The organism is Hydrogenispora ethanolica (genome assembly GCF_004340685.1).
GTDB classification, from domain to species: Bacteria; Bacillota; UBA4882; order UBA8346; family UBA8346; genus Hydrogenispora; species Hydrogenispora ethanolica.
In genome coordinates this window covers 57,672-141,125 of the sequence record NZ_SLUN01000012.1, presented here as the reverse complement: position 1 = coordinate 141,125, position 83,454 = coordinate 57,672, and the positions used below count along the sequence as shown (strand labels likewise).

Annotated in this window: 68 protein-coding genes and 1 pseudogene; 65 read left to right on the top strand and 4 right to left on the bottom strand. The window is 50.8% G+C overall.

From position 1 onward, the window contains the following. Nucleotides 1–261: 261 nt before the first annotated feature. Nucleotides 262–1,110 carry a multinuclear nonheme iron-dependent oxidase gene (locus EDC14_RS11535; protein ID WP_132014441.1) on the top strand — a complete coding sequence of 283 codons (849 nt, stop codon included), beginning with the start codon at nucleotides 262–264 and terminating at the stop codon, nucleotides 1,108–1,110. A 54-nt stretch (nucleotides 1,111–1,164) separates the two neighbouring features. Here the strand turns inward: EDC14_RS11535 and EDC14_RS11530 are convergent, their stop codons facing one another. Then, nucleotides 1,165–2,427: an MFS transporter gene (locus tag EDC14_RS11530; protein WP_132014440.1), complete on the bottom strand. Its 1,263-nt coding sequence runs from the start codon at nucleotides 2,425–2,427 to the stop codon at nucleotides 1,165–1,167. 621 nt (nucleotides 2,428–3,048) lie between these two features. Here EDC14_RS11530 and EDC14_RS11525 point away from each other — a divergent pair. The 17 genes from EDC14_RS11525 (at nucleotide 3,049) to EDC14_RS26780 (ending at nucleotide 27,007) form a co-directional block, all read left to right on the top strand. Continuing rightward, nucleotides 3,049–6,039, top strand: a complete 2,991-nt coding sequence (locus EDC14_RS11525) for a phospholipid carrier-dependent glycosyltransferase (RefSeq protein ID WP_165907964.1) — start codon at nucleotides 3,049–3,051, stop codon at nucleotides 6,037–6,039. Between the two features lie 41 nt (nucleotides 6,040–6,080). Next, nucleotides 6,081–6,827 carry a glycosyltransferase family 2 protein gene (locus tag EDC14_RS11520; RefSeq protein WP_165907963.1) on the top strand — a complete coding sequence of 249 codons (747 nt, stop codon included), beginning with the start codon at nucleotides 6,081–6,083 and terminating at the stop codon, nucleotides 6,825–6,827. A 174-nt stretch (nucleotides 6,828–7,001) separates the two neighbouring features. Further along, nucleotides 7,002–8,750 (top strand): ASKHA domain-containing protein, encoded by a 1,749-nt coding sequence (locus EDC14_RS11515; protein WP_132014437.1) that lies wholly within the window; start codon nucleotides 7,002–7,004, stop codon nucleotides 8,748–8,750. A gap of 486 nt (nucleotides 8,751–9,236) precedes the next feature. Continuing rightward, on the top strand, nucleotides 9,237–9,563 hold the full coding sequence (trxA, locus tag EDC14_RS11510; protein ID WP_341540158.1) for a thioredoxin: 327 nt from the start codon (nucleotides 9,237–9,239) through the stop codon (nucleotides 9,561–9,563). Nucleotides 9,564–9,823: 260 nt separating this feature from the next. Further along, nucleotides 9,824–10,582 (top strand): 30S ribosomal protein S2, encoded by a 759-nt coding sequence (rpsB, locus tag EDC14_RS11505; protein ID WP_132014435.1) that lies wholly within the window; start codon nucleotides 9,824–9,826, stop codon nucleotides 10,580–10,582. An 85-nt stretch (nucleotides 10,583–10,667) separates the two neighbouring features. Continuing rightward, complete coding sequence (gene tsf, locus EDC14_RS11500) at nucleotides 10,668–11,600, top strand: translation elongation factor Ts (protein ID WP_132014434.1); 933 nt, start codon at nucleotides 10,668–10,670, stop codon at nucleotides 11,598–11,600. Between the two features lie 101 nt (nucleotides 11,601–11,701). Beyond that, the gene (pyrH, locus tag EDC14_RS11495; protein WP_132014433.1) at nucleotides 11,702–12,421 is read left to right on the top strand and encodes a UMP kinase; all 720 of its coding nucleotides are present in this window, start codon (nucleotides 11,702–11,704) and stop codon (nucleotides 12,419–12,421) included. A gap of 2 nt (nucleotides 12,422–12,423) precedes the next feature. Continuing rightward, nucleotides 12,424–12,981 (top strand): ribosome recycling factor, encoded by a 558-nt coding sequence (gene frr, locus EDC14_RS11490; RefSeq protein WP_132014432.1) that lies wholly within the window; start codon nucleotides 12,424–12,426, stop codon nucleotides 12,979–12,981. A 41-nt stretch (nucleotides 12,982–13,022) separates the two neighbouring features. After that, entirely contained in the window at nucleotides 13,023–13,793 is a 771-nt protein-coding gene (locus EDC14_RS11485) for an isoprenyl transferase (RefSeq protein WP_132014431.1), read from the top strand. Then, nucleotides 13,790–14,629: a phosphatidate cytidylyltransferase gene (locus tag EDC14_RS11480; RefSeq protein WP_132014430.1), complete on the top strand. Its 840-nt coding sequence runs from the start codon at nucleotides 13,790–13,792 to the stop codon at nucleotides 14,627–14,629. The genes EDC14_RS11485 and EDC14_RS11480 overlap by 4 nt, the downstream gene beginning before the upstream one ends. A gap of 14 nt (nucleotides 14,630–14,643) precedes the next feature. After that, nucleotides 14,644–15,717 (top strand): AI-2E family transporter, encoded by a 1,074-nt coding sequence (locus EDC14_RS11475; protein ID WP_165907962.1) that lies wholly within the window; start codon nucleotides 14,644–14,646, stop codon nucleotides 15,715–15,717. Nucleotides 15,718–15,770: 53 nt separating this feature from the next. Continuing rightward, a complete protein-coding gene (locus EDC14_RS11470) occupies nucleotides 15,771–16,937 on the top strand; it encodes a 1-deoxy-D-xylulose-5-phosphate reductoisomerase (protein WP_132014428.1) in 1,167 nt (388 codons plus the stop codon). A gap of 4 nt (nucleotides 16,938–16,941) precedes the next feature. Next, complete coding sequence (locus EDC14_RS11465) at nucleotides 16,942–18,033, top strand: M50 family metallopeptidase (RefSeq protein WP_132014427.1); 1,092 nt, start codon at nucleotides 16,942–16,944, stop codon at nucleotides 18,031–18,033. A gap of 544 nt (nucleotides 18,034–18,577) precedes the next feature. Further along, nucleotides 18,578–19,672, top strand: a complete 1,095-nt coding sequence (ispG, locus tag EDC14_RS11460; protein ID WP_279388750.1) for a flavodoxin-dependent (E)-4-hydroxy-3-methylbut-2-enyl-diphosphate synthase — start codon at nucleotides 18,578–18,580, stop codon at nucleotides 19,670–19,672. 242 nt (nucleotides 19,673–19,914) lie between these two features. Continuing rightward, nucleotides 19,915–21,627 carry a proline--tRNA ligase gene (locus EDC14_RS11455; protein WP_132014425.1) on the top strand — a complete coding sequence of 571 codons (1,713 nt, stop codon included), beginning with the start codon at nucleotides 19,915–19,917 and terminating at the stop codon, nucleotides 21,625–21,627. A gap of 63 nt (nucleotides 21,628–21,690) precedes the next feature. After that, nucleotides 21,691–26,004: a PolC-type DNA polymerase III gene (locus EDC14_RS11450; protein WP_132014424.1), complete on the top strand. Its 4,314-nt coding sequence runs from the start codon at nucleotides 21,691–21,693 to the stop codon at nucleotides 26,002–26,004. Nucleotides 26,005–26,791: 787 nt separating this feature from the next. Next, a complete protein-coding gene (locus tag EDC14_RS26780; RefSeq protein WP_165907960.1) occupies nucleotides 26,792–27,007 on the top strand; it encodes a sulfurtransferase TusA family protein in 216 nt (71 codons plus the stop codon). A gap of 4 nt (nucleotides 27,008–27,011) precedes the next feature. Here EDC14_RS26780 and EDC14_RS11440 read toward each other — a convergent pair whose 3' ends face one another. Further along, entirely contained in the window at nucleotides 27,012–27,908 is an 897-nt protein-coding gene (locus EDC14_RS11440; RefSeq protein ID WP_132014422.1) for a LysR family transcriptional regulator, read from the bottom strand. A gap of 200 nt (nucleotides 27,909–28,108) precedes the next feature. Between EDC14_RS11440 and EDC14_RS11435 the strand changes: the two genes are divergently transcribed. From EDC14_RS11435 to EDC14_RS11385, 11 genes are all read left to right on the top strand, one after another. Next, nucleotides 28,109–28,777, top strand: a complete 669-nt coding sequence (locus tag EDC14_RS11435; RefSeq protein ID WP_132014421.1) for a YeeE/YedE thiosulfate transporter family protein — start codon at nucleotides 28,109–28,111, stop codon at nucleotides 28,775–28,777. 113 nt (nucleotides 28,778–28,890) lie between these two features. Next, nucleotides 28,891–29,118, top strand: coding sequence for a sulfurtransferase TusA family protein (locus EDC14_RS11430; protein ID WP_132014420.1), 228 nt, complete (start codon nucleotides 28,891–28,893; stop codon nucleotides 29,116–29,118). 9 nt (nucleotides 29,119–29,127) lie between these two features. Further along, a complete protein-coding gene (locus tag EDC14_RS11425; RefSeq protein ID WP_132014419.1) occupies nucleotides 29,128–29,658 on the top strand; it encodes a YeeE/YedE thiosulfate transporter family protein in 531 nt (176 codons plus the stop codon). 12 nt (nucleotides 29,659–29,670) lie between these two features. Continuing rightward, entirely contained in the window at nucleotides 29,671–30,927 is a 1,257-nt protein-coding gene (locus EDC14_RS11420; RefSeq protein WP_132014418.1) for an FAD-dependent oxidoreductase, read from the top strand. A 96-nt stretch (nucleotides 30,928–31,023) separates the two neighbouring features. Beyond that, nucleotides 31,024–31,872: a rhodanese-like domain-containing protein gene (locus EDC14_RS11415; RefSeq protein WP_424337410.1), complete on the top strand. Its 849-nt coding sequence runs from the start codon at nucleotides 31,024–31,026 to the stop codon at nucleotides 31,870–31,872. Between the two features lie 77 nt (nucleotides 31,873–31,949). Beyond that, a complete protein-coding gene (gene rffA / locus EDC14_RS11410; RefSeq protein WP_341540157.1) occupies nucleotides 31,950–33,101 on the top strand; it encodes a dTDP-4-amino-4,6-dideoxygalactose transaminase in 1,152 nt (383 codons plus the stop codon). A gap of 139 nt (nucleotides 33,102–33,240) precedes the next feature. Beyond that, nucleotides 33,241–33,978 carry a glycosyltransferase family 2 protein gene (locus EDC14_RS11405; RefSeq protein WP_165907959.1) on the top strand — a complete coding sequence of 246 codons (738 nt, stop codon included), beginning with the start codon at nucleotides 33,241–33,243 and terminating at the stop codon, nucleotides 33,976–33,978. A 13-nt stretch (nucleotides 33,979–33,991) separates the two neighbouring features. Further along, the gene (locus tag EDC14_RS11400; RefSeq protein ID WP_132014415.1) at nucleotides 33,992–35,218 is read left to right on the top strand and encodes an ATP-grasp domain-containing protein; all 1,227 of its coding nucleotides are present in this window, start codon (nucleotides 33,992–33,994) and stop codon (nucleotides 35,216–35,218) included. Nucleotides 35,219–35,356: 138 nt separating this feature from the next. Next, a complete protein-coding gene (locus EDC14_RS11395; protein ID WP_132014414.1) occupies nucleotides 35,357–36,334 on the top strand; it encodes an ABC transporter substrate-binding protein in 978 nt (325 codons plus the stop codon). Further along, a complete protein-coding gene (locus EDC14_RS11390) occupies nucleotides 36,324–37,109 on the top strand; it encodes an ABC transporter permease (protein ID WP_132014413.1) in 786 nt (261 codons plus the stop codon). The genes EDC14_RS11395 and EDC14_RS11390 overlap by 11 nt, the downstream gene beginning before the upstream one ends. After that, a complete protein-coding gene (locus tag EDC14_RS11385) occupies nucleotides 37,106–37,882 on the top strand; it encodes an ABC transporter ATP-binding protein (RefSeq protein WP_243662907.1) in 777 nt (258 codons plus the stop codon). Before EDC14_RS11390 ends, EDC14_RS11385 begins: the two co-directional genes overlap by 4 nt. 3 nt (nucleotides 37,883–37,885) lie before the next feature. Here EDC14_RS11385 and EDC14_RS11380 read toward each other — a convergent pair whose 3' ends face one another. Then, a complete protein-coding gene (locus EDC14_RS11380; RefSeq protein WP_243662906.1) occupies nucleotides 37,886–39,013 on the bottom strand; it encodes a 4-amino-4-deoxy-L-arabinose transferase in 1,128 nt (375 codons plus the stop codon). A 695-nt stretch (nucleotides 39,014–39,708) separates the two neighbouring features. Between EDC14_RS11380 and eutB the strand changes: the two are divergent. The 21 genes and pseudogenes from eutB to EDC14_RS11275 form a co-directional block, all read left to right on the top strand. Next, a pseudogene (eutB, locus tag EDC14_RS27765) lies at nucleotides 39,709–39,879 on the top strand (ethanolamine ammonia-lyase subunit EutB); the annotation flags it as partial. A gap of 348 nt (nucleotides 39,880–40,227) precedes the next feature. After that, nucleotides 40,228–40,959, top strand: a complete 732-nt coding sequence (locus tag EDC14_RS11370) for a glycerophosphodiester phosphodiesterase (protein WP_132014411.1) — start codon at nucleotides 40,228–40,230, stop codon at nucleotides 40,957–40,959. A gap of 858 nt (nucleotides 40,960–41,817) precedes the next feature. Further along, a complete protein-coding gene (locus EDC14_RS11365) occupies nucleotides 41,818–42,834 on the top strand; it encodes a LacI family DNA-binding transcriptional regulator (protein WP_132014410.1) in 1,017 nt (338 codons plus the stop codon). 262 nt (nucleotides 42,835–43,096) lie between these two features. After that, nucleotides 43,097–44,464, top strand: coding sequence for an oxidoreductase (locus EDC14_RS11360; protein WP_207930740.1), 1,368 nt, complete (start codon nucleotides 43,097–43,099; stop codon nucleotides 44,462–44,464). Between the two features lie 259 nt (nucleotides 44,465–44,723). Beyond that, complete coding sequence (locus EDC14_RS11355) at nucleotides 44,724–45,818, top strand: LacI family DNA-binding transcriptional regulator (protein ID WP_132014408.1); 1,095 nt, start codon at nucleotides 44,724–44,726, stop codon at nucleotides 45,816–45,818. A gap of 13 nt (nucleotides 45,819–45,831) precedes the next feature. Next, a complete protein-coding gene (locus tag EDC14_RS11350) occupies nucleotides 45,832–47,013 on the top strand; it encodes a Gfo/Idh/MocA family protein (RefSeq protein ID WP_165907957.1) in 1,182 nt (393 codons plus the stop codon). A 229-nt stretch (nucleotides 47,014–47,242) separates the two neighbouring features. After that, nucleotides 47,243–48,289, top strand: coding sequence for a substrate-binding domain-containing protein (locus tag EDC14_RS11345; RefSeq protein ID WP_132014406.1), 1,047 nt, complete (start codon nucleotides 47,243–47,245; stop codon nucleotides 48,287–48,289). A gap of 76 nt (nucleotides 48,290–48,365) precedes the next feature. Further along, nucleotides 48,366–49,859 (top strand): sugar ABC transporter ATP-binding protein, encoded by a 1,494-nt coding sequence (locus EDC14_RS11340; protein ID WP_132014405.1) that lies wholly within the window; start codon nucleotides 48,366–48,368, stop codon nucleotides 49,857–49,859. 30 nt (nucleotides 49,860–49,889) lie between these two features. Beyond that, complete coding sequence (locus EDC14_RS11335; protein ID WP_132014404.1) at nucleotides 49,890–50,888, top strand: ABC transporter permease; 999 nt, start codon at nucleotides 49,890–49,892, stop codon at nucleotides 50,886–50,888. Next, nucleotides 50,867–51,859, top strand: a complete 993-nt coding sequence (locus EDC14_RS11330; RefSeq protein WP_132014403.1) for an ABC transporter permease — start codon at nucleotides 50,867–50,869, stop codon at nucleotides 51,857–51,859. Before EDC14_RS11335 ends, EDC14_RS11330 begins: the two co-directional genes overlap by 22 nt. A gap of 30 nt (nucleotides 51,860–51,889) precedes the next feature. Continuing rightward, on the top strand, nucleotides 51,890–52,990 hold the full coding sequence (locus EDC14_RS11325; protein ID WP_132014402.1) for a zinc-binding dehydrogenase: 1,101 nt from the start codon (nucleotides 51,890–51,892) through the stop codon (nucleotides 52,988–52,990). 79 nt (nucleotides 52,991–53,069) lie between these two features. Then, nucleotides 53,070–55,091 (top strand): FAD-dependent oxidoreductase, encoded by a 2,022-nt coding sequence (locus tag EDC14_RS11320; RefSeq protein WP_132014401.1) that lies wholly within the window; start codon nucleotides 53,070–53,072, stop codon nucleotides 55,089–55,091. Nucleotides 55,092–55,096: 5 nt separating this feature from the next. Beyond that, nucleotides 55,097–55,978 (top strand): sugar phosphate isomerase/epimerase family protein, encoded by an 882-nt coding sequence (locus tag EDC14_RS11315; protein ID WP_165907956.1) that lies wholly within the window; start codon nucleotides 55,097–55,099, stop codon nucleotides 55,976–55,978. Continuing rightward, entirely contained in the window at nucleotides 55,975–56,808 is an 834-nt protein-coding gene (locus EDC14_RS11310; protein ID WP_132014399.1) for a sugar phosphate isomerase/epimerase family protein, read from the top strand. Before EDC14_RS11315 ends, EDC14_RS11310 begins: the two co-directional genes overlap by 4 nt. A 54-nt stretch (nucleotides 56,809–56,862) precedes the next feature. Beyond that, on the top strand, nucleotides 56,863–57,888 hold the full coding sequence (locus tag EDC14_RS11305; RefSeq protein ID WP_165907955.1) for a Gfo/Idh/MocA family protein: 1,026 nt from the start codon (nucleotides 56,863–56,865) through the stop codon (nucleotides 57,886–57,888). Between the two features lie 541 nt (nucleotides 57,889–58,429). Continuing rightward, nucleotides 58,430–60,640 (top strand): patatin-like phospholipase family protein, encoded by a 2,211-nt coding sequence (locus tag EDC14_RS11300; protein WP_132014397.1) that lies wholly within the window; start codon nucleotides 58,430–58,432, stop codon nucleotides 60,638–60,640. Nucleotides 60,641–60,832: 192 nt separating this feature from the next. Further along, on the top strand, nucleotides 60,833–62,548 hold the full coding sequence (locus EDC14_RS11295) for a glutamine--tRNA ligase/YqeY domain fusion protein (protein WP_132014396.1): 1,716 nt from the start codon (nucleotides 60,833–60,835) through the stop codon (nucleotides 62,546–62,548). A gap of 660 nt (nucleotides 62,549–63,208) precedes the next feature. After that, the gene (locus tag EDC14_RS11290; RefSeq protein WP_165907954.1) at nucleotides 63,209–65,911 is read left to right on the top strand and encodes a PAS domain S-box protein; all 2,703 of its coding nucleotides are present in this window, start codon (nucleotides 63,209–63,211) and stop codon (nucleotides 65,909–65,911) included. Nucleotides 65,912–66,001: 90 nt separating this feature from the next. Continuing rightward, nucleotides 66,002–66,343 carry a carbohydrate-binding protein gene (locus EDC14_RS11285; RefSeq protein WP_243662904.1) on the top strand — a complete coding sequence of 114 codons (342 nt, stop codon included), beginning with the start codon at nucleotides 66,002–66,004 and terminating at the stop codon, nucleotides 66,341–66,343. A gap of 354 nt (nucleotides 66,344–66,697) precedes the next feature. After that, the gene (locus tag EDC14_RS11280) at nucleotides 66,698–67,054 is read left to right on the top strand and encodes a response regulator (RefSeq protein WP_132014394.1); all 357 of its coding nucleotides are present in this window, start codon (nucleotides 66,698–66,700) and stop codon (nucleotides 67,052–67,054) included. Nucleotides 67,055–67,130: 76 nt separating this feature from the next. Further along, complete coding sequence (locus EDC14_RS11275) at nucleotides 67,131–67,820, top strand: hypothetical protein (RefSeq protein WP_132014393.1); 690 nt, start codon at nucleotides 67,131–67,133, stop codon at nucleotides 67,818–67,820. Between the two features lie 94 nt (nucleotides 67,821–67,914). Here EDC14_RS11275 and EDC14_RS27280 read toward each other — a convergent pair whose 3' ends face one another. Continuing rightward, complete coding sequence (locus EDC14_RS27280; protein WP_243662903.1) at nucleotides 67,915–68,544, bottom strand: cell wall hydrolase; 630 nt, start codon at nucleotides 68,542–68,544, stop codon at nucleotides 67,915–67,917. 235 nt (nucleotides 68,545–68,779) lie between these two features. On the opposite strand from EDC14_RS27280, the gene EDC14_RS11265 reads away from it, so the two are divergent. The 15 genes from EDC14_RS11265 (at nucleotide 68,780) to mltG (ending at nucleotide 83,320) form a co-directional block, all read left to right on the top strand. Further along, complete coding sequence (locus tag EDC14_RS11265) at nucleotides 68,780–70,117, top strand: replication-associated recombination protein A (RefSeq protein WP_132014392.1); 1,338 nt, start codon at nucleotides 68,780–68,782, stop codon at nucleotides 70,115–70,117. Next, the gene (locus EDC14_RS11260; protein ID WP_207930739.1) at nucleotides 70,117–71,169 is read left to right on the top strand and encodes an alanine racemase; all 1,053 of its coding nucleotides are present in this window, start codon (nucleotides 70,117–70,119) and stop codon (nucleotides 71,167–71,169) included. Before EDC14_RS11265 ends, EDC14_RS11260 begins: the two co-directional genes overlap by 1 nt. 131 nt (nucleotides 71,170–71,300) lie before the next feature. Next, entirely contained in the window at nucleotides 71,301–71,750 is a 450-nt protein-coding gene (locus EDC14_RS11255; protein ID WP_132014390.1) for an RrF2 family transcriptional regulator, read from the top strand. A gap of 6 nt (nucleotides 71,751–71,756) precedes the next feature. Continuing rightward, nucleotides 71,757–72,968, top strand: coding sequence for a cysteine desulfurase NifS (gene nifS, locus EDC14_RS11250; protein ID WP_132014389.1), 1,212 nt, complete (start codon nucleotides 71,757–71,759; stop codon nucleotides 72,966–72,968). Next, the gene (nifU, locus tag EDC14_RS11245; protein WP_132014388.1) at nucleotides 72,950–73,321 is read left to right on the top strand and encodes a Fe-S cluster assembly scaffold protein NifU; all 372 of its coding nucleotides are present in this window, start codon (nucleotides 72,950–72,952) and stop codon (nucleotides 73,319–73,321) included. The genes nifS and nifU overlap by 19 nt, the downstream gene beginning before the upstream one ends. Next, entirely contained in the window at nucleotides 73,321–74,409 is a 1,089-nt protein-coding gene (mnmA, locus tag EDC14_RS11240; protein ID WP_132014387.1) for a tRNA 2-thiouridine(34) synthase MnmA, read from the top strand. Before nifU ends, mnmA begins: the two co-directional genes overlap by 1 nt. 202 nt (nucleotides 74,410–74,611) lie before the next feature. Continuing rightward, nucleotides 74,612–74,857, top strand: coding sequence for a hypothetical protein (locus tag EDC14_RS11235; protein ID WP_132014386.1), 246 nt, complete (start codon nucleotides 74,612–74,614; stop codon nucleotides 74,855–74,857). A gap of 160 nt (nucleotides 74,858–75,017) precedes the next feature. Further along, a complete protein-coding gene (gene fucO / locus EDC14_RS11230) occupies nucleotides 75,018–76,175 on the top strand; it encodes a lactaldehyde reductase (RefSeq protein ID WP_132014385.1) in 1,158 nt (385 codons plus the stop codon). Between the two features lie 168 nt (nucleotides 76,176–76,343). Then, nucleotides 76,344–77,123 carry a polysaccharide deacetylase family protein gene (locus tag EDC14_RS11225; protein ID WP_165907953.1) on the top strand — a complete coding sequence of 260 codons (780 nt, stop codon included), beginning with the start codon at nucleotides 76,344–76,346 and terminating at the stop codon, nucleotides 77,121–77,123. A 45-nt stretch (nucleotides 77,124–77,168) separates the two neighbouring features. After that, entirely contained in the window at nucleotides 77,169–78,341 is a 1,173-nt protein-coding gene (locus tag EDC14_RS11220; RefSeq protein WP_279388747.1) for an AI-2E family transporter, read from the top strand. A gap of 102 nt (nucleotides 78,342–78,443) precedes the next feature. Beyond that, nucleotides 78,444–79,559, top strand: coding sequence for a hypothetical protein (locus tag EDC14_RS11215; protein ID WP_132014382.1), 1,116 nt, complete (start codon nucleotides 78,444–78,446; stop codon nucleotides 79,557–79,559). Between the two features lie 82 nt (nucleotides 79,560–79,641). Further along, nucleotides 79,642–81,147, top strand: a complete 1,506-nt coding sequence (locus tag EDC14_RS11210; protein ID WP_132014381.1) for a baseplate J/gp47 family protein — start codon at nucleotides 79,642–79,644, stop codon at nucleotides 81,145–81,147. A gap of 119 nt (nucleotides 81,148–81,266) precedes the next feature. Then, entirely contained in the window at nucleotides 81,267–81,716 is a 450-nt protein-coding gene (gene ruvX / locus EDC14_RS11205; RefSeq protein WP_132014380.1) for a Holliday junction resolvase RuvX, read from the top strand. A 62-nt stretch (nucleotides 81,717–81,778) separates the two neighbouring features. After that, on the top strand, nucleotides 81,779–82,063 hold the full coding sequence (locus tag EDC14_RS11200; protein WP_341540156.1) for a DUF1292 domain-containing protein: 285 nt from the start codon (nucleotides 81,779–81,781) through the stop codon (nucleotides 82,061–82,063). Nucleotides 82,064–82,222: 159 nt separating this feature from the next. Continuing rightward, a complete protein-coding gene (mltG, locus tag EDC14_RS11195; RefSeq protein WP_132014378.1) occupies nucleotides 82,223–83,320 on the top strand; it encodes an endolytic transglycosylase MltG in 1,098 nt (365 codons plus the stop codon). The last annotated feature ends 134 nt before the right edge of the window (nucleotides 83,321–83,454 follow it).

Sequence of the window (83,454 nt, the reverse complement as noted above, 5' to 3'; positions counted from 1 at the left end):
TGCTATTTCATCAATATGCTTATCGGACATAGTATGCAGTTTTCAAAGATCAAACATCTTGTCTTTGGTTAACTTCATCTAGCACAACAGGTTAATTTATGCAATTGTCAAACAGATAAGATCCGCTCTATTGATCCCATTGAAGATATGCCGGGTTACCCTTTAATTTTTAGAAGTTTTGAGGTAAGATCAAAAAGTATGTAAGATCAAAAAGTATGTAAGATCAAAAAGTATGTAAAATGAATAGTACGAGGTAAAGAAATGAAACTCGCGGTAAATTACTCTGATGCCTTGATATCGCTTATTCAGTCAGATCCAGAGCTTCCAGTGGATATGATTAAAGTTCCCACCGAACCGTTCCCAGGATCCTGGCGGCAATTTGAGCACGGCAAGCAATTTCGACCTCTTCTGCCGCATTTAGCGCAGGTAGGCATTATCGCCTTGGGCCACCCTGACCCAAAACTCCGGTTTAATGAGCCCGCAGTGCTGCGGGCACTCAAAGAAGGTTGCTCCACGTATCTCTCAACGCATTTGGAAGCTAAAGTCGATTATTTTCCGGAACTCTCAGATTACCAGCATCAACTTGATTTTTCCATCGCAGAGCACCTGCGGGAGCACTATCGCAAGGTAATCCGGGAAGTGAAGGCATGCCTCCGAATTCCGCTAGTTATTGAAAATTTTCCATATTATCACTGGGGCCAACATTACCGAATCGCCTCCGAACCTTGGTTTATCTCGGAAATCTGTGCAAGTGAACATTGTGATTTTCTATTGGATATCGCCCATGCGAGGTGTACTGCTTGGAGTACGAAGACTGATTTGTATGAGCTTTTGGAGAAGATGCCGCTTGAACGGGTACGGGAAATTCATTTGTCCGGCGTGTGGCAGCGTACGGAAGGAATCATCGATACCCATACCGCGCTTGATGAGGTCGATTATCAACTCTTCGCCGCAATGTTACGCCAAACCAATCCGGAAATTGTCAGTATTGAATACGGCGGATTGCCCGATCGACTTTTAACTACACAGGGTAAAACCATTCCGGTCTCCCGGAACAACCCTATCGAGCTGCGGGAAATGATCGAACGGATTTCCTTTTTAATCCATTAGGCATTGACCACAACAACGACTATTGAGTGGAAGTAAGGTAACGATACTTCAGCTTTAAAAATTTCCATCTTTCGCGACGCGGAATGCATACAGAGAACCGCTCAACATAAAGACTGCCGCAATGATTAGCGCGCCTTGAATGTTGATGGCTGGAGCCTTAATTAAAAACATGCCAAGTAAAGGTCCGATCGTGCCGGCTAGATTGCCAATCGCTGTATTCACCGCGACAAAGCGCGAGCGGTTTTCATAAGGCGAGTGGGCCAAAACCATATAAAGAAAACAAATCATATAGGCGTTTCCAGCCAAGCCATTGATCAACGACGCCAGAATCAGCCAGGGAAGCTGATTTGTAACTGCCCAGATGAGCGGGGGAATAATTGAAAGTAAGGTACTGTAAAGGAAGACATAACGATATCCCCAGCGATCAGAACTGCGCCCGCCAATATAGGAGCCGACCAAGGCGGTGAGGCTTTGTACGGTGGTAATTAGAGCGACCAGGGTGTTATCAAACCCTAATTGTTTCACTTGTCGAAGCATATAAAGAGGGATAGCCATGGAGTAGCCGATGTGAAAGACAAAGAGTGCCACGCAGCTTAAGGCAAATATCCGGCCATAAAGCGGATGTTGGAAGGTTAGGAGATTATCACGTAGATTTAGGCTGGTTTTTCCGGGTTTGATAGTTCTTTTGGGCTCATTGGGTCCTGCCACTACCGGTTCCATATGAAGGGTGAGAAAATATTGGGAAATCATTGTGCTGATGAAAGAAAGAACGAAAATCATCGTAAAGGCGGGGAGAAATGGCATTCGGGCTAAAACCAATCCAGTCAGAAAAGTCCCCACTAAAGTGGAGAAACCCGTAATCGCATTGCGGGTACCAAAAAAACTGCCGCGTTGCGAATCCGGAACGATGTTACTAATCATTAATGACCAGGAGAGACCCGAAAAAGCCCAAGGAACGTACATGAGTCCCCAGAAGACGAAAAGCGCCCAAGGGTACCACGAACCCGGCAATAAGGGAATGGCTGCGATTAGCAGTAGAACGAGACGGACTGCCAGGCTATAGGGGATGACTACGTCTTTTTTTCTTTCAAAACGGTTGACGTATGAGGCGGCTAGTAAAGAACCAATGAATAACACGACCGGCTGAATGGCCGCAATTAAACTGACTAGATCTGCGGAGCCTCCGAAACGTAGGATATACAATCCAAGATACGGAACGGTCGCTCCTTGCATTAAAGCAAAGGTAATACCGTCTATAAAAGAATAACGAGTATTTCGAGCTAATAGACGATATTGCAGCTTGGTATTGACTAGCATCGATTACCCCCGAATAAACTGAGGATGTGATTGTCGGTGAGCTTTGCACTGAAATAAGTAGTTTGACGAGAAATTGTTAAATCCTTTTGAAGATTGAAGCAGCAAGATATTTTTTTCCGGAACTTAATTCACGTTTATATGCCAGAGTCTATTCCTCCGGCTTGAAGGATTTGGAAAAATTTCACCGAAGTTATATTTAATTTTGTTATCGTCAAATTCAATAGGCGGGATGAGTGGGAAAAATTTAACGGTATTTGCTGAGAAATTTAAGGATAACTCTTCGATTACCGAGTTTTAAATGGGAGACCTTCGGCCAAATTCTCCGTTACCTACATAGGCTCAACTTCGTAAATGGGCGTTGTTATTTGTGTTCACAAAATCCATGTTTAAAGTTTCATCTGATGGTATCTCTATGCCAACTCATCAGCTTTTATTATTTTTTGATTTAATTTTCTATTGAACCGGTTTTGGCCGTTTGACTCCAAGGCCATCGATAAGCGTGTTGCAGTGGAAGTAATGTCATTGAAGCGCTCTTATCTGTTAAAGGTTCAAGAATCAGTAACATCATCACGGCTCCTATTGCGGAGTTTATCTTTCCGAATTAACTTTGGAGGATTATTTATGGCCTTCTTGGCGATGGGCCTTTTTCTGGTCCTGCTCATGGGAATTCTCCCCACGAGATCTGAAATTGGCTTGCTTCGAAGTAACCGATGGAGTTTATTCTTTCAAAACCATTGCGGGATAGCCATTGGTATGATAACGCTGGTGGCAGTGATTTTTCGCATCCCTTACTCGTACTCGGATATCGGACCGGTTTCGGCTTCCCATATTCTCTCTGTTTCTACTATTCTCGAAAATGCTCATGGGGTATGGTTGCCTAGATTGCTCAATTTCGGTCTTACATTCGGAATTGCTATGACATTCTTCCTCCTGATTCGAAAAAAAGATTTTCTATTGGGTTTGTTTTTTTTCGGTGTAATAATTTTCTTTTTCTCATCCATAAGTGATCAATCCCGAATTGCGTATCTGGGGGAACTAGCCGCTATATTCCTTACAGCTTTGATCATGCTTACTTTACGAATCAAGAAGTTTTGGGTCGCGGCCGTACTCTGGGGAATCGGGTCATATTTTCGAATTGAAGTAGGCTTTTTGCTGCCATTATTATTGATTTATCAGCATCGCCGGTTCGGATTGCGCTCGGCGATCCGATTCGTTTTGGTCGGATTGTTGTTTTTGATAGCGTCTTTATTAATCTTCTGGCCCGCCGGAGTGAGTCCGGGGTATATGCAATACGCTAATTATCATGGAGCACCAGAGCGTAGCTCGAAAATGATAGCGGCAAACTTTGTAATGCTGATCGGAAATGAAACGATTCAGTCGAAGAATTTTTGGACGAATATGAGTTTAGGGGGAATGGTCTTTCTATTTCTTTTGGGGAGCAGTTATGCCTGTTATTATTTGTGGCATAGAAAAACCGTGGGGGGTCTCATCGTAGCCGCGTTTATTAGCTTGTTTTCCTGGTTTTTATTTACACCTGGGCTCCAAGCGCGTGAACTATTAGCACCGGTCGTTCTATTGTGGTTAATCGCCGGGTACTATCGGGATAAACCAAGCTACTATTGGGCTGTATTTTTGAGTTTATCACTGCTTATCAATCTGCAGGTCGGTATGGGCAATGCACTGGAGCCATTTCAGAATTCGAGCTATAGCCGAGCAATTTATATTTTGGCGATTGTAAACTTAGGAATCTTCCTCTGCGCTTTCGTGCGGTTCCAGATGCAATTGGGTGAACAAAATCGCTCCGTCAAATTCTTTTTAAAACAATATATGACTGAACTTCGCACCGCGCTTATTCGTAAAATTCAGATTACCCCATTTCAGTTGCGAAAGAAAGACCTTTTGCTGGTTGGGCTAATCGCGTTAGCTTACGGAGGAGTCGTCTTTTATCGGCTGGGTTCATGGGCAACCCCCCAAACGGGAGTCTCTCTGAATTCACCCAGCCAAACGGTGGAAGTACGGTTCAATAAACCGGTCGACATCCAGACGCTAGTCATTTATGATGCCGAAGAAACGGGTCAATTCGCGGTCGCCCAGTGGGTCAACGGCAAATGGACTCCATCGACCGTCGTGGCGACCGACGGTTATTATGTCTTAAAACGGCAACGGTTCTTTGCCTCCGGCGTTGAAAGAATTCAACTGATTCCGCGGCCGCGGACCGGTAGAATCAATGAAATCGGCTTTTTGGATGGAAATGACCGCTTAATTCAACCACAATTGGTAATGGAAACGGATGGGAAACTTGTTCCTGCCGCGCCGCATCCACTTTTCGATGAACAAGCGATCATGGCGGAAAGGCCGACTTTTTTGAATAGCACTTATTTTGACGAGATTTACCACGGTCGAACCGCTTATGAGTTTATCAAAGGATACCCCGTTTACGAGACAACGCATCCACCGCTGGGAAAAGATTGGCTTGCTTCAGGAATATTCATGTTCGGCATGACTCCTTTTGGGATGCGTTTTAGCCATGCTCTGACCGGGATCTTTCTGATGGTAGCCTTATTTTTCTTGGGGCGCCAGGTGTTGGCCTCGCGATTCGCGGCCTATACGACGATGTTGATTGGTTGTCTTGATTTTATGCCATTTGTGGAAAGCCGATACGCAAGCATCGATACGACTTCGGTTTTCTTCATGACGCTGCTGTGGATATTCACATTCCAGTATCTTCGGAGACAAGAAGCAACGGACGCTTCTCAAATTCCTTATGCCACGCTGGTTTTGGTCTTTTGTTCCGTTGCTTTAGCCGTTGCCACCAAATGGACCGGTGTTTATGCTTTCGCCGGTGCATCGAGCTGCTTCATACTTCTGAAAATCCGACAGTGGTTCGGCAGTAAACATTCAAACGGAGAATTCCAGCATTTTTGGTATTTCCAAAAGAATCTGGTTCCTACGATAGTCAGCGGTTTACTGCTGTTTCTGCTCATTGTCCCAGCCATTTACTTTGTATCGTACATCCCGTTCCTTAAATGCTCCCAAGTGGCGGGGATATTTAGCTGGGATAGTGTGAGAGAGGTATTGGCCAGCCAGAAATGGATGTATCAGTATCATTCCGGGCTGACTGCGACGCATCCCTTCGCTTCTTCCTGGTGGGGCTGGCCATTTAATTTTAAGCCATTATGGCTCTATTCCGGCGGATATTCCGGTCCGGGAATGAAGGAGATCATTGTAAGCCTCGGCAATCCGTTGGTCTGGTTGCCCGGCCTTTGTTCTTTAGTGCTAATCATTTACCACCTGTTGGAGCAGCGCCGTTTTTCGGTGATGCACTATTGTTTCATTTGTCTCTTGGCGGTATATCTGCCATGGGTTCTCGTGAAGCGGGTGACCTTCATTTATCACTATTATCCGGTTTTGCCGCTTCTTTATGTCAGTACGGCCTTCGCAGTTGAACCCTTGTGGAAGATGAATCGCAGCGGACGGAGAGCTGTTTTGATTATGGCCGGCATGGCTGCCGGTGCTTGGTTGTTATTTTATCCGGCAATTTCGGGGCTGGAAATATCTGTAGATTACATTGAAAAATTTTTACGTTGGTTCCCGAAAGACTGGGTTTTTTAAGAATGCCAGTATCCAGAGTCCAATTGACGAAGGTGAGACCAATGCCGCAAGGAGACCAACCGCTACTTCATCAAAGAGGGATCAGCTTGTTTTTCCCAGCCTACAACGAAGAGGCGAATGTGGCTGTGACAATCGACAAATCCCTTGCTGTGGTTGAACCGCTCGGTTGCGAATATGAGATCATCGTTGTGGATGACGGCAGCAAGGATAGGACTTCCGAGGTTGTAAGCAGTTATGTGCGGCGGAATCAGCATGTTGTATTACAAAAGCATCTCAAGAATCAAGGCTATGGAGGAGCGTTACAAACCGGTTTTCTTAGCTGCCGTTACGGATTGATCTTCTTTTCCGATTGTGACTTGCAATTTAATCTAAGCGAATTGATTGGCTTTATCGATGTCATGGAAAAAGACCCGACGCTTGACGCAGTGATTGGTTACCGTATTCGGCGGGTCGATTCGGTCATCCGAAAGATAAATGCATGGGGGTGGAATCTCTGGGCACGTTTGCTTTTTGATCTGAAATTCAAAGATATCGATTGCGCCTTTAAACTATTAAAAAAGGAAGTTCTCGAACAGATCGCCATTGAATCAACCGGCGCCCTTGTTAGCCTGGAATTGTTAGCCAAGATTCGGAACGGCGGGTATCGGATACTGGAGATAGGGGTTCACCATTATCCTCGAAAAGAGGGAAGGCCGACGGGAGCAAAGCTCAGTGTCATTTTCCGGGCTTTTTATGAGTCCTTCAAATTGTACGGGAAGATTAAATCATCGAAACCGAAAACCACCTAAATAATCGTAAAACGATAGGGGTGGCGCTAAAATATGTCGATCAGCCATATTTATTTCGCAATCAGATTTTTTTCGGCGCTACCACGAAATTTTCTTGCGAAGACATGATGCCATATGGGATGATAGAAGAAATCTGAGGCTGCTCAATCATTCTACCGATCAACGAGGATTACCATGGAAACGTTCAACGTAAATTTGACAAACCAAAATCGGGTTGTTCCGGGCAAAAAAGGAATAACCGTTGGCGAATTGCTCCGTTCCTATGCTTCTCAATTCGGCTTTCCCTGCAATGGCAATGGCACCTGCGGGAAATGCCGCGTGAGAGTTGAAGGCGAAGTGAGCCCGCCCACTGAGAATGAGACCCGGCTTTTAAGTGCGGCAGAACTAGCCGGAGGAGTCAGGTTGGCATGTCAAACCGTGCTCCGCGGACCGGCGGCTATCGAATTCGCCGAACCGTCCGGAGGGCAGATTCTTACCGAGGGAGCCGGTGAAGCGGTTGCCCTCAATCCGCTCTGGGAAAGCAAAGCGCTGGCCGCCCCGGCCGATTGGGAAGAGTGCGCGCGCCAACTTAACCTCAGCTGTCCGCCGGAGCGGGTCGCCCTTGAAGCCATCGCCAATGCCGCGCCGGCTTCCACGGTGATGTTGGAATTTTTTAACGGCCGGATCATTGGAGCTATCAATGCTGTTGAACCGGAGGTAAAGTATGGCGCGGCCATCGATATCGGGACCACCACCGTCGCCGCTTACCTGGTCAATCTCGGCACGGGTGCGGTGGAGAATAAAGCATCATGCTACAATCCACAAGCCCGCTATGGCGCGGATGTGATTTCCCGCATCCAGCATGCGGCCGAACCGGCAGGATTGGAAGAATTGCACCGCTCCATTATTGGCGCTGTCAATGAGCTGATCGGTCAGTTGATTCGCTCCAATCATTTGGGCACCGAACAGATTATCCAACTCAATTGTGTGGGAAACAGTTGCATGCTCCATCTGCTGGTTGGAATCAACCCTGCCGCCTTGGGAAAGGCGCCGTTTCGTCCGGTCTTTACGAGCCTTTTGATTCTAACTCCGTCCGAATTGGAAATCGCCATGAACCCCAAGGGCGCCGTTTTTATCCTGCCGGGGATCGGCGGGCATGTCGGATCCGATATTTCCGCAGGAGCATTGGTTTGCCAATTGGACCCCCATCGCAAAGAACTCTTGCTGGATATCGGCACCAATGGTGAAATCGTCCTGGCGGGGAACGGGGATTTATTTGCATGCTCTACAGCGGCCGGGCCGGCTTTTGAAGGCGGCCGGCTCTCCTGCGGAATGATGGCGCTGCCCGGCGCGGTTACTGACATCGGTTATCACGGTTCGGAGCTTCAGGTCCGAACCGTCGCCAATCAGCCGCCCTTGGGAATTTGCGGTTCCGGTCTGGTGCGCATCGTGGCTGAGCTCTTCAAACGGGGAGTGATCACCGGAAGCGGCGGTTTTGCCAACGATTGCGTCGATCCGAACCTCGATCTCCAAGCGAAACGGTATTATCTTACGCGAGACGAGAACCGGCCGGTTTATCTTTCGCAGGAAGATATCCGCAGTTTTCAATTGGGAAAGGCCGCCATCCGTTGCGGCATCGAACTGATGCTCCGCCGCGCGGGGATTCTTGCTTCCGAACTCGAAACCATCTATATTGCCGGGGCTTTCGGGAATTTCCTGGATGTGGCCGATCTGATTTTGCTCGGTTTGATCCCGGAGGTGCCGCCACAGCGCGTGAGAACGGTCGGAAATACGGCAGGGGTAGGAGCCGTACAATGTTTGATTTCGAAAATCCGCCTTCAGGAACTGCTCGCCAAAACTCGCTCGATTCAAGATGTCAACCTGGCGGAGGAGCCGGATTTCATGGATATTTTCACGGACTCCATGCTGTTTGGAGAGGAATAATCCCGGGCTCTTTGGTTCGGCAAGAGAAGATCCTCCGATGAGGGGGGATCTTTATTTTTTTGTAAATGGTCATGCAACTCGATCCTTTTTCCGAAAACTCGGGAAAAATTGTTTAAAGATTCGGCATGTCTGCCAAAGTTTCCGTCCGACCTTGCGAAAGGTCCGGAAGATCGTCCGGCGGCTCCGGCATCTCTGCCGAATGCTTCGAACGACTTTCCGAAGCGTCCGGATGATCGTCCAAACGCTTCGGAGGATCCGCCTATCTATCGAGAATGCTTTCTCAAGGGTTGGGAAGAACGGCAAAACCGCGTAGCCGGATCGTTCCGGCTCCAACTCGTTCTCAGAGCGTGCGAAAGGGCTAATGCTTGGAGCCTTCGCCTGATCCCCGATTTTATCCAATCGCTCAAAAAAGCCATTGACCTATTGAACCAAGCGTCTTTTTTTGATATTCTATACCTATAGGGGTATATCAAATCGTTGAATGAGGTGACTGAAATGTTAAATTTGACGGAGCAGACTTTTACAGCGGAAGTGATTCGTTCCGATAAGACCGTCTTGGTTGATTTTTGGGCTCCCTGGTGCGGTCCATGCCGGATGGTCGCGCCGGTATTGGAGGATTTGGCGCAAGAATTCGATGGCCGGCTGAAGATCGTCAAAGTCAATGTCGATGAAAATCCGAATTTAGCCGCAGAGTATGGTATCATGTCCATTCCGACACTACTCATCTTCAAAGACGGGCGGAAGGTCGACAGCATGGTGGGCGCGTATCCGAAACCGACGATCACCAGTAAGTTACAACCGTGGCTGGCCTGATTCGCGACATTTACCGGGAGAATTTAAAACTTGTCAGTGAAAGCCAATGATTCGGCTAATTTTCGAGCATAAGTCGCAGTATCAAAGGAAAGTGATCCAATGAAAATTTTGGCTTTTCTTTTGAATAACATTGTGTTATACTATTTAGCGGTGTATTGACTACACACGCTGGCCGATGAGACCGGAGGTCCTGTTTTTTAGGCAGGCCTGGCTCAGATGAGGCGAGCGGCGGAAAAAACCAAAGAAAGGAGGTGGCTAATGTGGCTGTGATTTCCATGAAGCAATTATTGGAAGCCGGCGTGCATTTTGGTCACCAGACGAGACGTTGGAACCCGAAGATGGCTCAGTACATCTTCACCGAAAGAAATGGCATTTACATCATTGATTTGCAGAAAACTGTCAAGAAGGTTGAGGAAGCCTATTCTTTCGCCCGTTCGGTTATTGAGAACGGAGAAACAATTCTGTTCGTAGGCACGAAAAAACAGGCGCAGGACGCCATCAAAGAGGAAGCCGAGCGTTGCGGGATGCCGTATGTGTCCCAACGCTGGCTGGGCGGAACGCTCACCAACTTCAAAACGATTCGGTCCCGGATCGATCGGTTGCGCAAAATCGAGCAGATGGAGCAAGACGGTTCTTTTGAGGCCCTTCCCAAGAAAGAAGTCCTTGAGATCCAAAAAGAGCGGGTTCGTTTGGAAAGATTCCTCTCCGGCATCCGCAACATGCACAAACTGCCGGGCGCCATTTTTGTGGTGGATCCCCGAAAAGAGCGCATCGCGGTAGCCGAAGGCAGGAAATTAGGAATTCCCTTGATCGGAATTGTGGATACCAACTGCGATCCCGATGAGATCGATGCGGTGATTCCCGGCAATGATGACGCCATCCGAGCCGTGAAATTGCTGGCCGGCAAAATCGCCGACGCGGTGATTGAAGCCAGGCAAGGAGAGCAATTAGCTGAGGCCACCACCAATGCTGAAACCCAAGAACCAGTTTCCGACATCGAGTTGGTTGAAGAGGTATAAAAACTTTTGGGGTGGATACATTAGAAGTTCCACCCCTTTTTATCAATGATTCCAAAGACTCAATCTTGAACGAGGGGGAAAGATTATGGCTGAAATTTCTGCCGCCGTAGTGAAGGAGTTGCGTGAACGGACCGGCGCCGGAATGATGGATTGCAAAAGAGCGTTGTCCGAAATGAATGGGGATTTAGATAAAGCCATTGAGTTCCTGCGCGAAAAAGGCTTGGCAGCGGCCGCGAAGAAAGCCGGCCGGGTTGCCGCGGAGGGCTTGGTCAGTTCATTAATTCGCGTCGACAAAAAGGCCGGTGTTCTCGTTGAGGTCAACTGTGAAACGGATTTTGTCGCGAAGAATCCCGATTTTCAACAATTTGTGAACGATGTTTCTCAGGCTGTGCTCGATCACGCTCCGGCTGATCTTGAGGGTCTGGCCGGCTTGACAATCAGCAGCGGAAAAACAGTTTCCGAGACTTTGACCGGATTGATCGCGACCATTGGCGAAAACATGGCCGTACGGCGGTTTGCCCGTTTCGAATTGACCGAAAACGGCGCGGTCGATTCTTATATCCACATGGGTGGAAAGATCGGCGTACTGGTGGAGATCGGGGTTTCCAAAGCCGCCACTGCGGGCGACCCTGACTTTGCGGCTTTTGTGAAGGACATGGCGATGCAAGTGGCAGCCGCCCGGCCGGAATATGTGAAACGGGATGAAGTTCCGGCGTCAGTTCTAGAACAGGAAAAAGCAATTTACAAAGCCCAAGCCATGAATGAAGGCAAGCCCGAGGCGATTGCCGAGAAGATCATGGTAGGCCGTTTGGATAAGTTCTATAAGGAAGTCTGTTTGGTCGAGCAATTGTTCATCAAGGACAATGACAAGACCATTACCAAGCTCATTCAAGAGCTTAATGCCAAACTCGGTGAAGATATCGTCATTAAGCGCTTCGCCCGATTTGAAAAGGGCGAGGGCATCGAGAAGAAGAAGGACGATTTCGCCACTGAGGTTATGTCCCAGATCAAAGGCTAGTGAATGGGGGAACACGAAAGTGTTCCTTTTTTCTGTCGCTTAGCAGGATTTGTTATGCAATTCGCGAAAATATATATTTCAATGGCGGAGGTATATTGCAAATGACGCCAAAATATAAAAGGATTGTGTTAAAACTCAGCGGTGAGGCACTCGCCGGTGAGAAGGGATTTGGAATTGACCAAGAAGTAATTGAAACGATAGCCCGCCAAACCAAAGAAGTGAATGAACTGGGCGTCCAGGTAGCGGTAGTGGTGGGAGGCGGCAATTTCTGGCGAGGCGCGGTAGGCAGCCATGCCGGGATCGACCGTTCAACCGCTGATTATATGGGAATGTTGGCCACGGTCATTAATTCCTTAGCCCTGCAGGATGGATTTGAAAGGCTCGGGATTGCGACAAGAGTTCAAACCGCCATTGAGATGCGGCAAATTGCCGAACCTTATATCCGGAGGCGCGCTATCCGCCATCTTGAGAAAGGCCGGGTGGTTATCTTCGCCGCGGGTACGGGAAACCCTTATTTTTCGACGGATACCGCCGCTGCCTTACGCGCGGCAGAAATCGAAGCCGAGATCATCTTGATGGCCAAAAAGGTGGACGGCGTGTATAGCGCCGATCCCAAGATCGATCCCATGGCAGTCCGGTTTGAAGACTTAAAGTTCATGGAAGTGTTGCAGCAGCGCTTAAGGGTTATGGATTCCACAGCCACTTCACTGTGCATGGATAATCAAATTCCGATCGTGGTTTTTAACCTCAATGAGGTTGGCAATATCCGGCGAATCGTAATGGGCGAAAAAATCGGAACGTTTGTGAGAGGGGAGGATTAGTTTTGATCAAAGATTTACTGAAAGAAACTGAGAATCACATGAAGGGTGCGATTGAGGCTACCAAGCGGGAGTTTCAATCCATTCGCACTTCCCGTGCCAATCCTAATATTCTTGAGAAGGTCCATGTCGAGTACTATGGAACCCCGACGCCCTTGAATCAGTTGGCCAATATTTCAGTGCCGGATGCTCGTTCGTTGGTGATTCAGCCATGGGACAAATCGGTCTTAAGCGTAATCGAAAAAGCCATCCAGAAAGCGGATCTCGGCTTAAATCCCGTGAATGACGGGACTGTCATCCGTTTGCCCATCCCCCAGTTAACGGAGGAGCGCCGCAAGGAACTGGTGAAGGTGATCAAGAAGGAAGCCGAGGAAAAAAGGGTCGCCATTCGCAACTTGCGTCGTGACACCAATGATAAGCTGAAGGCACTGGAGAAAGATGGTAAGATTACGGAAGACGAGAATAAAAAAGCCCTTGATGACGTCCAAAAACTGACGGACCGGTTCATTACCGAGGTTGATAAGCTGTTGGATATGAAAGAAAAGGAGATCATGGAAGTTTAAACTTCCCCCCCTCCTTTCTCGGAGGGGGGTTATTTAATCATATGAGGTTATTGGAGCGTTTTTCGAAGAAAACTACGGTTGGACAAGAAGTGCGGAACGTTCCGCAACATGTCGCAATTATTATGGATGGCAACGGTCGGTGGGCTCGAAAACGCGGTTTGCCGCGTACCGCCGGGCATCGTGCCGGGATGGAGCGGGTTCGCGATGCCATCGATGTCTGTTTGGAAACAAAGGTACCCTATTTGACGTTATATGCGTTTTCAACCGAAAATTGGCGAAGGCCGGTTGAAGAAGTCAGTGCGCTCATGGACCTTTTTTCCCAGGCTTTTCAGCACGAGGTTCAAGGGATACATCAAAAAGGAGTTCAAATCCGCTTTATTGGTTTGCGCGATGGATTAAGTCCCTCCATGGTTTCAGCTATGGATAAAGCGGAGCGGCTCACTGCTGGCAACCAGTTGCTGCATTTGAATGTGGCCTTGAATTACGGCGGGCGTGCCGAAATAGTATCCGCCATTACAACCATGGTTTCCGAGATCCAACAATCGAAATTGTCCATTGAGAAGATTACCGAGTCCGAATTCGCTAAATTTTTATTCACGTCCGGTCAGCCGGATCCCGATCTACTCATCAAGCCCGGGGGAGAATACCGCATCAGCAACTTCCTCATTTGGCAATTAGCGTATACGGAACTTTATTTTTCCGATACCTACTGGCCGGATTTCGGAAGAGATGAGCTTTTGAAGGCTTTCGCATTTTTCAGTGGCCGGGAACGACGATTTGGCGGAATAAGGGGAGGTGGATCGGAACGATGATCCAGAGGATAATCTGGGGTTTTGGAGGAGCTTTCCTGCTTTTTGGGCTGATCTGGGCCGGCCAGATCTATTACACACTCGCCATCGGTATTCTAGTCGTATTAGCAATCCTGGAATATGCCGATCTGCTCAAACGCCAAAATTTCCGGCCTCAAACCGAAGTCATGCTCTTCATCTCATTATCCCTCCTCGCCCTGATCCATGTTGCAGCTAGCCGTTACGGCCCCGATCCCTATGAAACGCTGCGCATCTGCGAAAGGATCCTGACCTTTGGCTTGATTGTCGCTTTCATTATTAATTTTCTGATGGAGCTGTTGCGCGGGGATCCTGAAAATGGTCTGGTCAATGCGGCGGTGAATCTTTTCGGTACGGTCTATATTGGGTTTATGTTTGCATATATCTTATTGCTGAGATTTATCCCGGGGAATGATGGCTTGCTATTTACGCTCTTTACAGTGCTGGTGACCTGGGCTAATGACACGGCTGCTTATTTCGTCGGCATCAATTTCGGCAAACATAAGCTTTCGCCGCGAATTAGTCCGAAAAAAAGCGTTGAAGGTTCTATCGGGGGAGTTCTTGGGGGAATCATTGCCTCACTGATTATTGCGGGATTCAGCCATCGACCGTTTGCCCAACTCGTCGTGATGGGGATATTGGTGGTTATCGCCGGGCAATTCGGCGATCTGATCGAATCCATTATCAAACGAAATGCGGGAGTTAAAGACTCAGGTTCCTTTATGCCGGGTCATGGCGGTGTTCTGGACCGTTTTGACAGTCTGCTGATTGCCGGGCCGGTGGTATATTACCTGGTTACATACATTACGCCATATTTTTAAGTGGTGAACGATCGGTGACCCAAGAATTACGAACAATCATCTGGCTAGCGGTGGTAGGTTCCCTTTTAATCTTGGGTTTTCGTTTTTTATTCCCGGTCTTTGCGCCGTTTCTCATTGGATTACTGCTGGCCTGTTGGATTGATCCCTTGGTAACACGTTTTGAAGCCCGTTTTAGAATTCAGAGGGGCTTTATTATTGGTGTGCTGTTGATGAGTTTGACCCTGCTTATTCTCGCAGCAGTGGTTTTAACTGTTTTAGCGTTATACCAAGGGGCTATAGAGCTCTTGCCGAAAATGCCGCTCCTCATCAATCAACTCAACCATTTTTTTGCGCATTGGGTGCAAGTTTTGCCCCAGTTTGTTGTGTTTTTTCAGCCTGATATAAAAAATTTTCAGGTAATTCCGGAATCATTCAACCATATTCTACGTTCTTTTATGCTATGGATTATGCAATTATTACCGGCTTTGCCGCAGATATTTTTTGCCGTTGCTTTGGGTGGGATTACGGCATTTTTTTTAAGCCGGGATAAAACTCGAATTACCCGTTGGTTTTATCGGGTTTTACCGCCGCAATGGCTGCCGGTCGTAGCTGAACTGAAACATGACATGTTGGATACAATGGCCCGCTATCTGCGAACCGAGCTTACTCTGGCCACGATAACCGGTTTCCTGACGGCGTTGGCTTTGAAGTTCATTGGGATCCCCGGTGTTTTTACATATGCAGTGTTAGCTGGCATACTAGACTTAATTCCGGTGATCGGTCCAGGTTTCGTCTTTTTTCCGTTGTTCTTCATTGATCTGATTTTCGGCCTCTATCCCCGTGCCGTCGCTTTTTTGGTGGCTTACAGTTTGATTGTTTTAATCCGGCAGTTGCTTGAGGTAAGATTTGTAGGGGGTAATTTAAACATCCACCCGCTTTTGGCATTGCTAATCATGTATTTGGGCATGAAATTGTACGGCTTTGCCGGAATTTTTTATGCTCCAGCCATCTTAATCGTGCTACGTTCGGTATATCGCACTGTATCAGTCAATCCCAAAATCATCGTCACTGAAAACTCTACCAAATTTTTTTTCAATCCAACAAAGTAGATTGGTTTTTGGCCAGAAAACGATAAACGATTATTTTTTATGGAGCATCTAGGATGAAACGTCTAGCAATTTTAGGATCGACCGGTTCAATTGGGCGTCAAGCTCTTGAAGTGGTCGACGAATTTCCAGATCGCTTAGAAGTTACGGCTTTGGCGGCGGGTTCCAACATCGAGCTGCTGATTGAGCAAGCAAAGCGTTACCATCCCCGTTATGTTGTAATCGGACAACCTGAATTACAGGCCGAGCTGAAAAAATCGCTATCCGGAACCGGAATTCGAGTGCTTTCAGGAATGGAGGGTTTGCTTGAGATAGCCGTAGCCTCCGATGTCGATATGGTCTTGACCGCAGTGGTTGGTTCGATCGGGATCCGGCCGACGTTGGCCGCGATTCATGCTGGAAAAGCGGTCGCTTTGGCGAATAAAGAAACTTTGGTGGCTGCCGGGTCGATAATCATGCCCGCCGCCGCAGCAAACGGTGTCGCCATCTATCCGGTCGACAGCGAACATAGCGCTATTTTTCAATGTCTGGAAGGACATTCGCCCAATCAGGTTCGGCGCTTATTACTAACCGCATCGGGCGGACCGTTTCGGACTTTCCAGCCGGAAGAGTTGGCCCATGTGACCTTGGAACAGGCATTAAACCATCCCAATTGGTCAATGGGCGGCAAAATTACCATCGATTCCGCCACGATGTTCAACAAAGGACTGGAGGTCATTGAAGCGCATTGGTTGTTCGGGATGCCATTTGACCGGATCGATGTGGTCATTCATCCGGAGAGCGTCATTCATTCGATGGTCGAATTGAACGATGGTTCGACCATCGCTCAATTGGGCCGCTGTGACATGCGGCTTCCCATTCAGTTGGCATTGACCTATCCGGAGCGGCTTTCCAATTCTTTCCCCAAACTCGATCTATCGGCCGGGGTTCAGCTTAATTTTTACCCGGTTGATCCCCAATTGTTTCCCGCGGTAGGATTGGCGTATGAAGCAGGGCGTAAGGGTGGCAGCTTGCCAGCTGCATTCAATGCTGCCAATGAAGCCGCGGTCGAGGCTTTTCAAAGAGGATTGCTCAATTTCACTGGGATTGTTCGTATTGTTTCCGAAGTGATGGGGTACCATCAGAAGGAAAGTTTTTCTCCGTCCCCGGATTTAAATGAGATTTTAGCGGTCGACGCTTGGGCGCGCCGGACAGCCGGCGATTTAATTGGGAAAGGAAGGTAGGATTATGCCTTATAATATTTTTAACGCCGCCTGGATAGTGATTTTGCTCTTGAGTATTCTGGTCGTGGTTCATGAATTGGGCCATTTTATGACTGCCCGTTTCTTCGGAGTCAAAGTCCATGAGTTTGCAGTGGGCTTCGGACCGTTGATTGGTAAGTTTACACACCGTGGCATCCAATACTCCTTTCGTTGGATCTTGTTGGGTGGGTTTTGTAAAATTGCCGGAATGGATATGGAGATAGAGGGTGGAGCCGGGGAAGAACCGGTCCGGAAAGAAGAGTCTTTTCAGTACCAGGCATTATGGAAAAAAATATGTATCATCGCAGCCGGGCCAATCTTCAATCTGATCCTGGCGATAATCCTGCTTTTTGTCACTTCCGCTTTTATTGGTTTGCCGAGCAAATTCAATAGCTTTAGCTCCGTAGTCGAGCAGGCGATACCCGGAACCCCTGCTTTTGATGCTGGAATCAAACCGGGCGATAAAATAGTAGCCATTAATGACAATCCGATTAAAGATTGGCGGGATATTTCCAAATTTGTGCAGCAGTACGGTTCCCAGCCGTTGACAATCAAAATCCTGCGGAATCAAGAGTTACTCGTCAAGCAGATTACCCCGATGCGCAATCCGGCAGGGAAGGGTTACTTTATCGGCATCAATGCGGTGCCTGTGTATGAACGGGCCTCGCTTGGGGCAGCCGCCAAAATCGCAATTACGTATCCCGGCGCTTTCATCCAAAGTTATATTCAAACTTTTTCCCTGATGTTCAAAGGGAAGGTTGAAGGACGGTTTATGGGGCCCATCGGAATGGTGGCCGTGGTCGAGCAGATGATGCGGATTCATCCTTACAATATTATGTCATTTGCGATTCAAATCAGCCTGTTTCTCTTTCTTTTTAACCTTTTGCCGCTACCCTTGCCGTTGTTGGATGGAGGCTGGATTGTGATTTTACTTTTGGAACGGCTTTTCCGGAAGGAGTTTTCAGCGGAACAAAAAGCGTATGCCCAGATGATTGGGTTGGTAGCAGTGATCGTGCTCGGCCTGTGGATCGCCTATGGCGATGTCATTAACAGTTTTCGACGATTTTTTGGAGGTTGAGTGATGCCCAAGACCAAGAAATTATGGGCCGATCCCAATCGTGAGGGGCGAAGCAAGGGCCCGAAGGGAGAACGTTTTTGTTCTCGTTGCGGAAATACGATCCAGACCGCCCGGATTTTAAAAGCCCATAATTTATGCGAGTTTTGCGTCAAAGAGTTGGCCGGTAAGCGCGATGGAGTTTGGAGTTGCCGGTCCTGTGGCAGGATCGCCCCTGAGGAACTGCGTGAGCACAAAGGATATTGTAAACACTGTATCTGTTCGGCCTGTGGGAGGCATGACTCGTTTGTGAAGAAGACGGGTCTTTGCATGGAGTGCTCCAAGAAGATCGGTGACTTCTGCCGGATCTGCGGCAAAGAGGCTTCGGCTCAGGTCCGTCATAACCGGGGCCTATGTGACGCTTGTGTGAAAAAACGTTAAGTGTAGCTGTCGTTCGGCAGCTTTTTTCTTTGTTTCCGTCATGGGGCCGAATCGATTGCGGCATTTGATTTTTTCGAAAAGTTTGCTTAACATCAATCTTTTTCAATGATATAATCGTAAAGAGAAAATTGAAAGGAAAACCATGTTTATTCGACGAGCTACCAGAGAAGTCCGGATCGGCAAGTTGGTGATTGGCGGACAGAACCCCATTTTGGTTCAATCGATGACGAATACCGATACCCGGGACTTGCATTCCACGATCGAGCAGATGAACAGGCTGACGGATGCGGGCTGTGAAATCATTCGCTTGGCGGTGCCGGACAGGGAAGCAGCCGCTAATCTTCAGGCTTTCGTTCGCGCCAGCGCTGTTCCATTAGTAGCCGATATTCACTTTGACTATCAGTTGGCGTTGACTGCCATTGAAGCGGGAATCAGTAAATTGCGGATCAATCCCGGAAATATCGGCGGCAGCGACCGGGTCCGCCTTTTGGCATCCAAAGCCAAGGAACGGGGAGTTCCCATTCGAATTGGCGTGAATGCCGGTTCCTTGGAGCGGGAGTTGCTGGAAAAATACCAAAACCCGACTCCCCAAGCGATGGTTGAGAGTGCCTTGCGTCATATTGAGCTGTTGGAAGCCGAGAATTTTACCGACATCGTGGTCTCGCTGAAAGCTTCTTCCGTCCCGCATACTATCGAAGCCTACCGGTTGCTGTCCCAAAAATGCGATTACCCGTTGCATATCGGAATTACCGAGGCGGGAACGTGGTTTAAAGGTTCAATTCGTTCCGCGGTTGGACTTGGGATTATGCTGGCGGAGGGTCTGGGCGATACGTTACGAGTCTCGCTAACCGGTGATCCGGTACGTGAAGTCGAGGTGGGGAAAGAGATTCTGCAATCTTTGGGATTGCGGAGTTTCGGAGCGACCGTGGTTTCCTGTCCCACCTGCGGCCGTTGTCAGGTCAATCTGGAGCCGTTGGCGGAAAAAGTTGAAGCGCTGGTCTCCGGGATCAAAACGCCGTTGCGGATCGCCGTGATGGGCTGCGCGGTCAACGGTCCGGGAGAGGCCAGGGAAGCGGACCTGGGCGTCGCCTGCGGTAAAGGGGAAGGCTTGATCTTCCGGCGCGGCGAAATTATTAAAAAGGTTCCGGAAGCAGCCATCATCGACACTCTGGAAGAAGAGTTGCGGCAAATAGCGGACTCAGTCCGGCTTGGGAATGAGTAAAGGAATCGCAACATTTTCCGGTGTAACGGTATGTTGCGACATATAGGATGAAATAAATTTTTTCTGTATTTTGCATTCCTAAAGCCGAATGCAAAAGAATTAAATCGGAGTTTATTTCATCCTATTACAGCGGTAATAAGTTGAATTAAATTCCTTAATTTATCCATCATGGAAGGCTTACGGGACATGATGCATCTTAGAAATTTAATTCAACTTATATAGCAATTAACGGGGGTATCTGGATGCGACAATCAAAACTATTTGCGCCGACTTTACGGGAGACGCCGGCCGAAGCCGAGATCATCAGCCACCAATTGATGCTGCGGGCCGGCATGATTCGGAAGTCGGCCGCCGGCATGTATACTTTCTTGCCTCTGGCGCAGCGGGTCATCGGCAAGATTGCCAAGATCGTCCGCGAAGAAATGGATCGGGAAGAAGGACAGGAATTGGCTCTTCCGATCGTCCAACCCGCTGAGATCTGGAAAGAGAGCGGCCGGTGGGAAGTATACGGCGACGAGATGTTTCGTCTGGTGGACCGGCATAAACGGGAATTTTGTCTGGGACCTACTCACGAAGAGATCATTACGACGGTAGTGAAGAATGACATCCGCTCCTATCGCGATCTTCCTTTGCGGCTCTATCAGATTCAAAATAAATACCGTGACGAGATCCGGCCACGCTTCGGGCTGATGCGCGGCAGGGAGTTCATCATGAAGGATTTATATTCGTTTGATCTGGACGAGGCCGGTCTGGAGGAAAGCTATCAGGCGATGTATCGCGCTTACACCAAGGTATTTACGCGGTGCGGCTTGAAGTTCCGGCCGGTGGAAGCCGATTCCGGCGCCATCGGTGGCAATGTCAGCCAAGAATTCATGGTGTTGGCCGAAGCCGGGGAAGCCCTGATCCTCTACTGCGACGCCTGCAATTATGCGGCCAACATCGAAAAGGCGGTATCCAAAGTACCCGTAGCCAGTGGTGGTACGATGGTGCCCTTGGAGCTGATAGAGACACCGGGTCAAAAAACCATCGATGAAGTTTCCGCCTTTCTGAAAGTCGCTCCCGAACAGACGGTAAAGACTCTCTTTTACGGAACCGGCGATGGTTACATCGCGGTACTGGTGCGAGGTTGCGACCAGGTTAATGAGATTAAGCTATATAACAGCCTGGGCGGAAAGAACCTTTATCTGGCATCTCCCGAAGAATTGCACGAGGTTTACGGTTTGCCGGTGGGCTATGTCGGGCCGGTGGGGCTTGATGAAAAAATTACCATTTATGCCGATAATCTGGTTAAAGAAATGCATCAAGTGGTCGTGGGAGCCAACCGGGAGGGCTATCATTACCGGAATGTCGAGCCGGAGCGGGACTTTGTCAATGTTAACTACACCGATCTCCGAACCGCCAACCCGGGTGAAGCGTGTCCGCGTTGCCATGGGCATCTGCAACAGGTCCGGGGGATCGAGGCCGGCCAGATCTTCAAATTGGGCACCAAATACAGCAAAGCGCTGGGTGCGACTTACCTGGATGAGAAAGGCCAAAGTCAACTGATGGTGATGGGTTGTTACGGAATCGGCGTCAGCCGGACGATGGCCGCAGCGATTGAGCAAAATTATGATGCCAATGGCATCAAGTGGCCGATGGCCATCGCCCCGTTCCAAGTGCATATCGTGGCGGTGAGCGCTGATCAGCTCCAAGTCGCGGCGGATTTATACAAACAGTTGAATGAAGCGGGGATCGAGGTATTGGTGGACGACCGCAACGAGCGGCCTGGTGTTAAGTTTAAGGATGCCGACTTGATAGGAATTCCGATTCGAATCACAGTTGGGCCCAAAGGGCTGGCTCAAGGTGAGGTCGAAGTCAAATATCGCCAGACCGGAGCCGAGGAACGTTGGCCCTTGACTGAAGTGACGACCCGGGCCGCATCCTTCATCCGGCAGTGTTTGAGCGAAAATCGTTAAGTATTCCAAGTAAAAACACGGTTGTGTCGAATAAATTCATAGACCGATATCTGGGAGCAAGGAATGTCCGAACAATACCTGATTAAACCGGATAACCGATCATTAAAAGTATTTAAGGGGATTGAAGAAGTCTCCTTTTCTTTTCCAATCACTCCAGTTTTGGAGGGAGGCCTTATCCAGGAGATTTTGGTGAATACCAAAGACTCTTCTTGGACGATCACGCTTTTGTTGGCCAATGACCTCTTGCCGGAGCAGCTTGCCGAACTTGAGGATGCATTGCAATCCATGCCACTCGGCATCTCCAAAGTGAAGATTAAGGTAGTCTGTCCCAGCAATCTTCCCACGCTGCAAGAACGGCTGGATAGCAACTGGAACCGTTTCAGTATGGCTGCGGCCGCCAAGTTTCCGGGAGTGAACGGATGGCTCATCGAGGCCAAGTTTCGTTTGCTACAGGATCGCCTGCTGGAGGTACAAGTCCGGAACGACGCCGGGGTTTCCTATTTGAGCCGCCGCCATGAAGAGCTGGCGGAGTTGCTCCAGGATTTTGTGCTGGAAAGGCTGCGGCTGGAGTTTGTGGTCGGAGATTTTGAAGAACAGATTCTGGATACGCAAAGCCGGATGGAACAAGAGGAAGCCGAGGCGATTCAGGCTTTGCTCAAATCAGCTCCGCCTCCCCAGGAAAGGACGGCCCCGAGTGGGAAATCCGGGAACAGTTCCGAAATCTACGGCAAAAGAATTAACGCTGAGCCGATCCCCATCAATCAACTGCATGAGGAGCAGGAAGGCGTGGTGATCCGGGGCGAAGTTTGTCGCTGGGAGGCCAAGGTTTCGAAGACGGGCAAGAAATTCTACCTGGGAGATTTGACGGATTATAGCGACTCGATCAGTTTTAAAATTTTCCCCCGGGGCGAACATCAGATCGAAGAGCACCTGAGAGAGGGCGTCTGGATAACCATCCGGGGCAGTTTGCAATACGACCCGTATTCCAAAGAATTGAACCTGATGGTTTCGGATATCAATCGGGCGGAGCCGGTCAAACGGATGGATCTGGCGCCGGAAAAGCGAATCGAGCTTCATCTTCATACCAAGATGAGCGCCATGGACGCCACCGCAGAGGCAGCTGCCGCGGTCAAGCTGGCCGCTCAATGGGGGCATCCGGCCATCGCCATCACCGATCACGGCGTGGTTCAAGCGTTTCCCGAGGCTTACCAAGCCGGTAAAAAGGCCGGAATCAAAGTGCTTTACGGGGTTGAAGGTTACCTGGTCAATGATGGCGTACCGATCGTGATCGATGCACCAGAAGAGCAGACCATTGCCGAGAGCACTTTTGTCGTTTTCGATCTGGAAACCACCGGTTTTAATCCCTGGAAAGAAGATCTGCTGGAGATTGGCGCCGTCAAACTACAGAACGGGCGGGTCGTCGGCGAATTCCACCGGATGATCAAACCGGGAAAAGCGATCTCGGCCGAGATTCAAAAATTAACCGGAATTACTCCGGATATGGTGGAGAATGCTCCCGATCCCGCCACAGTACTGACGGAATTTATGCAATTTGCCGCCGGAGCGGTACTAGTGGCCCATAATGCCCAATTTGACGTCGGCTTTATCAAGGCAAAGCAGCAGCTCTTTTTTGATCAAAAGATCCGTCCGTCCTTTCTGGATACGCTGACTTTGGCCCGTTCGGTCTGGCCTAGCTTAAAAAGCTACCGGCTGAACAATCTGGCGAAAGAACTCGGCCTGGAATTGGTGAATCATCACCGGGCGGTTGACGACGCCGCCTGCGCCGCCGGAATTCTCCTCAAAGCTTTGGAGAAAGTGGCGGACCGCAACTTTCAGAACTTAAACGATCTGAATATTCTGATCAAGGAGGGCGGCGTCGACCATCTCAAGACTTATCACATTATCATCCTGGCCAAAAATCAGGTGGGCTTGAAAAATCTTTACCGGTTGGTCTCCGATTCTCATGTCCAGTATTTCCACCGTCATCCGCGGATTCCCCGTTCCCGGCTGGTCGAGCTCAAGGAAGGCCTGCTGCTGGGGGCGGCTTGCGAAGCCGGCGAATTTTATCAGGCGTTATTGGATGGCGCCACCGACGAACAATTGCTGGAGATAGCCCATTTCTATGATTACCTGGAGATCCAGCCGCTGGCCAACAATCAGTTTTTGATCGATTCCGGCCGGGTGGCCTCCGTTGCGGAGTTGCAAGAGAATAACCGGCGGATCTGCCACATCGCCCAGCAATTGGAGAAGCCGGTGGTGGCGACCTGCGACGCGCATTTTCTCCATCCGCATGAGGAGATCTATCGCCGGATCTTGCTCATGGGCCAGGGATTTGAAGATGCCGACAAGAAGACGCCGTTGTATTTCCGGACCACCGACGAAATGCTCGCCGAATTCGCATACTTGGGTAAAGAGCTGGCGGAGACGGTGGTCATCAAGAACCCGCGCTGGATCCTGGAACAGATCGGCGATGTCAAGCCGATTCCCGAGGAGTTTCACCCGCCGATCATTGATGGCGCGGATCAGGAGATCCGGGAGATGTCCTACCGCCGGGCCAAGGAACTATACGGCGATCCGTTGCCGCAATTGGTCGAGGACCGCTTGGAGTGGGAGCTGAAGAGCATCATTGGCCACGGGTACGCGGTTTTGTACCTGATCGCCCACAAACTGGTCAAAAAATCGTTGGACGACAATTACCTGGTTGGATCGCGGGGATCGGTCGGGTCTTCGTTCGTGGCCACCATGTGCAATATCACGGAAGTTAATCCGTTACCGGCCCATTACCGCTGCCCGGACTGTCTGTACAGCGAGTTTAAGGAGACCGGCTCCATCGGTTCCGGCTACGATCTGCCGCCGCAGAACTGCCCGCGCTGCGGCAAGGAGATGAACCGCAACGGACAGGATATTCCGTTCGCTACCTTCATGGGTTTCGAAGGCGATAAAGAGCCCGATATCGACTTGAACTTCTCCGGCGACTACCAGTCGACCGTGCATCATTATACCGAGGAACTATTCGGCAAGGGCTTTGTCTTCCGGGCCGGAACCATCACCGGTCTTGCCGAGAAGATGGCTTTCGGCTTTGTCAAAGGTTACATGGAGGATAAAGGGCTCCGGCTCCGCCAGGCGGAGATTAACCGGCTGGTAAAAGGTTGCACCGGCGTCCGGCGTTCCACCGGACAGCACCCCGGCGGCATGGTGGTGGTGCCGCGGAATGAGGAAATCTACAGTTTCACGCCGATTCAGTATCCGGCCAATGACAAGAACGCTGAATGGATTACCACCCATTTCGACTTTCACGGCGCCTTGGAAGGCCGGCTGGTCAAACTGGATATCCTGGGCCATGACGATCCGACGGTCATCCGGATGCTTCAAGATCTTACCGGCATCGATCCCAAGTCCGTGACGATGGGCGATCCGGAGATTATGCGCATCTTCACCTCGGTGGAGCCCCTGGGGCTTACCCCGGAGCAACTCGGTTTTGACCTGGGGACCTTGGGGATTCCCGAGTTTGGCACCGGCTTTGTCCGGCAGATGCTGACCGAGACCAAACCGACCACTTTTTCGGAGCTGATTTATATTTCCGGCCTGTCGCACGGCACTAACGTTTGGCTGGGCAACGCGCAGGAGCTGATCAAATCGGGCAAGGTCAAGCTGGCGGAGGTCATCTCGACCCGGGATGACATCATGAATTACTTGCTCTTTAAAAAATTGCCGCCCAAATCCGCCTTTAAAATAATGGAGAAAGTCCGTAAAGGAAAAGGATTGGAACCCGACGACATCAAACTGATGAAAGAACACCAGGTGCCGGACTGGTACATCGATTCCTGCCTGAAGATCAAATACATGTTCCCGAAGGCCCACGCCGTCGCCTATGTGATGATGGCCTTCCGGATTGCATACTTTAAGGTGAAATACCCGGAGGCCTATTATGCCACTTATTTTAGCGTCCGGGCCGACGAATTCGACGCCGATATCGTGGTGCACGGCGAGACGGCGGTTCGCAGCGCGCTGGAGGATATCCGGGCCAAGGGAAACGACGCTACCCAGAAGGAGAAGAACCTGGAGACAATTCTGGAGATGGTGCTGGAGGCGATCCTGCGCGGCATCAAATTTTTACGGGTCGACATCTACCGGTCCCATCCCCATAAATTCCAGATCACTCCCGAGGGGTTGCTGCCGCCGCTCGCCGCTTTGCAGGGGCTGGGCGACAATGCTGCCACCTATATCGCCAACGCCCGGGAGGAAGGGGAGTTTCGCTCCATCGAAGATCTGAAGAGCCGGGCCCGGCTGACCTCGGCAGTCATTGAAGTTTTACAGAAGCATGGTTGCTTGAAGGGAATGTCGGAAACCGATCAGCTGGAACTATTCAGTTTTTAGTCCGAAGGAATCATAAGCTTTCGTCAAAACTACCTCATTTTTACTGGGGTAGTTTTTAATTTTGAACAAGGATATGATTTAGTAACTGAAGAACTTCATTCAGTAACCGAAGATGTTCGTTCAGTAACTGAAGAACTTCATTCAGTAACTGAAGAACTTCATTCAGTAACTGAAGATGTCCGTTCAGTAACTGAAGATGTTCGTTCAGTAACTGAAGATGTTCGTTCAGTAACTGAAGATGTTCATTTAGTAACTGAAGAACTTCATTCAGTAACTGAAGATGTTCGTTCAGTAACTGAAGAACTTCATTCAGTAACTGAAGATGTTCGTTCAGTAACTGAAGATGTTCATTTAGTAACTGAAGAACTTCATTCAGTAACTGAAGATGTTCGTTCAGTAACTGAAGAACTTCATTCAGTAACTGAAGAACTTCATTCAGTAACTGAAGATGTTCATTTAGTAACTGAAGAACTTCATTCAGTAACTGAAGATGTTCGTTCAGTAACTGAAGAACTTCATTCAGTAACTGAAGATGTTCATTTACTAACTGAAGATGGTATATACTCATCATCAGTTACCCAACAAATGTATTGGATCACCCAGGATAACAATTCGAAGTGATTCGGAATGGAAGATTTTCCATGCTTTGGGTTCAAAAAGACGGGCGGGGAGCGGAATGATCAATAATAGCAGGGAAAAATCGCTTCGCAGCGAAGAAACCGTTAGGATGAGTGTAGCGTTGAACGGTGCGGAAGAAACCAATTTCATGATTGCGGAGGAGTTTGTCATGAAAAAATTGGATTGCATGGGCGATTTCTGTCCGATACCCACCCTTAAAACTATCGATCAGATCCAGCGGCTGAACCCGGGCGAGATGTTGGAAATCTTGGTCGACCATAGCTGTGCGGTTGAGAATATTAAAGCGGCCGCCCACAAACTGGTTCATCAATTCCGGGTCGAAGAGGTAGCCAATGGGATATGGCGGATTACGATCGAAAAATAACCCGCTAGCAGAAGCTTTTACCGCTATCGTTGCGGATGAAATTGATCAACTGCTGGTTATCCTCGGAAAGGCTTTCATTTTTCCGCCAAACCATCGAAAAAGTAATTTCAAAAGTGGCGCCGTTGATGAAGACCCGTTGCAAATCGCCGGAAAACAATTCTTTTTTGATGGCGATATACGGGAGAAACGAGAGACCGTGGCCGGAGATGACCGCCGATTTTACGCTTTCCAAGCCGTCCAATTCTAAAAATGGTTTGAGGCTGGCGCTATCCATCTGGTAACGGGCCAGACTCCTTTCGAGTGAGCGACGGATGTCACAGTCCGGTGGAGTGAGAACCAGGGGCAGGCCGGGTAGATCCGCTAGATCGACGGCTGTTTTGGGATGGCTGGATGAGGCAACCAGGATTAACTCCGAACGAAGCACCAAATGGCTTTCCAGATCCGGAGCATGGGGAATTCCTTCTAGAAATCCGGTATGTAAGGTACGGTTCCGCAACTCGCTGATCACTTCCTGCGAGGATAAGCTCTGGACCGATACCCGAATTTGCGGGTAGATCTGTTTGAAGAGAAAGAGGGCGCAGGGCAGTGCGTATTGTCCGATAGCCGGGCAGGTTCCGACTTGCAAGGAAGGATATTCGGAGGCCGCCACGGCTTTTAAGTCTTGTTGCAGATTATCCCATAGGGTCAAGAAACTCTGCGCATAGGAGAAAAAAACCTTGCCATACTCCGTGAGTTGAACGCCTCGATTGCTCCGATTGAGCAGCTGATGCCCGAGCGAGGTCTCCAGGTTTTGGAGCTGCATGCTCACCGCAGGCTGGGTCAGATGGAGATTGTCGGCGGCTTTGGAGATGCTCGACGCTTGGACCGTTTCGATAAATGCCTTAAGATTTGAGATGTTCATCCGTATCCCACCTTCTTTCCTGTGAATACAATTCTGTCAGGAATTTTCGATTCCTCTATCTGATTGAAATAAGTTTTCATTTTCAAAAGAAAGACTTATACACCATAACAAAGTCTTATTGTCTATATACGTGGTAGAAGCTGTATAATGAAGTTAGTTGAGTTTGTGAAAAAGAGAACAAAAGGAGGGAGGAATTGACAGTGGAGATTCAACAAGCAAGGGAAACGGCAGTGCGCCGAACCCCGAAAAAACGGAAGAATCAGCTTCCGATCGCCATCATCGTTTTAATCCTGGTCATCGTTTTGGCGGTCGTTTTCGGACAGATTTCATCGGGGTTGGCGGTGGCTTGGATTTTCGGAGTCGCTTTTGGCGTGGTGTTGCAAAAAAGCCGTTTTTGTTTCACCGCAGCCTTTCGCGATCCCATTCTGACGGGCGGGACTTCATTATCCAAGGCGGTTCTGACAGCGATCTCGATTGCCTTGGCCGGCTTTGCGGTGATCCAGTTGTTTGCTTTACAGAGTGGCAAAGGGGTTCCGGGAGCCGTCAATCCGGTCGGCATTCATGTGGCGATTGGCGCGACGATGTTTGGGATCGGAGCGGTCATTTCCGGCGGTTGCGCGTCGGGTACGTTGATGCGCTTTGGAGAAGGATTTATGATGCAGTGGCTTTCGCTCGCTTTTTTCGTCGTCGGCAGCTTATGGGGAGCCCATGATTTTGGCTGGTGGCAGCAGGCGGTTATCAGCGCGTCACCCAAGATCCATTTGCCCTCGTTATTGGGATGGCCGGCCGCGCTGATTCTGCAGTTCGCTGTGTTGGGAGGACTTTTCTTTTTGGCGGATTGGTGGGGCAAAAAACGAAATCAAGCCTAAGCCGTCAGTTTTGGCAATGACAGTAGTTCAACGAAAGAATTCCTGCCAAATGATTTATTGGGACATAGGACATCCATAGACGAAAAGTGAAAATCGATAAGGAGTGTTACGCAATGGCTGAATATCGTTTGGATTGTTTAGGAGAAGCTTGCCCGGTTCCTCTGTTAAAGACACAAAAGAAATTGGCCGAGCTGAAGGTGGGAGATGTGCTGGTGGTGGAGATCGATCATAGCTGCGCCATGAAGAATGTTCCGGAATGGGCCAGAAAAGAAGGGCACCCTGTCGAAATTGAAGAGGTAGGAGACGGTGAATGGGAAGTTTATATTGAAAAAGCGAAATGAGGGCTGAAAATGAGTCTACAAGAGAATCGGATCTTTAAAGCGGTCATTAAAGAACCTTGGCCGTATACGACCGGTGCAATTTTACTCGCTGTCTTGAATATCGCTCTTTTCGCCATATCCAACGCGCCCTGGGGAGTCACCACCGCTTTTTCTTACTGGGGAGGATGGCTGGCCAAGACTTTCGGCATTCCTGTCGAGCAATGGTTTTACTTTGCCGAACCGCACCGTCAGGCATTGAAGCTATCTTTTTTTACCCACTCGGGAACGTTGATGAACCTGGGGATCATCGTCGGAGCTTTGCTTGCGGCGCTGGCGGCCTCCCAATTTAAGCTCAAAAAGATCAAGTCGGTCGCTCAGGTGATCGCGGCGATCTGCGGGGGGTTGCTCATGGGATATGGGGCTCGCCTGGCATTCGGCTGCAACATCGGCGCTCTGTTCAGCGGCGTTGCTTCTTCCTCGTTGCACGGGTGGCTCTTTATGGTCTTTATGTTTGTCGGCGCTTGGATTGGAAGCAAACTGCTGGTGAAGTATTTCATGTGATGGAGGCCTTCCATGGAGAAAAAAGTCTTTGAGTACGATGTGGTCATTATCGGGGGCGGGGCTGCCGGACTGACCGCCGGAATATATTGCGGCCGCGCCCGACTGAAGACCCTGTTGATTGAGAAATCTTTGGTGGGCGGCCTGGCGACGTATACCAGTGAGATCGAGAATTACCCCGGTTTCCCCGAACCGATGGGCGGGACTGCATTGATGCAGCGATTTGAGAAACAAGCCAAACGATTGGGTGTCGAATTCAAACTCACGGACGTGAAGGGACTTCAGGTCATGGAGGATGGGACCAAGCTGGTCGAGACTTTCCGGGCCATCTATAAGGCCAAGGCAGTCATCCTCGCCACCGGCGGCAAACCACGCTTGACGGGAGCCCGTAACGAAGAGAATTTCCTTTACGACAAAGGCATTTCTTTCTGCGCCACTTGTGATGCGGCCTATTATACCGATAAGGTGGTTCTGATGGTAGGCAGCGGGGATGCCGCCATCGAAGAAGGAATGTTTTTGACCAAATTCGCCAAAAAGGTATTGATCTCGGTCATTCACGATCAAGGAATCCTCGATGCGAATAAAATTGCCCAGGAACAAGCGTTCTCCAACCCTAAAATGGAGTTCATCTGGAACACCATGGTCGACGAATTCGTCGGCGGTGAACGCCTAACCCAGGTCAACTTGAAGAACACCAAAACCGGCGCGATCATTCCGGTCGAGGTTGACGGTTGTTTCTTATTTATCGGCTATCTTCCCAATACTGAAATTTTCAAGGGGTTAATCGCTTTAAATGACCGGGGTTATATCAAAACCAATGAGATGATGGAAACGAATATCGCAGGAGTCTATGCGGTGGGCGATGTCCGGGAGAAGGGTTTGCGCCAAGTTTCCACAGCCGTGGGCGACGGGGCGGTGGCCGCGGTGGCGGCCGAGAGATACCTGGCAGAGAACGAGTATTTTCAGCAACTGTTGCAGGCGGATCGCCCCTCCCTGTTTTACGTCTGGGAACCTACCAATGAGCAATGCCGTTGTTTGCTACCGGTTGTCGAGGAATTAAAATGCAAATACGGCTCGACGATTACCGTTTCCAAAATCGACGTTTATAAGTCCGCCTCCTTAATCCAGAAGGTATGCAAAGAAATGCCGGAAAACCTTCCGGCAGTCGTCTTGGTAAAACAAGGAGCACCTCCGGAAGTCATTGCCAAGGACCTGACCCCGGAAACATTGGAATGCTGTGCCCAAAAGCTGGCCACACCGAGTGAAAAATAATAGTCGTTTGGCAGGATTAAAAAAATAAAGGGAGGTATCGGAATGAAAAGTTTTGGTTTCAAATGGGTTGCGATTTTTGTGGTATTATTATTGGTGATGGGCGTCTCCATCAGCTTTGCCGTCGCCGAACCGGTGAAAGACGCGGTTAATCGTTATTTCTCCAATATGCCTGCTGATACCTATAAGATCGGTGAGAAAGAGTTCGTTGCCAAAGTAGAAGCCAATGAACCGATGTTCATTTTGGACATTCGCCAAGCGGATGTTTATGCCAAGGGGCATATCAAGGGCGCGGTTAATCTGGCGTGGGGCACCGATATCAGCGATAACTTAAGCAAGCTCCCCAAAAACAAAACGATCATGGTCTATTGTTATACCGGTCAAACTGCGGGTCAAACCGTCGCCCTGTTAAACATGGCCGGATTCAACGCCAAATCGGTGAATTTAGGTTGGGATTTGGGAATATCAAAAGTCGATGGCGTGGCGGATGTCACCGAGACCAAAGCCAATCCGCTTCCCAAAGCCATCTCCCTCAAGATCCAGCCGCAGGTCAAAAAGGCAATTGTTCAATATTATCAAGGGTTGGACCGCGTCAAAGGGAGCACCTATGCGAATTACAAGATCAGCGAAGCGGATGCCAAAGCCTTGCTGGACAAGAAGGACCCAGGGGTTATCTTTTTGTCGGTCCGGAAAGCGGAAGACTTTGCCAAAGGTCATATTGAAGGGGCCATCAATATTCCTTTCGGCAAAGGGATGGAGCAGAAGTTTCACAGTTTGCCGCAGGACAAAAAAATTATCGTTTATTGTTATACCGGTCAGACAGCCGGCCAGACCGTTGCCGGTTTGAGAATGCTGGGCTATGATGCCGTATCCATGAATGGCGGAACCGGCATGCCGACCAACGCGCCGCAAGGATGGGTCAACAAAGGGTATCCCTTGGTGAAGTAGGAGTCATTGTGCAATCACTATCGCGTTATCCCGGGGCTGACGCATAGTCGGCCCCGTTTCATCTTGGATTGAAAGTGGTGGCAGCTTTGATTATCCCATTTTATAAGCCGTATTATACCGGCGCCGAAGAGAGCTATATCCGGGATGCAATGGCCAGGAACCGGATTAGCGGCGACGGTTTTTATACTGCCAAAGTCAAAGAGTTTATCGAGGAAATGTTCAGCGTTTATAAAGTTTTTTTAACCACTTCGGCCACGCACGCCCTGGAAATGGCGGCGCTCTTGTTGAACCTGGAACCTGGCGATGAAGTGCTCATGCCCTCCTTTACTTTTCCCTCCACCGCCAATGCCGTGGTCCTGCGGGGCGCCAGACCCGTCTTCGTCGAGATTCAAGCCTCCACACTTAACATCGACCCTGCCGATTTGGAAGAGAAAATTACTCCCCGCTCCAAAGCGATCATTCCCGTTCACTACGCCGGCATTGGCTGCGAAATGGATCAGATTATGAGTCTGGCCCGCGAGCATCAGCTTCAGGTGATCGAAGATGCGGCTCAAGCCGTGAACGCCTCCTACCGCGGACGCTATCTTGGAACCTGGGGTCAGATGGGCTGTTATAGTTTTCATGAGACCAAGAACATCACTTGCGGCGAAGGGGGCGCGTTGCTGATCAATGTCGGGGATACGGAAATGATCCAACGAGCCGAACAGATCATTCAGAAAGGCACGAACCGGCGGCAGTTTATCGATGGTGAAGTGGATCGTTATACTTGGGTCAATTGGGGCTCAAGTTATACTCCTTCCGAGGTTTTAACGGCATTTCTTTACGCGCAATTCATGGAGCTGGAGCGAATCACCGCCAAACGGCGCATGATTCATGGGGCCTATACTCACTATCTATTGCCTTATGCCCGGAGCGGCAAGATTGGGATTCCCGTCATTCCATCCGCCTGCCAATCCAATTATCATTTGTATTACATTCTTTTTCCCACTGAAACTGCGCGAAAGAATGCCCAAAAGGCACTGGCTTCGTCCGGAATCGAGACGGCCTTCCATTATGTACCCCTGCACAGCTCGCCAATGGGGCAGCGGCTCGGATACCGTTCCGGTGATCTGCCGCTAACGGAAGACCTGAGCCGGAGATTATTGCGGCTGCCCTTTTTTACAGGAATGACCGATAGTGAAATCGAATATGTAATGGAACATGTGACCGGGATATTGGAGAAGATCTAGAAGCCATGTGAAAGTCTCTTTCCAATCGATTCGACTGGCAAGAGGATTCCAAAACGACTTTATCACTTGCTTCTCTGAGCTTTTGTGTTCAACCTGACCTATGGCCAGGGTTATCACAACGCTTCTAGAGGTCAAAGAGATGGCGGTAGATGTATCAGTAATCATTCCAGTCTATAATAGTGAATGTTCGCTGGAAGAACTTTATCGGCGGTTGACCGGAGTACTCGACGGAACGGTTCAAAACTACGAGATCATTCTGGTTGACGACGCCAGCTCCGACCGGAGTTTCGCTCGGGCAAAGTTGCTTCATGGACGGGACCCCCGCGTCAAAGTAATCGGTTTGGCCCGCAACTCCGGACAACAAAACGCCATTTTATGCGGACTCCGTTTTGCAACGGGAGAAATCGTCATTACGCTCGACGACGACCTGCAACATCCCCCGGAGGAGATTCCGGTTCTTCTCGCGAAGATCGCCCTGGGCTATGACGGAGTATTTGGGGTCCCGGACCATAAACGCCATGCGTTTTACCGGAATCTGGGCACTTTGGGGATTGATATTCTGCTCCGGCTGATCGCCGGAAAACCGCGGGAATTAAAACTCAGCAGTTTCCGCGCACTCCGAAAAACGCTGGTGTGTCAGATTCAGAGCGAAACTATGGATTTTATTTATTTGGCTCCGCTTATTTTGAAATACACCCGGAATCTGACCCATGTCACGGTGAAACATGCACCGCGCCAGTACGGGCGCTCGAATTATACGCTCCAGAAGCTGGTGCGGCTCTGTACCCAATTGGTCAGGTATTACTCGAAAATCGCTGAGATTTTTCCCCCGAAGATCAATCGTCCTCAATACGAGGTTAGAGAAATCCACTTATAAAAAGGAACGGATCATGAAACTTTTGATTTTGGGCGCCGGAAACCTTCAGCTCAATGCAATCAGGAGAGCCAAAGCCATGGGGCATACGGTGATTGTCTCCGATTACCATGCCGATCCGCCCGGAAAAATGCTTGCCGATGTCCATGAACAGGTCAGCACCTTTGATGTTGAAGGCAATCTGCGAGTTGCCGCCCGATATCAGGTTGACGGCATCATGACCGTGGGAACCGATCAACCGGTCTATACTGTGGCACAGGTTGCTCAGACCTTAAATTTGCCGGCTTTGATCGATGTGCCGACGGCGCTAGCGGTTACCAACAAGAAAGTCATGAAACAGCGTTTTTTGGAATCCGCGATCCCAACGGCCCGCTATGTGCTGTTACGAGAAGATTTTCAAGAATCCGAGCTGGCCGCGATGGGGTTTCCGGTCGTTGTCAAACCGCTCGACAGCCAGGGACAGCGGGGAGTCTATAAATTATCCTCCATTCGGGAAATTCGTGAGGTTTTTCGGGATGTACTGAGTTATTCCCGCCAATTGGAGCTGATGGTGGAGGAGTATTATCCGAGCCGCGAGATTACCGTAAGCGGCTGGGTAAGCGCAGGGGAAACTTTTGTGGTGGGAGTGGTGGACAGAATCACCTTTGAAGTGGCGCGGCATATCGGCATCTGTACCGCCCACCATTTGCCGTCGCAATTTTTGGCAACGCGCCATCGCGAGATAGCGGACCTCACCGAGCGGCTCGTCGCCTGTTTCGGGATTCGCAACGGCCCGATTTATTTTCAGTTTTTAGTCGGAGCGGAGGGGATCAAAGTCAACGAGATCGCTTGCCGGATTGGCGGGGCCTATGAAGACATCTATTTGCCCCGGGCCACCGGCATCGATATGCTGGATATGGTCATCCAAGCAAGTTTGGGGAAGAAAGTGGATTGCTCTCCCTTGGAACATCATGACTGGTTAGCGAATCAAAAACATCTGGCGGTAGAATTGTTTTTTGCTACGCCATGCACCATCGCTTCATTGTCAAGCATTCAAAGGCTACTGGAGTTGCCGGGAGTCATTCACGCGCAGTATAATTTCGGAATTGGCGACCGGATCGGAGAGATAACCGATGCTACGCAGCGGGCCGGCGTGCTGATGGTTGAAGGGAAGAACGAAACGGAGTTGGCTGCCAACAGGGAACGGGCCCGCGCCGCGTTGGGCATTTTCGATGAGTGCGGAAATAACCATATTTTGGGGTGAGCCATCGCGGAATCGGCCGTATATTACGCATTGCAGCGGAGCATTCCGGCAGTAACGCTGGTTTGCCGCAAACGGCTCCTGCTTTCCGGATGAAATGGTTCCAGTGAGTTATCCCGTTCAACGGGGGAGGGATAGGAAATGAAGAAGGTTCAGTTGGCGGTGTTCGCCATATTTTTCTTGACACTGCTTGGGCCGGGATGGGGCCTGGCGCTGCAAAAGCCATCCGTCAAGCAACCCCAGATATCCATCGCGGAACAATATGGCCTGGCTTACGCTCCGTTGCAGATCATGAAGGAAATGAAGTTCCTTGAGAAGAAGCTGCCCGGTCTGAAAGTGGTGTGGAGTCAGTTGGGGAATACGGCGGCTATCCGTGAGGCGATGCTTGCCGGAAAGGTCGATGTCGGATTTATGGCGATACCGCCTTTCCTGATCGGTTGGAATCACGGAATGCCATGGAAGATCGCCTGCGGTTTGTCAGAGAGCCCGGTCGGATTGGTAACCAATCAGCAGGAAATCCGTTCGCTGGGGGATTTTACGAAGACAGCTCGGATCGCCTTGCCTCAACCCGGCAGCGTGCAGCATATCTTACTGGCGATGGCCTGCGAACGGCAGTTGGGGGACGCCAAAAAACTGGACAATCAATTGGTGACGCTGTCTCACCCGGACGGGATGAATGCGTTGCTTGCCAAAAAGGATATTACCGCCCATTTCACGGCGCCTCCCTATTTATTCAAGGAATTGCTCCACCCCGACATGCATCAGATCATGGACGGAACAGAAGCTTTCGGCAAGGAGTTCACCTTCATCGTCGGAGTCTGCACTGAACAGTTTCATCAGCAAAGCCCCCGGGTGTTTAAGGCTTTCTTGCAGGCTCTCCAGGAAACACTGCGGTTTATGCGGGAAAACCCCGAGCAGACCGTATCCCGGTTGAGTGCCGAATATAAAATTCCTGCCGCCGAGCTGAACCAATATTTTCAGGAAAAAGGGCTGAAATATAATCTGGAAGTAAAAGGGGTCAAGGAATTCGCCGCTTTCATGAAGCGTCAGGGCTATATCAATAAGCTGCCTCGGAAAATGTCAGAGCTCTATTGGGAAACCGCTACCTATGAAAAATAAATTTTGGGAAAACCGGCTTTTCACCCGCATTGCCTGCCTGCTGGGATTGGCGCTCATCTGGCAAGGGATAGCGAATTCGGGCTTGGTCAACCGCCAGTTATTCCCGTCCTTGCATATCATCCTGGTTTCACTCTCCCAAGCGGTCGCCAGTGGCGAGATCAACCAAGCGGCCGGTTTATCCATGGTCTTGATCGCCAAGGGTTTGGGGATTGGATTCGCATTGGCCGTGTTGCTGGCGACGTTGGGTATGACCAGCAAAATCATTGATGCCCTGGTGGACACGGTCACGGCCGTGGCCCACCCGCTGCCGGGGATCGCTTTGCTGCCGATCATTATTTTATGGATGGGAACCGGGACGGAAGCGATTCTTTTCATCATTGTCCATTCGGTGCTCTGGCCGATGCTGCTGAATTTAATGGCCGGCTTTAAATCGATTCCGAAGATTTACCGGGAAGTCGGCGCCAATCTGGAGTTGAATCCGGTTCAAACCACGGCACGGCTGATGATTCCCGCCTCCTTGCCGTATCTGCTGGCAGGTCTGAAGATTGGATGGGCGCGGGCCTGGCGGGCCTTGATCAGCGCGGAAATGATCTTTGGCGCGGTCGGCGGAGAAGGCGGATTGGGCTGGTTTATCTTTAAGAAGCGCGTCTTCATGGATACCGTTGGGATCTATGAGGGGATCATCGTCATCGTTCTCATCGGGATCATTGTCGAAGATATTGTTTTCCATGGGATTGAGCAGCTTACGGTGAAACGGTGGGGCATGAGCGTTTGAAAGGAAGCACGATGAGCTCGAAGCTGGAGATCAAAGCATTGCAAAAATCCTATTCCCAGGGCAATACATGCCTCCGGGTTTTAGAAGCGATCGATTTCACCGTCGGGCAAGGGGAGTTTGTATGCCTTCTGGGATCTTCCGGCTCTGGGAAATCGACGTTATTGCGAATGATAGCGGGATTCGAAACCCCGGACTCGGGCGAGATCGTTCTCGACGGGCAGCCGGTCACGGGGCCCACTGCCAAACGAATAATGGTTTTTCAAGATTTCAACCAGCTTTTTCCCTGGAAGACGGTGCTTGAGAACGTGGTTTTTCCTCTGAAAATGAAACGCATTGGTGCTTCGGATCGGGAACGCAGAGCAATGGCTGCCGTTTATTTGGCAATGGTCAAGCTGGAAGGGTGTGAACAATGTTACCCGCATCAGCTCTCGGGCGGGATGAAGCAAAAAGCGGCCATCGCCCGGGCTTTAGCCTTGCAACCGGAGCTCTTGCTCATGGATGAACCATTCGGAAGTTTGGATGCTCAGACCCGGGAAGTTTTGCAGCAAACACTGGTTAAGGTGTGGCAAGATACCGGAGTCACAATCGTTTTTGTGACTCATGATATTCAGGAGGCTGTCATTTTGGCGGACCGTATTGTAATTCTGAGTAAAAACAACCACCGGATTCGAGAAATTGTCCAGAACACTCTGAATCGACCCAGAGATCCTGGTGACCCTCTTTTCCCGAAAATGTGGCAAGAGGTGTATGGCATGTTGGATGCGACGGAATGAGAACTAGGGATGGGAACCCGGAAGAACCTGATAAATGGTGACCGGCCAATCTCTTTCGCCCGCATATTGAGCGATCTCCGTTCCAAAAGCCGGATTGGAAAACCGGTGCAGCGGCTGGCAATGGGAGCGGAGGAAGGTCTTCAACTCGTGATAGTATGGCATGTGTCCGTAGACTCCGTTCCACTGCGGTCTTGAGTGATGGATGAAATCGAGTGCTTCAGGATAAATAATGTATTCGATCCTGCGGCTGCGAATATAAGCGGCGAAGGATAAATGATGTTTCCTCAAGTAGGATAAATTGCGGAGATCCAACAGTTTGTCATCATCAAAAAAGTATTCCGTATTCAAGCTGGCCAGGACTTTCCGGTCCGGGCCGATGCTTCCGGCGATTTGCCGCAGGTAGGCAGAATAGTCATATTTCAGGACGGAGCTGAAATTCCAAATCGTCTGGGACAGCACCAATAGAACAAGCAATCCCGATATCCAGTAACGGCGGGATTGGCCCAAAGAGCTGATGATCATCGTCGTGAGCAGATAAAAGAGGGGAAACAAAAAAATGATGCTTGTATAGTTGAAACGGCCGATCAGAATGAATCCGAGGTTCACGGATAGGATCGCCAATACGATCCAAACGGAGGCGGGATTCGGGATGACTCTTTTGATTAACGGTTTTCCTACCGAATAGAAAAAGACGATGCCAAAAATGACTAGATCGGCCTCGATATGCGGAGCATAATATGTTCCGCATTTTCGTTGATAAAGATGCTGATAGAACTCAAAGAACCGTTGTATTTTGGCGGCAAGCGGATTCAAGACTCCGAATTGCTGCTGACCATATGCAAAATACTGGGTAATAAATCCCGGTTCAAATTTCGAGCTCAAGGCAATAAAGAAGCCAGTCCAAGTGATAACGGCCGCCGAGTAGACGAACAGATTAGCGGCTCTGAGCGAGCGGGTACATAGGATCCGGAATGCGTATACCGTGCCTACCATTATGGCGACTAACAAACTATTGGGGTGGATGCCGATTCCCAGGCCTACGACGGTCCCCAACAGCAGATCCACCCCATAACCTGGACTTTTTCTCGGCTTTTGCAGCCAATACAGACTGAATACGCCGAGAAACAACACGATGATTTCCTGGCGGCCAAAATGGGAAGCATATAAAAATTGGGTATTCATCCCCAGCAGAGCGGAAGCGAGGAAGGCCCAATTTTTTGAGGGCAGAACCGATTTTCCAAGTTGATAGAAGTAAAACAAGGTCAAAAGGCCAAAGCTCAGTGAGAGTAAACGGATGCTATAAAGCTGATATCCGTTAAGTTTGATGCAGATGATTTGTAAGCCGTGAAAGAGAATCTTTAAAGCGTGGGGGATTCGCGGTTTCAAATCAAAGAAAGGCTCGGTTGCTGCAAGATTCCCCGTCAGCATGATGTGCCGCGATAAACCGCTCAGCCAACTCTCGTCCGAATGCATCAATGGAAAAGCAGTCAAGGTAAATAAATTCGCCATGGCATAGGCAACGAATAATGACAAAAGCCAAAAACGGCGGTTGGTTGCTTTTGAAAGTCGCAGCATTCGATCACTTTTTAAAATGGTTTAATGTTATTAAAGAGCGGTGATAAACCCGGCTAGAAACCCGGCCAATAAGCCGGAAGAATCACGGCGATTGCTGGAGCAAGAGATAAAATCGTTTTTAAACCTTTCTGCAAGCTGATTTCCGGTTCGAAAGATTTTACCCCATAGCTTTTAATCGGCTTAATATTATTATAGCACATTTCAAAACATTGCGGCGGAGGGTCACCATGACGTCGACCAGTTGACTATGGATGGAAGCCCGCTGCTATGGTTTGGTCCGCCGTTATCAGCCATTTCTGGTGAATATACGTTGATCGGGTTCATCGGCCCGAGTATTTATACGATGGAAACTGGTCATCCGCGTCGGACTGGAAGACCATTTCATGAGGAAGCCGAGCGGTCTGCCGATGGGGGTCGACGTCAGCCGTCATCGTTGCCCGGATATAGCGGGCAGTGATGAAGAGAGTCCTCTAAAACCTGATAACGGCGGAAAAACTGTCGAGTTTTAAAGAATTCTTTTCTCATATATTACATGGGAACCATCATCCATTAAAACTATGGGAGTAAAATCAATGAAATAATATTTGAATGCGTATGACCGCGCTTTGCTCCGGATAATGATAAATTTCGACATGAGGGAATCGGTAAGCAAGCGGCTGGAAGAAGTGAAGCGATCCTGCGGCAGGACGGTCATGGGATGAATATCGCCCGAGGAGTCTTGGGGATTGATAGTTTGATAGATATGGATGCAAATGGGAGGGGAACAAAAAATGAAGATCATCGCGCATCGCGGTTTTTCTAGCCGGGCTCCGGAGAATACCTTGGCCGCCTTCGGCATGGCGGTCGAGTTCGGCGTCGACGGCCTGGAGTTCGATGTCCACTTGAGTAAGGATGGCGAAGTGGTTATCTGCCACGACGAGGCGGTTGACCGCACGACCGATGGCGAGGGTTTGATCAAGGATTTCACCTGGGAGGAGTTGCGGCGACTGGATGCCGGAAGTTGGTTTGAGCCGCGCTTTGTCGGAGAAAGGATCCCGCGTCTGTCGGATTTGCTCGAATTGGTAGCCGGGACCCGTCTGCTGCTCAACATCGAATTGAAGACCAATATTTTTCCATATCCCGGTATTGAAGAGAAAGTAATCCAAATGGTCAAAAATTTTGGGATTGTCAATCGTTGCATCATCTCTTCCTTCAATCACCATTCTTTGTTGAGAGCCATTACCATTTTGCCGGAGCTGAAGACCGGAGCCTTGTATGAAGCGGATCTGTTCAAGCCATGGGAATATGCAGAAACTTTTGGGGCTGCGGCTTTACATCCCGAACATCATAGCGTCACCCCGGAACTGGTTCGCGAAGCAAGGCACAGGGGGATAATGGTCAATCCATGGACTGTGAATGAACCGGTCCATATGGAGAGAATGATCGCCGCCGCAGTGGATGGGATTATTACCAACTATCCGGATGTTGCAAAACAGGTATTGCAGAATACCTCTCGGCGCTAAAGATATGACTGCTTACCGTGTTACGTGGTCGCAGTGCTGGAGTTCGGCGGCTAACAAATCCAATATCAAAATCAAACTGGCGGATTATTTGAAATTGGCCAAGTTACACCGCTCGATGGTCTCCGACTGGAGGGCCGCATCGAGGATATCATCGTCCTGGGGAATGTGCTTCGTTTTTATATGAAAGTGGGCGGGCGAGTACATCTTTTTGGGCGATATTTTAAACTGCGGTTCCGTTTCCTTATCAACGCGGCGAAAAAGTGGCACTTCATATTCCGGTGGCCGATTATCGGAAGCTGGAGGCCGTCAGTTAACCCGCCGGCGTGCGCTTGAATTGATATCTTTCTCAAAACAGCCGTCCGGCTGTTTTTTTATTATTGGGGAACGAAAAAAGATAAGGAAAGCATAAAAACATTAAAATGATCATTGGGTGTCGCAAATTAGAATTTTGTCCTGACAAAATGAGATTGTGAAATCGCAAAGTGAAATTGGGAGTTTGCAAAACGGAGTTACGGGGATGCAATATCCGCTGGGCGCTTAAAAAAGGATAAAAGTTATTTTCCATTTGACGTGAGCAGCGGCAGTAGCGATAAACAGCTTCCGGCGGGTGGGAGGAGCATAATTTCATTCGGAACGAAGGCATACCGGAGAACCCAGTCCGTCTTATTGCCGGACTGGGTTTGCAGTGCCAATAGAAGTCGGGGAATTCGCCCAAAAACAAACACTTCCAGCCAGTTGAAGAAAATTTTCGAAAAAAAGTCCATTTTTAAGCAGGAATTCCAAAATGAATGTTTAATTATATTTACATGAAATCGATTGCACAATGGTTTGCACAAAGGATTGCAGAGGAAGTATTTGATGGCAAATATTAAAGAAGTAGCCCTAAAAGCCGGGGTGTCCACCAGTACTGTTTCCCGGGCGTTGAGCGGCAAAATATTTGTCGATCCGGAAACCAAAAAAAAAGTCCTGCAGGCGGTACGAGAGTTAAACTATCAACCGAATGCCTTGGCAAAAGGTTTGAAAGAAGGCCGGACCAAAACTTTAGGCCTGATTATTCCGAACCTTCACAATCTACTCTTTCCTGCGGCAATCCGGGGTATCACCGATATCGCCAAGAAGCACGGCTATACCGTGGTTCTATGCAATACCGACGAAGATCTGGAGACCGAACAACTTTACGTGGAAAACTTGAGAATGCGCTCGGTGGATGGCTTGATTTTTTCCACTGCCACTGCGGCCAGCTCCCATATTGTCAAGCTCAAAGAAGAAGGATACCCGGTTGTTTTGATGCTGCGTCACCTGAACGAGAAGTTGGATTCGATCATTATTGATAATTTTCAGGGCGCTTATCGCGCTACCCGTTTCTTGATCGACCGGGGTTACCGGCGAATCGCAATTATCAACGGTACGTTGGGATTGGATCTGTATCGGCAACGTTTTCTGGGATATCAAGCGGCTCTGGCTGATGCCGGCTTGGCTTTGGATGAGACGCTGGTCGTTTATGACACAGCGGGTTGGGAAGATGGTTACCAGGCAATGCTCGATCTTTGGGAACGCGGGGGTCAACCGGACGCTGTCGTTGCCACCAGCGATCCGAAAGCCCTCGGAGTGATCAAAGCGGTTAAGGAACGGAAATTGCGGGTCCCCGAAGATATCGCCGTAATCGGTTACGACAATCTCGATATGTCGGAATTGATGGATCCGCCGCTGACAACCATGGCGCAACCCTTTTACGAAGTGGGAACGAAAGCCGCCGAACGAGTCATTAAGCTCATCAACGGTAAAGGTAAACTAAAACCGGTCATTGAAAAACTGGAGGTCAAACTCCTGGTGCGGGGCTCGGTGGGATACGGAAAGGCCTTTCATGGCGACTGAATAACGAATCATTTTCAACATTTGATGATTTGAATAGGTACGGGTAATCCTTAATGCAACTACACAGAATGTCACGCCGCTTAGTTTGTGAAATTAATCATTAAGTCCCTTCGGGTTGGGTTTGTTTTCGTTTCAAATTCAACTCTGCCATGTTGATTGAGGCGGGTTGGAAATGATGCTTCATTCAAACAAGTCCTGGCCGGATCGGCGTTTCGTTCAAGCTGGTTGCATTCACTAAGTTACGATAGGGAGGAACATGATTTTGCATCAACGTTTTCATTATCAAAACCTGGCGGAACTCGAAGCTGAAATCGCGAAACAGAATTTACCGATTGTACTGGAACGCGATTTATCTTCTTTGAAACGGCAAACGGAGATTTACCATTTGAAAACCCCGAATTCCATTGGCATTCATCCCATGGAAGGCTGTGACGGTACGCTTGATGGAAAACCGGACGATCTAACCATCCGGCGTTATGAACGGTTTGCTGCGGGTGGAGCGGGTTTAATATGGTTTGAGGCGACTGCCGTCGATTTTGCGGGACGGGCCAACCCCAGACAATTGTTCGCCGCTCCGGAAAATACCGCTGCATTAGCGGCTCTACTGGAAAAGTCTCAGCAAAAAGCGAGCTCCGTTTTGGGACCGAATCATCAATTCGTGCCGGTACTGCAATTGACCCATTCCGGTCGTTACAGCAAACCGGAAGGAAAACCTCGGCCAATTATCGCTCAGCATAATCCGTTCCTCGACCCGAAAGTCGGTATTGATTCGAGCTACCCAACCATTACCGACGATGAGTTGGAAAGATTGGAAGACAAGTATGTCGCAGCGGCGAAAATCGCAGCCGAGGCCGGATTCCCAATCATCGACATTAAGAGCTGTCATCGCTATTTAATTTCAGAACTGTTGGGAAGCCATATCCGCCCCGGCCGTTACGGTGGGAGTTTCGAAAACCGCACCCGGTTTTTGATGAATATTATCGGAAAGATCCAAGCGGAACTTGGGAATAAAATCGCCATTACCTTGCGTTTGAATGCCTGGGATGGACTGCCTTATCCGTATGGCTGGGGTGTCAACCCGGCGACTGAGGGCAGTGAACCGGGGTCGCTGCCGCTTGACCTGAATGAGCCGAAACAGTTAATCGCTCAATTGTACCAGAAGGGAATTCGTTTTGTTAGTATTTCCATTGCGAACCCTTATTACAATCCGCATTTCAACCGCCCTTACGATAGTCCGGCTAATGGCCTTGTTCCCCCGGACGAACACCCGCTCTTTGGAGTGTCCCGCATTTTTTCATTGACCCGGGAACTGAAGAATTCCTGTCCGGAGATGAAGATTATGGGTACCGGTTATTCGTGGTTGCGCCAGTTCGCCGTCTATGCCGCGGCGGCAAATTTGCAAATGGGCCATCAAGATATTGCCGGATTCGGCCGGGAAGCCTTTGCTTATCCTGATTTTGTGAAGGATGTTTTGGAAAAGGGCACCATGGATCCGAACAAAGCCTGTATTGCCTGTAGTAAGTGTACGGACATCATGCGTGACGGCGGTCGTACCGGTTGTGTCATCCGGGATGGGGGAGTTTACATGCCCATTTATCAGGAAGGGGTTCGCAACCGTCAAGTCAAGTAATGAATAGGGAGTCACCATCTCAAGCATTATACCGGCTCTGATCATAAACAATTGCATAGGTTGCATCCAGTTCTCTGATGTAACCTATGCAATGAAAAAGTATCCCGAAATTTATGATTCATAATATTTAGATAAATGCCGATAAAATTATCGAAAAGTTTTTCAGACAAACGATTAACTGTGTAAACTTCAATGAATTCAATGTTTTATCCGAAGCCGAGTTTTTGAGATAAACGATTAATTGAAAAGCCGTGGAGGTATGACGGATAACATGCCATCCCGAACTGGAAAAAGAATTCCCACAATGTACGATGTGGCTATGGTAGCTGGTGTTTCGGTAGCTACGGTTTCCCATGTTCTGAACCCGGAGTCTGATAAGTATGTAAGCGATGAGTTGCGTCAACGGATTCTGGCGGCCGTACAAGATCTTGGCTACCGACCCAATATTTTGGCCCGGTGTATGAGGGGAAAACGGCGCAAAACCATTGCCATTTTGGTTCCGCAATTTGAAAATATTTTATTTACACGCACGGTGATGGCTGCCGAACAGGTGGCATACGATGCCGGCTATGTGTTGCTCATTTGCAGCACCTATGATAATCCCGGGCGGGAACGGGTTTATATTGAAACGTTGATCTCTCAACAAGTGGATGGTTTTATTATCGCGCCGACTGTCGATGGAACTGCAAATACCAAGCCCCTGCGCGATTTGAAGATTCCATATGTCATTCTTGACCGGCAATTGAGCGGTATTCCGCTTGATTCTTACGATTATATCGGGTTTGATAACCAAAAAGGGGCGGAATTAGCCACTCAATATTTGATTGATCGTGGCCATCGCGCGATCGCTTTTATAGGATGGAAATCCAAGATCAAACGGATCAATGAGCGATATGCCGGTTTTCGTTCCACAGTCATCAAGAACGGTTTGCGCACGGGGGATTGCCCGGCGTTATTGGGCCAGATTTCTCGCGAAGAGGGCTACCGAATGGCCGAGCAGCTTTTCGCGGAAGGCGAGATCACTGCCGTTTTTGCAGGCCATCAATATCTGGGGGAAGGAATACTCCAAGCCATTCACGACCGGGGAAAACTCATTCCCCGCGATATATCATTGGTTGTTTACGGGGGACCCGACTGGACTGAGCTCGTAAATCCGAAATTAACCCATATTGAGATGCCTGATATTCAATTGGGTGAACCCGCTGCCCGAAATCTAATTCATCGTATTGAAGGAGACAGGGCGCGGCCGGAACAGTTGATCCTCGATCCGACATTGAAATTGGGCGCTTCGGTCGCGGATGGGCCGGGACTCATAAGACTCAATGACGAAAATAAAAGTTTAATGTTTCGATAAGGGAGGCCTGGCGTTGCAAAAAGTAAGAGTCGGCTTGATTGGGAGTGGTTTCGTAGCGGCAATCCATCTGGAAGCCTTGCGGAAGGTCAGTGGATTGGATGTACAAGTCGTAGCCTGCGCTTCTCCACGGAAAGCGGAGTTGTTCGCCTCCCAACACGGGATTCCCCAAGCTTTCTCGGATTACCGCATCATGCTGGATCAAGTCGAGCTGGATGTAATCGATATTTGCACTCCAAATCATCTTCATAAACAGATGATTTTGGATGTTGCCGCTGCCGGTAAAGATGTAATCTGTGAAAAGCCCTTAACCGGTTATTTCAGTCAGCCCGGAGACGGGGAACCCATCGGTGAAACGGTCGATCGGCAACAGATGTTTCTGAAAGTCTGGGCAGACATGGCCGAAATCCGTGAAGCGGTGGGGCGGGCCGGAGTGCTCTTTATGTATGCGGAAAACTGGATCTATGCTCCGCCGATAGTGAAAGCCCGACGAATTCTCAGTTCCATTGAGAATACCACGATATTATCGCAACGCGCCGAAGAATCCCATTCCGGTTCTCATGCTAGTTATGCCCGGCAGTGGTCCCTGGCGGGAGGCGGCTCTCTGCTACGGCTGGGTTCCCATCCCATGGCCGCGGTGATTCACCTGAAGCACTTTGACGGGCAACAAAAAAACGGTCAACCCATTCGCGTCAAATCGATCGTCGCTGAAACCGGGAAGTTTACCGATATCCCCGGAGTGGCCCAAGCGGGAACCGGATGGGTAACTCACGGGTTTACGGATGTGGAGGACTGGGCTACGGCGACATTAACCTTTACCGACGGCACCAAGGCAATTGTCGTTTCTTCCGATACCATCTTGGGCGGGGTCAGAAATTTGCATGAGATTTTTCATGTAAAAGGGGTCATTCAATGCAATATGAACCCCAATTCGGATCTAATGCTTTATACCCCGGGCCATGAGGTGATTGGCTCCGAGTATATCGCCGAGAAATTGGAGACCAGTGGAGGCTGGCAATTTGCAGCCCCGGATGAGGACTGGATCCGCGGCTACCACCATGAGATGCAAGACTTCATGGAATGCGTTGCCAGCCGGCGCGAACCTCTTTCAGGCCTTGAATTGGCCTGCGAAACCACTGAGGCGATTTATGCCGCTTATCTTGCGGCGGCTTCCGGGACCCGGGTGGAATTGCGCTGAATTTTGGGACCGAATCATTGACAGAAATCTCCGGTTTTTTTACGGCAGGATTTCTATAAACAATTGGAATTCCACTTTCATCAAAGCATGATGAGTCAGTGATTCTGGGAAGTGGAAATTCAATCCCAGTCTTGTTGGTTCGATTTCAATTCTGTCGGGGAGGTGAGCTAAGCAAAGGATGCGTATTGAAGTTCCGGTGGTCAAAAAACATTAAGGAGGCAGTTTGAGAATGAAATTTAAAAGATGGTCTTGGTTTTTAGCGGCTTTATTATTGGTCACCTTTGCAGTTTCTGTCTTCGCTGAGGATAATTATGTAGTTGATGCAAAAAAATGGAAGAAAAAGGGTCCTTACACGGTTGCGCTTTGTAACATTTCCGTGGTCAACTCCTGGCGGGTAGCAATGGTTGAAGAGTTCAAATATGAGGCCAGCAAGCATAAGGATATCAAGCAAGTCGTGGTTACGGATGCTGCCAATAACGTTGCCAAACAGATCGCTGATATGGAAGACCTCATCACCAAGAAAGTCGATTTAATCGTCATTACTGCCCCGCCGACCGCTTTGGTGCCCGCAGTTGAAAAAGCGGTTGACGCCGGTATTCCCGTTGTCAGTTTCGATAGCGTCGTAGACAGCCCGAAAGTCACCGTCAAGAATATCGCCGATCAGAGTGAAATCGGAGAGCAACTTGCACAATATATCGCCACCCAACTGAAAGGTAAGGGCAAAGTGGCGATGCTAACCGGTATCGCCGGCACCACCCCGGGTCAAATGCGTTATGAAGGGGCCCTCAAAGTATTCAAGAAATATCCGGGAATCAAAGTCGTCGGTCAAGTATGGACCAATTCCGCTTACGACCAAGCCAAACGGGCGGCTGAGAACTTCATCTCGGCGAATCCCGATTTGAAAGCCATTTATGCTGACGGCGGTCCGTCCGGTTACGGCGCAATGCAAGCAACCTATGAAGCCAAACGGCCGGACATCATCGTAGTCGGAACCGGTTCCAACGGCCACTTCAATTTGTGGAAGAAATGGCGCGATTCCGGAGCAAAGGTACGTTCTTTCGCGATTCAGGATCCTCCGGGAGACTCCGCCGTGGCGCTTGCTCTGGGTATGAAATTACTCCGGGGTCAAAAGGTTCAACACATCGAAAAAATGAAGTTGTGGACTTGTACCGACAAAACTCTTGATAAAGTTGCCCGCCCTGATTTGGGAGACGATTATATTAACTCCACCTTCTTGCCGGAAGAGATGAAAGTCAAACTTTGGGGTAAGAAATAAGATTCAAGTAGTATTGCCCTCTGTCGTGAGGCAGAGGGCAATACTGTGCAGAACAATATAAGGAGGAAACGGCGCGATGCAGGAACCTTTTTTGAAAGTGACCGGGGTCTGTAAAGAGTTTCCCGGAGTGCGGGCGCTGGATAATGTCAGCTTTGAATGCTTATTGGGTTCGGTTCATGCTTTAATCGGCGAAAACGGAGCCGGTAAATCGACTCTCATTAAAATCTTATGTGGTGTTTATCAGCCGACCCGCGGGGAAACATGCTTAAATGGCAGTCCGGTCCGGATCGAACACCCCGACCAAGCAGCAAAGCTGGGAATATCCGTTATTCACCAAGAGTTGAATTTGTTACCCGCTTTTACCGTAGCGGAAAATCTTTTTTTAGGTCATGAGCCTTCCAAAAATTTGGGAGCGATTGACCGTGGCCAAGTCCGGGCAAAAGCGCAAGAGCTCTTAGCGCGGGTTGGCGTAAATGTGGATCCCGATACCTTGGTTAAGGATCTCTCCTTAGCTCAGAAACAGATGGTTGAGATTGCCAAAGCGCTTTCCCAGGAATCCAAAATTATCGTTATGGATGAACCGACGGCTGCGTTAAACCATAATGAAGTTGAAAAACTCATGGAGATTATCCGCAATTTGGCTGCGACCAATCATGGTGTGATTTTTATTTCTCACCGTTTGGAAGAAGTATTCCAAGTCTGTGATACAGTCACCGTTTTAAGGGATGGACAGTTGGTCGGAACCAAGTCGATTTCAGAGCTTGACATGGAAAAAATTGTCGAAATGATGACTGGCAAGGCAATTTTGGGCACTCGGGTCGATGGCAAGAATCCCGTTCAACAACGAAAACTTCTTGAAACTAGAAATCTCTCCGCCAAGAGCTGGTTTCATGATATTAATATAACCGTTCGCGCTGGCGAAATAGTGGGACTGATTGGTTTAGAGGGTCAGGGACAACGCGAATTTATCCGTAGCCTTTATGGGGTCGTTAAAACAACTTCCGGACAGATATTTGTAGACGAGCAACCTGTAACTTTCCGCAATGCTAAAGATGCGATCCGGGCTGGATTGGCATTTGTGCCGGAGGAACGGAAAGTCGAAGGTTTGTGTTTGGTTTTGGATCTGTTACAAAATATGGCTCTGCCGACATTGAAAGATCGCCAGCGTTTTGGATTTATCGACGTTGAAAAAGAGCGGTCCATGGGAAAAGACTTAATCGCGGCTTTGCAGGTTCATCCATCGAACCCTATGCATAAGGCGAACAATCTATCCGGCGGTAATCAGCAAAAGATCGTCATCGCGAAATGGTTGCCGGCCAAACCAAAAGTGTTCCTTTTTTCCGAGCCGACTCGTGGGGTTGACATTGGCGCTAAGGAAGAGATCTATCAGCTCATGCGCAGCGTGACCGATCAAGGGGCCGGAGTCCTAATGTTCTCCACTGATATGGGCGAATTGTTACGGGTCTGCGATCGAATTCTGGTAATGTACGAGGGCCATATTGTCAAAGAGTTCCGAGGGACTGAAGCGACCCGAGAGATGTTAATGACAGCGCAATGGGGACTCGCCTGATTGTTCATTTATTGAAAGGAGTTAGAGTCGATGGAAAAGGTACCAATCACGAAAGAAACAACTGTCCAAACTAACTTTTTCCGGCGCGCCCTCAATAATCCCGGCATGCCCATCTACATCATTCTCATGATTACTTGGGCGATCGGTTATAGCGTATCGGAAAGTTTTCGGAGCCCGGGGAATCTACCCAATTTAATGGTCCAAACCGTGGCCTTCGCCCTGGCTGGTCTGGCGCAGACGTACGTTATCCTGGCGGGTGACGTCAATCTCGGAGTAGGCGGCATCATCAGCATCATTGTTTGTGGTGCGCCGTTTCTAATGACCAACACACCGGCTTCGATGATTGGGATGTCGCTGGTTTTACTACTCATCGGCGCAGCCATTGGGGCGCTGACCGGGTATTTATTGATCAAAATTAAAGTCGAAGCCATGGTTTTGACATTGGCCATTAACTTCACCTTACTCGGGTTCGCGCTGTATTTAATGCCATTTCCCGACTACACCAAAATCATTCCGATCGATTTTATCCGGGTGATTACGGGAAGTTGGGGACCGATTTCGTATCCGGTCGTGGGAACGGTTGTAGTGGCCATTATTTCCTGGTATGTTCTTTACCGCACTCGTTTTGGACTTCATTTAAGGGCGATCGGGGCGGATAAGGAAACTGCATTCCGTGCTGGGATCAACGTAACGAAGGTTAAAATCTGGGCTCATACCATCACGGGATTTTTAGCCGCACTCAGTGGCCTTTTTTTGGCAGGACGGATGGGAACCGGAGATCCGACCGCCGGTGCTACTTTTAGTTTGGATTCAATGACCGCCGCAGTAGCCGGAGGTACGCTCTTTAACACCGGAGTGGGGAGTGTCGCAGGGACATTGGGTGGCGCGTTTTTGATTGTTATCCTGGGAAATATCTTCAATCACTTGGGAGTTTCCACCTTCTATCAATATGTGTTCCGCGGAGCCTTATTGGTAGTTGCAGTGGCGGGAGGAGCGATTAAGAAAAAATGGCAAGACAAAGCGAAATAACTGCGACTGCGAAAAGCAGCACTGGCGTTGCCGGATTTTTCAAAAACGCCAACAATATGAAACTTTGGCTTTGGGTGGCCACTTTGGTCCTGATTGTGATTAGTGGTATCATCAGCCCTGGTTATGTGCAACCGGAGAACCTGCTACGCTTGTTGCGCCAAGCAGTTCCTTTTGGATTCATTGCGATCGGCCAAACCCTGGCAATGCTGACCGGTCATGTCGATCTGTCGGTACAGTCCGTCACCGTCTTTGCGGGTATGTTGGGCTCAACCTATATGATGGGGTCCGACGCCAATCTACTGTCGGCTTTTATCCTAGTGGCCGGGATGGCTGCCACTTTCGGATTGCTTAACGGGTTAGGCATTACCAAATTAGGCATTAATCCTTTTGTTATGACGCTAGGCACCGGTATCATGCTGGATGGGTTGACCATGGTTTTTACGGGTGGCGCCACCAAAGGGACCGCCTCGCCAATTCTAAAATATATTGGAACCGGACGCCTTTTTGACTTTTTCCCAGTTTCGATTCTCGTCTGGATTATCGCCTCGGTGCTCGTGGTGCTTATTTTAAAGCGAACCACCTTCGGCAGGAAAGTCTATGCAGTCGGCGCCAATAAGAAAGTGGCGGAACTTTCGGGGATTCACGCCGACCGTCTGATCATCGGCGTCTATGTCATTTCCGCGATTATGTCGACTATCGCAGGTTTTATCGTTTGCGGCTATATCGGGACAGGAACCCTCGATCTCGGAGACGATTATAAGATGACCTCCATGGCGGCGGTCATCATGGGTGGAACTTTATTCCGGGGCGGCGTCGGCGGTTATGCCGGAACAGCTGCGGCCGTCATTACCATTACGGCTTTAACCGGATTGCTCACCATTCTCAATATTAGTGAACCGATGCGCCGGATGATTTATGGAGCGATCATTCTGGCGGTATTAGCCATTACCTCACGAAGCAAAAAGGAATAAAACTTGCATAATTACGGAGCGTGGAAACTCATGAATGCACGGGTTTACGTACTACAAGAATTTAATAAGCCTTTGGTAGAACAATCGATACCCATTCCCGAGCTTTTACCGGGTCAAGTACTCGTGAAACTGAAAGCTTCCGGTGTTTGTGGGAGCGATCTTCATATGTGGAAGGGCGAGGATTCGCGAACTCGCTTGCCGATGATTTTGGGCCATGAAGGCATCGGAACAGTGGCGGGAATCGGCGGCAAAAAATGCGCGGCGGACGGGAGTGAACTGCGCGAGGGCGACCTCGTCTTCTGGAACCGCGGTATCTCCTGCGGTTATTGTTACTACTGCGCAGTACTGAAAGAACCTTCTTTCTGCCAAAATCGGAAAGTGCCGGGTATCAATGTGCCGATGGGCGTTCCTCCCTATTTGAATGGTTGCTATGCCGATCATGTGATTTTGGATGCCGGGACGAATATTCTGAAGGTCCCTCAAACAGCGATCGATCCGTCGGTTTTGGTGGCGGCCTCCTGTTCGGGAGCAACCGCAGCGCACGGTTTTGATATCGTTCGGCCGAATCTGGGCGAGACGGTGGTCATCTTCGGCCCGGGGCCGATCGGTCTCTTCTCGGCGGCCTACGCCAAAAAATACGGCGCCGGTGAGATTGTCTTAATCGGCGGTTCCGAAGTCCGCTTGGAGATGGGCAGCCAATTCGGCGCAACGACCTTATTGAATCGCAAAAAATTGACCGCTGCCGAACGTCAGGAGCGAATCATGGAATTAACCTCCGGACGGGGCGCCGATCTGATTATTGAAGCGTCCGGCAGTGGAGACGCCTTGCGCGAAGCGATTGGTTTGGCTCGCATGGGTGGAACGGTTTTAAGCGTTGGTTTGAGCCAACCGGGGGGCACTTTTGAATTCGATGGTTTCCTAGATTTGACCCGCCGGAATCTTCGTTTGCAAGGCGTCTGGGTCAGCGACACCCGGCATGCTTATCAAGCCATGAACCTGGTTCTCAGTAATCCGGAACTGTTTTCCCGTTTGGTAACCCATCGGTTCCCCTTGAGCGAAGTGAACCAGGCATTACAAGTCATGGATAGCCGCGAAGCTATCAAAGCAGTACTCCTGCCGGAATTGGGATAAACCGCCTCAAATGTCCGGCAAAAGAATATACAAGGTCAATTACCCTGGTTTCCGGGGTAATTGTTTTAAAGGTGAGAAAATGGAAGAAAAACAGATCATCATCCGCGGCCGGTCGTATCCTCTGTTTCGTTGTCACACATTGATCGTGGGGTCGGGAGCGGCCGCGCTAAACTGCGCCTACCACCTGGTCAGTTTCGGCGTCCGGGATATCCTGGTCGTCACGGAGCGTCTCGGTGGCGGCGTTTCCAACAATTCCGGGTCCGACAAACAAACCTACTATAAACTGTCATTATTTGGCGAGGGGCAGGACTCGGTTTACGACATGGCCCGCACGTTGTTCAATGGCGGTGCGATGCATGGGGATATCGCCCTGATTGAAGCAACCCTTTCTGCTCAGGAATTTTATCACTTGGCCCAGATTGGAGTGCCGTTTCCCCACAATGCTTTCGGCGGTTATGTCGGATACAAGACCGACCATGATCCCAAACAAAGAGCGACTTCGGCCGGCCCTTGGACCTCCAACCAAATGTATCAAAAGCTCTTAATCCAAGTGCGCCAACAAGGAACCGAGATCTTGGACGGCTTTGAGGTCATTTCCTTACTGACGGTAGGCGAAGGAGAGCAGAAGCGGGCCGTGGGAGCCATAGCCATTGATAAAAACAAAGCCTCTTCCGGTCTGGATTCACTGGTGGTATTTCAAGCCGAAAATGTGGTGCTGGGTACCGGTGGCCCGGGAGGACTTTACCAGACCTCGGTATATCCGAAAGACCATTTAGGGAGTACGGGCGTCGCGCTGGAGGCCGGAGCGGCCGCGCTTAACTTGACCGAATGGCAGTATGGTTTAGCTTCGATCAAGTTTCGCTGGAATGTCTCCGGAACCTATCAACAAGTAATTCCCCGTTATATCAGCACGGCAGCCGACGGGAGCGATGAACGGGAGTTCCTGAATGAAAGTTTCCCGAGCTTTGGCAAGATGGGAACCGCCATCTTCCTAAAGGGTTATCAATGGCCTTTTGACCCCAGAAAGATTGAGAATTACGGCTCTTCCTACATTGATTTGCTGGTGTATCAGGAAACTGTCGTGAAAGGCCGCCGGGTCTTCCTCGACTTTCGCCGGAATCCTGCTTGGAAAGGCGGCGCGGAGTTGCGCTTTGAAGAGTTGGAATCCGAAGCCTATGATTATCTCCATAAATCGGCGGTGCTCTTTGGGACGCCGTACGAGCGACTCCAAAAGATGAACCCGATGGCGATCCAGCTCTATGCGCAGCATGGCATCGATTTGGCGCAGGAACCGTTGGAAATTGCAGTATGCGCCCAGCACTGCAACGGAGGCCTGCTGGGAAACATCTGGTGGGAATCCAATGTCAAACATTTATTCCCCATCGGCGAAGTCAACGGTACGCACGGCGTGTATCGGCCCGGTGGGACCGCATTGAATTCCGGACAAGTGGGAGGGTACCGTGCTGCGCAGTATATTGCCGAGTGCTACCGGGAGAGTACGGTTACGGCGGAATCCTTTCTTGAGCTGGCAGGACCGGCGCTGGAACGAAGTGTCGGTCTGGCGGAGGGAGCTTTGGGGCGAGTTGCCTCGCCAAACGGTCGAATCTGGCTTGAGTTCCGGGAGGAATTACAGGCGCGGATGAGCCGGATGGCGGCTCATATTCGCGATGCTGCTCAGATCGAGCGAGCGCTCGCGGAAGCTCAAGCCCAATGGGAGGCGATCCATCGCTTCGAATTCCGGCTGGAAGATCCGGCGCGCCTCATCGAGTACTTCCGCGATCGCCAGCTTTGCCTCACGCAGCTTGCGGTGCTGCATAGCATTCATGCCTACCTTCAACGGCAAGGCGGCAGCCGCGGCTCGTATCTGGTGGTCGATCCCCAGGGCTCCGCCAGTTTGGAACAACTGGGTCCGGAATGGAGATTCCGTCCGGAAAATGCGGAGCTGCGCCAGTGGGTGCTGCAATATCAATTTGACAGCAGGACTCATCACACTGCCTGGGAAGCGGTGCGGCCGGTCCCGGAGGATCATTTCTGGTTTGAAAATGTTTGGCGATCCTATGTGAATAAAGAGGTTTTCCGAGATTCTGCCGATTCGAGGTGACTGAATTGCGCTTTCCCCGTGCCGTTATTACCGATGAGATTTCGCAAGATTTGGCCCATGCCGTGGCGGTTGCCAAAAGCTTCGGCCTGGACGGGATCGAGCTTCGTTCGGCCTGGGACAGGAACCCCCACGAATTAACCCGGGACCAAGTGCAGCAGGTCAAAAAGATCGCTGGGGATTTTGACATGGCCATACCCTGCCTGGCCGCGCCTATCTTCAAATGCGACTTGCACCATGAGGAGGCCTATGCGGAGCACCGCCGGCTCCTGGAACAGACGATCCGGGTCGCGGAAGCATTGGGCACCCGGCTGATTCGCGGCTTCACTTTTTGGGAGGACGGCCGTTTTGATTCCAGCTTATCCGAGATTACCGACAAAATTGGCGCAATGGAACCCCTTTTGAAGGAGAGCGGCCGGATCTTGGTGATCGAATCCGATCCGGCCACCAGCGCCAATTCCAGTCAACGACTGGCGCAGGTACTGGAGCGGATCGGTTCCGAAAATATTCGGGCGCTTTGGGATCCCGGCAACAATCTCTATGTGCCGGAAGCGGAAAGACCGTTCCCCGAAGGATATGAGCGACTGAAACCTTACATTGCCCACATTCACATCAAAGATGTCCGTCCCGATCCGGCGACCGGCAATCCGGACGCTTGCTGTTTGGGGGAAGGAGCAGTCGGCTTCGCCGCAGTATTCAAGCGGCTGCAAGAAGACGCGTACCCGGGTTGGTTGTCTCTGGAGACTCACTACCGGATCAATGCTTCATTAAGCGAGGAATTGCTGGCGCTTCCCAAGGGAACCGCGTTCTCGCTGGGAGGGGAAGCGGCCACCCGCGAATGTCTGGAGAGCTGGAATACATTTCTTAAAACAGGGAGGTTTGACGGATGAAATTTGCGATCTGTAATGAACTCTTCGAAAACTGGGATTTCCAAAAAGTCGTTCAATTGGTGGCGAAGACCGGCTATCAAGGATTAGAGCTGGCTCCGTTCACGATTGCCGAAACCGTCACCGAAGTGAGCGCCGCCCGCCGCGGCGAATTACGCCGAATCGCCGAGGATGCCGGGATCACTATCGCCGGACTCCATTGGCTGCTCGTCAAACCCGCCGGATTGTACATCAATCATCCCGACGCGACCGTGCGCCTCCGGACCGTGGATTACCTGAGGCAATTGATTGATTTCTGCGCCGACCTCGGGGGCGAAATCATGGTATTCGGTTCGCCCAACCAACGCCGGATCCAACCGGAAACCGGCTATGAAACGGGCCGCCGGTTGGCGATCGAAAGCTTTTTGAGTTGCGCCCAGACTGCGTCCGAGCGGGGAGTGACCATCTGCCTGGAGGCATTGCCGACCAGCCAGACCAATTTCCTGAACACCAACGCGGAGGTGCGGGCGGTCGTTCAGGCCATCAACCACCCCAACATTCAGATGATGTTGGATGTGAAGAGCATGTGCTCGGAGGAACTGCCGCTGCCCCGGAACATCATGGCATGCCAGGATCATTTCCGCCATTTTCACGCCAATGATGCGAATATGCGGGGCCCCGGGTTCGGAGAGGTGGATTTCCGGCCGATCATGAAAACACTGCGGCAACTCGGCTACCAAGGCTATGTGTCGGTTGAAGTATTTGACTTTCGTCCCGACCCGGAAACGATTGCCGTTCAAAGTTTGAATTACTTAAAAAGCTGTTTGAATGACGCCGCTCAGAAAAACGATTAACTGCCGAAGCCCTCTCGGGCTCGGGCGAACGATTTATAGGTAGGAGTGATGGCATTGGGTAAGGAACAACTCGGAATCGCGGTGGTCGGGTGCGGAATGATTGGCCGGTCATTCCATATGAAAGCTTTGCAAACGATTCCGCAATATCAAATCGTCGGAGTTTGGGATGCGGCCGCCACGGCCGCCGCTGCAGTCGCTCGGGATTTTCAGGTCAAAACCTATGCCGATTACCAGGAACTTTTGAACGATCCGGCAGTCGATGTGGTGGACATTTGTCTGCCCAGCGGCTTGCATGGCGAATACGGCTGTCCGGCGGCGCGGGCCGGCAAACACGTCATCGTGGAGAAGCCGATCGACGTTTCGGTGGAGAATGCGCAACGGCTCATTGACGCTTGCGAGCAGAACGGGACTTCCTTGGCGGTCGTTCTGCAGAGCCATTTCAACCCTTCGATCGTCAAAGTAAAAAAGGCGCTCCAGGACGGCGCCCTCGGGAAGTTGATCGCGGGGGAAGCGGCGGTGAAGTGGTTCCGCGATCCGCAGTATTATCAGTCCAGCCAGTGGAAAGGAACCAAAAAACTGGATGGCGGCGGCGCCTTGATGAATCAGGGCATCCACACCATCGATCTATTCCTGTGGTTCTTCGGGGAGGTCCGTTCCTTAACCAGCCTGGTACGGACGGTGCTTCACCCCATCGAAGTGGAGGACCTGGCCATCGCTTTGCTGGAATTTGAAAATGGCGCCCTCGGAACGATCACCGGTTCCACCGCCTGTAAACCGGGATTTCCGGAACGCATCGAGCTGTATGGGGAGAAAGGTTCGATCGCGCTGGAGGCGGGACGGATCGTCCGCTGGAAAGTGGACGGCGCCTCCGAAAGCGATTATTTGGATCCGGTCCTGACGGGCTCGGGCAGTTCCGATCCCGGGGCCATCGCCATCGAATATCACCAGCTGCAACTGGCGGCGGTGGCCGAGGCGATCCTGGCCGGAAAGCAACCGCCGGTATCCGGGGCCGAGGCGCTCCGATCCCTGCGGCTGATCCTCGATATTTATAGAGCGGACGGCCGTTGGATCCACTACTAGGCTTCGTCCGCTTTGGCTCAAGTCAATCAAAATCCAGCCTTTGGCTGGATTTTTTTGTCGCATCGGACACGAGCGTGCTCAAGAATTTGGATGATCGATAATCGCTCGTGTTTCATAAAGACGGCGCTCCTCCAAAATTTCCTTGATTGTGGCTCCGAAGTGTTTCCTAAAAGCCCGGTAACCTTTCCGAAGTGTTTTGACGATCATCCAAAGTGTCCGGACGATCCTCCGATAGGTAGGGCGGACCCTCCGGATGCTCCGGATAACCGTCCAAAGGATTTGGCGAACCATCCGCAGCCTCCGGACCCTTTTCCACTCTTCCGGGAAGGGTTTCCGAAGACTTCGGATGGATGGCCGGAACGGATCTCCCTGCCAAGCTTCCCTGTACCCTTCCAGAGTGGGGCAATGTCATTCAGTTATGGCCACAAAGTAGCCGGGTGATTTATCGTCCGGCCGACGCATCGGGCGGTTTCTGGAATCCAGTGTTATTCTAAAGGAAATCCGCCAAGATTGGAGAATACCTGTAAACAGAATCGACTGGATGTTTTATGAATGGAAGGGATGTTCACTGAAACCGCTGCGCCAAAAACTACTCATCTTGCTCTGCGCCGTTCTGCTCTGGCAATGGAGCGGGGGCAAGGCCATGGCGGCTGCTCCAACCGAACTCTCCCGGCCGCGGATCGGGCTGGCGCTCGGCGGCGGCAGCGCGTTGGGATTTAGCCATATCGGAGTCCTGCAATGGCTGGAGGAACACCATATCCCGGTGGATGCCGTCGCCGGCACCAGCATGGGAGGGCTGATGGGCGGCCTTTATGCCTTGGGAATGTCGCCCGCGGAGATCGAGGTCTTCGTGAAAGCGCTCGACTGGAACCATATTTTCGACTCGTCCCCGCCTTACAATGCGCTGGATTTCCGGAGGAAAGAGGACCGGCTCGAGTATCCCATCCAGGAGATCGGCTTTCGCCATAAGTTAATCATCCCCAACGGGCTCTCTCTGTACCGGGTCAGTTTGCTGCTCAGCCGGATTACCCTGCCGTATTCGGGCATCGCCAGTTTTGACGAGCTTCCGACCCCCTATCGCAGCGTCGCCACGGACATCCGGAATTCGGAACCGTATGTGTTGAAGGACGGTTCCCTGGCGGAAGCGATGCGGGCGACCATGGCCATTCCCGGCGTATTCACTCCGGTAGAACGGGAGGGGCGCTTGCTGGTGGATGGCGGTTTGGTCAATAACGTCCCGGCGGATGTGGTCAAAACCATGGGTGCGGACGCGGTGATCGCGGTGGACTGCAACGACAACAACCGGGGCCGGGATATTCGCGGCATCGATTCGGTGCTGATGGGTTCGCTTAATACGGTCATCATCGAGAATACGCGACGCTCTCTGGAAGCCGCGGATGTGGTCATCCACCCGGAGTTCCAAAATGTATCCTTCATGGACTGGAACAAGATCGACGAGTTCGTCAGCGCCGGTTACCAGGCTGCCGCCTCCCAAGCCTCAGCCTTGCAAAAATATGCGCTTTCCGAAAGCGAATGGCAGATCTATCAGCAACAGCGCGCCGGCCGGCAGCGGACGCTGGCAGCGGTCCCCGAAGCGGTCATGGTCAAGGGCACCAATGAATTGAACCGGAAAGCAATTCAAAGTCAACTCCGTCCTTTTTTGGGCAAGCCGCTTCAATTGGATGCGCTGGATAAGGTATTGATCGAAATTTCCGGATGCGGCCTGTATGAGAGTATCCGTTATGAGCTGGCTTTCGAAGAGACTGGGACAGTTTTGCTCATTACGGCCGTTGAAAAGAATTACGGCCCGCCTTTCATCAGTTTTGCCTTGCGGGGCACTTACGACGGCTCGAATTATACTGCGCTGAACGCCGGATTCCGCACTACAGCCTATCATATTCTCGGGGACCATTCGGAACTGCGCCTGGATTTTGGAGTGGGATCCACGCCGTACCTCTCCGGTGAGCTGTATAAGCCGTTCGCGAACAGTTCCTGGTTTCTTGCGCCCAATCTCAGCTTGGAACAGACGGACGGCAGCCTGTTCTCCGCCGGGCAGTGGGTGCGGGGGTATGAACTTACGTCGGGCCATGCCGGTGTGGACCTCGGTTATACCTTGAATAAATTTGCCGAAGTCCGCTTGGGATATTCGCTTGGTTTTCAACGCCCGGAGACCGGCGTTGCCAGTGATTTGGACGATTTGGATGGCTCAGTCCGCAAAACGGAATTGCGCTATACTTTTTCCCAGGCGGATGAAGAAGCCCGGCGGAGCTTTCTGGGTACGCTCACGGGTAGCTGGTATGATAAAGCGCCGGGGGCTCAGGGAGGGTTCGGTACAGCCGAAACCAGAATCCGTTGGAGTTACCCGGTGGGTTCCCGCGATCTCATCGTTGGCACGCTTGCCGCGGGTTTGTCGTTTCAAGGCGATTTGCCGTTGATTCAACAATTCAAGCTGGGCGGGCCACTACAATTGGGAAGCTATCCGTTTCAAGCCCTTCAGGGCGATAATTACGGATTGGGCACCATCGGGTACTTGAAATACTTGAGAAAACTGCCTTTGACGCGTAAGAATCTTTATCTGGGAGCGTTTTTCCAACGGGGCGGAGTCTTTGAAAAATGGTCGGCGCCGGATTTATCCAGCGATGTATCCTTCGGATTGGTCAGCCCGACCGTCTTTGGGACGCTTTATATCGGCACCAGTTTTGGGAAAGAGGATAAAGGGAGATTCAATTTTATATTAGGCAATCTGTTTTGAAGCCCGATTTTTTCGTTTTCCGAAACGTTGACGGCTTCTCGTGAGGCTAATTTATCCGACACCGCGATAAAAATTATTTGCAAAGCGTTTTCGCAAAAGATTATAATGTAAAAAGGGTATAATGGGAGAATCATGTAAGGAAACTTTTACAAAGCGCGTTTTGGGATTCTTTTATCTTTGAGGAGGAAACCGATGGAAGCAGAGAATGCGAAACCGGCATTCGACCGAGTCGATGCAGCGGAAAAAACGGATTCGGCGGAGAACCCTGCCGTTCCCACGAATTTTATCCAGGAAATTATCAATGAAGACTTCAAAACCGGTAAACACGGAGGGAAGGTACACACCCGTTTTCCTCCGGAACCCAACGGTTATTTGCATATCGGTCACGCCAAATCGATCTGCCTGAATTTTGGGATCGCCAAGCGGAACAACGGCATTTGTAATTTACGGTTCGACGACACCAACCCCAGTAAAGAAGATACCGAATATGTGGATTCGATCCAGGAAGACGTCCGTTGGCTCGGTTTTGATTGGGAAGATCGCTTGTTTTATGCCTCCGATTACTATGAGCAGCTCTATCAGTACGCCATTGACCTGATTCAAGCCGGCAAAGCGTTCGTTTGCGATCTGTCGGCGCAAGAGATCCGGGATTACCGCGGCACATTGACCGAGCCCGGCAAGGAAAGCCCCTACCGCAACCGTTCGGCGGAAGAAAACCTCGATCTTTTCAAACGGATGCGGGCCGGGGAATTCCCCGATGGTTCCAAGGTGTTGCGGGCCAAGATCGATATGGCTTCGCCCAACATTAACATGCGCGATCCGGTGATCTATCGGATTTTACGCTCAACCCACCATCGCACCGGGGACCAATGGTGCATCTACCCCATGTACGACTATGCCCACCCCATTTCGGATGCTTTGGAGGGGATTACCCACTCCATCTGCACCCTGGAGTTCGAGGATCACCGGCCGCTTTACAACTGGGTGATTGAGAACCTGGATCTGCCGGCCCGGCCGCAACAGATCGAATTCGCCCGCCTGAACCTGAACCATACGGTGATGAGCAAGCGCAAGCTGCTGGAATTGGTCCGGAACCATTCGGTCAGCGGCTGGAACGATCCCCGGATGCCAACCATCTCCGGGTTGCGGAGACGGGGATACACGCCGGAATCGATCCGCAATTTTTGCGACCGGATCGGCGTAGCCAAAAGCAACAGCATTGTCGATATCGCCCTGCTCGAACACTGCATTCGGGAGGATTTAAACCTCCGGGCGCCCCGGGTGATGGCGGTACTGGATCCGCTCAAAGTGATTATCGATAATTACCCCGAGGGCCAGGTGGAAGAGTTTGAGGGGGAGATCAACCCGGAAAACCCGGAACTGGGTACCCGGAAAATTCCTTTTTCGAAAGTCATTTATATCGAAAAGGACGATTTCCGCGAGGATCCGCCCAAAGGATATTTTCGGTTGTCACCCGGCCGGGAGATTCGCCTGAAACATGCGTACTACATTCGATGTGAGAGTGTTGTTAGGGACCCTGCCACCGGGGAGATCATCGAACTCCATTGTACCTACGATCCGGAAACGCGCGGCGGTTGGTCCGCCGACGGCCGAAAAGTAAAAGGAACCTCCCATTGGGTCTCGGCTGCGCATGCGGTTGACGCCGAAGTCCGTTTATACGACCACTTGTTCCTCGATGAGAATCCCGGCGAAAATGCGACCTTGAATCCGGATTCGTTGGTGACTCTTACCCATTGTAAGGTGGAACCGAGCCTGAAGGATGTCAAAGCCGGCGAACGCTTCCAATTCTTGCGGCAGGGTTATTTCTGCGTTGATCTCGATTCCCGTCCCGGGAAACTCGTCTTCAACCGTACGGTGGGACTGCGTGACTCCTGGGGGAAGGGATAAAACTTAAACCGACTATGGAAGCCATTGTACAAAAGAAGTCCGCATTCAAGCGGGCTTCTTTTTATACGTACGCCTGGCATGAGAGACAAGGAGACGAGATGAGCGCCGGCGCAAGACAGCCATGGGCTTGGTAGCGGGAATTAGCCAAGACAAGGGGAGTTTGCTCGGGTTGGGAGCGAACTTTTGCAGGCAGTCAATGAGCATGCCTAACAACTGCGCAAGGATGCGCGGCAACCGCGCGTTCACGCTCCCTAACCGGGCGACCATACACAGTAACTGTGCGAACACACTCCGTAACTGAACGATCATCCGCGGTAACCGTACAAGGATGCACCGCAACTGAGCGAGCTTGCACAGTAACTGTGCGAGTATACACCGTTACTGTGCGATGTTGCGCGGTTACTGAGAAAGATTGCGCGATAACGGAGGGGGCATACGGAATGACGGACTGAACCTTTGGCAGGAGCTGAGCGAGCGACCGGAGTGTCCCGATTGATTAAACGGGAACTGGAAAGGTTTGGGCAAATTAAAAAAATTTATGTTATAATATATCCGAATTAAAACGGCGAAATGAGTCGGTTGCCACCATGTTGCATGGGTCAAATTGGTGGTAGCGGCAGGCGCAAACGGAGCATTTCAAAAAACTGCGGAGGTTGTTACGTGGAACAGCATTCCCAGCAAAAACCATTCAACATTCTTTTCCCGGTCCTTTTTTGCCTTGCTTTGCTTCCCGTCGGCTTTTTCCAAGAACGGCTGGTTGTAATGATGATTGAAATGACCGGGGTCTTTTTGTCCCTGAGTCTCTTCGCGGCATTTTGGAATACTCGTGAGTTTTCGGCGCATCATCCCTTGGCGGTTTTGAAAAGCGCCTTTTTGGGGATGGCATGTTTTGATCTATTATGCCTTCTATCGGGGTACGCAAGCAGTTTCGTTTCCAATCCGGGATTGTTGGCGGCGCAGTCGCATAGCGTGGGACGGTTGCTTCAAGCCCTGGTTATATTGGCGATCCCTATCATCTTCATCGGCCAGACCCGTCTTTCAAAACGGCTTACTCAGGTTGTATTAAACGGAGGTTCCATCGTCGGTCTTGGTTGGATCGGGTTCAGCCAAACCATCCCGAGTTCATTTTCGAACCCCATCATCGGGCAGTGGATCGGGTGCCTGGGCATGATGTCTCTGATGGGGGCAGCCGGATTCTGGTTTCGATACCGGAGACGGGAGGGACAATTCCCATATCGTCATTTCCCGGTTTCGCTTGGATTGTTATTCCTGGCGTTCATGATGTCCCTGTTTCCCGGACTTGCGGGGCCATGGAAACGAATTCCCGCTTTGTTGCAATTGCTGTCGCTTTACTATCTTTATCCATTCCTGGTTCAGGATATTTTGCTCGAACCGTACCGAAAACTGAAACAGGCCGAAGGGGTTATGCAAATTAACGAGGAGCGGTTCAATGCTTTTTTCGACGGCGCCGGAGTGGGGATCCTATTGGTGAACCCTCAGGAGAAGATTGTGGGCAGCAATCCGGCGGTTACGGAGATGTTGGGTTATGAAAAACAAGATTTCCAGCAGTTCCGTTATTCCGAGCTCCTTTTCCCGGACGACCGGAAAGCGGGGCGCTATCTATTCGGAGAACTCATCTCCGGCAAACTTCACAAGTACCATTCAGAGAATCGCTTCATTTGTCAGAGCGGAGAACCGATCTGGGGGAGCGTTACCGTGTCCGGTCTATGGGATATGTCCCATCAAAATCATTATGCCATGGTCATCATCGAGGACATCACGAAAAGTAAGCAAGTTGAGGAAGAATTGGCTGCGGAAAAGGAACGTCTGGCCGTAACCCTGCGTTCGATCGGCGAAGGGGTTATTGCCACCGATACCTCGGGCAATATCATTTTTCTCAATAAAGCGGCCGAGGAGATCATCGGCTGGTCGCAGGCAGAGGCGGCGGGCCGCTCTCTTTATGAGGTCTTTTATTTGATTCACGATCAGACGAGTGAACAATATACGGATCTTCACGAGCAGATCATGCAGGCGGATGGAAGCATGGAAATGAACCGTAATGCGATTCTGGTGGACCGGGAATTACGGGAACGGCTCCTCCAATTGAGCGGTTCGCCGATCCGCAATTCCAATGGCAATATGATCGGCACGGTTTTGGTTTTTCACGATCATACCGAGCAACAAAAGATCGAAGAAGAGCTTTTCAAAGCCGCCAAACTGGAATCGCTCGGCATATTGGCCGGCGGAATAGCGCATGATTTCAATAATATCCTGGCCGAAATCTTGGCCAATGTCCAGCTGGCCCGGGCCATGTACAAAAAAGATCGCGATATTTCCAAGTATCTCAAGGATACCGAAACCGCGATCGAACGTGCGACCGGCCTGACCAAGCAATTGCTGACATTCGCCAAAGGCGGGGCTCCGCTGAGAAAGACCGCTTCGATTGCCAATACGATCCGCGATACGACCGAGTTTGCGTTGCGCGGCACGAGTGCCGTGGCCGAATTCGATATTCCGGACAATTTGTGGGCGGTGGATGTCGATCAAGGGCAGATCAGCCAGGTCATCAACAACTTGGTTATCAACGCTCATCAGGCGATGCCCAACGGCGGGACCATCTTCGTGAAGGCTGAAAATATTCATGTCAAACGGGGATCGCTGATTCCAAGCGGCAAATATGTCAAATTGTCGATTCAGGATCAAGGGATTGGCATTCCGGAGGAGTATTTGGCGAAAATTTTTGATCCCTATTTTAGCACCAAGGCGAAAGGCAACGGTTTAGGGTTGGCGACTTCGTACTCCATCATCAAGCGGCACGAAGGCCATATCGACGTGGAATCGAAACCGGGGCAAGGAACTTGTTTTACGATTTACCTGCCAGCCAGCGAGCATTATTTATCGCTGCCGAACGACGCGACGGACGTTTTTATTACGGGGGAAGGAAAGGTTCTCCTGATGGATGACGACCTGAATATCCGGTATCTGATCGGACAAATGCTGGAGTATATCGGTTATCGGGTGAGGCTGGCCCAGGATGGCGACGAAATGCTGGAGCTCTACCGCCAGGCGATCGAATCGGATGATCCTTTCGATGTGGTTATCTTGGATTTGACGGTGCCGGGAGGGAAAGGCGGACGCGAGGTCATCGCGGAACTGCGGGCCATGGATCCGAAAAGTAAAGCCATCGTCAGCAGCGGTTATTCCAATGACCCGGTCATGGCCGACTATCAAAAATACGGTTTTTGCGGCGTAGTCAGTAAGCCTTATAAAATTAACGAGTTGGCGGAGGCCATCAACAAGGTAGCTTCGAAGAAGCAACTGAAACTGGCCTTGGATCCCGCCCAGGGCGCCGAGATGGCGTAAAGTCAGCCAACAAAGACGTGATTAAATGGCTCCGTCAAGGGCATAATATCCCACTGAAACCGATAAACTGCAAAAAGGAGTGGATGGGAAGTGCCTGGCAAAAAAAAGACCGAAGAAGTCGTGGATGGGATTTTTTTAGACCCGGTGCCAATTACTTTGGGTGATGAGGTGAAAATAAAATATAAGGGGCACTTGGCTTCGGCTGGCGCCGACAAGGTTTTTCTCCATGCCGGATACGGCAGTGAACAGTGGAACAATGTCATGGACATTCCAATGAAGAAGACCCGCGACGGAGGATGGACCGTCTCCATCCAGGTCGAGGAGCCTTCGAACTTTAATTTCTGTTTTCGCGATAGCGCTCAGAACTGGGATAACAACAACGGACGCAACTGGTCCTATCAAGTTCACGTGGGGAATTCAGTGCTTCAATAAAGAAAAGGAAGAGTCTTTTTCGTAAAAAAAGGAAAAACTTTATAAAAAGAGAAATATTTTGGTATTGGCTAATTTCTAAAAGCCATGTGATAAAGTCCTCAAATTCGGAAATCACTCTTTCAAAGGATTAAAAATCGACTTTATCACTTGCTTCTCTGAGCTTTTTGTGGTCACCCCGGCCTACGGACGGGGTTTATCACAACGCTTCTAAAAGCCATGTGATAAAGTCTCTTACACACTGATTCGACTTACAAAAAGGTTTAAAAACGACTTTATCACTTGCTTCTCTGAGCTTTTGTGGTCACCCCGGCCTACGGACGGGTTTATCACAACGCTTCTAAGGGATGTGATGAAATGAAAGTCCTAATCATCGACGATTCGCCCTTAGTACGGACAATACTCAAGGAATACCTGCGCGAGGCCGGACATGAAATCCGCGAGGCCGGGACCAATCAAGAAGCCCTTTGGTTGTTCTCCACGGAACACCCGGATTTGATTATTCGCGATCTATTCATGCCGGACGGCGACGCGATTGAATCGATCCATTATTTTAAAGCGATGGACCCCGGAGTCAAGATTCTTATTTGCAGTACCGAGTCATCCAAAAATGAGATCCTCAGCGGGTTGAAGGCAGGCGCTCTTGACGTAGTGTTAAAGCCCTTGGAAAAAGACCAAGTCATTTTCGTGCTAAACAGGATGGCTGCATCATAGCTGGCGAATATTACATAAAGGATTGTCAGCGCCGATCAAGAATCACTCTGAAAAACAATCATTCGGGGTGATTTTTTTGATTAAAAAGGTACTGCTTATCGGGGTGGTTCTCGGGATTATGCTATTTCTGATGATTCCGAGCGGGGCTGCGCCCACCGATGTTGTCCTCGATCAGCAAGTCGTTCTGGAGGTTCCCGGCTCATTTGCGCTGGTTGACCAAGACAACGATAAAAAAGCGGAAGCTGTGAACTTTAGTTTAAACCTCCAATCTTACAGCGAAGGAAATTTCATCATTACCGGAAATTTGGAGGGCATGCGCTCGGGCAACTGGGTCTCGTTAAGTACTTCCGTAATCCCTTTTCAATGGACTCCCGAGAATCGGACCGTCACTTTAAGTTTTCGCCCCAACAACATTCTCAAATATAACCTTTCCGGGCCTTATCGTGTGACGATCGGCATCAAGGCGGGAGATTGGGATTTACCCACCCAAGTTGTCGGATTTTCCCCCAAATATGCTCCCGAAGATTTCAGCGCCCAAGTGAAAGTCCAACAAGCGGCGATCTCCTCCGCTACCCAAGCGAAACGGGCGGTTGAGACCTGGGCCAGTTATAAAGCGCTGAGACTCGGCCAGTTCTTGGGAGTTAGCTTTAATTATGATCGTTGGCAGGTGGAATATAAAGAAAAGTACTCCGCCGGGATCTGGCGATTTATGGTCAGTCCCGAGGGTTCAATCGAAAGCATGAAGATCAGCCCCAGAAACGGCTAAGTCGATATAAAAATGGGGCTGTCCCTAGATTAACTTCTAGAGACAGCCCCATTTTTTGTTTCAAGCAATCCGTAGCCGGTTTATCACAACGCCTTTAGACGGCAAAGTGATGTTCACCGATAACGATTACGACATTACGGGTCCAAATCCAGCGCGAACTGCTTTTGGCGGGATTAAAGAAATACAAAGCTCCGTTGGTCGGGTCCCATCCTTTGACGGCTAAATTGGCCGCTCGATAGGATTCGGCGTTTGGTTGAGCCCAAATATAACCGTTAGAAACGGATTCGAACTCTCCCGGTTTAAAGACGTTCCCAGTCACTGTTGCCGGGAATCTTCCCGAACGGATACGGTTCAGGATAACCGCCGCTACCGCTACCTGTCCTTTTAGGGATTCGCCGCCAGCTTCGGCATGAATAATCCGGGCCAGCATATCAAACTGATTGGCAGGGAGCTGGTGGTACTGGGTTGAGCGACGATTGTTGCGATGGTTCGTATTCACAAACGGTTTCGGCTTTTCTTGCTTCTGAACGGCGCGGCTGGTATGGTTTGACGCGGTTGCGTCCAAAAGCTTCGGTTTTACTGGCGCCGCTTTGCGAGATTCGCTCTTTGCAGACGGTGTTTTTTTCATGGCTTGAGCATTGAAATATAAAACCGGGCTGACCACAGTAGCATTCAGCGCCATCACTGCCGCCAGAACTGAGCCGATGAGTCTTTTTTGAATCATTCCAGCCATCTCCTTTCTCTATGAAAATAGAAAATGAATTATCAATAAAAACCGCTTCAGGATCGGGACATCCATTACTTTACAGAAGATCTTGGCGGTAAGCAGTATTATAACAGCTTTGTCCGGCAAAGACGACCGGAAATGTTTGTCTAAAAGATTTTTCCTCACCGCGGCAGGATTATGAGCTTCTTGGTAAAAGATAGATCGGGTGTATCAATGCGAGGTGAATGCCAAAATGGACCTTTTTTCTGTCAATTCGGAAAATCAAACCCGGGAAGCACCGCTGGCCAGCCGGATGCGCCCCCGCAATTTGGATGAGTTTATCGGCCAAGAGGAGATCGTCGGAGAAGGCCGCTTATTGCGGCGGGCAATTGAAGCCGACCGGTTATCGTCGATGATTTTTTACGGGCCTCCCGGGACCGGAAAAACGACTCTGGCACGAATCATTGCCAATACGACCCGTTCCTGCTTTGAAACCTTGAATGCCGTAACCGCCGGAGTGGCCGATATCCGGAGGATCATTGCCGAGGCATCCGACCGGCTCAAACTGTATCAACAAAAAACCATTCTTTTCGTGGATGAGATCCACCGCTTCAACAAATCCCAACAAGATGCGTTGCTGCCGGCAGTCGAAGAGGGGACGGTGTTGCTGATCGGCGCCACGACGGAGAATCCTCTCTATGAAGTGAACACGCCGCTGATCTCCCGCAGTATGGTCTTTCGATTTTATCCGCTGGAGGCGAGACATTTAAAACAAGTCATCCAACGGGCCTTGGAGGATCATGAACGGGGAATCGCCGACTTTCGAGTGCGACTCGCTCCGGATGCCCTGGAACACCTGGCGTTCGTCGCGAACGGGGATGCGCGGATTGCCTTGAATGCCCTGGAATTGGCTGCTTTGACCACGCCGCCGGATCCGCAGACTCACTATCGGGAACTCACATTGGCCATTATCAGTGATTGTGTCCAGCAACGGCCTTTGCGTTATGACCGGGGCGGACAAGTGCATTATGACACGATCTCCGCTTTTATTAAGTCGCTCCGGGGCTCCGATCCCGATGCCGCCTTATATTATCTGGCGTTGATGATCACTGCGGGAGAAGACCCAAAGTTTATTGCGCGCCGCATGATCGTTCACGCGGCGGAAGACGTTGGCAATGCCGATCCCATGGCTTTGCTGGTAGCCATGGCGGCGGCGCAGGCCGTAGAAATGGTGGGACTGCCCGAAGCCCGTATTCCCATGGCGGAAGCGGCAATTTATATTGCCACTGCGCCGAAATCCAATGCCAGTTGCGTGGCGATCGACCTTGCCATGGCCGAGGTGCAGAAGATGGAGGGACAAGAAGTTCCGGTTCATCTGCGGGATAGTTCTCATTCTCAAGCGAGGAAACTTGGCGATGGAGTCGGCTACCGGTATCCCCATGATTATCCGGGAGGCTATGTCGATCAAGCATACCTGCCGGAAGCCCTGCGGGACAAAGTCTTTTATCAGCCGACCCTTAATGGCCGCGAAAGTGAGCTGGCCGGGCGTTTGCGCAAGCTGAGACCGGAAAGGTATGCTCAGGAGCCATGATGAAAACCCCACGGATTCTGATTCATCTCGATCGTTTGGTCGCTAATTTTGAATGTTTACGGCGACGAGCCGGCGCGGCCGGAATGGAACTGACCGTCGTGCTGAAGGGAGTGGCCGGAGATCTGCGGATCGCCCGGTCATTGATTGAAGCGGGGGCGCGGGAGATCGGCGATTCGCGCAGTGAAAACCTGCACCGCTTCCAACAGCTTTTCCCGGCCACCCGCCGGGTATTATTACGTCTCCCGAGTCTCGGCCGGTTAGCTGAGATCGCCGCTGTGGCTGACCTCAGTCTGAATACGGAGGTTAAAACACTGGCGTCGCTTCATTCCGTGGTCCAGCGGCATGAAGTGATGCTAATGATCGATTTGGGCGATTTGCGGGAAGGAGTTGATGAGGCGGGGCTGACCCAGTTGGCCCGGTGCTGCCGGCGCCTGCCGAACCTGCGGGTGACTGCGGCCGGCACCAATTTTTCCTGCTTTGCCGGAGCTGTTCCCACTGTGGAAAAGTTAGCACATCTGGCAGGCCTGGCGGAACAATTGCGCAACGAGTTCGGTTTTCCCGTGACCTGGGTCTCCGGAGGCAACTCCAGCAGTCTACCTCTTTTATATCGGAAGGAACTGCCTCCGGGAATCAATCATCTGCGAATCGGCGAAGGAATTTTGCTCGGCCGGGAAACTATGGCTGGAACCCTGCTGCCGGATCTTCGGGGGGATGCTTTTGTAGTCGAAGCTGAGGTCATCCAGGCGCAACGAAAGCCAGCGCGTACGGAAGGAGAAACCGGCTTGGACGCCTTCGGCCGGAGACCGGTATTTCCAGAAGCGGAGCCTGGATGGCGCGCATTATTGAATATCGGACACCAGGATTCGCCGCTCAACGGATTGACACCGCTCGATCCTGGATTCACACTGCTTGGCGGCAGCAGCGACTATGCGGTATTGGCCTGTGAAAAAAAGCCCCGGCTCGGTCAACGGGTACGGTTTTCACCGAACTATTGGAGCCTGCTTTCCTTAATGACTTCTCCTTATGTCTATAAGGAGTATGTCGAAGATTAACCTTTCCTTTCATGGTTTGATAAATAATTGACATACTATAAAAGTTATGGTAGGATTGATTCAGAAAGTGTACTAAAAAACTCGGAATTGAAAGCCGACCTTTTTAGTAAAATATTAAAGGAGTTTTGACCTTGAAAATTTCGACGCGTGGTCAATATGGGATTCGAGCCATGCTCGAGTTGGCCCTTCACAACCAGGACGGGCCGGTGACGTTAAAGACCATTGCCGAAAAACAGCAGATCTCCGAACCCTATCTTGAGCAACTGATCGCAGCCTTGCGTAAATCGGGTCTTGTCACGAGCGTTCGCGGCGCGTTGGGTGGTTACAATCTGACCCGCGATCCGGCGGAGATTAAAATCGGCGACATTCTGCGCGTGCTGGAAGGGCCGATCGCTCCCGTGGAGTGTGTGGCGGAAGACTCGGAGGCGGACGTTTGCCGCCTTTCCGGACATTGCGCGACGCGCATCCTGTGGCAACGGTTGCGCGACAGCATGGTTGAGGTTCTGGATTCGACGACACTGGCGGACCTGATCAATGATTATCACAGCTTACATGGCTCTAATCCAATGTACTATATTTAATAGGAGATGGTTCAATTGAAACGAATTTACTTGGATCATGCCGCGACGACCCCGGTTGATCCCGAGGTTTTGGAGGCGATGCTGCCTTATTATGTGGAATCTTTCGGCAACCCGTCCAGCATCCATTCCTTCGGCCGGGAGACCCGCAAGGCGCTCGACCAGGCCAGAGCGACGGTGGCCAAAGAGATAGGCGCCGCTGAACCCTCAGAGATTATTTTCACCGGATCGGGCTCCGAAAGCGATAATATGGCCATTAAAGGAGTGGCCCTTTCGTACCGGGAGAAAGGTGACCATATCATCACCTCGGCCATTGAGCACCATGCGGTCTTCGATACCTGCAAGTTCCTGGAGAAACAAGGTTTTAAGGTGACCTATCTCCCAGTGAACGGTGAAGGATTGGTCAACCCGGCGGATTTAAAACAAGCCTTGACCGATAAGACCATTTTAGTCACGATCATGCACGCCAATAATGAAGTCGGGACGATCCAACCCATCGCTGAGATTGCTAAAATTCTGAAGGAACGAAAGATTCTTTTCCATACCGATGCCGTTCAAACCACGGGGTCAATTCCCGTCGATGTGCATGAACTCGGTGTCGACCTTTTGTCCTTGGCAGCCCACAAGTTTTATGGTCCCAAAGGTGTCGGTGTTCTTTACGCCAGAAAAGGGATCCGCCTCACCCCGGTAATCCATGGCGGCGCTCAGGAACGGAATCGCCGGGCGGGCACGGAAAATATCGCCGGAATCGTCGGTTTGGCGAAAGCGCTTGAGCTGGCCAACCAAAAGCTGCCGGAAACCAGCAAGAGCCTTACGGAACTGCGTGATTACCTCATCGATAACGTGCTGCAAAAGTTCGAGTATGTCCGGCTCAATGGGCACCGGACCCGGCGTTTGCCGGGCAACGCCAACTTTAGCTTTGAGTTTATCGAAGGTGAATCGCTCCTGCTGAACCTGGATCTGAAGGGAATTGCCGCATCCAGTGGCTCGGCCTGCACATCCGGATCATTGGAACCCTCCCACGTTTTATTGGGAATGGGTATTTGCCATGAGATTGCCCACGGTTCACTGCGGTTGACTTTGGGGAAATCCACCACCAAGGAAGAGATCGATTATGTCTTGGAAGTACTGCCGGAGATCGTCAACAAATTGCGAGCGATGTCTCCGCTCTATAACAATCCGCAACGGAAGGAGTGTGCTTCATGTACACTGACAAAGTAATGGATCATTTTCAAAACCCGCGCAATGTGGGGGAGATCGAAAACGCAAACGGCGTGGGTGAAGTCGGCAACGCTGTCTGCGGCGATATCATGAAGATTTACCTGCAAGTCGAGGATAACCGGATCGTGGATGTCAAATTCAAAACGTTCGGCTGCGGAGCGGCTATCGCTACCAGCAGCATGGTTACGGAGATGGTGAAGGGAAAGACTCTCGAGGAAGCACTGGAAATCACCAATCAAGCGGTGGCGGAAGCGTTGGACGGTCTGCCCCCCCAAAAGATGCATTGCTCCAATTTGGCGGCGGATGCGCTTCATAAGGCCATCCAAGATTACCGTTCCAAGTTAGCCGGCTGATGCAGCGGGTCATTATGGCGATGAGCGGGGGAGTCGACAGCTCTGTCGCAGCTGCGCTCCTCCTGGAAGCAGGGTATGAAGTCATCGGAATGACCATGCAGATCTGGCAGACTGATCTGCCGTATGATTTGGAGGCGGAAGGCGGTTGCTGCTCTTTAGGGGCGGTCGAGGATGCCCGATCGGTCGCAAATAAGCTGGGTATCCCTTATTACGTAGTCAACATGCAAGCGCCATTCCGCGAGAAGGTCATCGATTATTTCGTCGCCGAATATTTGGAGGGCCGGACGCCGAATCCCTGTATCATCTGTAATCAAGAGCTCAAATTCAACAATCTGTTGGACAAGGCCAAGGCCCTTGACGGCAAATACGTGGCCACCGGCCATTACGTCCGGCGCGAACAGGATCCAAGCACCGGGCGGTGGATCTTGCGCAAGGGTCTCGATCTCACCAAGGATCAGAGCTACGCATTGTACGGCCTGACTCAGGCCCAATTGGAGTCGAGCCTCTTTCCGCTGGGAGGACATACCAAAACGTCCATCCGCCAGAAAGCGGCGGAGTTAGGCTTGCGAGTGGCCGATAAGCCCGACAGTCAAGAGATTTGTTTCGTTCCCGATCAGGATTATCGCCGGTTCATCGATGAATACCGGCCCGGGGCGGTCCGGCCGGGAAAAATCGTCGATAAGACCGGGAAAGTCCTGGGTGAACATTCCGGGATTATCAATTACACCATTGGACAGCGCAAAGGCTTGGGGATCGCCTCCAGCGTCCCGCTGTTTGTCACGGAAATCCGCCCTGAGACCAACGAGATAGTGGTCGGCCTCGCCGATGAAGTATTCGCTGATCGGTTAGTGGCCGAAGCTTTAAATTGGATCGCCATTCCCGCTCTCCAAGACGAGCTACGGGTGGAAGCCAAGATCCGTTACGCGGCGCCGCCTGCTCCGGCTGTGGTCCGTCCATTGCCCGAAGGGCGGGTGGAAGTGCTCTTCGACATGCCGCAACGGGCAATCACTCCCGGACAGTCAGTCGTCTTTTACCAGGGCGATCTGGTGGTGGGAGGCGGAGTTATCGCGGGAACTGACGGGTCTTAACTCATCAGTTTGCCGGTACGCTGTTCCATATTCAAATCCAATGAAAGGTTTGAACAATTCAAGGGAAATAAGCCGCGACCATCGGGGCGCCAAGAAACCGATGGCGGCATTACCAGGTTAAAATTTTGGTTTAACCGCTTTCCGTCCGGGGATAATATCATCGGGCTTATGCCATAGATGCCAGCGGAGAGAGGTGAAACGGATGCATCGGGTAGTACGGGGAATCGTGGCCGGCAGTTTGATCGGCGCCGCGGTGGGTTTGGCGATGTTAGCCCGGCAAAGGCAAGGCATGATGTCGGGGATGGCCATGAAAATGAAGCCGCAACGGATGATGAAACCAGCCCGCGGAACGGTCCGGATGGTGAAAGACCAGACCAAACATTGGACTTCGGTCTTAAAAGAAGGCACCGGCGCCATTACGCAAAGATTGGCTCACCGGCATTCGTAAACAGCGCACAAAAGTGCGCTGTTTTAATTTCACTTCCAGCGGATAAGCTTCTTACTTTCTTTCCAGAGGGCCATCGGAAAAATTTTTTTGAATTATGGAAGAACAAACCATTTTCCAATACGTTATTTTAGGAAGAATCATAAGTAAATGAGGTGATCAAATGTACAATCGAATCATCCTGAATGAGACATCATATTTTGGACCCGGCGCCATCAAGGCTTTGCCCGGCGAGATCGCGGGCCGTAACTTCAAAAAGGCTTTCCTGGTCACCGACGAAGCGCTCGTCAAATTCGGCGTGGTGCAAAAAGTGGTCGATGTCTTGAAGGAAGCCGGCGTTGCCTATGAAATCTATGACAAGGTAAAACCCAATCCCACTATCGAAAACGTCCAAACCGGAGTGGCCGCCCTGCAAGCGGCGGGAGCCGATTTCATCATCGCGGTGGGCGGCGGTTCGCCGATCGATACCGCCAAAGGGATCGGCATTGTCATCAATAATCCGGAGTTCAACGATGTCCGATCATTGGAGGGCGTGGCCCCAACCCACCAAAAAAGTTTTCCGGTCATTGCCATCCCGACCACCGCGGGTACTGCCGCCGAGGTCACCATCAATTATGTGATCACCGACGAACAGGCTGTGAAAAAAATGGTCTGTGTCGATCCGCATGATATTCCGATGATCGCCATTGTCGATCCGGAGTTGATGGTTTCCATGCCGAAAGGGCTGACCGCAGCGACCGGCATGGACGCATTGACCCATGCCATTGAGGGCTACATCACCAAAGGCGCTTGGGAAATGACGAACATGTTCGAATTGAAAGCGATTGAACTGATCGCCCGGCACCTCCAAACAGCCGTGCAGGAACCGGAGAACATGGAGGCCAGGAACGGAATGGCCCTGGCCCAATATATCGCCGGCATGGGCTTCTCCAATGTGGGTCTGGGAATCGTCCATTCGATGGCGCATCCGTTAGGGGCTTTTTACGATACGCCGCATGGCGTGGCCAACGCGCTACTGTTGCCATACGTGATGGAATACAATGCGCCGGCTACCGGCGAGAAATATCTGGAGATCGCCAGGGCTTTAGGCGTCCAGGGCCTGGAGGGGATGGACGCCGACGGGTACCGCCGGGCGGCGGTGAACGCGGTCATCCGCCTGTCCCAAACGATCAACATTCCCCAGAAACTCCGGGAGATCGACGTACGCGAGGAAGACCTGCCGAAATTGGCAAAAGCCGCCTTCCAGGATGTTTGTACGCCCGGCAATCCCAGAGACGCCAGCGAAGCGGAGCTCCTCGAATTATACCGTAAAGCTTTCTGAGTGAAGCTCATGAAGGCCTTTTTTAAGCTGCCCGAGAGAACCTTGGACAGCTTTTTCAAAGCAACTGGCAAGCCGGCCGGGAGAGAGCTTCTGCCGCTCCCGGAATAAAGGAATAATCCGTTTTTATAAAGATATCCTATCATATCGGAATGAGTTGAGGTGATCACAGTGAATTTTCGGTATAATGAATCGGGTCCATCGTTCATCTCCGGGAGCGCCATTTCCGACCCGAATCATGACCCATTCGATTCCCGGCAGCCTTTTGATTCCGAAAGCCGGGATTCTTACGAAAATCAGAAAGCAGATTGGCCGTCCCGTTATCCCGGAACCATCTATCGCCAAGGTTCCTCTGAGTATAGGCTGGCCGCCCTGACCTTCGACGACGCTCCCGATTCCCTTTTTGCCCCGGTGTTATTGGAGATCCTGGGGCATTACCGGGTGAAAGCCACCTTCTTTTGTCAGGGGGATTGTGTGCAAAAGAATCAGGGAATGGTCGAACGCATCGCCAAGGAAGGTCATATTTTGGCCAATCATACTTTCCATCACCCTGATCTGACCACGTTGCGGCCGGAGCAGATTCGCGCGGAAATCCAGAGCACCGAAACGGAGATTTACCGGGTTACGGGATTGCGGACCAAACTTTTCCGTCCGCCCTACGGCGCTTTGAATGATGAAAGCGCCCAAGTGGCGCTGGCGATGGGTTATAAGCTGATCCTCTGGAACGTCGACAGCATGGACTGGTCGGGGATTTCCGGCCCGACTATCACTGCCCGGGTCGTGGCCAATATGGTTCCCGGCTCGATCATCCTGATGCATAATGCCTGTACCGGCAGCGTGCAAGCGGGCAGCGGCATGGTGCAATCCCTGCCGTATATCATCGAAATCCTCAAAGAGCAAGGCTATCATTTTGTCACAGTCCCCGAGATGCTGAGTATCCCGGCATATTAATAGATTGAATTATAAATTGTATCTCTGATTTCCCCTTTTTACCATTTGCCACGGGAAGGTCTCCAAGATCATAGGTTTACGAATCCGCTTCTTTCGCCAAACTATAAAGTACAGTCCAAAGTCAGGGAAACACCGTCTCGCGAAAGAAGGGATCTTCCAACGAAAATTTCCAAAAAAACCTGGTTCCTGATTTTCATCATCCCTTTCACGCTTTTGGTGCTCTATCTTTCCCGGAGCATCATTGCGCCGTTTGTATTCGCTTTTTTTCTGGCGTACGCCATCAATCCGCTGGTCGAATTCCTGCAGCAAAAGGGAGCACCGCGAAATTGGGCCATCCTGACGGTCTATTTGGTGATTCTGCTGGCCGGGGTGCTGGTTTTCGGCATCGTCATCCCTCGCTTGATTCGGGATCTGACCGGGGTGATGCAGCGGTTGCCGGAACTGTTCGAAACCTTGCAAGAAATGGAAGGGAAGTATTCCGAGTTATACTGGCGTCTGCCGGTCCAAGTCAAACAGCTGATCGCGCAAATTACCGCCAGAGGCGAGATCATGCTGCGGAACTCCTTAATCAATCTCGCCCAGGGGATCGTGGACTTTTTTTCGCACTCGTTGATTTATCTCCTCGTCCCCTTGCTGGCGTATTATATCAGCCGCGACTACCCAAAATTGAAACAGAGCAGCAGGTGGTGGCTGTTATCGCATTTCGGCCCGCATTGGACCAATGCGTTTTTGAAAATTGACAACCTGTTGAAACTCTATATCCGTAGCCAGCTGCTGGATACCTTAATCGTGGGCCTGATGATTGGGTTGGGGTTGAGCCTGCTCGGTTTGGACATCGCCTTCCTCCTGGGATTGCTGGCCGGAGCACTGAACCTGATTCCCTATTTTGGCCCGGTGTTAGGCGCGATACCGGCCGTTCTCTTTGGACTGCTGCATTCCCCGTGGACCGCTTTGTATGTTGTAATCCTGTTTTTGCTGGTCAACCAGTTGGAAGTCATGGTGCTGACACCGCGGATTATCGGCGGTTCGCTTCGCATGAGCCCAATCCTGGTGGTATACCTCATCCTGATCGGCGGTCAAATCTTTGGCCTGGTGGGAATGGTCTTCGCGGTTCCCCTGGGCTCCATCGTCTTGAGCATCATTACCAGTTTTTATGAAATTTGTTTCGCAAGAACCCGGAACGAGGCGGGAATGGATAAAATCCGGCCTGAACCGTAGCGGGTTTCATTGACAATTGCGGATAGATTCGGTATGATTTGAATGACGCGGTTCAAAAACCGTTTTTTTGTTCTCATGGGGTAAAAAAGGAGGATTCGGGGTTTGCGCGGTTGGTTGCTTACATTTTGCCTGATGACGCTGTTTATCATGTCGACGATGCCGTTATTGGCCGCCGCCGAAAACAAGGTGGTCATTGTGGCGATACCCCGGCTGATGCTGGAGGATATCTCCGAGCGCACCCCCAATTTATTGGAGTTTGTGCGGACTTCCGCCGTCGGTATGATGACCCAATCCCGTCTGGGCTCTCCGGTCCGGATATACCAGGCCTGGAATAGCGGGATGAGTTTGCGTCCCAGCCGTTCCGGACCTTTATTCATGGATGCCGCGGAAATCTACCGGGGACAACCCGTGGCCCAACTCTACCGCGCTTTGACCGGTTTCTCCATTTCTTCGGATGGGGCGGTACATATCGGGTTTCCCCAATTGTACCAGATCAATTCCTCCAATGCGGCTTATCTGGGTCGTGTTGGAGCGCTGCTGCACGAAGCATCCCTCAAAACAGCCGCGATTGGAAATTGCGACATTGATACCTTGGATACGTTGGATCGCTCCAGTTCAGCCATGCTCATGGATGATCGCGGACGGATCGACTATGGCGCGGTAGGGAGCGGGACCAACCTGAAAGATCCGGATTTTCCGGCGGGAACCCGTTCCGATCCCCAGCAGATCCTGACGTATTGGCAAAGTTTCAACCGCTTGGCCCAGGTCATTTTGATCACACTCGGCGATCTGGAACGGCTCGAAGCCTACAGCAACAATCTGACCGAGATCCGGTGGAACCATTACCGCCGTTTGACATTGAACCGTTATGACCGGCTCTTTGGCGAATTGCTCAAACAAATCGACGGCGAGAAAACCTTGACGGTGCTTTTCACAACTCTGCCGCCAAGCCGGGAACGGCGGCGCACCGAGAATGCGGCCGCGCCCGTGATCATCCACGGCCCCGATTTTGACAGAGGCTTATTGACTTACGATTGGAACTGGCAAAAAGGGCATGTTTCCGCCAATGATTCGGCGGTGACCGTTCTTCATTTTTTGGGAATCGCCAAGCCTTCCCGTTTCGACGGAGCGGAATTGCGCCGAGTTCCCGGAGATTGGAAACGGCTGCTCCTCAATCGCGCCAAATTTCCTCTCGGGTTCTTCCAGGAATTAGCCTGACGGTGATGAGCTTTTTTAGAGGCTTCAATGCTTTGAATTTTAGGAATTCGATTCCTATTCGATACCGAAACGGGGTGAGACCATGGGCCTGCAAAAGATCGAAGTTCTTCCCGAACTGACCATCGAGGAACTGGTGAAGCAGATCATTCATTCTCCGGCGGACCGGATCGTGCTGGAAGTTCCGGCAGAGACGGAACTGCTGAACAATGAGATCAACCTTCGTTTGTTGAAGTTCTATGCAGAAGAGGAGTCCAAAGAGATTTTGATCAACGCGGCGGATACCATGCTGATCATGCTGGCGAAGCGGATGGGCCTGGCAACCATCAGTGACGATGCGTCCGTTTCATCCCGGATGCCGGACCCCGATTCTTTTGAGCCGGAAGAGCCGGCCCGGGCATCCCAAACCTCCCCGGCGCTTCAGGCAGGTTTTAACTTGCGGCAGGGAGGCCTGCTGGTCGCGATTCCGTTGGCCCTCTTTACGTTTGTCCTGGCTGTTTGGTGGTTTTTGCAGCCCAAGGCGACTGTTTTGGTTTATCCGAAGGAAGAAAGCTTGGATTTTGTCACTGCGGCAGAGATTGGTCCCGCGATTTCCGAGACCGTACCCGAAGCCGGCAAGGTATCGGCCCGGGTCATTGAGAAAACTTCCAAGCTTGTGGTACGCACCGTAACGACGGGGGTAAAGACGGTCGGCGTGACTGCCGCCACCGGCCGTTTGACATTGATTAACCCCAGCTCCCAGCCGGTGGTCGTGCCCAAACAAAGCGTGGTGCTGGCGCGCAACGGAGTCCGGTTTTTTACGGAGCGGGATGTTTTGGTGCCAAAGAAATCAGCGAAGTACCGTGGCGGCGTTCCGGTCGGCGAAAACTACGGGCAGGCGGAAGTATCGATCATCGCTGAGCAGAAGGGCACCATCGGAAACCTTCCCGTTCGGGCGCTGAACCGGATCGAAGGCAAACTGCTTCGTTCCCTGCAAGTAGTAAACCTGACGCCGACCGTCCACGGGGAAGATAAACAGATCTCCGTTGTCACACTGGAAGACGTCAAAAAAGGCGAATCCGAGGCCCGGCGGCAGTTGGAATTGATCGGGCCGGGAGAACTTTCTTCGCTATTCAGCAAGGATTATCTATTCATCCCCGAATTGGTGCAATGCGAGGTCGTCCGGCTGGTGGACAGCCCGGAGATTGGGGCGGAGAGTGACGAAGTACAGACGACTTTGGAATATCGCGTCGCTGCTTTGGCGCCCCCTGTGGCCGAGTTGTCGAAACTGCTGAGTTATCGTTTTGAAAAGGCGGTGCCCCAAGGCTTCCGGCCCAAGGACCGCAAGATCCAGTTATTAGCGGCCCGGGTCACCGCCACCGGCCGGCAAAGGGCGAGCCTCCAATTGAGTGGCAGAGGTCACATCCAAGGCATCCTAAGCGCGGATCAGATCCGGCAATGGTTGAAAGGGAAGAGCATATCCCAGGCCAGGGCAGAGTTGATCCGCCGCAAAGAGATTGCAGACTTCAAGATCGATATTCCCGGCGGCGGAAAAAATCTGCCCGGTTTTGGCTTTCAGATCAAAGTTCTGTTGCCTGCCGGGCCGAAATAAGATATCATGGAACTGGTTTACGATATGCAACGGAATTTGAAAGTGGCTCGTTGCCTGATACTTAGGACAGCGCGAAACCCGGAAACATTGTTATGAAAGAGAACTGTGAAGGTGGATTCATGCGTTGGATGGGATTGGATGTCGGAGAGAAACGAATTGGAATCGCCATTAGTGATCCTTTGGAGATAACCGCTCAAGGATATATGGTTTTGCAGCGATCCGGTTCCTTCCGTAAGGATCTGGATTCTTTGTGTCAGATGATGAGTGACCGCGAGATTGACGGACTGGTCATCGGACTGCCCAAAAATATGAACGGGACCGAAGGGCCGATGGCCGAAAAAGTGCGCGGATTTGGCACTGAATTGGCGAAGCTCGTCAAAATCCCGATTTTTTATTGGGATGAGCGGCTTTCGACGGGTTCAGCGGAAAAAGCTCTCCTGGAAGCTGATTTGTCCCGGCGGGAACGCCGCTCCCGAATCGATAAAGTCGCGGCTGTGATCATCCTGCAAAACTTCTTGGATGCGAAAGTTGGAATGAACTTGGAGCAGAAGGGAAAAATACCGGAGTAATTTGGAAAATGAGGGGTCGTTTCGTAAAACATACGATTCAAATAAATTTAGGAGGCGCTATAGTGTCAGACCAAGAAACCAATTGGATTACACTCGTGGATGAAGAAGGGCAGGAACATCGTTTTAATCTATTGAACATCGTCGAAGTGGAAGATGCCAAGTATGCGGTGATGGTCCCCGAAACCCAGGAGAACGAAGAGGAAGAGGAAGCAGTCATCTTTAAGATCGAGACCGACGAGAAAGGCGAGGAAGTTCTGGTCGATATCGAGGATGATGATGAATTCGCCAAGGTGTGCGAAGCGCTGGAAGAAATGATCGACGAAGAAGACGAGACCGACGAGGATTAAAAGACAGCTTCATTTGATGGGGCCCGGTTGCGTCTCGGATTTGATTCCCGGACCGTCCGGCGGATTTCTCTGAACATCTGAAACAACTTAGTATATCCAGGGGTTTGTCTTTCCCCACTTTTTCTAGTATAATGGGTCCAGGAGGTCGGTTGTTTGCTGATGCAAAAAATAGCCTCTTGGTTCCGTACCCATACTGTGATGAGCGGCATCAAAAGCCACGCGACCAGTTTTTGGCGCAACCACCCTCTTTTCGGGGGTGGCCTTGCCATTTTTGGCCTGATCCTAACCAGCGGTTGCGTCGTTTTTCTATGGAATCTTTTTCCGATGGCCCCGGGAATCAAGGGAAAACAAGTTTTCGAAATTGAATATGGAACTTCGCTGCGGCAGATCGGCAACTTGCTGCAAAAACAGGGGATTATACGGAGTAAAAGCGTTTTCGAATTTTATATCCGTTTTGATCCGCGCGACCAAATGCTCAGGGCGGGCCGCTACCGGGTCGGGCCCGGAATGTCGCTGCCGGAGATCGTTCGCCAGTTGCGCCAGGGAACTCCCTTTCAGATCCGGGTTACCATTCCGGAAGGCTTCACCGTTCGAGAAGTGGTCGATCTGTTGTCGACGAAGGGTTTGGTTGATCGGAAACGCTTTTTAGATGAACTCAAGAACCAACATTTATTCCAGAGCATCTTGGGTGATGTCCCCATGACGAATGGAATGGAAGGGTATCTCTTCCCGGACACTTATTACTTCGATAATCACAGCGATGAAACTGAGATCATTGCGACAATGCTCCGCCGGTTTAAGCAGTTATTCATGGCCAGCTTTCAGAATATCCCGCAGGATAAACGACACGATCTGGTGATTCTGGCTTCGCTGGTCGAAAAAGAGGCCCGCAAGGCTGAGGAGCGGCCAGTGATTGCCGGTGTTTTTCAAAACCGCTTGCAAAAAGGGTATCCCTTGCAATCCTGCGCCACGGTTGAATATGCCTTGGGGGTTCACAAAGAGCGCCTATCCTATAAAGACATCGCGGTCCAATCTCCTTTTAATACCTATTTGCATCGGGGACTGCCGCCGGGACCCATTGCCAATCCGGGCCTGGCTTCATTAAAAGCCGCAGCGGACCCGGCAACAGTCAGTTATCTGTATTTTGTGGCGAAACCGGATGGAACGCATGTCTTCAGCAATACCTTTGAACAGCATTTGCAAGCACAAAAAATGTTGGAACGTGCCCGGCTCCAGGAGCTGGTTCGGCGGAACTGACTGGTCCGGAGGCTAAAATGGGATGAAACAATGCAAGTGACTTTACTGGGGACCGGAACTTCGCATGGGGTTCCGGTTTTAGGTTGCGATTGCCCGGCATGCAGTTCGAACGATCCGCGGGACCGTCGTACCCG

Bases quoted from the DNA above. Each gene is read 5' to 3' on its own strand.
- EDC14_RS11535 (WP_132014441.1), top strand. From the start codon at position 262: ATGAAACTCGCGGTAAATTACTCTGATGCCTTGATATCGCTTATTCAG.
- EDC14_RS11530 (WP_132014440.1), bottom strand. From the start codon at position 2,427: ATGCTAGTCAATACCAAGCTGCAATATCGTCTATTAGCTCGAAATACT.
- EDC14_RS11525 (WP_165907964.1), top strand. From the start codon at position 3,049: ATGGCCTTCTTGGCGATGGGCCTTTTTCTGGTCCTGCTCATGGGAATT.
- EDC14_RS11520 (WP_165907963.1), top strand. From the start codon at position 6,081: ATGCCGCAAGGAGACCAACCGCTACTTCATCAAAGAGGGATCAGCTTG.
- EDC14_RS11515 (WP_132014437.1), top strand. From the start codon at position 7,002: ATGGAAACGTTCAACGTAAATTTGACAAACCAAAATCGGGTTGTTCCG.
- tsf (WP_132014434.1), top strand. From the start codon at position 10,668: ATGGCTGAAATTTCTGCCGCCGTAGTGAAGGAGTTGCGTGAACGGACC.
- pyrH (WP_132014433.1), top strand. From the start codon at position 11,702: ATGACGCCAAAATATAAAAGGATTGTGTTAAAACTCAGCGGTGAGGCA.
- EDC14_RS11485 (WP_132014431.1), top strand. From the start codon at position 13,023: ATGAGGTTATTGGAGCGTTTTTCGAAGAAAACTACGGTTGGACAAGAA.
- EDC14_RS11480 (WP_132014430.1), top strand. From the start codon at position 13,790: ATGATCCAGAGGATAATCTGGGGTTTTGGAGGAGCTTTCCTGCTTTTT.
- EDC14_RS11470 (WP_132014428.1), top strand. From the start codon at position 15,771: ATGAAACGTCTAGCAATTTTAGGATCGACCGGTTCAATTGGGCGTCAA.
- EDC14_RS11465 (WP_132014427.1), top strand. From the start codon at position 16,942: ATGCCTTATAATATTTTTAACGCCGCCTGGATAGTGATTTTGCTCTTG.
- EDC14_RS11455 (WP_132014425.1), top strand. From the start codon at position 19,915: ATGCGACAATCAAAACTATTTGCGCCGACTTTACGGGAGACGCCGGCC.
- EDC14_RS11450 (WP_132014424.1), top strand. From the start codon at position 21,691: ATGTCCGAACAATACCTGATTAAACCGGATAACCGATCATTAAAAGTA.
- EDC14_RS26780 (WP_165907960.1), top strand. From the start codon at position 26,792: ATGAAAAAATTGGATTGCATGGGCGATTTCTGTCCGATACCCACCCTT.
- EDC14_RS11440 (WP_132014422.1), bottom strand. From the start codon at position 27,908: ATGAACATCTCAAATCTTAAGGCATTTATCGAAACGGTCCAAGCGTCG.
- EDC14_RS11430 (WP_132014420.1), top strand. From the start codon at position 28,891: ATGGCTGAATATCGTTTGGATTGTTTAGGAGAAGCTTGCCCGGTTCCT.
- EDC14_RS11425 (WP_132014419.1), top strand. From the start codon at position 29,128: ATGAGTCTACAAGAGAATCGGATCTTTAAAGCGGTCATTAAAGAACCT.
- EDC14_RS11420 (WP_132014418.1), top strand. From the start codon at position 29,671: ATGGAGAAAAAAGTCTTTGAGTACGATGTGGTCATTATCGGGGGCGGG.
- EDC14_RS11415 (WP_424337410.1), top strand. From the start codon at position 31,024: ATGGGCGTCTCCATCAGCTTTGCCGTCGCCGAACCGGTGAAAGACGCG.
- EDC14_RS11405 (WP_165907959.1), top strand. From the start codon at position 33,241: ATGGCGGTAGATGTATCAGTAATCATTCCAGTCTATAATAGTGAATGT.
- EDC14_RS11400 (WP_132014415.1), top strand. From the start codon at position 33,992: ATGAAACTTTTGATTTTGGGCGCCGGAAACCTTCAGCTCAATGCAATC.
- EDC14_RS11395 (WP_132014414.1), top strand. From the start codon at position 35,357: ATGAAGAAGGTTCAGTTGGCGGTGTTCGCCATATTTTTCTTGACACTG.
- EDC14_RS11390 (WP_132014413.1), top strand. From the start codon at position 36,324: ATGAAAAATAAATTTTGGGAAAACCGGCTTTTCACCCGCATTGCCTGC.
- EDC14_RS11370 (WP_132014411.1), top strand. From the start codon at position 40,228: ATGAAGATCATCGCGCATCGCGGTTTTTCTAGCCGGGCTCCGGAGAAT.
- EDC14_RS11365 (WP_132014410.1), top strand. From the start codon at position 41,818: ATGGCAAATATTAAAGAAGTAGCCCTAAAAGCCGGGGTGTCCACCAGT.
- EDC14_RS11355 (WP_132014408.1), top strand. From the start codon at position 44,724: ATGACGGATAACATGCCATCCCGAACTGGAAAAAGAATTCCCACAATG.
- EDC14_RS11345 (WP_132014406.1), top strand. From the start codon at position 47,243: ATGAAATTTAAAAGATGGTCTTGGTTTTTAGCGGCTTTATTATTGGTC.
- EDC14_RS11340 (WP_132014405.1), top strand. From the start codon at position 48,366: ATGCAGGAACCTTTTTTGAAAGTGACCGGGGTCTGTAAAGAGTTTCCC.
- EDC14_RS11335 (WP_132014404.1), top strand. From the start codon at position 49,890: ATGGAAAAGGTACCAATCACGAAAGAAACAACTGTCCAAACTAACTTT.
- EDC14_RS11330 (WP_132014403.1), top strand. From the start codon at position 50,867: ATGGCAAGACAAAGCGAAATAACTGCGACTGCGAAAAGCAGCACTGGC.
- EDC14_RS11325 (WP_132014402.1), top strand. From the start codon at position 51,890: ATGAATGCACGGGTTTACGTACTACAAGAATTTAATAAGCCTTTGGTA.
- EDC14_RS11320 (WP_132014401.1), top strand. From the start codon at position 53,070: ATGGAAGAAAAACAGATCATCATCCGCGGCCGGTCGTATCCTCTGTTT.
- EDC14_RS11310 (WP_132014399.1), top strand. From the start codon at position 55,975: ATGAAATTTGCGATCTGTAATGAACTCTTCGAAAACTGGGATTTCCAA.
- EDC14_RS11300 (WP_132014397.1), top strand. From the start codon at position 58,430: ATGTTTTATGAATGGAAGGGATGTTCACTGAAACCGCTGCGCCAAAAA.
- EDC14_RS11295 (WP_132014396.1), top strand. From the start codon at position 60,833: ATGGAAGCAGAGAATGCGAAACCGGCATTCGACCGAGTCGATGCAGCG.
- EDC14_RS11280 (WP_132014394.1), top strand. From the start codon at position 66,698: ATGAAAGTCCTAATCATCGACGATTCGCCCTTAGTACGGACAATACTC.
- EDC14_RS27280 (WP_243662903.1), bottom strand. From the start codon at position 68,544: ATGATTCAAAAAAGACTCATCGGCTCAGTTCTGGCGGCAGTGATGGCG.
- EDC14_RS11265 (WP_132014392.1), top strand. From the start codon at position 68,780: ATGGACCTTTTTTCTGTCAATTCGGAAAATCAAACCCGGGAAGCACCG.
- EDC14_RS11260 (WP_207930739.1), top strand. From the start codon at position 70,117: ATGAAAACCCCACGGATTCTGATTCATCTCGATCGTTTGGTCGCTAAT.
- nifS (WP_132014389.1), top strand. From the start codon at position 71,757: ATGGTTCAATTGAAACGAATTTACTTGGATCATGCCGCGACGACCCCG.
- nifU (WP_132014388.1), top strand. From the start codon at position 72,950: ATGTACACTGACAAAGTAATGGATCATTTTCAAAACCCGCGCAATGTG.
- mnmA (WP_132014387.1), top strand. From the start codon at position 73,321: ATGCAGCGGGTCATTATGGCGATGAGCGGGGGAGTCGACAGCTCTGTC.
- EDC14_RS11235 (WP_132014386.1), top strand. From the start codon at position 74,612: ATGCATCGGGTAGTACGGGGAATCGTGGCCGGCAGTTTGATCGGCGCC.
- fucO (WP_132014385.1), top strand. From the start codon at position 75,018: ATGTACAATCGAATCATCCTGAATGAGACATCATATTTTGGACCCGGC.
- EDC14_RS11210 (WP_132014381.1), top strand. From the start codon at position 79,642: ATGGGCCTGCAAAAGATCGAAGTTCTTCCCGAACTGACCATCGAGGAA.
- ruvX (WP_132014380.1), top strand. From the start codon at position 81,267: ATGCGTTGGATGGGATTGGATGTCGGAGAGAAACGAATTGGAATCGCC.
- mltG (WP_132014378.1), top strand. From the start codon at position 82,223: ATGCAAAAAATAGCCTCTTGGTTCCGTACCCATACTGTGATGAGCGGC.